A 110,262-nucleotide genomic window follows, 5' to 3' on the forward strand; every position below is an offset into this window, starting at 1 on the left:
CTCGAAACCGCCTCTCTGACGCACGTCAGAGCCCAGCGTCCTTGACGAGTTGGCAGTATCAACAAACATTTGAGCTCGATGTCGTTAAAATAAAAAAGGTCACTGGATACCGGCGTTTGCCGGCAGGGCGTTGGGAGGGATGGTTGTCTGCTGCAAGCTTTGAACTATTCTATGAGCCTACCCTTATCGCCCAACCCCGAAACTGCTTCTCTGAACCTGCCGTTATCGATCAACCTCGATACCGCCTCTCTGACGCACGTCAGAGTCCAGTGCCCTTGTGCACTAGCAAATATCAGAACCGATGTTGTTGAAGTCGAAAAGGCCATTGGATACCGGCGTCCACCGGCAGAGCGTTGGGCGGGGATGGTTGTCTGCTGAAAGCTCTGAACTATTTTATGAGCGTGCCCTTATCGCCCAAGCCCGAAACTGCTTCTATGAACCTGCTGTTATCACCTAACCTCGAAACCGCTTCTCTGACGAACGTCAGAGTCCAGCGTCCCTGACGAGTTAGCTGCACTGACAAATATCCAAACACGATGTTATTGGACCAGAAAGTGTCTGGTTATCGTCCTGCGCCAGCAAAGCGTCATGAAGGTTTGCGATTAGCGGTCTTCGGAATGGCCCATCTGGCTCATTACGTATTCCAAAGCGCGTTTGCGGCTGATCTTTAGTTCATTTTCTATTGTTTCAGACCATGAAAAGTAGTGCCTAGGTCGTTTGAAACGAGCAATTCGTTGGCAGATAAAGTCGGTCAGCTCATCTTGGTCAAAATCATTAGTGACGGTCTTAATGATGGCTACGGGTAGCTTAGAAAATTTCGGATCATCGATAGCTATGACGACGGCATCGGAAACATTTGCGTGCTGTTTTAACGCCGCTTCTATCTCTTCTGGCTGAACGTTCTCACCACCGCTGATGAACATGTTGTCGCTTCGTCCTGAGACCTTCAGTTGTCCGTTAACCCACTGGCCTATATCTTTCGTGTTAAACCAGCCGTCTTGATCGAAAGGCTGATTAATTGTGCCTTGTTGATAGTAACCTAAGAAGCATGTTGCACCGCGCACCTCAATGATGCCTTCGTTTATGCGCAGTTCTCTGTTTGCCAGTAGATGCCCACAAACGCCTTGGGTGTTGACTCGGCCAGTGGTTACTTGAGAAGCCATTTCGGTCAGGCCGTAGCTGCAAAATGCCGGTACGTTAAGTTGATTTAATTGCGATTGAAGCGACTCAGTAATGGCGCCGCCACCTAACAATAGACAATGTAATCTCGCGACGTAACGACATCCTTGAGGCTCCTGAAGTAACTGCTGCAACTGAGCATTCACGAGCGAAAGGTGGGTAATCGGGTGTGAGGCCAGATTGTCGATTAATGACTTATGGCTGGGCAGCACCACGGTCGCACCTGCAAGCAAGCAGCGGATCACAATGGCGATGCCACCAATGTGGAAAAACGGCAGAGAAGCTAGCCACGCATCACCGGGTTTGAGAGGGATTTGATCCGCAGACCCTTGTGCTGAGGCGATGTGGTTTCCTAGTGAGTGCACCGCGGCTTTAGGGAAGCCTGAAGAGCCAGAAGTGAGTATAAGAGTACTGGGTTGTCCTGATTCCAGAGGCTTTGGTTGAAATTCCTCGGTTTCTTTAGACCAACGTTGAATAGAGGGAACATCAAATCGGCCTGGTTTCGATTCGTATAGAGCAACGATATCCAGCTGATCCAATAACTCACTAATCTGCGTTTGCGGAAAACGAGTGGATAGTGGGCAAAACAGGGCGCCGATGCGGATGCAGGCAAACAGTAGGGTGATTGCTTCAAGGCTATTAGTACCGAGGTAGCCTATATGCTCTGTTTGCTTGATTCCCTGTCTTAACAGTGAAGCCGCACAACGATCTACCGATTGGTTTAGCGCTTGGTAGCTGATGAGCTCAGCGCCATTGACCACGGCAATGGCATCTGGGTTAGTGACGGCACTGATCTGCAGAGGGTCTTTCATTTGGGCCATACACAATCCAACTGGTTGAGCATTAAGGCTTCGGTTTCGCCATCTTGGCTGCTTAAAAGGTGCTGACTAAAGGCAGAAAGTGTATCGATGCCCGGGGCTTCCTCTGGAGTAACAATCTCAGCAAGCTCGCTGATGGCCTGCAAGCCGATATTGGTTTCAAAGGCTGACGACAGCACCACTTTGATGCCATCGGCCTGAGCTTGATCAACGAGATTCTGAATGGTCAGCGGTGAACCAATGAGGCTGGGTTTAATCACTAAGGTATGGACGCCTTCAATAGGCTGATACCGGTAGTTAGGTTGTTGCAGGGTTTCGTCCAGTGCCAGTGGATAGTGAAACTGCGTCACCAACTTTAGATTTGCCTCGAGGTCAGGGGTTGGCTCTTCAATGTAATCGATGTTTGCTAAAGGCAGTGCCGCTAAAATCGTCGCTGCTTGCTCTTGGCTCCACTTGCGATTGGCATCGAGGCGAAAGCGTAGCTTGGGGTTAATGGCCAGCAGTTCGAAGATGAGCTTAAGATCTTGCTCTATTTCTTGGCGGCCTACTTTTAACTTCAGAGTGTGGTGGCCGTTTGGAAAGTCGGCCTGTACACGAGATTTAATTTGTTTCGAATCCCCAGCGAGCAAAGGGTGCCCTTTGAGGCGAACCCGAGGAGCGCATTGGCGCGTTAACTGCCATTGGGCGCAGCCAACTCCAAAGTCGACTGACGGAATACCGGTACTGATTTCTGCTAACGGGTTGTTTGCCAGCGTCGGCATCACCGCTTCGATTGCTGCCAAAGCCTGCTGCAGAGTTTCTTGGGAGAAGCCAGGTAGCGGTGCTATTTCACCATAGGCGGTGGTTTGTTGGTGCTGCAGTGCGAGTAACAGCCCTTTGCGGGTGGTGATCACCTCACCATTGAAATCGATTGGACTGCTAAATGGAATGGCGTAGCGATAAAGGTGAGCGACCAAGGTGCGACATCCTATTAAGGGTTGCTGGCAATGCTCTTGATTGTATCAATAAATGGCTGAAATTGGGCTTTGTGGATGTTGTGGCCACAATCAAAGTTGTGATGGCTATTCGCGATGCGCTTGTTGCTGAGTTCTACGCCAATATCGAAAAACTTCACGTCTTGCTGGCCACTGAAGAAGTGCACCGGCATTTCAAGTTTTGCTAGGGCAGGTCGCAGATCTTGCTGAAGACCTAAACCGGTGTTTTGATAGATTTTCGCTACGTTTATTGCTCGGTTTTTAGCACGTTCAGCGATCATCTTATTTCGAGCGTCCTCGCTTAAATTGGCGAATACCGGTTGTTGATACCACAGGTTTAAAAAGGCCACCATTGATTGAGTGGTCAGAATTTTCAGCCACTTTTGATCGTTGGCAATGCGTTGTGCTCGCTGTGATAGCGGCAGGCCAGGGTTTGCTGACTCAAGGTAGAGACGGGTGATAGAGCTTGAGTCATTCAGAGCCATATGCATGGCGATACGGCCACCCAGAGAGTACCCAAGAATTTGATATTGTTGAATATTGAGTTGAGACAGTGATTTTTTGATGAGTCGGCAGCAGCACTCAAACCCGTCTTCGCTTGGTCGGGGATTTACTTCAATGTGAGCGCTTTGACCATGACCGGGGAGGTCGATGGCCACGCAGCGATAGTCATCAGCCAATGAGTTCATCAAAGGCTGCCACTCTTCAGTGCTACCTAGAAACCCATGCAGTAGCACCAGCACGGGTTTGTTTTGGTTGAGCGTATCACCAAATCCTAGCGACAGCTTATAGGCTAAGGTCGTCACGGCAGTATTGCGCCAATTCCAATAATAATTCGGCCGATTCTTGTGGGGGTACCGTCAGCTCGATCACCGTGGGCCCAAGAGTTTGCCAAGCTTGGGTCAGCTGCTGCTTAAGCTCATCAAGGGTTTTGGGATTGAGGTAGGTAAGTTCGAATTGCTCCGCCGCCCCCTTGAAGCTCAGCCCGTGTCCCAGTCGATAATAATCGGTTCTAAGTTGTTCGTTGGGCACTGGCAGTAGGTTGAAAATGTTGCCGCCATCGTTGTTGATGGCAACGATAACCAGCGGGTGTTCGCTGTCTCTTACCAGTGCTAGAGAATTGAGGTCGTGCAGAAGCGACAGATCGCCAATCACGAGAGTCGTTGGTTGTTGATTGCCTCGGGCGATGCCCACCGCCGTGGCGACGAGACCATCGATGCCAGATGCGCCGCGATTGGTGTAGATCATCGGCGCGTCATGTCGAGGGGTGCCGATGCTGTCAAACAGTCGTATCGGCAGGCTGTTACCGATAAACAGGTTGCTTTGTTTGGGGGCCAATTGGCTGATAATGCGGATGGCAGATAGTTCAGTCTGCTTGCTTCCATCGAACCGTTGTCTGAGCTGAGTTTCCAGTTTGGTGTTGGCGGCTGACAGTGATTGATGCCAAGGGCGACCTTGGGGCCACTCTAGGGCTAACCAGGGGGTGACGCTTCCGTACCACAACTGTTTGCTGTTATGGCCTGGGTCTAAGTTCTGTTGGAAGGGCAGCAGTTGCCAGAATTGAGCCCAACAGTGGTTGTCGATGAAATTCATCAACCGTTTGGAGAGCAGACGAGCGCCCACCATCAAGATGCGATCCGCCTCAGCCAGCTGTTGTTGCCATTTTGGGTTATGCAGCAGTTGATCACTGTGGTTTAGTACCTGAGGGTGTTGTCGCAGCTGCGACTGACAATCGGCGATAACTGGCCAGCCCAGTTTATCGGCCAGTGTCAGCAGTTGCTCTGATTGATGCTCTGGTGCCAGAGTACCTGCAACAATGACGCCTTTGCCATTGGCAAAGTCTTCGATTTGTTCGGTATTGGGAACAAGGGATTGGCATTGAGTCTGGATGCGGTTCCAAGGATGCTTATGGCTAAGCCAAGAAGCCAGCGGCTTCAGATAGGTGCCAAAGTTGGTTCGCTCAGGTTGCGGGTAAAGCGGCTCGCGGAACATGCAGTTGATGTGCAGAGGTTGCTCTAGCCCTGCAAGTTGATGGTCAAGTTGGCTCAATAGCGCCGTTGGCGGAATTTCCAAACTGGGTGTCGGCAAATTGAATGCCTTAGCATAACTACCAAAAATATTTGGCTGATTGATGGCTTGGTTGGCACCACAATCGATCAGCTCTGGTGGTCTGTCGCCAGTCAGCAAGATCAACGGTACTTTGGTCAGGTAGGCTTCCACTATCGCAGGATAGAGGTTTGCCAGCGCCGTTCCAGAGGTTGTGACCAGTGCTACCGGTGATTGAGACGATTTGGCTAATCCCATTGCGAGGAAAGCCAAGCCTCGCTCATCGAAGTGAGTGTGGCGGGTTAACTCACCGTGCTCGGCGGCAGCCAGAGTGAGGGGAGTGGAGCGGGAGCCTGGCGCCAAACAGATGTGTTTCACTCCAAGGCGGTGTAACTCCTCCAGAATCAGTTTTGACCACAATAGATTGAGGTCGGCAATGGAATGTTGATTCATAGACTGTTGAGAATTCCCATAATGGTCGCCAACTTGTTTTCCAGCTCCTGCCATTCGGACTCAGGGTCGGAATCGCCCACAATGCCAGCTCCGGCAAACAGAGCCACGTTGTCGTCGTTAATTAGAGCGCTGCGAATGGCCACAGAGAACTCACTGCGTTTGCCATTAAAGTAACCACAGGCTCCGGCATACCAACCGCGAACATAGCCTTCGTGCTCACCGATGAACTCCATGGCATTCGCTCTAGGGAGACCACCTACCGCTGGGGTCGGGTGCAGTGTTTTGAGAAGCTGAAGATCATCTACGTCGGCTTTGATCTCTGCTCGTATTGTACGGTGTAGGTGCTGAATGTGGTTAAGTTTTAGTATCGACGGCGCTTCGTCGGTGCCTACGTAGTCACAGTATGGCTGCAATTGCCGCTCGATTAGGATACGGACTAACTGGTTTTCATATTGGTTTTTGGGGTCGTCCAGCAGCTCTTGTGCCAGTTGCTGATCTTGCTCCGGAGTTAAGCCGCGGATGGTGGTTCCTGCCAGTGCTTCTGTGGTCAGTTCGCCGTGTTCGCGAATAAACAATTTCTCTGGAGAGCAGCTAATGAAACTGCGCTGTTCGTTTACTCGAAAACCATACTGGTAACTGTTGGGATTAAGCAGTTGCCATGCGTGCAGCACCGTCCACGGGTGGGGGGTGTTGTTGAGCTTAAGTTCGGTTTGTCGAGACAGCACCACTTTAGGGGTGATGGCGTTGAATTTAGGCTCGGTAACCTGTTCTACCAGATCGATCCATTTGGGATGATTTGGAGTGTCGGTGCGGCTCAGTATATGCCCGGGAGTCAGCCTTGGTAACGGTTTGAGGGGATTTAGTTGCTGTAAACATCGTTGTGCTTGTTCAATCTCATATTGCCAATCTTCGGCCTGAGTATTGAGGTGCACGATCAATTTGGCCTCGTCATCTTGCTGACGAATTTCCAGTCTTGGCAACATAAAGTGCGCAGCACCAAAGTCTCGCCACTGAGGCTGAGAGGCATCAAAGGCCACACCGCCATACCAACGAAGATCACTGGTTTTATCGCAACAGTGTTGACGATAAAACGATTGCAGTTGCTGCTGAGCGCCTTGCTCGATGTGGATCTTATGGCAGCATCCAAGGGCGGCGACCTCCTCTCCCTGATTCCGAGAGCGCCAATACAGTTGCGGCCATTGTTGTTGCGCAGAAAGCCATGGAAACAACAAGGTTGATTCCATCGATTGCACAAGCTGCAGAAATGGTGAGTTGGCATCTGGATGCGCCAACTGGGCCAGCTGAGTCTGCAGGCGACCGACTGCGGTCGTTAGGGAAAGCTTTTCCATTGCATGGCTCCGCCGGAAACAGGGTGTGATAAACCCGAAGAAATTAAAATTCGAAGCCGTTTGCTGTCAAGTTTAGCAAGAAAATGCGTGATCTAACTGACGGCTATTTCACCAGCTTCGACTGATTTATCGGGAATTATGCTTATTCTACTGATTTAGCTCGGCCCAGTAACGTGCTGCTTTGAGAGCTTTTTCCCAGCCACTTTGCAATTGTTGCCGCTGTTCCTCACCCATATTGGGATTGAATATAGTGGCATCTTGTACCTGCTGTTTAAGGGCGTCAATGTCAGGCCAGTAGCCGATATGAAGTCCCGCTAAGTAGGCTGCTCCGGCGGCGGTGGTTTCCACATTGGCGGGCCGCTCTACCTCGCAGTTGAGAATGTCGGCTTGAAACTGCATTAGGAAATTATTGGCGGTGGCACCACCATCAACCTTCAGGTGAGAGAGGCGGTGGCCTGCATCTTGTTCCATTGCTTGTAATAGATCCATGGATTGGTAGGCGATGGATTCCAAGGTGGCGCGGACGATGTGGTTGGCTCCGGTACCTCGAGTCATGCCGACTAGGGTGCCTCGAGCAAAGGGATCCCAGTAAGGGGCACCAAGGCCTGTGAACGCCGGTACCAGATAGGTGCCTTGGGTATCTGCAACCTCTTGAGCCATGGATTCGCTGTCTTTGGCGTGGCGTATCAAGCCAAACTCATCTCGCAGCCACTGTACACTGGCTCCTCCCATAAACACGGCCCCCTCTAGGGCATATTGCACCTTGTCAGGGAAACTGCAGGCGATGGTGGTGAGCAGGCCATGATCGGACTCTACCGGTTTCTCACCTGTGTTCATAAGCAGAAAACAGCCGGTGCCATAGGTGTTCTTTGCCATACCTGGTTGTAGACATAGTTGCCCAAACAGCGATGATTGCTGATCACCTGCAACACCGCCGATAGGCACTTGGTTGGCTCCCAGTTGCGCCAGACCAAAATCATCACTACTGGATTTCACCTGAGGTAGCATCGATTTAGGGATGTTAAATAGCGTTAGTAATTCCTCATCCCACTGAAGGCTGTGGATGTTAAACAACATGGTGCGGCTGGCATTGGTGACATCTGTGGCGTGTACTTGGCCATCGGTGAGGTTCCAGATAAGCCAGGTATCTATGGTGCCGAAGGCCAGCTCTCCTCGTTCAGCTTTTTCCCTGGCTCCTTCAACGTTATCCAGAATCCAAGCCACTTTCGTCGCAGAAAAATAGGGGTCGAGAACCAGTCCGGTTTTGTGGCGAATTGTTTGCTGCCATTGTGGCCTCAGCGCTTTGCACTGCTCTGAGGTGCGCCGGCATTGCCAGACAATGGCGTTGTAGATAGGTTGGCCTGTTGCCTTATCCCACACCACGGTAGTTTCTCGCTGATTGGTGATGCCGATGGCGGCAACTTGTTGGTGGCTAATGCGAGTTTTGGCCAGCAATTCGGTCAAGGTCGCCCGTTGGCTAGCCCAGATCTCAATGGCGTCGTGTTCTACCCAGCCTGGTTTTGGGTAGTGCTGAGTGAACTCTCTTTGAGCGCTGCCAACAATCTCTCCTTGCTGGTTCAAAAGGAGGGAACGGCTGGAGGTGGTGCCTTGATCCAAGGCGACGATGTATTGATTATTCTTCATAATTCAGTGTTTTGGGCACAGTTTTATCCATACTAGTCGCTGTTGAAGCGTTTCGCTAGTGATGGATTTTTAGCGACTTTATCGGCGAAATTTTTCAAAAGTGGTGATTTTATTTTAACCAGATTTTTTCTGATCTAAATCAACAACCTCCCACAATCAGGGGAGCAGAATGGATATTAACAATTGAGTTAAGCCGTTGTCTCACCGAGCCAAATGGCCAATGAAATTGCTATCTACCTTTCAATGGAGGAATGCGTGATGATAGTTCAAGACCACAGCCTGGTTAATGATTTTCCCGCCTACGTTAACCGGATCCAAGAGCTAAACCTTTCAGACGACACTTTCCATAAGATGTACAACGAATACCACGAGCTAGACCGAGAAGTTCGCCGTATCGAAGAGGGTATTGAAAACACCACTGATGAATACATTGAGGCGCTTAAGTTAAAGCGCCTCAATTTAAAGGACGAACTGTTTAACCGCATTAAGCAGGCTTAGAGGTTTCGTTTGGGGCGCGATACACCGGCAGTTATCGCGCCGCCTACTCTTCCAAAGTAAATCCAATCTTTAGGGTGACCTGCCAATGGGCCACCTCACCATTTTCGATATGACCACGCACCTCTTGGACCTCAAACCAGCGCATGTTGGCGATGGAGTCGTGGGCCCGCTTTAAGGCGTTATTGATGGCCTCTTCCATGCCAATGGTGGAGGAACCGACTAGCTCAATCTTCTTGTAAGTGTGATGGGACATACTCAAATCTCCTCTGGGTGAAATTTGAGTATAGAAGCTGTGAGTCGTTGGGTTAGTTGTTGATTTTCAAATATTGGAGTGCGACCAAAGTCACATTCTCAGACATTGTTGGGCAATTGTTGCCTTTATGCGAAATGGATCAATAAGAATTGTTCCCATTTTCATTATTCTCCTCGCAATTATTTTTCTCCCCCCCCGTCAAAAGACTGAAGGATCTTTGTCGTGAAAAAGACATACATTGCCAGCCTAATCATCTCGATGATGGCACCCAATTTCGCGTTCGCCGGTGACGAGCACCAACATGAAGCCGCCGAAAACGTTGAGCGCATTACCGTGACCGGTGTACGTCAGCGTCTTGAGCAGGCCGGTACTCTGGCCAACACCATCATGAAGACCGAAGTGATCGGTTCTGACCTGATTGAAAGCAAAAATGCGGTAAACCTCACTGAAGCTATCGACAACTCGCCAGGCGTAAAAGTGTCTGCTGAGTGCTCCATGTGCGGTGTTAAGCGCATCATGATGAACGGCATGAAAGGTGAGCACACCACCATTTTGGTGGATGGTTTGCCAGTACATACCATGATCTCTGGCTACTACGCGGTGGACGCCATCCCAACCACGGGTATCTCTCGAATTGAAGTTGCTCGTGGTGCTGGTGCGTCTCTGATTGCACCGGAAGCCATTGGCGGTACCATCAACGTTATCACCGAAGAGCCGATTGAAAACGGCGCTGAAGTGGATATGTCTGTTGGCCAAGAGGGATATCGCAAGATGAGCCTGCTGGGCAAGGGCGTAAGTGAAGATGGCATGACTCGCCTGACTCTGATCGGCCAGTACGATGAGCGCGACCAGGTGGATAACGACGACAACAAAGTCAACGAAAACCCATCTCAAGAGAACCGCAGCTTTACTGCTCGCTTATCTCACGATGTGAATGACACCAACAACGTTGTTCTGCGCGTGTCCAATATCTATTCCGAAGTGTTTGGCGGCCCAATGCTGGGAGAAACCTTCGCGGATGGCAAAATGGGTAGCAAAAGTCAAATCATTGGCAGCTACGACGGCGTGGATTCTGCCCAGCTGTTTGAAGGCGGCGACGTTCGTAACGACTATGTAGGTAAAGCTTGGGAAACCACCGAGTGGATCGAAACCGTTCGTAATGAAGTGTCATTGAGCTGGCTGCATGACTTCAGTGATGACCTGAACGTGACCCTGTCTGCCAGCTACGCCGACCACGAGCAAGACTCCTTCTATGAAGGCTTCGACTACTACGCCGAAGACACCATGAACTTCTATGATGCCCGCTTCAACTACGTGGCTCATGATGATCACCTGCTGACTTTTGGTGCCGATTACCGCACCGAAGAGATGCGCTCTCAATCGCTGCAAGGCAGCTCTAACGCCGATTACACCTCAGACTCCTTCGATTACGACGTTTTGGGTGTGTACTTGCAGGATACTTGGCAAGCCACTGATGAGCTGGAAGTGAACCTAGCGCTGCGTTATGACCAGGTTAAAGCCGATTTCATTGACCCTGCGAAGCAAGGTACTGAAATTGACGAGTCTATCCTGTCTCCTCGTATGGATATGCGTTATCGTCACACCGATGAGTTGACCTCTCGTTTCTCTGCCGGCCGCGGTTACCGTGCGCCACTGTCGTTCTTCGAAACTGACCACGGCATCCTAGATGGCACCAAAGGTTTCGTGATTGACGTTGACGACCTTGAGCGTTCCACCTCTGCTAACTACTCTCTGAGCTTCGAAGGTGAGCACTTCACTGCGACTGGTTCTGTTGCGTGGACCGAGGTAGAAAACCTAGCGGCCCTGACTGAAACCGACGATGGTGTGCCTAAGCTAACTCAGCTAGAAGAGGACGCCAGCGTGATGACTTACGACATCGCTTTGGGCTATCAGGTGACTCACGACTTGACTCTGAACCTGACTGGCGAGTACTTCGATTACGACAGCGCCTTTAAGTCTTCTTACGCCATCGCGCCTATCGAAGAGCGTGTAACCTTCAGTGTTGATTATGACGTTGCCGGTTGGGAACTGTACGCTAGCGTTGTTTGGATCGGCAGCCGCGACCTGAGCGATTACGGCTACGAAGGCTACAACCAAGTTGATAGCAACGGTAACGTGATTCTGTCTTCTAAGAAGACCACTGACGCACCGTCTTACTTCACCATGGATCTGCGTGCGGCTTACGAGCTGAACGAGACCTTCTCTGTGTACGCCGGTGTGGCCAACCTGTTTGATTACACTCAAGCTGGCGACGAAGACACTCCGCTGTTCTACGATGCCGATGGTGGCTACGACGTAGGTTACATCTACGGTCCACTGCGTGGTCGTGAAGCCTACGTTGGTCTGAAGGCAACTTTCTAGTATGAAAGCGTGGCGATATCTGCTTGCTGCTGGCTTACTTTGGCTGCCCGTTTTAGGGGCAGCTGAAGAGGCTGAGGCTCCGCAACTGCTGGGCTATGAGCATAAAAACCTTCGCAGTGGTGAGGTGACTGATCTCACTGCACTGAAGGGCAAACCGGTGGCGATGATGTTTTTTGAGCCGGATTGCAGTTGGTGTATCAAGCAAGCCCGCTTGTTTGCGGGGCTTCAAGAACAGTGTCAACAACAGTTTTCTACGGTGTTGTTGGGCGTTCACGGCAAGCAGATCGCCTTAAAGCGCACCCTGTTTGATCTTGGGGTTAAGCTACCCGCTTACCAAGCATCGAAGGCTCTGCTGCATGACATGGGGGGCATTCCTGCCACGCCCATCATGCTGATCACCGATGAACAGGGACGTTATCGCCGCTATTTCAGAGGCATGACCGAACAGGAGCAGTTGACGCCACTATTGTGCGGCTAAAATGAACTTCTGCTTGAAAAATAATGTCGTCTTAGGGCGACATTTTTTTGCCTGCAATTTGCGGTATAACGGCAACGACTTTGGGAGGCAATATGATCAAATGGATAGTGGGAGTCGCATTGGCCGGGGCGCTGATGAACTACGCGTATTATCAGCTTGGGGCGGGCGCTCGAGTTGCCACTGAGCTCAATGCCAAGCACAACAGTGATGTGGTGCTCTACAGCGCCGCGTGGTGCACCGCCTGTGCGGCGACGCGACGCTTCTTAAATGCGAACCAGATTGAGTTTGTGGAGCTGGACATGGAACAAGACCCTCAAGGCTCAGCCGAGTTTGCTCAGTTTGGTGGTCACGGCATTCCACTGGTGATTGCCAAAGGCACTGTGATTCGAGGCCACCGTCCACAGGCATTGATGCAGGCGCTTCAATAACAGCGACAGACACAACAACGCCGCTCGATTGAGCGGCTTTGTTTTATGCTGATTTGGTCGATTTTCGGCGATTGAGGCGGCGTATTAATGCTTGTTGGGCCTGTTGACCTAATCGGTAGTTTTTTATTAGAGCCAATGTGGGTAGCAGTAACAGGATTGGCCAACCCAAAAAGCCAAGTTGCAGCCCGAACATGCCATCAGCCGCGGCGACCTCTTTACCGTTGAAGCCATACAGAACAGCAAGCCCAAGTGCTGCAGCGCCCCCCACTCCTTGGTTTAGCTTAAATACCAGTGCTTGAATGGCAAACAGGGTTGCTCCACGTTCTCGACGATTGCGCCAACGATCATAATCGAGAAGGTCAGCGAGCATGGAAGGCAATACTAATGACGATAACCCAACAGCACAGCCAATGGCCGCCATACCATATTGCATCTGTCTCAGTGCGTGTTCTCCCGGCTCAATGGTGCTAATAAACAGCAAACTGATGATTAGAAAAAGTGCGGAGATCCCCAAACCGTGGTGCTTTTCAATACGCTTGAGCACCTGCGTCCAGATGGGCAATGACAGTACCGTCATGATCGGCATTGGCATGCCTATCATGGCGATATCCTCGCCAAGATTGAGGTAGTGGTTGGCATAAATGACGAACATTCCAGAAATTCCACCAGTGGCAAGGCCAAACAACACCTGCGTTACCATGAAATGGCGCAAAATGGGAAGTTGATGCCATAGGTGCCACAAGTCCATTAAGTGTGGCCGTTGATGGTTGCAATGAGTTTCGGGAGTGATTCGCCAAAGGAGCAACAACGTGGTGGGTAGGCCAATAATGATCACCCACGCAATGGCCCGAAAAATGTCGGGAGAGAACTTATGAACACCCACCAGTAACATCGGCATCGTCATAAATAAAATGCCGCCGATAAAGCCCATCATTTGTCTCCAGACCACGACCCGGTTGCGTTCGTGATAATCGTCTGAGAGCGCGGCAGTCAGCGTACTGTGGGGGATTTCGATTAAAGTCCAGCCTAAGCTGCTGGTGAGATACCACAGCAGCAGATACAGAAAGCCAACATCACTCGGGGGTTGAAACAGCGGGTAGACGGAGGCAAGCAACATTAGAACCCCGACCGCCATTAGGGGTTTGCGTTTGCCCAAGCGGTCGCTGATGAGGCCGATAAGCGGATCGGTTACCGCATCAAACAGTCGCATCAACAGCATTACCGTTGCCAAAGCACTGGCACTGATCGCCGTGTACTCAAGGTAGTAGTTTGGCAGTATCGCGGCTGTTGGTGACATCAGCATCGACAGTGGCAGGTTGATGAGACTGAATAAGATCAGTTTTGATGTGGGGTAACGCTTCATGGTGTTGATGGTGATTCCAATACAGACAGGTCGTGGTTGTGAGTCTTGAACACCTAAAAGGGTAGCCACAGGTCTTATAAATGGCGCATAGGGTAACAAAAGCAGGAACTTTGAATCGTGAGCAAATGCGAAATACGATGAAATTTAGACTGGCGCAAGTATGACAAAGCCGCTCAATCGAGCGGCTTTGTTTATTGTGGCTTGATGCGTTTGTTGGTGCTTAGCGCATGGTAACAAACTCTTCCGCGCTGGTTGGGTGCAGAGCCACCGTCGCATCGAAATCGGCTTTGGTGGCGCCCATCTTAATGGCGACGGCGAAGCCTTGCAGGATCTCATCCATGCCCAAGCCGATACCGTGCAAGCCCACGATTTTCTCGTCTGGGCCGGCGGTAACCAGCTTCATCTGGGTCTGCTGGCGGTGAGCGGTAACGGCGGTGTACATGGCCGCAAAGCCTGAGGTGTATACCTTAACGTTGTCTTCACCGTACTGCTCGATCGCTTGAGGCTCGGTTAGACCTATGGTGCCAATAGTTGGGTGGCTAAATACCACGGTGGGCACCAGTGAGTAATCCATCTTGGCATTCGGTTGGCCACCAAACAGGCGTTCAGACAGTTGGCGCCCGGCTTTGACTGCAACGGGAGTCAGTTCGATGCCACCGGCCATGATGTCACCCACGGTGTAGATTCCCTCGACATTGGTGTTCTGGTACTCATCTACTGGGATGAAGCCCCATTGGTCTCGTTCAACGCCCGCTGCCTCGATGTTGATTACGTCGGTAGCTGGTTCACGACCAATGGCCCAGATCAGCGTATCTACGTTGATGCTGTTGCCATTTTCCAGCTTCAAGGTCAGGCTGCCATCCGTTTCTTTCACCACTTCTGATGGAATCGAGTGGGTGTGAAGGGTTGGGCCTTCCTGGGCCATTAGCTCTACTAGGGTTTCCACGACCATAGGATCAAAGCTGCGCAGCGGTGCGTGTTTGCGAACCAGTAGGTGGGTTTCACTGCCCAGAGCATGCAGTACGCCAGCCAACTCGACAGCAATGTAGCCCGCACCAATGACGGCGACGCGTTTGGGCTGCTCTGTCAACTCGAAGAAGCCGTTGGAGTCGATGCCGTGTTCGGCACCTGGAATGTTTGGAATGGTTGGGCGACCGCCGGTGGCAATCAGGATGTGCGGCGCAGTGTAGTGCTCGCCATTTACCTCAATGGTGCGTGAGTCGACAAACTTACCAAAGCCATTGACCAAGGTAACGCCATTGGCGTCTAGGCCGCGATTGTAACCGCCATGGATACGCTCGATGTAGGCTTCGCGACTTTCCACCAATTTACTCCAGCTAAAGCTATTGAGTGTGGTATCAAAGCCATAATCAGGACCATACAGCTTAATGGCTTCAGCGATTTGGGCACCAAACCACATCACCTTTTTTGGCACACAACCGACATTTACGCAGGTTCCACCTAGGTGCTGAGCTTCAATAAGCAGCACCTTTGCGCCACGCATGGCGGCACGGTTAGCCGAAGCGATGCCGCCAGAACCGGCGCCGAGAACGATATAGTCAAATTGCTGTGCCATTAGGGGAGTCCTTTTAAACAGTTATCCCCCAATTCTTACCTTAACTGGCATTCACGGCAAGTGAGTTTGCTCGATTGCAGTTATCGTTCCCTTAGAAGTTGGTAATCAGATGCACGCCCATCCAGTAGTGACTGTCGTCGTCGCCTACATCCAGATGCACGTCTTTGTGACCTTGTTGATGTTCTGCAATGAGGTTCAATGCCCATTGAGGGCTGAGTTGGTATTCGGCACAGGCACCAAAGGTGGTGTGATTACTGCCGTCGTGGGCTGGACTGGCATAGCCGTAATCAAACGCGGCCATGAAGTATGGGGTGATGTCCAGCTTTGAGGTGACAGAGAAGCGTCGCTGAATCCCCAGCTCCACAAAGCTGCCGTTGGCTTGGGTGCTGTATACGTAGGTCGTGAATGGTTCAAACCAATCTAGGCCACCATAAGCGATTCCCGCAGAGAGTTCGTTGTCTGAGAGACTGTCTCGAATAAATTCCAGTCGGTTGTAGCCAACGTAAGTCGATAACTCGCCGAATTCCACCGCGTATTCGATCCCAAGATCCAATTCGTCGTAGTCATCTTGGCTTTCCGCCGCGACGCCGTAGGTGGCACTGAGGGTCAGCGCGTCGGTTAGCGTGCTGGCAGCTCCTAGCCAAAAGATGCCGCCGTCGATGTTCTGTCGACCTTCGGAGATGTACTTGCTGTCATACCCTAGGTTTAACTCGGCGGCCTGTGTTGTAACACAAACCAGAAGCGTCATCGCTGCGGTGATGGACCAGTTCATAGTAGCGTCTCTGTAGTGGAGAAGGGCGCGATAGTAAATTCATCGGCGGCCTGACTCAGTGATCCTTGTCTAAATTTGCTGTTGGTTTCTTGGAATTTTTAACCATTTTGGGATTTTTCCTATGGGGTTGTGTTCTCCATCATTCGCCCCCATCCTATTTTTAATTAAGTTTTGCTTTGCTATTGGCCATTTAAAGGAGCCGTCATGCCGAACCCGTTGCAACAGACTGAGCAGCTGCCTCGTTTCTCTGAAATTAAACCAGAGCACATTCAACCTGCGGTAGAAGAGGCTTTGACAGCCTGCCGTCAAAAGGTTGAACAGGTAGTGGCCCAAACTGGTGGCTATACCTGGGAAAACCTAGTGGAGCCATTGGACGAGGTGGACGATCACCTAGGTAAGCTCTGGTCTCCGGTGAGCCACATGAACTCAGTAGTTAGCAACGAAGAGCTACGAGCGGCTCACGATGCTTGCCTACCGGCACTGTCTGAGTATGGCACCTGGGTGGGGCAAAATAAGGGTTTGTATCAAGCCTATGTTTCTTTGAAACAGTCTGATGAGTTTGAAAAACTCACCACTGAGCAGCAAAAGGTTATCGACAACGCCCTGCGAGACTTCGAGTTGTCAGGCATCGGCTTGGACGACGATAAGCAGACGCGTTATGGCGAAATTAAGATGCGTTTGTCTGAGTTATCCAGCCAGTATTCCAACCAGGTTCTGGATGCCACTAACGCTTGGACCAAGTTGGTTGACGATGTGAGTGCGTTGTCTGGCTTACCGGAGAGCGCCATCGCTGCGGCCCGTCAAACCGCAGAGCAGCGCGGTCAGGAAGGGTATCTGATCACCTTGGAGTTCCCATCTTACCTCGCGGTCATGACCTATGCCGACGATGCCGAGCTTCGCCGAGAGGTGTATACCGCGTTCAGCACTCGAGCTTCCGATGTTGGCCCCAATGCCGGTGAGTTCGATAACGGCCCTCTGATGGCCGAAATGCTGTCGCTAAAACATGAATTGGCGCAGCTGCTTGGCTTTGAAAACTACGCGGAAACCAGTTTGGCCACCAAAATGGCCCAAAGCCCACAGCAGGTGGTGGAGTTTTTGAATGAGCTGGCACTGCGCTCTCGCCCTCAGGCGAAGCAAGAGTTGGCCAACCTGACCAAATACGCCAAAGAGCACCATGGTGCGGAATCCCTGAACGCCTGGGACATCGGCTATTTTGCTGAGAAACAGAAACATCACCTGTATGACATCTCCGATGAAATGCTCCGCCCCTATTTCCCTGAGCAGCAGGCGTTATCTGGTTTGTTCACCACGGTCGAGAAGCTGTTTAAGGTGAAGGTGTCGGAAGTGTCCGGTGTAGATACTTGGCATAAAGATGTGCGCTTCTTCGACATTCACGATGCCGAAGGCGAACTTCGAGGCAGCTTCTATCTGGATCTTTATGCTCGTCAAAACAAACGAGGCGGCGCTTGGATGGACGATTGTCGCGGCCGCCGTACCTTGGGTAGTGGTGAGCTTCAAACCCCAGTGGCTTACTTGACCTGTAACTTCAATGGCCCGGTAGGCGATCAGCCAGCACTGTTTACCCACGATGAGGTGGTAACCCTGTTCCATGAGTTTGGTCACGGGATTCATCACATGCTGACTAAGGTCAATGCCAGCAGTGTTGCCGGCATTAACGGTGTGCCTTGGGATGCGGTGGAGCTGCCGAGTCAGTTCCTAGAGAACTGGTGCTGGCAGGAGGAGGCATTAGCCTTCATCTCCGGCCACTTTGAAACCGGTGAGCCACTGCCAAAGGCGATGCTGGACAAGATGCTGGCGGCGAAAAACTACCAGAGTGCCATGATGATGGTACGCCAGCTGGAATTCTCTCTGTTCGATTTCCGTCTGCATTTAGAATACGCCTCAGACAAGGGCGATCGCATTCAGCAAACCTTGGATGAAGTGCGAAATCAGGTATCGGTGATCAAAGCGCCGGAATTTAATCGTTTCCAACATGGCTTTAGTCATATATTCGCAGGTGGTTATGCTGCCGGTTATTACAGTTACAAGTGGGCGGAAGTGTTATCTGCGGATGCGTTCAGTCGATTCGAAGAGGAGGGGGTTTTTAATACCTCAACTGGCGCCGATTTCTTAAATTGCATCTTGGAGCGTGGTGGCAGTGAAGAGCCGATGGCGCTGTTTACCCGATTCCGAGGGCGAGAGCCGCAAATTGATGCCCTATTGAGGCACAGTGGCATTGCCGCGTAGCACTAAAATTTATGACAAAAGGGCCGATATTTATCGGCCCTTTTTACTTTCGGAGCAATATTGTTGTTACCTAAATCGTAATGATATTGAACCCCAGTCATTGGCTTGAGTGAATTTCAGTTAAATGAAATTTGAATTCCCTAGAACGAAATTCACTTGCGATTATTGATTTAGGTCATGATTCGTTCGAGTTTATTTTGCAACTTGTTGTTATATATAAAATAGTACAATTGTATATGTGATCTATGTTTCAGAAGCAGCGATTGAATTTTGATTAGATAGCCTGAGTGCCCATAGCGCGTCGTAGAAAGCACAACAGGAGTTTTTAAGGAAATGAGTAAGTCGGATTTATACAAGGTAAGGGAAACCAGAATTCTGTTAGCTGCCCTCAATACCGCCAGCAACAAAGGTGCACTGGATTTCCGCATGGCAGACGTAGCCCGAGCGGCAGAGTGCTCAGTCGGTACTCTGTACGGCCACTTCATCAGCAAAGAAGATATGATGGCGGCTTTGGTTCAGGTTGGTCTGACTCGTCGAGATGATTTCGTTGCCAAGGTTGCTGAGATGGAGCTATCTGGTTACGAGCGTTTCGTGTCTCTGCTTATGCTGGAGCAACAGCGTCTGGCTCATGATGAAATTCTGGCTCAACTGGAGCTATTGGTATGCTACAGCGACCTGTGGCGCCGTGCTGCGGATAAGCGCATTGCAGCACTGCGTGATGCCTCGCTTGCTTTTGATAAGCAGCTGGAAGCGGCGTTGTTACAAGCTCACGAAGAGGGCTTTACCAGCACCGAGACTGAGCGTGCTCGCTTGATCGCCCGTGGTCGTGCGTCTGCTCTGGGTCGTCAATTACAGACGTCCCGTCAGACCCTAATGCCGTGTGCCATCATGACTGAGCAGGATGAGTTCTATAGCGTTTTGGCGGACATCGTTCGTTGCGCGGGTGGTCCTGAGATGAAAGGTGGCGAGTGGTTAAACCGTTGTCAACCGGCCATCGAAGTAGGACAAGGCCTGATTGAGCAACCGGTGTTTGAGTTCGACGCAGCGTAACTGAAATCTGGATCCCTAAAAACCGCCTTAATTGGCGGTTTTTTTATGCCGGTGTAACTCGTGTACCCCATCTGAGAATGCTTGGTATAATTGCGGTCATTATTCCTTGCTGTGATAGCCCATGTTTTCCATTTTTCTCGCCGATGATCCCGCCGCACCCAGCTCCATTTCTGACATTGCCGAGCGTTGGCAGCTGCAACACGACTCCAACTCGCCGTTTTGGTTAGGATTTGAGGGCGACCAACTCTGTTTGCGTCTGCGGGAGCAGCCGAAGATGGGGGCCATTTCGGTGGACTTTGTCAGTGGTGCCAGTGCTCATCGGCGCAAATTCGGTGGCGGTCGTGGCCAAGCGATTGCCAAGGCCGTGGGCTTGAAAAGTGGAGCTAACCCTGTGGTGGTGGATGGCACCGCAGGCCTAGGACGAGACAGCTTCGTATTGGCGAGTTTAGGGTGCAAGGTGATGATGGTTGAGCGCCACCCTGTGGTGGCAGCACTGTTGGAAGATGGCTTGCGGCGAGCCCATGCAGATAGCGAGATTGGCCCTTGGGCGCAGCAGCGGATGCAGTTGGCGCCGGGGAACAGCATCGAAGCACTGGCGGCCATCTCTGAAGAGGTTGAGGTGGTGTACCTAGACCCCATGTATCCCCACCGAGCCAAATCGGCCCTGGTGAAAAAGGAGATGCGGGTATTCCAGCAGTTGGTGGGCAGCGATGATGACGCCGATGCCTTGTTGGCACCCGCGTTGGCCTTGGCTGGAAAGCGGGTGGTGGTGAAGCGGCCAGACTACGCCGATTACTTAGATAATCAGAAGCCTACCATGGCGATAGAGACCAAAAAGAACCGCTTCGACGTCTATGTAAAAGCGGCGCTTTAATGCTTATCTTGGGCGCGTTGGCAGCTTGTCGTAGCTGCGTCTGCCCAACTGTCGACGTTCCTGTTCGCCCTCTCTGGCTTCGGAGCGTCGGTCGGCTTGTTGGCGTCGGTCTTGTTGACGCCGTTCAACAATGGCCATGGCGTACCTCTTTCAAGCAGAGCCTTGTACCAATTTGGACAAGTCAGTGTTCCGTCTAGTGCGATGAGTAAATTCGTTCAATTAAAGCGTGAGACACAATTGCACGTGGTTCTCACAATCTGTCTCGCAAGAAAATTGAATTGATTCCAACCCCATAAAATTTCGCGAGCAATAGTGACCAGATATTTATTCAGGTTGGTATCAGTATAGGAGTTTCCGAGGGTGTCCGAGCCTAGCATTTACATCGAATCCGTTGAGGTGGTTGCTTATCCGCTTATTGACCGTTTCTACAAGGCTCAAGGGCAAGGTGACCGCTGCAAGCGCCATGATAAAGTTTGGGCGGTGAGAGACCAAGGCACCCTGATTGCCACCGCAAGGCTGTCCCCCATGGAGGGGCAGTGGATTTTGCGCGGCGTGTGGGTTGCCCCAAGTTATCGTCATCAGCGGATCGCATCTGAGCTAATTACGCAGATGATTGCCGATCACCCCGGAGAGATTCACTGTTTTACACTGCCACACTTGGCAACGTTTTATGGCCGATTAGGCTGGCAGTTATGCCAGCCTAAATCGGTTTTGCAAGGAGTTTTCGCCGCGTATCGGCGCTCACAACCACAGCTGCTCAGCTTTAGACGTTTGCCTGGGTCAGAATCTGCGTGATGTTATCTGCCTGACGTTTTACCTCAGTGGCGATGCGCTGGTTCTGCTGCTGAGATTCCTGCCCACAGCTATTGAGGGAGGCCATCTGTTGGTCAAACTCATGCAACTGCTCCGCTTGAAGCTGAGCACTCACCGATGACTGCCTTGAGGCCACTGCCGCTTGCTCTGCTAACGCGCGTGCGGTTTCCAGTGCGGCCTTAAGCTTGCTTGATTCACAGACCTGTTGTGACGCGGTGGTTTGGATGCGTTCCATGTGCCCTTGAAGATCGGTTTTAGACGCATTGAGCTGATTCAAAATGGTCAAAATCTCATTAAGGGATTGCTGGGTGCGGGTGGAGAGGTTTCGCACTTCGTCTGCAACCACCGCAAAACCTCGCCCCTGTTCGCCAGCTCGGGCGGCTTCAATGGCAGCGTTCAGCGCCAATAGGTTGGTTTGCTCCGCAATGGCGCTGATGGAATCGATGATGTTGGTGACATTGGTTACCGAGCCACTCAGTCGCTCTAGGGCCTGAAGGCTTACCTCAACTTCATCCTCTGTCTGGTTGGAGAGGGCGGCGAGGTTGGTGATCTGGCTTAACCCCTGAGTCATGGCCTTGTTGGTTTCTTTGGCCCCTTCGACCACTGAGCTGGAGGCATCGACCACCTCGGTGGCCAAACGATCCAGTTCACTGCTGGCTCCTCGAGCGTGAGCCACTTGATGTTGCTGGGTGTCTGCCAAGTTTGCCAGTTCGCTCATCTCGGCAACCAGATGACTGAGGCGCTCGGATACGTCTGCCATCTGTTGCTGGTTGTCGGTTTCCCGCTGCGCCATTTGTTCGAGTAACCGATTAAATTGAATGGCAATTTGGTTGGTTTCACTGTTGCTTTGGCTGGTGGCTAAGGGTTGACGGCGGCCGCTTTGTACCAGTCGCTGAAATGCCTTTTGAAGTTCGGTTAGTGGCTTTACGGCGATGCGATATTGTACCCAGACGCTGATCAGCGCGAATACCACCAGCGCGGCAATGATGGTACTCATCAGCGATTGCAGCTGCAGGTTGAGGGTGTCGGAGCGCTGTTGCCGCTGCTGTTCGAGTGCGGCAAGGCCGTGTTCAAGTTGCGCAACCTCCTGTTCCAGATCGTGGCGCATGGTGCGAATGCGGATCAGGTTGTCTTTGGTCGAACGCAGCTCCTGGCGGTAACGTTTTCCGAGGCTAACCAGCTCGTCTTGGAACTCCGCTCCCACATCGCTTAGGTCATCGTCATCGAAACTAAGCAGGTCGTCCTCTTCGGCGCTGTCTTGAATGCCCAGTAGCGGTAGGGATGCCAAGGCTGCCGACCAAGACTCCAATTGTTGCAGCTGCTGGGTCAAGGCGGTGCTGTTTTGAGCTTGGGTCAGCTGGGATAAGCCGGTGAGTTGTCGCAACTGATACACCAGCTCAGGCAATTGGTGGCTGGCGGTGAGCAGATCCTTTGCGGCATGAGGATTGGCTTGATAATGGCTGACAGCGTACTGGCTCAGATAGCGGCCATAGGCCAATAGATTTCGTTCCGAGTTTGATAGCAGTCCTCGAGGATCTCCGGCGAGTTTCCCGGCACTGAGATAGTCACCACTGAGCTTTCGCTTGAAAGCGGTTAGTTGAGTCAGCGTGGTTTCCGTGAGTTCTGAGGGCAGGGGAGCCAGCAGTTCCATCAGCAGTTGTACCCCTTGATTGGCCTCGGTAAGACGCTGGGCATCTCCTTGAATCAAGTAGAGGTTTACCGGTTGCTGGAGCTGGGATTTGAACCCAGTCTGGATATTTTGGCTGAGTTGCAGGTCTTGAGTAACCTGATGTTGTTGTTGTCGGTTTAGGTACTGCGCGGCCACCAAAGCAAAGGCGATCAAGAGCAGTATCACTGAGCTCGCTACAGCGTGAGTCTTGGTTTTCATTGTTTTTAGTTTTGATTAGAGGCGGCGACAGTCTATCGGGGGATTGTGACGCTTTTGTTACCAACACAAATTCCAAACCGTTCCTATACTTAGAGGCATTGACCCAGGAAGGTGAGCCGATAATCAGGAAGGATCATGCTGAACTCTCGTCTGATGTTAATTGTTCCCGTGGTGGCGATGGCGTTATTGATGTCTGTCGCGTTGATCACCGTGACCATGCAGTTTGAGGCCCGAATTAAGGCCAATGCCCACGCCAGAATGCACCATTTGGCTCAGTTGGGGGTGAACCTAATTGAGCAGCAAAGTGACCTTAAAATGGCGGGTGAGGATGCCGCGGCAGAAGGTGAACAAGCACCTATTGATGCCCAAGAAATCAATGAAGTACTGGCGGCCATTGCTCAAGATAGCAGTGCCAGAATTCTGGTATTTAATGAACTGGGCTGGGCCGTTGCTGATTCTCGTGGTGAGGCTGAGCGGGTCAATGCTCACGTTAATCATCTGCAGCGGCCGGAGTTGGAGCTGGCACAGCAGCAGGGCATGGGGTTTGAGCGTCGCTTTGACCCGGATTGGCAAACTCAAGCAAATTACATGGCCGTCAGTTTTATTCTTGGCTCTGGCGAAGGGGCGACGCGAATTCTTCAAGTCTCTGAACCTAGTACAGAACTTGATAAGCAGCTGCTTATCACCCGCATCTGGTCTGGATTGGCCGGCCTCATTGGGGTTTGCTTTATCTACTTCGTAAGTTGGTCGTTTCAGCGTTTACTGCAGAGACAAACCTCGGCAGAGCGTGAGTCGCTGGAGGTCAAGGTGATCGCTCGCACTCGAGAGCTTTCCATGTTGCAGCGGTTGGGAAGCTTGATGGCGGCCTGCACCTCGGTAGACAGTGCCTGCAGCGTTTTGGAACCCATCGTTACCCAGTTGCTGCCCGGCAGTCAGGGGGCCATCTCATTGATCAAGTCGCCCAAAGGAAAATTGGAAGTGGTGATGAATTGGGGCGGAGAGTGGACGGGTCAGTCCCTGTTTGGTCATGACGAATGTTGGGCACTGCTGAAAGGACACACCCATTTAAGCCAAGAGGAGGGGCTGGAGATCCCCTGTGATCACAGTGACCCTGACGTTGGCTCTCAGCTTTGCATTCCGTTGTTGGCTCAGGGCGAAGCCCTTGGGGTGCTGCACCTGGCGTTCTTGGATGAGGGGCTGATGATAGAGAGCCAACCGATGGCGGAATCTCTGGCAGAGCAAGTTGGTTTGGCGCTGGCGAACATTCGCCTGCGAGATAATCTGCGTCAGCAGGCGATACGCGACCCCATGACGGGGCTGTTCAACCGCCGCCATATGATGGAGTTCTTGGAGAATCAATTGGCGCTGTGTAAGCGACAGAAAACGTCGATGTCGATGCTGATGATGGACATCGACCACTTTAAGAAGTTTAACGACACCTTTGGCCACGATGCCGGTGATTACGTGATCAAAAAGGTGGCGGAAGTTTTGCTGAACCAGGTACGCAAGTGTGACGTAGTGTGTCGGTATGGTGGAGAGGAACTCGCCGTGCTGTGCCCAGATACTGACGCCAACGGCGCCTTGGACTTGGCCAACAAGATTGTGCAGGCCGTTGCCGGTCAAAAACACTCTCACAATGGCCAATCTTTGGGCAAGGTAACGATCTCCTCCGGTGTGAGTTCCACCCAAACTGGCATCAGCACCATCGAGGTGTTGATGAAAGAAGCAGACGATGCCCTGTATCAAGCCAAGAAGGCGGGCCGTAACCGAGCCGAGCTAGCCAACTCCCTCAAAGAGGAGGTTTCGCCAAAGGTTAAGATGCTTCCTAAGGCTGAGGCTACTGAATCCAGTTGATATTTCCGCCTGAAGATTGAAAAATGGAGGCCGACTAATTATGACTTTGGAGCCCTCGCATGTTGTCTAGTGCCATGATCGATAAATTGAACGAGCAGATTAATCTGGAGTTCTTCTCTTCAAACCTCTACTTGCAGATGAGTGCATGGTGCGAAGACAAAGGCTTCGAAGGCGCCGCAGAGTTCTTGCGTGACCACGCCGATGAAGAGATGCAGCACATGCGTCGTCTGTTCACTTACGTAAGCGAAGCTGGCGGTCTGCCACTGATTGGCCAGATTGAAGCCCCGGCTCATGAATTTGCCTCTTTGAGCGACGTGTTCGCCGCGACCTATGAGCATGAGCAGCTAGTCACTCGTAAGATCAACGAGTTGGCGCACACCGCATTCTCAAATCAAGACTACTCCACCTTCAACTTCCTGCAGTGGTATGTGGCTGAGCAGCATGAAGAGGAGAAGCTGTTCAAGTCGGTTCTGGATAAGCTGGAACTGGTGGGCGACAGTGGTCAGGGCCTGTACATGATCGACAAAGAGCTGGCGAATCTGGCTCAGACCGAGGGCAGCAGCGTAATGAGTGCCGATCAAACCGCATAAGGTTTATTGGGGTCGCGTTCCGCGGCCCTTTTTGTTTTCCTGTCTATCGCTATTTCCCGCACCCTCATAAGGAGAGCCGCTACAGTGGCCATTGATGACATCGAATTGGTTCGCCGTTTGGACACGGAGTTGGTTGACGACTATCAATTGGCTCGAAACTACTGTCTGGATGTTCCCACTTTTGCTCTGGTTCACCTTCGCAGCGTTGCCCACAAACTGGTGGATCGACTTGCAGAAGCCGTTGAGATTACGTTCAAAAGCAAAAATCTCTATGACCGAATTGAGGTGCTGAATCGGGCTAAGGTGATCGATGTTCGGTTGGCGAGGCAGATCCACAAATTGCGCTCCGAAGGCAATAAGGGGGCGCATCCGGAAAAGTACCGATTGTCTCAGCAGCAGCTGGTGGAGTTGGCTCGAAAAGCGGTAGAGATTGCAGCAAAAATGGTGGCCGAGAGTTACCCCGTCATCACTCAGCAGGGGGCACCCCAGTGGCAGTTTGAACCGGTGGATCAGATTGCCGGTCGCGAGCTGTGCTATCGCGCCGTGATGGAAAACGATCATCAGGCTCAGTATCTGGTGGGGACGTCACTCAAGGCCAAAGGCTTGATGCAGCGGGAGCGAGAGCTGTCGTTTGCCATGGCGAATGACAATCGCGATTTCAATTTGGATGCTTCCGGTGAGCTACTAAAGCAGGCCAGTTACTGGTTTGAGCGTGCCTATGAGCATCACGATGAAGCCAAGTTTGAGCATGGCGTGGCGTTGATTCATGGCTATGGCGATACCATTGATCAGGCCCGTGGGGAAGCGTTCGTTCAGCAGGCGGCCGAAGCTGGCGTGGCGGGGGCGCAGGCGCTTTTGGGGTATTTCTATCTCTCCGGTGGCCACAGCATCGAGCAAAACCTCGCTTTGGCTGAGCACTATCTGTTGCTGGCAGCGGAGCAAGATCAAGCGGAGGCGATGGCCAATTTAGGGGTGCTCTATCACCAAGGGCAAAACGGTGACGTCGACGAACAGAAAGCGCGACACTTTACCGAACAGGCAGCCAATACCGGCTATCCGGTAGCTCAGTATCATTTGGCGTTGATGTTGATGCAGCAGGGGCAGCTGTCTCAGGCGGTTCAATGGCTGGAGCAGGCAGCTAAGCAGCGCTACCCCGATGCCATGGCGACGTTGGCGCGCATGCTGATTGATGGTGATGGAGTTGAAAAGCAGCCGCAGCGGGCGGCAGATTATTACCGGGAAGCGATCCGGTTAGGCGGTCAAGCGCAAACCATGTTTGAGTTAGCGCTGGCGATCTTTAATGAAGAGGTGCCACAGCCGGATCTGGTTGAGGGGGCGACCTTGCTGCAGGCGGCCTACCACTATGCTGGCGATGGCTCCGATCTTCACAGCGCCATCGAGCAGCTGTCTCCCCAGGTGGTGAATGCCATTGAAGGGCGGTGCCAACAACAACCTCAGGAGCTGCCGTTGTTGCAGCTGGTGTTGGCCAAATTTGATTCCCAAAAACTGCCGAAGCCGTTTCGCAGCGCCTTAGAGTAAAGGCTTTGTTACAAAGCCTTTACCTCAATGCTTGCCAGCGCTGACTAAGCTTGGCAAAGTGGCTGAGTTTAAACTCTTTAAATTCAGTCACAAGGAGCGGTTCGTGAAACGATTTGTCGCGCCAATCATCGCGCTGACCATGGCTTTTTCTGCCAATGCTCAGGCAGCAGAGCCATCGGAAGTTCAGAGCTTCACGTTGGAAAATGGCATGAAGATCTTAGTGTTGGAAGATCATGCCATCCCCAATGCCAATATGTATCTTTTCTGGAAAGTGGGCTCTCGTAATGAGGTGCCGGGCATCACCGGTTTGTCTCACTTCTTTGAACACATGATGTTCAATGGCTCCAAGAACTACGGTCCGAAGATGTTTGACCGCACCATGGAAGCCGCCGGTGGCGCTAACAACGCCTACACCACCGAAAACCTCACTGTGTACACCGATTGGTTCCCTGCGGAAGCCATCGAAACAATCTTTAAGCTGGAAGCGGACCGCATCGCTCATCTGAACATCGACCCGAAAGTGGTGGAGAGTGAGCGCAATGTGGTGGCTTCTGAGCGCACCACTGGCTTGGAAAACTCCAACTGGCGTGCCCTGCAAGGGCCACTGAAATCCGTGGCGTTTGAAGCGCACCCCTATAACTGGCCGGTGATCGGCTATGAGTCCGACATCTACGCTTGGACCTTGGAAGATCTGAAGCAGTACCACAAAACCTACTACGCGCCGAACAACGCCGTGGTGGTGATTGCCGGTGCCGTCGACTTTGAACAGGTGAAAGCGATGTCGGAGCACTACTTCGGTAGCATTCCTGCCCAAGAGCCACCGGCGGAAGTGCGCACCAAAGAGCCAGAGCAGACCGGTGAGCGCCGCGTTTACGTTCGCAAAGAGTCGGTAACCAGCCCGAACTTGCTGTTGGCTTATCACGTTCCTCAGACCAACCACGAGGACAGCTACGCACTTGACGTGCTGATGTCGCTGTTGATTGATGGTAACAGCTCTCGCCTGAATCAAGCGCTGGTGGATGAGCAGCAGATCGCTTTGGCCGTGGATGGCTACGTGCCTCAGAGCTTTGATCCCAACCTGTTCTACATCTACGCGGTAGCCAAACCTGGCGTGGCTGCAGACAAGCTGGAAACGGCTCTGATTGCCGAGATCAACAAGGTCGCCAAAGAGGGCGTTAGTGCCAAAGAGCTGGAGAAAGTGAAAAACAGCAAGCTGATGGGCTTCTATGACACCATGGAAACCATCAATGGCCGTGCCAACACCTTGGGTAGCTACGAAGTGTTCTATGGCGACTACCGCGAGATGTACAGCGCGCCGGAAGCTTACGCTAAGGTGACTCCAGAAGACGTGCAGCGGGTCGCTAAAACCTACTTGAAGAAATCCAATCGCACCGTGGGCGTGCTGGCTGCTGAAGAGGATAAAGATTAATGAAAGCCTTAATGATCCCAGTGGCCTCCGCCCTGCTAGCGGCATGCAGCCAAACCACCACCTCCGTTGAAGCGCCAGCGGCAGCGCCTAAGGTGAATGCGCCGACCTTTGCTAAGGTCAGCTCCTCCCCATTCCAGCTGCCCGAGTATGAGACGGTTAGGTTAAGCAACGGCTTGACCCTGATGTTGATGGAGAAGCGCAATGTGCCGATCATCACCGCCGACGTCACCATTCGAGCTGGTGCCGTGAATGACAGCACCCCAGGTTTGTCAGCCATGACTGCTGAAGGCTTGTTGCTGGGTACCAAGTACCGCACTAAGCAGCAACTGGAGCAGCTGGTGGATGGTCTAGGCGCCAGCTTGAACTCAGGGGCAGGTAAAGAGGGCAGCGAACTGAGCATGCGCTTTATGAGCAAAGACGCCGATGTAATGTTACCGCTGCTGTCAGAGCTGCTGCGCTACCCAAGCTTCCCTGAAAACGAGGTGAGTAAGGCCAAGTCCAAGTATGCGGCGCAACTGGCTCAGCAAAAAGAGAGCCCTAAGCAGGTGATCAGCTACTACTTTGATAGCCTGTTCTATGGTGAGCATCCCTATGCGAATCCAACCGTGGGCGACGTGTCGTCAGTGGAAGGCATGGATCTGTATGACCTGAAGATTTTCCACGGCAGCTGGTATCAACCGCAAAATATGGCCATCTCCATAGTTGGCGATTTTAATGCCACCGAGATGAAGCAGCGCCTCACTGGACTGTTCGAAGAGTGGAAGGGCGCCAACACGCCGATGGCGGCCAAATTGGACCAAGCCATTGCGAAACCAAATGGCCCTCAGGTGTTGTTGGTGGATAAGCCTGATGCCATTGAAACCACCTTTATCATTGGTGGCCCAGGCATCTCTCGGGACGACCCCGATTACGTTTCTCTTCAGGTAATCAACACCATCCTTGGTGGCCGTTTTACCTCATGGCTGAATGATGAGCTGCGAGTGAATGCCGGTCTGACTTACGGCGCGCGCTCGGCCTTCCGTGCTTACTCCAATGCGGGCAGCTTCCAGATCAGCACCTTTACGGCGACAGAAAACACCAAAGCGGCCGTGGATCTGGCACTGCAAACCTACAGCCGTTTGTGGGAGCAGGGGCTGGATCAAGCCACGCTGGATTCCGCCAAAGCCTATGTGAAAGGTCAGTACCCGCCGAAGTTTGAAACTTCCGATCAACTGGCGAACCTGTTGGGTCAGATGTACCTGTACGGATTTGGTCCTGAGTTCATCAACACCTTCCAGACTCAGGTAGACGAGCTGACGCTGGAGAAGGCACAGGCGCTGATCGCCAAGGCATTTCCACAGCAAAATCTGCAGTTTGTGATGATTGGCAAGGCCGATGAGATCAAACCGTTGGCGGAGCAGTATGGCAGCGTGACTCAGGTTGCCATTACAGGAGAAGGGTTTAAGTTTTAACTCTCGACTCTGATGAAAAAAGGCGCCAATAGGCGCCTTTTTTTATTGCTTGGGGTAACGGATTTAATCCGTCAGATCACTTGCGGCGGGCAAGCCTCCGGCTGCTTGGGCGTGCTGTACGGCGCGGTAGATCGCCTGCTCTACCACTTCGGCGGCAATGACTCCGACGGAGTTGATGTTGCTCACTTCAATCTCTCCGGTACCAGCGGCAAACAGCGTGTCACCGTCGTACATGGAGTGGACTGGACGGATGGCGCGCGCGTAGCCATCGTGCCCCATCTGTGCCAGCTTTAACGCTTGAGACTTGGTGAGTTTGGCGTTGGTGACGATGGCGCCAATGGTGGTGTTGCGGCCCGCGAAACCTTCGGCGTTGGCTCCGGCCATGATCAGATCGGTGCCAGAGATAAAGGTTTTGCCATCTTCACTGCGAGTGCCAGCGATGGTTTGTTTGCCATCCACCACGTCGCCCCAGGCATTTACTGCCACCACGGCTCCGACGACGAGGCCATTATCTAGGGTAACGCTGTAGCGGCCGATGCCGCTTTTGGTGGCTCGAGACATGCCGGCAATTTTACCGACACTGGCGCCGGTGCCAGCACCGACGTTGCCCTCTTGCATCGCATCACGATTGGCTCCTTTGGCGGCGGCGTAGCCCATGGCCAGATCGGGGCGGGCCTTGGCATCCCCAAGACCCAGATCGAACAGCACCGCACCGGTGACGATAGGCACGTAGGCCACACCGGTATCAAAGCCAATTTTCTGCTCTTCTAGGTACTTAACCACGCCGCTCATGCTGTCGAGGCCGAAGGCGCTGCCGCCGGACAGCACGATGGCGTGCACTTTATCCACTAGGTTTTCCGGTTTAAGCAGGTCGGTTTCCCGAGTACCTGGAGCGGCTCCACGCACGTCAACGCCGGCGGTGGCTCCTTTATCGAAGCGCAAAACGGTGACACCAGTTAAGCCGTTAACATCGGAAGCTTGGCCGATGGCGAGGCCTTGAATATCGAACAGGGAAGAGGCGTTGGTAGAAGTCGCAACGGCAAGAGTGAGCAGAGCGCTGGCCCAAAGTTTCATAGGGGTGGTTCCGATAGTGAATTTGATATCAGCTAGTATATCAAGGCGATCAGTGAGTTGGTCTATTTACCCTGTTTGGAGGTTCTGATTCTGGTGAGGATCACGATGTGAAGATAGGGCTTTCGATACAATTGGCGTTTGGCTTGATTGACTAAACCGGATGGGAGACTTAGGTGCAGGCGTACATTGGAATCAAGTTTCATGAAGACAACCGCAATCAAGGTGAGATTGAGCAGTTGTCCAAGATTTTGGCGTCACAGGGGCTGAGCAGCTACGTGGTTGCCCGAGATCTCGAACAGTGGGGCCAGTGTCATTTCTCCCCCGAAGAGATGATGCAGCTTACCTTTGAAGCCATCGACGCCAGTGCCCTCGTGGTGCTGGAGATGACCGAGAAGGGGGTAGGGTTGGGCATCGAAGCGGGTTATGCGGTGGCCAAACAGATTCCACTTCTGGTGGTGTGCAGGCAGCCAGAGTTGCTGTCGACCACCATGAAAGGGGTTGCGAATCAGGTTGTTGATTGGCCGCAACTGGAGGGGCTGGATATTAAGGCCTTCGTTGCAGCTCACCAGAAGTAATCATCGATGAGTTAAAGGGCGCCAAATTGGCGCCCTGATTGTTTTTGCTAGTGCGTTAGCTCCTGTTGCACATTGGGCGGTGCCACTTCATAACGGTTGAAGGTCATGGAGTAGTGACCTTCGCCGCCAGTCATCGCCTTCAAACGGGTTGCGTAGTCATCGAGCGCGGCCAATGGGGCTTCTACGTTGATGTCCACGTGACTGTTGTCCAGCGCATCGGTTCCACACACCATGGCGCGATGAGCACTGAGATCCCCAGTGATGTCACCCATTTTGTCCTGAGGCACGATGACGTGCATGTCCACCAATGGCTCCAGGATAACCGGAGACGCTTGGCTAACCGCTTCAAGGAAGGCTTTTTTACCTGCTGCCACAAAGGCGATCTCTTTGGAGTCCACCGCATGGTGTTTGCCATCGAGTACGATCACCTTGATGTCTTGCAGTGGGAATCCCGCAAGGAAGCCTTGGCTCATCGCCTCTTTTACACCTTTTTCAATCGCAGGGATAAACTGGCTTGGAATGGCGCCGCCAACCACCTGACTTTCAAACTGGAAACCCTCACCACGACCTAATGGCTCAATCCGCAGTTGGACTTCACCAAATTGGCCGGCACCACCGGTCTGCTTCTTATGACGGTGATGACCTTCCGCTGACGCGGTAATGGTTTCCCGATAAGCCACGGTGGGTTTGGCAGTATCCATGTCGACGTTAAACACCTGATTGGCTTTCTCCAGTGCGATCTGCACGTGAAGGTCACCCAACCCTTGGAGTACGGTCTCGTTTTGGGTCTCCTGATGTTCAATGTGCAGGCTTGGATCTTCGGCTACCAACTTGTGCAGCACTTCGGCGATCTTCTGCTCATCGCCACGCTTCTTGGCTTTCACTGCCAAGCCAAAGATGGGCTGTGGCATCTCCAGTCGTGGCATGTGGTAGAGGTCTTCATCGTGGCTATCGTGCAAGATGGCATCGACGTCGAGGCCGTCGACCTTAGCCAGACCCAGAATGTCACCGGGGACGGCGCGGTCTAACTCCAGCTGCTCTTTGCCCTGCAGTTTAAACAGGTGGTTGACCTTAACTGGCTTACGACCATCGCCAATCAGCAGACGCATGCCCGCTTCCATGGTGCCTTGGTGTAGGCGAACCACGCCCATCTTGCCCACAAAGGGATCGATGCCGACCCGGAATACATGGGCGAGAACATGATCTTCATGTTTTTGGCTGATGGTGACAGGCTGTTCTTCGTCGCCAAATCCTTTGAGGAACTGGGGCGGTGTGCCCTCGAGAGGGCTCGGTAGCACGTCGGTAATCACCCGCAGTAGGTTGACCAAGCCGGTTTCTGTTTCGGCACTGGCAAAGCAGATGGGCACCAGATGCCCTTGGCGAAGTGCAGACTCCAACGGCGCGTGCAGTTGTTCCGGAGACAGGGATTCACCTTGCTCGAGATAGAGCTCCATCAAGGCTTCGTCTTCCTCAAGAACCGTATCCACCAGCTCATCATGGATGCTGGTGACGTCGCTGAAGAGCGTGGTTTGATCGGTTTCGGGCTCGAAGTAGCAATCCACCACGACTTGGCCGTCTGGGGTGGGTAAATTTAAGGGTAAGCAGGCGTTGCCGAAGCGCGTTTGGATCTCATCCACTAGGGCTTCGAGCTTATCGAGATGGCCGTCAATGTGGTTGATGACGATGATCACCGCCTTGCCTTGGTGTCTCGCCTGCTCAAACGCACGCTGGGTAACCGCTTCGATGCCACGATCCCCATGAACCACCAACAGCACTGATTCGACCGCAGGCAGTGGCAGCATGGCGCGACCAAAGAAATCGGAGAGTCCGGGAGTGTCGATGAGGTTGATGTGGTGATTGTTGTGATCGAAGGAGAGAAACGAGGGTTCAAGACTGTGGTGGTGGGCACGCTCTTGTGCGGTGAAGTCCGCGTGGTTGGTGCCCTTTTCGACCCTGCCTTTGTCACCGATGGCATGAGCTCGATAGAGGAGGGCCTCAATCAAGGTGGATTTTCCGCTTCCTGTATGGCCCATGAGGGCCATGTTCCTTATCTGCTCGGTGTGGTATCTAGGCATGCTAGCCTCCTTAAATTCTTAAGAAACGATCCGGCAGTCCTTTTCGAGTATAGGGAGCAAGTTACGAACAATTATTGACCAAGGTCATACTTTTTGTGGATGAAAAAGGATCGGAATAACCCCCTTGTTGTGCCCCCTAGTTTGGGAAAAACCACTTTATTGGCACGATTGAAAAGGATTATCGCGCCCATGGTGGCGTTTCGCCAAATTGTTGCTGGAGAAACTGGATAAAGGCGCGGGTTTTGGCGGGCTGGCCGTTGCGATGTGGGGTCAGTGCGTACACCTTGTGTTTGGGCAGCGGGTAGTCCGTTAGCAGTGGCACCAACTGCCCCTGTTTTAGGGACTCAGCGACGATAAAGGTGGGCATTTGAGCGATGCCGCAATCAGCCAGCAGAGCATCTAACAACGCATCGGAGCAGTTCACTCGATAACGGCCCTGAGGCTTCACTCGGTGGTCTCCCAATTGCCAATGGGAGCCACCACGAAAATAGCTGTACTCTAAGCAGTTGTGATCTGAGAGCTGTTCTGGGCGAGTCGGCGTTCCCGCGTGCTTGAGATAGTTAGGACTGGCACAGAGCACCGATTCGCAGGGCGCTAGCGGGGTGGCGACTTGAGGCGAATCTGGCAGGTGGCCGATGCGAATGGCCAGATCGACCCCCTCTTGCACCAGATCCACCATACGGTCATCTAAACCAAGGTCGATGGTGACCTTGGGATAGCGTTTTAAAAATTCAGGAATCAGTGGGCTGATGTGGCGACGTCCGAATACTGCCGGCACGCTAAGCGTCAATCGGCCTTGTGGGTGCGTTAGCCCTTGCTGCAGTTTGGCTTGGCTCTGCTGCATCAACGTCCAGGCTTGCTGCGCGTCGTGATAATAGTCCTGTCCAGCTTGAGTCAGGCTGAGGCTGCGAGTGGTTCGTTGCAGCAGTTGGGTACCGAGCGCATGCTCCAGTGCGGCGATGCGTTTGCTGACTGCCGATGGCGTCATCTCCAGATGCGAGGCGGCACTGGAGAAGCTGCCTTGCTCAATCACAGCAATGAAAATCGGTAAATGGGCGAAGGGATCTGAGCGCATTATCTGTTCCATTTCGGATAAGGTGTTATTCCTGTTTGTGGATTATAACGTCAATGGTGTTTGTGTAGAGTGGCGACAAAATAAATAAGAGGTATGCCTGTGCAATACGATTGGATAGTTTTTGATGCCGATGACACCCTGTTTCATTTTGATGACCTGGCTGGCTTGCAACGGGTCTTTTCCCAATGTGGCCAATCATTCAGTGAGCAAGACTACCGCCGTTATAAGGAGGTCAACCAACCCTTGTGGGTGGCTTACCAAAACGGCGAGCTCAGTGCCGACGCGCTTAAGCGGATTCGATTCGAGCCGTGGGAGGCAAGCCTAGGGCTGTCGGCGGCAGAGATAAACTCGGCGTTCTTGCAGGCGATGGTAACGGTATGTCAGCCGTTGACTGGGGCTCGAGAGCTCTTGTCTGCGCTGCAGGGGCGCGCTCAATTGGGCATCATTACCAATGGCTTCTCTGATCTTCAGCAGGCCAGGTTGCAACACAATGGCTTTGATTCGCTGTTTTCGATGTTGGTGATCTCAGAGTTGGTCGGGGTGGCTAAGCCCGACCCGAAGATCTTCGATCATGCCAAAGCGTTGATGGCGCATCCAGATGACAAGCGAGTGCTGATGGTCGGCGATAATCCCCACACCGACATTCTCGGCGGTCAGCGAGCGGGTTTTGATACCTGCTGGCTTAATCATCATGGCCAATCTTGCCCACAAGGGGTTGCGCCCAGCTTAATGGTCAGCAACTTGGCTGAGCTGCAAGGTGTGTTATTGGTTTAGCTGGCTCCGCCAAAATCTTGCTGACGCCAGGCTTCGTAGCTGACGATGGCCACGGTATTGGACAGGTTTAGGCTGCGGCTGTTGCCTTGCATTGGCACGCGGATGCGCTGGGATTCCGGAATGGCGTTGCGCACCGCCTCAGGTAAACCTCGGGTTTCTGGGCCAAATAGCAAAACATCGCCCGGTTGGTACTCTGGCTCTACGTGAGGGCGGCTGCCTTTGGTGGTCAGGGCAAAGATGCGACGGTCCGCCATAGCCTCAAGAAACGCGTCGTAGTTGGGGTAACGAGTTACCCGCGCCAGATCGCCGTAATCTAAGCCAGCACGGCGTAGCTTTTTCTCTTCCAGATCGAAACCTAAAGGCTCAATTAGATGCAGTCGGCAGCCATTATTGGCGCACAGGCGGATGATGTTACCGGTGTTGGGGGCGATTTCCGGTTCGTACAGGGCGATCTCAAACATGGGGCATCTCAACTAACAAAGTGCGCAGAGTGTGGCACAACCTTAATGCCTTGCTCAAGAGGCCCTCGAGTGAGGGCCCGACACGGTTAGGAGAGCGGGAGAGTTAGGGTGACATTGAGGCCACCTAATTGGCTGCGGCTGGCTTCGACGTGACCTCGATGAGCGCTGGCTGCAGCTTGCACGATGGCAAGGCCTAGCCCCCACCCTCCAGACTGACGATCCCGAGCTTCGGAGATGCGCTTGAAGGGTTTGAAGATCTGCTGCAGCTCGCTTTCGGGCACCCCTTCGCCGTCGTCGTCGACCTGAATCAACAACTGCTGTTGATGGCGATATACCTTGAGCTGAATCCGTTGATCACTGTAACGGATGGCATTTCGCAGCAGGTTTTCCACCGCACGACTCAGCAGGGTTGCGTTGCCCACCAGCTTTAATTGCGGCTGGATGTCACTGAACAGCTGTTTCTGCTGCTGCTCCGCTTCAAATTGAGCCCCTTCAATCACCGTTTGCAGGCATTCATCCAGCTGCATGGGTTGCTGCTGCTCTTGGGCTTGAGTGCTAAGACGCGAAAGCTGCAACAGTTCGTGGATCATCTTCTCCATCTGATCCGCTTGCTGCTCGAGTCGATCCAGTTCTTGGCTCTGCTGGCCTTTGCGGCGAGCCAAGGCCAAAGACAGCTGGATACGCGTCAGCGGCGTGCGCAGTTCATGGGAGATGTCCGACAGCAGTCGCTGCTGATCTTTAATCAGGTGGCTAACCGAATCGGCCATGGTGTCGAAGGTCTTTGCTAATTGTCCCACTTCGTCGGTGCGCTTGGTGACTTTGGGATCAACGCGAGCGTCCAGGTTGCCTTGAGCCAGCTCATCGGCGGTCTGCCTAAGTTGATTCAGTGGGCGACCAAAATGCCAAGCCACGAAGCCAAAGATGCAACCTGAAACCAGAGCGGTTAGGCCGAGAAACCATAGGGGGTTTTCGACCAAAAAGGCGATCCAGCCACGTCGATGGGGTTGGCGCACTTCCATCAGCAGCAGGTAAGGTTTGCCTGCCAGTGTGAGTGGTTCGGGCCCAAAGATACTGCCTTCGCGGGTGCGTACTGACATCGGTTTGCTGAAATCATCAACTTTAAACAGGAATTTACGCACAGAGTGGGGCTGGCGGTCATGACGTTTACCCATCAGTTGACCATCGGGCGTGAGCAAATAGAGACGGAATCGGTCATCAAAATCCCGTGGCAATGGCACCTGCTCTCTGTCACGTGGATCTCGTTGATGCTCGTGCTTTCTCAGTTCTTTGCGCAGGCGATTGGCAAAGCGATTGACGTCCACCACCGGCAGTTGTTCCAGCCGCATTGCCGTGCGGCTTAGCATCTGCAGTTGCGGTTTGTTGATGCGCTCTACGTCGTCCATCTGCTGTAATTTCGGCAGCAGAATTAAGCCACCGGCGATCACCGAGGAGGTGATCCAGAATGCCAGCAGCAGCTTGATAAACAGTCGGTTAGGCAGGGCTTGCGTCAATCGAGCCATATGTAGCCTTTGCCACGCACGGTTTTCACTCGCGGACGACCATCTTCCCGTTCTGGCAGCTTTTTACGCAGGTTGGACAGGTGCATGTCGAGGCTGCGATCAAAGGGCATCAGCTTTTTGCCCAATACGGTTTCGCTGAGAAGCTCTTTCGAGATGATCTGCCCTTGCTGTTGCAGCAGTGCGTGCAGCAGAGCGAATTCGGTGGAGGTCAGCTCGATGTTGTTTTCTTGATACCACAGCTCCTGTCGGCCGGGAATTAACGTCAGATCGCCAGCGGTTAGCCCCTCTGAGGATGGGACGGTTTTATCGCCGGTGCGTCGCAAAATCGCTTTGATGCGAGCGACTAATTCTCGGTCGTTAAACGGCTTTGGCAGGTAGTCATCGGCTCCAATTTCCAGGCCAACCACACGGTCGATGTCGTCACCACGGGCGGTGAGCATCAGCACCGGCATCTCGCTGTGCTGGCGTAGAGATTTCAAAATATCGAAGCCGTTCATGCTGGGCAGCATGACGTCTAATAGGACGATGTCGAAGTCATTCTTCAGTGCGGTATCCAGACCCTGCTTACCGTCTTGGCAATAATGCAGGTCAAACCCTTCGAGCTGAAGTAGCTCTTGCAGTAATTCACAAAGATCTTGGTCATCTTCGATCAGCAAAATTTTGGACATGCCTCTCTCCTCGATAATTCGGCCTTTAGAATACCCCCTATCTTTGGGAGCGGCGGGTCTACTTTACACAGTTTTACGTGGTGCTGCGGTTGCCTAACATTGACGGCGCTACACTGGGCTCAACTTAGTAAGGCACTCACTTAACCAAGGAGCCGAATATGAAATTCACTAAAACTCTTGCTGCAGGCGTTACCGTTGTTGCGTTATCTCTGACCGCTGTGGGTGTCGCCAATGCCCAAAAAGATCGCAATGGATATCATGACTTTGAGCGCGGTTGTGACTCAATGATGATGCACCATAAAGGTGGCAAGAGCCATAAAGGTTTACGCCATATGTTCAGAGGTTTGGATTTGACCGATGAGCAGAAGCAGCAGATGAAAACCATCATTTCTGAAGCGCGAAACGATCGTCCTGAGCCGAATCTAGAACTGGCTCAAGATCAGATGATGAAGCGTCAGCAGTTGATGCAATCTGACACCTTTAATGAGGCCAGCGCCAAAGCGATCATCGAAGCTCGCCAACAGAAACAGGCTGAGCGCATGCTGAAGCAGATGAAAGTTCAGCACCAGCTGTATCAGATTCTTACTCCAGAGCAGCAAGCGGAGCTGGAGCAGCGTCAAGCGGAGAAGCTTGAGCGCATGATGAGCCGCTTCTAAACCCTGATTGCATCTGTTTTTCCCAACCTTTGCTTTCTCCACTAAGCGCTTCTCAAGAAGCGCTTTTTGTTTTGATGCGGGTTCGGCAGTGAGGTTAACTAGCTGATATAATTCCAGCTATATCTTTGTTTTGGAACTTGGCTATGACTGCCACAGACACTTCCCAGTATCATTTTTGGATACGTTGGGCCACTCGAGCTTCGGTGGCGACGGCGGTAATTCTGATCATCGCTAAGTTGATCGCTTGGTTCTATTCCGGTTCAGCCAGCATGTTGGCGTCGGTGACCGACTCTTTAATGGATGCGGCGGCATCGGTGATCACCCTGTTGGCGATGCGTTTTGCGATTCAACCGGCAGATGAAAATCATCCCTATGGCCATGGTAAAGCGGAGCCGTTGGCGACCTTGGCTCAAGCAGCATTTATCTTGGGTTCCAGTTTCTTGCTGATTTTCCATGGTGTCGATCGCATCTTAAAGCCGGCGGCCTTGAGCCACAGTGGTTTGGGCATTGGCGTATCGATCTTTGCCATCGTGCTGACCTTGGCGTTATTGATGATTCAACGCAAGGCGGTTCAGGTAACGGGGTCGACCGCCATTGCCGCAGACTCTCTACACTATCGTTCCGATCTGATGCTCAACTTCGCGGTGTTGTTGGCGTTGGGGTTAGCCGATAACGGCGCTTGGTGGGCCGACGGCGTATTCTCGGTGTTGATAGCCCTGTACATCGGCTATGGTGCCATCGGCTTGGGCTATGAAGCGGTGCAGATGCTGCTGGACCGCGAGGCGGAACCGGAAGTACGGAAGCAGGTGCTGGCACTGCTGAATCAGGATGAGCGCATTTTAGATTGTCATGATCTTCGCACTCGCCGCTCTGGCCAAAACCTGTTTGTGCAGGTGCACATCGAGCTGGAGTCCGATATCTCTTTGCGTCTGGCCCATGACATTGCGGACGCCGCCGAGAAACGCATTTTGGATGCCTTTTCTCAATGCGACGTCATCATTCACCAAGACCCGCAAGAGGTGGTTACAGGCTCAGCTCCTTAAGTTTGCGCGTCAGCGTATTTCGACCCCATCCTAATAGCTTGGCGGCCTCCTGTTTGTGGCCGCCACTGTGTTTTAAAGCCACCTCTAGCAATACCCGTTCAAATTCTGGCTGGGCTTCTGATAACAGCTCCGACTGCCCTTGAGACAGCGCACTGTCGGCCCAACTGGCCAACTGCTGTTGCCAACTTTGTGCTCCGGCACTGGGGCTAGTTTGGGTATCGGTTTCGGTAAATTCTTGGGGCAGATCTTCCGGCAATACCTCTTGCCCAGACGCCATCACGGTTAACCAGCGGCAGCAGTTTTCCAGCTGGCGAACGTTACCGGGCCAAGGTAGAGCCGTCATCTTGGCCAGTGCATCTGGGTGCAGCCGTTTGGTTTCCACCCCCAACTCTTTGGCGGCCATCGACAGGAAATGACGACTCAAGGCAGGAATATCATCACTGCGATCTTTAAGGGCGGGCAGGTGAATGCGGATGACGTTGAGTCGATGGAACAGATCTTCCCGGAACTCCCCAGCCTTGACGCGACCCTCTAGGTTTTGGTGTGTGGCGGCGATGATGCGTACGTCCACCTTGATCGGTTGATGCCCGCCCACGCGATAAAACTGGCCATCGGCCAGTACGCGCAGCAGCCGAGTCTGCACATCCAATGGCATGTCGCCGATCTCATCCAAAAACAGGGTGCCGCCGTCGGCCTGTTCGAAGCGGCCTTGTCGTATGCCCCCGGCGCCGGTAAAGGCGCCTTTTTCGTGGCCGAACAGCTCCGATTCGATGAGGTCCTTTGGTATCGCCGCCATGTTGAGGGCGATGAAGGTGTTCTTCGCTCGAGGGCTGTGTTTGTGCAGGGCGCCGGCCACCAATTCCTTACCGGTTCCCGATTCGCCATTAATGAGCACGCTGATGGTGGAGCGAGACAAACGACCGATGGCGCGAAATACCTCCTGCATCGCCGGCGCTTCGCCGATGATCTCTGGAACTGGCACCGGCTTTTCGGTGGTTTTCTTCGTTTGAGTGGCAGATTGCTCTAGGGCGCGGCGCACCAAGGTGATGGCTTCATCGATGTCGAACGGCTTGGGCAGATACTCAAAAGCGCCCGCCTGATAAGCACCAACGGCACTGTCCAGATCCGAATGGGCGGTCATGATGATCACCGGCAGCTGCGGGTAATGCTGATTGATCCGCTCTAGCAGGGTTAGGCCATCGGTACCCGGCATACGGATGTCACTGATGATCGCCTGAGGCTGGTACTCTTCCAATGCTTGCCATAGGGATTCGGCGCTGGCGAAACTGGCGCAGCTGATCTGCTCTCGCTGCAGTGCCCGTTCCAGTACCCAGCGGATGGAGCTGTCGTCGTCGAGTATCCATACACGTTCGTTCATTGTTGCTCCTTAGACAGTGGCAGAGTCAGAGTGAAGGCGGTTTGGCCTGGCCAACTATCCACGCTGATTTTGCCTTGATGTTGCGACACGGCGTTTTGGGCGATGGAGAGTCCAAGGCCGCTGCCGCTGTCTTTGCCCGTTACCATGGGGTAGAACAGGGTGTCTTTGAGTGTGTCGTCAATGCCTGGGCCATCGTCGATGATGCTGACCTCAATGGCCATGCGATGGCGCTGTCCGGCGATGGTGACCTGACTTCGAGTGCGGGTCTTAAGCGTAATGTGGCCGCAGCCATTTAGAGCCTGAGCGGCGTTGCGAACAATGTTGAGGACCGCCTGTTGCAGTAGGTCTCTGTCCATCTCGAAATCAGGAATGGAAGGGTCGTAATCGCGGACAAACTTCAGATCGCTACTGAACTCCAGCACCGCCAATTGACTGACTTGCTCCAACACCTTGTGAATATTGCCAAGTGCCCGCTCCCCCGGTTTTTGCGGCCCCAACAGTTTGTCGACCAGACTTCGCAAGCGATCCGCCTGCTCAATGATGATGCCGGTAAATTCTTTGAGTTCAGGGTCTGGCAGTTCTCGCTCCAGCAACTGGGCGGCGCCCCGTAATCCCCCTAATGGATTTTTGATCTCATGGGCCAAGCCTCGAACCAGTAACTGTGACGCGTGGTGTTGGGCGTACTGATGCAGTTCTTGAGAGATACGTTGCTGTTGGTCGATAACCCGAATCTCCAGTACGCCTTCTCCGGGACCGAGGGGCGTTAGAAACAGGTCCACCGTATGGTGATTGCCATCTAGGGTAACCAGATTTAGGGCATAGAAAGCGCAGCCTTGGTGTTGACTGAGGCTGTGTTGCAGCTGAGTCAACTCGACGCCGATCTCCACAAAGCAGTCGTTGAGGCTGATCTCTTTTAAGCGACGATTACTGAGGCCAAACAGCGGTTCGCAGGACTGGTTAGCGTATTTCACCATCAGACGCTCATCCACCACGATGACGGCGGCGTTGAGGTGATTGAGCAATAAACTGGGATCCAGAGGGGGCATCGGTGGCATTTCTCCCAAAACTTTTCCCTACTTTAGCACTGCACCATTATGGTGCAAATAGCGGTTTTCACTTTGCACCAAAAAGAGGAAACTCAGCCAGCAGCCCTGAAAAAAGCCGCTATTTTCCGTATGGCTTGAGTCCATGCTGGATGTTGCAATTTGCTTGCCAGTTTCTGATAGGGCGCTTATCTGGTTTTGGGAAATTGGCTGGAGGGGCGGTGAAGATAAAGGGTTTGCTCTTGGGAGAGAGACAGAGGTCGCTGTTGTTGGTCGATAACTCGGAGTTGCAGTTGGTGAGCACCGCGATCGACGTTATCTAGGGTGAGGCCGGTACCGCTAATATCCTGTGGTTGGCCATCGAACAGCAGTTGCAGCGTATGGCCCTTTTTGAGCTTAGGCGTCACCGAGGTTTGAATTCGCACTCGGCCTTGGGCATTGCGTATGGTGGCCTCAGATTCGGGGGCGAGGATCTGCAATTGATAGCTGCTAATCGGGGCTTGAGCTTGGTTTGGCGCGGGCGATGATTTTGGAAATTGCAGCTGATTGGCGTCGGCCAAAGTCAGTGTCTGGCTGAGAGGCTGGGGCTGATCGCTAAAGTGGCGCACTCCCTGTTCATCGAGCCAAGTATGAACCTGAGGCGCATTCGCGAGGGTGAGGAACATCAGCAGCCACATAAAGCCTATCCGTTTGCCAGAATACCCAAAGTGTAGTTGCAAAAAAGCCCGTCAAAGACGGGCTCAAATGGCTGTGTTGTTATTATTGGTCCGGTTTTAGGTTTTTATAGGTACCGGTTTTTTTTAGCAGCTGTAATACATGTCGAACTCAACTGGGTGAGTGGTCATGTTCAGACGCTCAACTTCTGCACGCTTCAGTTCGATGTAGGAGTTGATGTAGTCGTCAGAGAACACACCGCCCGCAGTCAGGAACTCACGGTCTGCATCCAGACAATCCAGAGCTTGCTCGAAAGAGGAAGCTACGGTTGGGATCTCAGCCGCTTCTTCTGCTGGCAGGTCGTACAAGTCTTTATCCATGGCTTCGCCTGGGTGGATCTTGTTCTTAATGCCGTCCAGACCCGCCATCAGCATGGAAGCGAAGGCCAGATATGGGTTAGCGGTTGGATCAGGGAAGCGAACTTCAATGCGGCGTGCTTTCGGGCTTGGAACCACTGGGATACGAATAGACGCAGAGCGGTTACGAGCAGAGTAAGCCAACATGACCGGCGCTTCGAAGCCAGGTACCAGACGCTTGTAGGAGTTGGTGGAAGCGTTAGCAAAAGCGTTGATGGCACGAGCGTGCTTGATGATACCGCCGATGTAGTACAGGGCAGTTTCAGACAGACCGCCATACTTGTCGCCAGCAAACAGGTTAACGCCATCTTTGCTCAGTGACTGGTGGCAGTGCATACCGGAACCGTTATCCCCAACCACTGGCTTAGGCATGAAGGTTGCAGTCTTGCCGTAGGCGTGAGCCACGTTGTGAACTACGTATTTGTAGATCTGAATTTCGTCCGCTTTTTCAACGATGCTGTTGAACAGTGTTGCGATCTCGTTCTGACCCGCGGTAGCCACTTCGTGGTGGTGTGCTTCAACGGTCAGACCCATCTCTTCCATCACCAGACACATAGCGCTACGCAGATCCTGAGAGCTGTCCACTGGCGCTACTGGGAAGTAACCGCCTTTCACACCTGGACGGTGGCCCATGTTGCCGCCTTCGAAGTGCTTGTCTGAGTTCCAGCTCGCCTCTTCGGCGTCGATCTGGTACATGGAGCCGCTCATGTCGGTCTTAAACTTCACGTCGTCAAACAGGAAGAACTCTGGCTCAGGACCGAAGAACACTTCGTCAGCAAAGCCGGCGCTGCGCATGTAGGCTTCGGCGCGCTTAGCGATAGAGCGAGGGTCACGGTCGTAGCCCTGCATGGTGGTTGGCTCGATGATGTCGCAACGTACATTCAGGGTGGACTCTTCGGTGAATGGGTCCAGAACTGCGGTTGAAGGATCCGGCATCAATACCATGTCGGATTCGTTAATGCCCTTCCAGCCAGCGATGGAGGAGCCATCGAACATCTTGCCTTCTTCGAAGAAGTCACCGTTGATTTGGTGGCTTGGTAGGGAGACGTGTTGCTCCTTACCTTTAGTATCGGTGAAGCGCAGGTCGACAAACTTCACTTCGTTTTCTTTAATTAGTTCCAATACGTGTTCGACAGACATCCTATGTACCTCCAAATGGCAAGAGCGCCCTAAATTTGATGCCACGACTAATGCCAAAGTTGTGCCAAAAATTTAAAGCATTGATTTCAATGGTTTTTGGTTGAAATTTGAGGGGCGGCGTCGAGCCAATTGCACCATATTGGTGCGAAGAGTGTGCAATTTTGGTGCAATGCACCGTGGCGGAGACAACAACTTCCATGGCTTCTGCTCGCTGGTGAAAAAAAGCACTGTCCTGATGCTTGCTGACAGAGTAGAATAGCCGCCCTTTTGATGCAACTATGGAGCCAGGCAGAACCGTGCTGGACAAACTAAGAAATATTGCGATTATTGCGCACGTTGACCACGGCAAGACCACCCTTGTGGACAAGCTGCTGCAGCAGTCCGGAACTTTAGAGACCCGTACTGATTTCGACGAACGCGTAATGGACTCCAACGATCTGGAGAAAGAGCGCGGTATTACCATTCTGGCTAAGAACACTGCCATCAAATGGAATGACTACCGCATTAACATCGTAGACACCCCTGGACACGCCGACTTCGGTGGTGAGGTTGAGCGTGTGATGTCTATGGTAGACAGCGTATTGCTGCTGGTTGACGCCCAAGAAGGCCCGATGCCACAGACTCGCTTCGTAACCCAGAAAGCCTTTGCTCAGGGTCTGAAGCCGATCGTTGTGATCAACAAAATCGACAAGCCAGGTGCTCGCCCTGACTGGGTAATGGACCAGGTGTTTGACCTGTTCGACAACCTGGGTGCGACCGACGAACAGCTGGACTTCCAAGTGGTTTACGCTTCCGCCCTGAACGGTTGGGCGTCTCACGATGCTGAAACCGAAGGCGAAGACATGACCGCCATCTTCGAAACCATCGTTGATGCCGTGTCTCCACCAGCCGGCGACCCTGATGGCGCGTTCCAGATGCAGGTTTCTCAGCTGGACTACAACTCTTACGTTGGTGTTATCGGTGTTGGCCGTGTAACTCGCGGTAAAGTGAAGGTTGGCCAGCAGGTTACCATCAACTGCGCTAACGGCAACGTACGTAACGGTAAAGTGGGCCAGGTGCTGGGTTACCTAGGTCTGGATCGTCACGAAGTTCAGGAAGCTCAGGCGGGCGACATCATCGCCATCTCTGGTCTTGGCGAACTGAAGATCTCTGACACCATCTGCTGCCCAACTGAAGTGGAGGCCCTGCCTGCACTGACCGTTGACGAGCCAACCGTAACCATGACCTTCCAGGTGAACACCTCGCCATTCTCTGGCCAAGAAGGTAAGTACGTTACTTCACGTAACATCCTTGAGCGTCTGGAGCAGGAACTGGTTCACAACGTGGCACTGCGTGTTGAGCAGACCGACGATCCAGATAAGTTCCGTGTTTCTGGCCGTGGTGAACTGCACCTGGGCGTTCTTATCGAGAACATGCGTCGTGAAGGTTACGAGATGGCCGTATCTCGTCCAGAAGTTATTCTGCGTACCGTAGATGGCGTACTGGAAGAACCGTACGAAACCGTAACCGTTGACGTTGAAGAAGAGCACCAAGGCGGTGTAATGGAGAAGCTGGGTCTGCGTAAGGCTGAGCTGACCGACATGGCACCTGATGGTAAAGGCCGTATCCGTATGGACTTCATCATGCCATCTCGTGGCCTGATCGGTTTCCAGACTGAGTTCATGACTCTGACCTCCGGTACTGGTCTTATCTACCACACCTTCTTCAAGTACGGTCCTCACAAAGGTGGCGAGATCGGCCAGCGTATCAACGGCGTATTGATCGCCAACGCGACCGGTAAAGCCCTGACCAACGCCCTGTTTAACCTGCAGGAGCGTGGCCGCCTGATGATCGGTCACGGTGTTGAGGTATACGAAGGCATGATCATCGGTATTCACAGCCGTGATAACGACCTGACCGTTAACGCCCTGAAAGGTAAGCAGCTGACCAACGTACGTGCCTCTGGTACTGACGATGCGCAGGTACTGACTCCGCCAATCAAGATGACTTTGGAGCAAGCTCTGGAATTCATCGATAACGATGAGCTGGTTGAAGTAACCCCGCAAAGCATCCGTATCCGTAAGAAGCTGCTGACTGAATCTGATCGTAAGCGCGCTTCTCGCGAATCGAAGAAGTAAGACATTGTCTTAATTCGTAAGCCGCATTTACGCGAATGAATGAGCCGCCCCGAGAGATTGGGGCGGCTTTTTTAATGCCTGAATTACCCGATTCCATCACCTAAAACGGACGTCTGTTGCGGCTCTGAGTCATCCATCGTCGCAGCAGTGAAAACCTCCACATTCCCTTACCCATAAAGAGTTCATTTCCCGTCACTTGCCGCTGCTGACGTCAGCTTACACCCGCTTACAAGTGTCGCTCGTTGCCGTTGTTACAGTGCTCGAACTTCAATCAGTTCAACACAGGTCATCAGCGTGAAATCCAATCAAACCGGCTTTGTCAGACTCATTTACGCCACTCGGTACTCCTGGTTAGGCCTACGGGCAGCCTGGAAAAGTGAAGCGGCTTTTCGACAGGAGTTGGTGGGCTTCTTGGTATTGGCGCCGGTTGCACTGTGGTTACCGGTAACTGGGCTGGACAAGTTGCTGCTGATTGGCGCTCTGGTGGCTGTGATTGTGGTGGAGCTACTCAACTCCGCCATCGAAGCGGTAGTCGATCGCATCGGTGATGAGTTTCATCCACTTTCAGGCCAAGCCAAAGACATGGGTTCGGCGGCGGTGTTATTGACCTTGTTGATGGCGATCGCCACCTGGCTTTTGGTGCTGATACCGCTCCTTTCTTTATAAAACCACTACTCGATGGAAGACACTATGTTTGAGACTCTGCGTCGGCGGATGGGGCTGTTGTATCCCATCGTTTGTGCTTTTGGGGTGGCGTTGTTGGTGATGACGCTGTCTCGAGCCGGATTGGCTCTGTGGCAGGCGGAGCGGGTAACCGCCGCCGATGGCTGGATGAACCTGCTGCTGAGTGGGTTGCGGGTGGATCTGTCTGCCTTGTGCTATCTGTTTATCTTGCCAGCTCTGTTGACGGTATTGCTGGCGGGGCACGGCCGCGTGGGCCGTGGCTATCTTACCGGGTTGAGAGTGTTCTTGGTGGTGGCCATCTGGTTTGTGGTGTTCATGGAGCTGGCGACACCCAGTTTTATTGTTGAGTATGACGTTCGGCCAAATCGGCTTTTTTATGAGTACCTTAAGTATCCACAAGAGGTGTTTGGCATGCTCTGGAGCGGCTACAAGTTGGAGCTGTTTATCGGGGTGATAGCCAGCAACCTAACGCTGTGGCTAGCGTGGCGCTGGAGCGGTCGCTGGACTCGAAATCTTACCTTGCCTCGCTGGTATTGGCGCCCGCTGTTGGCCCTGTTGGTGGTGGTGCTTGGTGTGGCGGGTGCGCGGTCATCTCTTGGGCATCGTCCTTTGAATCCGGCTTTGGTGGCCTACTCAACCGATCCGTTGATGAACGATCTGGTGCTGAACTCGGCCTATTCCATGATTTTTGCCATGAAGCAGGCTGAGTCAGAAGACAGCGCTTTTGATTACTACCCTGACATGAGCCATTCAGAGATTGTTTCTCGAGTGCGACAGGCTACCAACGTGTCAGAGTCGGATTTCATCTCCGATGCCTTTCCAACCTTGGCGAGCCATCAAGCCAGCTACACAGGTAAACCTAAGAACCTGGTGATTTTGCTGCAAGAGAGTTTGGGGGCTCGTTATGTGGGTGGCCTCGGTGGGCTGCCGTTGACGCCCAACTTGGATCAGTTGATGGCCGAGGGCTGGAACTTCAATCGCATGTATGCCACTGGAACCCGCTCAGTGAGGGGCATCGAAGCGGTGACTACCGGCTTTTCTCCCACCCCGGCTCGTGCCGTCGTGAAACTGAACGACAGCCAGCGAGACTTTTTCTCAATCGCCGATCTGTTGAAAAACCAGGGTTACCATACCCAGTTTATCTACGGTGGCGAGAGCCATTTCGACAACATGAAGAGCTTTTTCCTAGGGAACGGTTTTGTCGATATGCAGGATTTCCCGACCTTCGATACCTTGAATTTCGAAGGGGCTTGGGGTGCCTCTGATGAAGATCTATACATCAAGGCTCACCAACAGTTTACTCAACTGCATCAGCAAGGTAAGCCGTTCTTTAGCTTAGTATTTACCTCGTCAAATCACAGCCCTTTTGATTACCCAGAGGGCCGCATTGAACCCTACAACCAACCGGCACAAACTCGAGAAAACGCCGCCAAATATTCGGATTGGGCACTGGGTCAGTTCATGGCTAAGGCCAAAGCGTCCGAGTATTGGAAAGACACCCTGTTTGTGGTGGTCGCTGATCACGACTCTCGAACCTATGGCGATAAGCTGGTCCCCATTAACCACTTCCGGATTCCGGCGGTCATCGTTGGTGATGGGGTGGAAGCCAAACAGGACCACCGCCTCACCAGTCAGGTGGATCTGGCACCAACGCTGCTGTCGATGATGGGCATCAGTGGCGATCACCCCATGATTGGCCATGATCTCACCCAAGATGTGCCCAAACATAAGCTGCGGGCGATGATGCAGTTTTATAAAAACTTTGCTTGGATGAATGACGACAACGAGGTGGTTATCTACACCCCAGAGCACGCCGCTCGTGGCTATCGCTACGATGCCGAATCGGCACAGCTAACGCCGGTGGCGTTGCCTCAGCCGATGCTGCGCACGGCGCTGGCCAATGCGCTTTGGGGATCCTTGGCTTACTACCAAGGCCTCTATCCCGGAGTCGACAAACAGTCTCGAGTTGCTCAACGGGCAGAGCAGGGTGGTGCTGGAAAAGGACGCAGTGCACCTTAGAGCTAGGCGGGGAGTCAATTGTGGATCAGCTGGCTAGGCAGAAACCCGGTCCAGCGTTTGAAGGAGCGGCGGAAGTTACCGACGTCAGCAAACTGCAGCTTGTGGGCGATGTCGCGATTACAGGCACCCTCTTTAGTGAGCAGATACAGCGCCTGATTCAATCGAGCCTGATCTTGCAGCTTTTGGTAGCTGGTGTGATGTTGACTGAGGCGACGTTTGAGGGTGGCGGGGCTGGTTTGCAGATGTAGTGCCATCTCAGGCAAGGTTAATCCTGGCTGCTGATAGAGGCGGTGGCGGATGGTGGCGGGCAGTCCATGGCGCAATGGTTGTTGGGTTAGGGCGCGCCGCGTCTGTTGCCAAGCCAGTTGGTAGGCGGTGGCATCAGCCATGGGCAAGGGCCGTGATAACGCCTGGCGACTGAGACTGAGCTTAAAGGCGGGGAACTCGAACTGCAGCTGCCCTCCTAAATACTTGTCATATTGGTGCCAGTGGTTGGGGCGTCGATGGGGAAAACCAAATTGCCAGTCTACACTGGCTAGCCCTAGGCGCTTAAGGGTTGCGGTTAAGCTGGCGCAGCACAGCTCCATCAGCAGTGGCGCGATCGGCTCCAACCCAAGGTCGATGTTGATCAGCCAGTGCTCGGTGTCATCACAGCGCCAGTGACGCAGGTTGAGCCAAGGTTGAGTCAACCAGTGATAGCGATGCCATAACGCCAGTGCGTGGCCCAGAGTGGGCGCGCACACTAGGCCATTGGTCAGCGGTCCACTTTGGCTCCCTAACCAGTGCTGAGCCAGTGCAAAGGCCAGATCCGGCCCAGGCCACATCTGCTGGGCTCGTAACAGCAGTTTGAGCAGTTGCTCGCTGCTGATGGCGGCGCCAGCTTCAATGTCGGTGGCGAACAGCTTGGTACCGCGAAGCAACTGTTCTTGATCCAACCCCCGTTGTTGGAATAGCTGCAACAGGGTTGCGGGCAGCAGCTGGCTGTCGATGCATTTGCTTTGAAAGCCAGCAATGCGGCGCAGAGAGGTCATCAGGCGGCTTGCTCAGACAGCTTTTGTTGCTGCAGTTGCTGGTTGAGCTGTTGCAGCAGTATTTGAGGAGAGTGCCGCCTGCCTTGGTGATTGAGTTGCTCGAACCGAGTTGCCACTCCCAGTTGGGCTAACTGTTGCTGCAGATGTTCACCCCAGCTGGTGGCCAGTTTAGGCTGGCAATAGGGCATTAGCACCACGAATTGGTCGCCGGCGTAGCGGCATACCATGTCGCAACTGCGTACCTGTTCGGCCAGCAGTTGCGCCACCAAGGTTAGACGACGATCCCCTTCGGACCAGCCTTGGTTATCATTCAAATGTTGTAGGTCGATGAGATCGAACATCAGCAAGCTGAACTGAGAGCCCATGCGCTCGGCTAGCTGCCGCTCTAACGCACGGGCGTCATTGAGTGCGGTGGTCATGTCGATCAGTTGATGGTCCCGCAAAAACTGCTCTCGGGTTTGCAGTTGGTGATTCACCATCTGCTGCTCTTTGCGCCAGATTGCTAATCCCCAGGTCAGGCTCATCAAACCCAGAGGCGTGGCCCCTTTCTCTACTAAGGCGTACCACAGCCCAACGGGTTCAGTGATAAACAGCTCATCCAATACGTCCAGCAAACAGCCGCAACTGAATGCCAACAGGCCGGTGAGCAGCAGCTGGGTGGCTTTGCCTTTAGGCCGAGCCAGAGTGACGATCAGATACCAGCCAGCAGATAACAGCAGCAGTGACAATTCACTGCCGAAATCAAACCAGTCGACCGCATCGGCGGTTTTCCACTGGGCTTGAGCCGCGGTCAGAATGATCAAGATGACGATGGCAAATCCATATAGGCTCATCGCGGAATATCGTTGTTTAAGTTGCATTTTCATCCCTCTTCTGGGGCCAAAAATTACGCGGTGCTCATGACACTTCTGTGACAAATCCAGAGGTGGATGGGGTTGGTGGGGGGCAAATTGGCTCACCGCGTTAGTGGCAAGTTTCCAAAAAGCGCCATGTGGTGAGTAACCCCCCGTAATACCGTACTGTTTGGAGGGGCAATTAAGCTCAGTTGGAGAGTAAAACCATTGATATTGGGTTGTTTTCGCTTAGTGGCTGGCGCGGTCGTCATCGAACTGTCACGGAGGCTACCTAGTTTGCCCAGCAAACGCTAACTCATATCAAAGGAACGATCATGTTTAGATTCAGGGCTGGGCTTTCCCCACTTCTCTTGGCGATGGCGGCCACCGGCTTTGCCTCCCCATCTTGGTCCGCCGGTCGTATCGACGGCATCATTAAAGACGCCGACAGTCAGTTGCCACTTCAGGGGGCCATTGTTCGCATTGAGGAGTTGCAGCTGGAGCAGTCTGCCGCCCGAGATGGTCGCTTTAACTTCCCTCAGGTTGAGGCGGGAGATTACACCCTGACCGTCAGTTATCTGGGGGCCAAGCCGCAGCAACTTAAGGTGACGGTTCTGGATGACAAAGTGGCTTCCGCTCAAATTGATCTCACCGGTTTGACTGAGCGCATCGAAGTGCTTGGTCAACGGGGCAGTCTAAGCCGCTCTTTGAACCAACAGCGCGCTGCCGACAACTTGGTGAGTGTGGTCAGCGCCGATGCCATTGGTCAGTTCCCGGATACCAACGTCAGTGAAGCGCTGCAGCGAGTACCTGGGGTGTCCATTGAGCGAGATCAGGGCGAAGGTCGCTTCGTACGAGTTCGCGGCATGGCTCCGGATTACAACGCCGTCTCCATGAACGGTGCGCGCTTGCCTGCGCCGGAAGACGATCGCCGGGCGGTAGCGCTGGACGTGATTCCATCGGATCTGCTGGAAACCTTGGAGGTCACTAAAACATTGACCCCAGATATGGACGCCGACTCTCTAGGCGGCGCCATCGAGGTGAAGAGTCTGTCTGCATTTGACCGTGATGACACCTACGTCAACATGAGCGCCGAAGGCAGCTACGACAGCCTCACCGAAAATACCAACCCAAAACTGGCGGCCAGCTACAGTGATCGTTTCAATGACGACACCTTAGGGGTGGCGTTGGCGGCCAGTTGGTACGACCGCGATTTTGGCTCGGATAACGTTGAGACTGGCGGCAAGTGGGATTTTGATGAGTCGCCAGCGCTGCTGGAAGAAGCGGAGCAGCGGGACTATCAGATCAGCCGAGAGCGCATTGGTTTGGGGGCTAACTTCGATTATCGCCCAAGTGACGACGTGGATTTTTTCCTGCGTACGCTCTACAGCGATTACAACGATGACGAAGTGCGTAATGCCAATGTGATTGAGTGGGCTGACCCCATCGCCAGTGGCGACAGTACGGATGCTGAAGTGGCTCGGGAGCTAAAACAGCGTACCGAGGAGCAGTCTATCTATTCTGCCGTGCTCGGCGGCCAGTGGCGCCCAGAACTGTGGACGCTGGATTATCAGGCCAGTTGGAGCCAAGCCAAGGCGGATAAACCTCGTTACATCGATGGTGCCAAGTTTGAAGGTGAGTTTGAAAATATTGGCTTTACTGACACCGAAACCCCCCACATCAGCGCACCGGATGCTTTTTTTGATGCCAGCGAGTATGAGCTAGACAAAGTTGAGCTAGGGGAGAATCACACCGAAGACACGGTGATCAGTGCCAAGGTGGACTTTACCCGTGATCTGTCTTTGCGAGATAACCCTGCCGAAATCAAGTTTGGTGGCAAGTACTCCACCCGAGAGAAGACCGCCGATGAGACCGTCTGGGTCTATGAAGATTTTGAAGATCAGGGCATTAGTGGTGACGATCTCAACATGAGCCATTTCGCTGGCGGCGAAGTGGATTACAACCTAGGCCGTTTTGGTCCCAGCATCCAAGCCGCCGGTATCTGGAACCTGGTCAATGGCCTGAGCAGCGACGATGCGCTGGATGAGGTGGAGTCCACCATCAACGACTATCGGATCGATGAAGACCTGATGGCCGCTTATCTCATGGGCACCATGGACATTGGCGAGCTTCGAGTTCTTGGTGGCGTGCGCTACGAGCGATTGGAGCGTGACACCAAAGGTTATGGTTACAACGACATTGAAGAGCGTTTTGATCCCATCAGCACCAGCAGCGATAACGATCACTGGCTGCCAAGCTTGCACTTCAAGTACAGCCTGTCTGACAAAACTCAGCTACGTGCTTCTTGGAGCAACACCCTAGTTCGCCCAACCTTCGGCCAGTTGGCCCCGGGATTCTTCATTGAAGAGGACGATGGCGACATGGAGGCCAGCTTCGGTAACCCCAACCTTGAGCCGTTGGAGTCGATGAACTGGGACATCGGCATCGAGCACTACCTTGGTGGCGTGGGCGTACTGTCGGCCAACCTCTACTACAAAGACATTAAAAACTTCATCTACGAAGCAGATTTAGGCGGCTATGGTGCCTACACCGACTTTAACAAGGCGCAAACCTTCATTAACGGTGATGACGCCTACATCTACGGCGCTGAACTGGCTTACGTGCAGGAGTTCACCTTCCTACCGGATCCATTCAAAGGCCTGCTGTTTAGCACTAACTTCACCTTGAGCGATTCCGAAGCCACCATCGATTGGTTCGATGATGATCAGTTGATGAGCCGCGACATCCCGCTGCCGAGTCAGTCTGAGCTGACCGCCAACGCCTCTCTGGGTTATGAAAACAGCTACGTCAGTCTGCGCCTGTCGGCGGCTTATAAGTCGGAATACCTCGTGGAGGTGGACTCCCTCGACGACGCCAACCATGACATCTACGAAGATGAGCACCTGCAGTGGGACTTTGTCGCCAAAGGCTTTATCACCAGTGACGTTATCGTTTACTTCAAGGCCATCAACCTGACGGACGAGCCGTTCTATACCTACACCGGCAATCGTAGCTACAACGCTCAATATGAAGAGTACGGTCGCACCTTCCAGCTTGGCATTCAGTACAACAATTTCTAGGAGAAAAAATGAAAACAATAATAACCATGCTAGCGGTCAGCGGCCTATTCTCAGCCTCCGTTGTGGCCGAATCCTTGGCCACAGAACTTGCCCCTGATGCCAGTGGCAGCCAAGCCGCGCCTTGGGGCGTTGATGCCGCTCAGGGGTGGCTGATGGCCAGCGCTTCCAACGGCTTACTTTGGCAACAGGATAAGCAGCTGCGCACTCTGGTCGAGGGGCATTTTGAGCAACTGGCGGTACATGGCGATCTGGCGCTGACCATCGATGTCATTAGTGATCAGGTGCAGCCGGTGGCGCTGTCGAAAGGCAAGGCCACTAAGTTGTCGCCTCTGCCGCTGCGGGATTTTCAGGTGCAGTGGCTGTGTTTGCAGCCCCGTGCTGCGGATAATGGCCTTTATGCCTGGTTAGGGAGCGAAGATGGCCGAGCAGAGCAGTGGCTGCTGCAGATGGATGGTCAGTGGCAGCCACAGATGGTGCGCACCTTGTCACTGCCGCCGGAAGCCGCTGGCTGTGCCGTGGATGCGGTTGCCGAAACCCTGTATGTGGCGGATCCAAGTCTGGGCGTTTGGGCCTACCCAGCATCCCCATTTGCCCCTTTTGAGCGTGAATTGGCGCTGGCATCGGAAGATGGCATCACCGGCGTGGCAGTCTCTCCACAGGGACAGCTGCTGGCATTGACCGAGTCTGGACGGGTGCTGTCCAAAGCCGGGGACATAGGTGCAGGTTTTAGTGGTGGTGAAATGGAGGCGTTGGCGGTGTCTACATCGACCATGGTGGCCTATGACGACGAGCATGATCGCTATCGCCTGAGCCCATTTTCCCCTCTTAAACTAGACGCTAAACAAGGGGATGTTATCCCTGAAGTGCCCGCTTGGGTAGAGAGCGACATCGCCGATCGCCCAGGGGATACCATGGACGATCCTGCTATTTGGGTGCACCCAACTCAGCCTGAACTGAGCCGAGTGATCGGCACCAACAAGCGTTGGGGGCTGCTCAGCTTCGACATGCAGGGCAATCAGCTGCAGGGCTTGGCCGTGGGGAAGGTCAATAACGTGGATCTGCGCCAAGGGGTGATGCTGGGCGGAAAGCTGCGTGATATCGGTGTGGCTAGCAACCGTGATGTGGATGGGTTAACCCTGTTTGAGGTAAGTGCGGAAGGCGAAATGACGCTGCTGCCTCCTCAGCCGACGACGCTCAAGGAGATCTACGGTTTGTGCTTGGCACAGCCCGGGAAAGACCGACTGCAGGTGTTTGCCAATGATAAGAGCGGCCGCGTCGAGCAGTTGGACTTAGTGTGGGATGGTACTGGCCTGAAAGCGGAACCCTTAGGGGAGTTTAGCGTGCCAAGCCAGCCAGAAGGCTGTGTGGTGGATGACAAAGCGCAGCGCCTGTTCCTCGGTGAAGAGGACCAAGGCATCTGGGTGTTCGACCTAAGCTCTGGGGTGGCTAAAGATGGCAAGCTCATCGCAAACATCGGTGGTACGAATGGCGAGTTTCTCCACGACGACGTGGAAGGACTGGCTCTGTATCACGGCGATGAGCCTTACTTGGTGGTGTCCAGTCAGGGTAATGACAGCTACCTGTTGTATCAGGCCGAGCCTCCTTACGCTTACCAAGGGCGTTTTCGCATCGGCATCAATGCCAAGTTAGGGATTGATGGCAGCGCGGAAACCGATGGGCTTGCGGTGACCAGCAAAGCCGTAGGCTCAGGCCCTTGGGCTAAGGGAATGGTGGTCGTGCAAGATGGCCGCAACCGTCTTCCAGACGCCTACCACAACTTCAAATGGGTGCCGTGGCAGGCGGTGCTGCAAACCCTTAAGGATTAATCCCAAGTCGGCAGCAGTGGAATGCTGTCGAGCAGTGGAATCATGGCTTGGCGCAGCGCCTCTGGTGTTGCGCTTTGCCAGTATCCGGTTAGGTAAGACAGCAGGGGCACTGAGGTAACGAAGAACAGCAAGGTCAGCAGTAGGACTTTAGCACTGACCGGATACCGATGCTGCGGCAAAGACAGTGTTAGGGCCCCCGCTTTTGGGCAGGCCTGAGCGCAGCGGTGGCAGGCGTGGCAGTCCGGTGCTCGAACGGTTTCAATCTCCTGAACGGGGATGTTGTTCGGGCAAGCTTGCTGGCATTTGCGGCAATCTTTGTCATCGGTGCTGCGTAGACATAAGGCCTTGTTACGACGAATCTTAAATGGGCTGGCCAACGAGACGATGCCCATCAGTGCGCCGTAGGGGCAGACATAGTGGCAAAAAGCGTAACGCTTGATGGTACTCAATACCACCATTGCTGCGATGAACAGCGCGCCAATGACGCCAGGCTGAGTCATGTGATGCCACATGGCTAAGTCCGCCATGATGTGCTTTTCACTTTCCAGATATGGAACCAGCTTATCGCCGGGAATGGAGAAGATCAGGTGACCCAGCCACAGCAGGAACAGGTACTTAAACCCACGCAGAACCTGGTCGGCTTTAGCGGGGATGGTTTTGCCTTTCCAGCGGTGTTTGAAGCGACGATACAGGGTTTCAGACAGGAAACCGATGCCACACACCCAACTGCAAAATGCTCGCTTGGTGAGCAGAGCAGAGACCACCAGTGTCAGAAACATCACCACCGCAGAGGGGTGAGCCATGTCCACTAGGCCTTGTTCAATCCAAGCGCGTATCGCCACCCCCGCCGAGATAGGAATGTAGATATCCACGATGCTTGGCCGGGTGATCCACAGACTACTGTCTTGGATCTGCTGATTGTACAAGGCGTATTGAATGGCGATGATGATCAGGGCAATGGCAAAACCGTTCTGGCTTAATTCCCGAAGATGATCAAAGCGGTGATAGCTGAAATTGGGTTGGCGGCGGTTGGGAATGATCCAACGGCCGGCACAGAGTACGGCGATGAAACTGATGGCAGCAATCACCAACAGCGGATCGTGGGCTAGCACTAAACCGATGACGGCCGAGACAAAGGCCGCGAAGGCGCCTAATGCTCGGCTAAGAGAAAACAGGATACTGAGTGCTGCGGCTACCCCGGTTAGCAACACCAGAGATTCGAAGATCGACATCGGCCTACCATGGAATTAAACGAGGTGGCAATTATCTCAGCCTTGCTAAGGGCTGACAGTCGAACATGTTCGGAATTTAGACCGAGTTAACACTTTGGTCCGGCGAGAAATAGTTTTCTTACCAAAGGTCACACTATGGAATCGCAGCCGGATTCAACCCTTCTGAAGCAGGCTTCAGAAGGGAGAAAAATCAAATTCAGTTACCTAATGCTTGGATAAATTGATCCGATTCGGCAATGGCCGAATTCATCTCTTTGATTAAGGTTTGCACTTCCCGTTTTAGGCCATCAAATTCGTTGCCGATGGCCATGACGGCTTTGGCATTGAGGTTGTGTTTTAGGTACAGCTCATTGTCTTTGAGCTTGGCCAAGATGGGATCCATTTTATCCGCTGCTCGGTTCATGCTTTGCAGCATGGAGCGGTATTGACGTTGGGTAGCACTCAATTGCTTTTGGCTGTCGCGGCGCAGATTCGCAGATTGATACTGCTCTAGCTCATCTTGCCATTCGACAAACAGCGCCTGCGCAACATCATCAATGGCGTCGATGCGGCTGCGAACCTCATTGGCCGCCTCTTCGGAGGCTAAGTATTCACTGCGAACGTCATCGTAGACCGCTTCTAGATCGCCACCATCAAAGCTCACCAAGGTTTGTAGTTGCTCGAGCGCAGAGCTGAACTGCTCTTGGGCATCCTCTTGGCTCTCCTGAGCGTCTTCCACCCTGTCGGTAAGAATCTCTCGCTTGTGATAGCCAACTTGTTCCATTGCTGAGTAGTAGGCGGACTGACATCCTCCTAAAACTAAGGTAAACGCTAACAGGAGATACTTCATGGTGATCCTCTCTATTTATATTTAGCGGCGTCGATGATGCACCATACGTGCACAGGCACCACGATCAGATAGGGAATAAATAGCAACCACGGGCCGATGGCATAGCCCACGCCAATGAAAACGAAAAATAGCAGTGCAGCCAGAATTCGTCCTTGAACCAGTTGTCCTAGCCCTGGGATGAAAAAACTGCAGATGGCGGCGATGACGTTACCCGCTGACCCTTGTCCAGACATGGTGGCTTTCTCCAAAAATCTCGGTTAATAATTGCTTAAGCTAACCCGAAGAAGCCAACTATCTCAATACTCTAGTTGCTCATGGTATCATTTGCTTAACATTTTCTTGGTTGGTGCATTATGAGTCGACTTCAACAGGCTCAGCTGCGGCTGAAACAGTTTCCTTGGCATAACATTCCTGCGTTTTTGCGTTTTTTGGTAAAGCGTAGCGGCGAAAACCGTTTGCAGGTGACGTCTGGCTATCTGGCCTACATGAGCTTGCTGTCGCTGGTGCCGCTGCTGGCGGTGGTGTTATCGATCTTTTCCGCTTTTCCGGGCTTTACTGGATTAAAGTCGCAGATTGAGCAGTTCGTTTACACCAACTTTGTGCCCACGGCTGGCGATGTGGTGCAGCAGTATCTAGGGGAGTTTGTCGACAATGCCTCCAAGATGACCGCTTTTGGAGTGGTGTTTCTGGCGGTAGTGGCATTGGCGCTGATCTCCGCCATCGATAAGGCGCTCAATCAGATTTGGCGCATTAAGCAGCGCCGCCGTTTGGTGTACTCCTTTTCCATGTATTGGATGATCCTGACTCTGGGGCCAATTCTCATTGGTGCCAGCATCGCCACCACCTCATATCTGGTGTCGATGGAGCTCATTAGCCAAGTCGGCTTAGACACTGTGGTGCCGATGTTTGTGGCCAAATTGCCGTTTTTCTTAAGTGTGCTGGCGTTTGTGATGATCTACGCCTTGGTGCCGAATACGCAGGTTAGGCTGCACCATGCTTTGGCTGGTGCGGTGGTGGCGGCATTGCTGTTTGAAGCCGGTAAGAAAGGCTTCGCTTGGTACATTACGACTTTCCCCTCCTATGAGGCAATCTACGGCGCTCTCGCGGTGATTCCTATCCTGTTTGTGTGGGTCTATCTGTCGTGGATGATTCTGCTACTTGGCGCCGAGGTGACGGCGTCGTTACCGGAGTTTTTCTCCCGCTCAGCAGGGGAAAACAGCGGCTTGCGCTCCTTAGAGGATGACGGCACACTGGGCGGTCAATCTAAGGGGGAGTAATGATAGCGTTAATTCAACGGGTGTCCGCAGCCAAAGTTGAGGTGGACAATCAGGTAATAGGCCAGATCGACGCAGGCCTATTGGTGTTACTGGGCGTTGAGCAGAAAGACGATTCCGAATCGCTGCGAAAGCTGGCCGATAAAGTAATGAAATACCGCATTTTTAGCGATGAAGAGGGCAAGATGAACCTCAACGTTCGCGATGCAGGCGGTAAGTTGCTGGTGGTGAGTCAGTTTACGCTGGCTGCCGATACCGGCCGAGGATTACGCCCAAGCTTCTCCGGCGCCGGTAAGCCGGATCAGGCCAAGGCACTCTACCTGGAGTTTGTGGAGTATTGTCGCAGCACCGGTATGGAAGTAGAGACCGGCGAGTTTGCGGCAGACATGCAGGTGTCACTGACCAACGATGGCCCCGTGACCTTCCATCTGCAGGTTTAGAGATTAAAAACAACGCCGCCCAGCGATGGCTGGGCGGCGTTTTTGATTCTGGCTTATACCGTCTATGGCATTACTTCGGCTTGCGCTTCAGGGTTAGCGTGTTGCCACTGACCGGTTTGGGTTTAGGCTCAGCCTTAGGTTTGTTGGGGTTGTCCACGAACACCTTTTTCTTCTTTGGTGCTTCGCTTTCTGGTTTGCGTCTCAAGCGTGGGCTATCGCTGCGTTCAGAGCGATCATAACGACCGTGATTGTCCTCTCTTGGCTTGCGCTTAGGTTCACCGCGTTCGTTGGGGCGCTCTAGGGCACCTCGACCTTCCCCTTGGCCACTCGGTCGGCGCGGATTGCCGGAACGGGGTTTGATCGGTCGCGCCAGTTTGAAGGTGCCGTTTTGTTTTGGTTGAGCCGTGTCGGTGGCGGTTTTGCTGGAGCCGGCGACGGCGGCATTGATCTCAGCCATCTCTTGCTCGGTCAGATTACGCCACTGTCCGGACTTGAGACCGGTGAGATCCACATTCATGATGCGGATGCGCTTTAGGGCTTTGACGTCATAACCTAGATATTCGCACATGCGGCGAATTTGGCGGTTCAGGCCCTGAGTCAGGATAATGCGGAACTGATATTTACTCACAAGGCTAACGCGACACGGCTGGGTCACTGTGCCGAGAATGGGTACCCCTGATGCCATTTTGGACAGGAAACGTTCGCTGACTGGCTGATCGACGGTGACTTCATACTCTTTGTCGTGGGCATTTTCAGCCCGCAGAATCTTGTTGACGATGTCACCATCACTGGTGAGAAAGATCAGTCCTTCTGAGGGCTTATCCAGTCGACCGATAGGGAAGATTCGGCGCTTGTGGCCGATGGCATCGATGATGTTGCCTTTGACGTCACGCTCAGTGGTACAGGTGATGCCAATGGGCTTGTTGTACGCGATGTAGATGCGATCGGATTTATTGGCGGCACTGGCTTTGATGGGCTTACCATCCACCTCAACACAATCACCGGGCTGAACTTTGGTGCCTAACTCCGGCAGTTGACCATTGATGGTCACGCGCTGTTGCTCGATGAGTTTGTCGGCTTCTCTGCGAGAGCAGAACCCGGATTCACTAATAAATTTGTTGAGGCGTTTTTCGCTGGTCACACTGATTACCCAATTGCCAAAATAAGAACACCCCAGAGACGCAGGCCAATGGGGTGTGTCTGAGTATACCAGTTCTGCCTTCAGGGCTTAACTTTTGTAAGCCTAGATCAACCGACCTTAATAGTTGGCACCACGGGCGATGGCGGCCAGCAGGGCTTCAGGGTCAAATTTACACAGACCCTCGTTGGCGCCACTGGTTTGGGTGTAGCGTCGGCATACGTCGCTGTTTAGGGAGGTATGCAGAATGATGTAGGTTTCTTTTAGGCAGGCTTCGCCACGGACCGTGGTGGCCAACTGGTAGCCATCGAGTTCCGGCATCTCGATGTCAGACACCAGAATTTGGATCGGTTCACCGATGTTGGCTTGTTCCTGCAATTTCTCCAGTGCTGCCTTACCGTGGGGAGCACTGTGATAATCGATGCCGTGCTCTTCCAGCACGCTGGCAAGCTGCCGGCGGGCAAATCGAGAGTCATCACAGATGAGAATGCGTTGACTGCGGATCTGCTCTAGGGTGTCGGGATTAAGAATAAACTCATCGCTCTGACGAGTTGGCAGGTTAACGGTTTCTGCCAAAATACGCTCTAAATCGAGCACCTGTACTAGATCTTTCTCGCGGCGAATCACGCCGGCGCTGTAGCTCGATGTGCCAAGGGCTCTAGGCATGGCTGCTACGTCGCTACTGTTGCAGTAGTGGATGGTATCGATACCGGTTACCAGCAAGCCGTAGAGGCTGCCTTGAAGTTCACACACCACAATCTGCTTGCACTCTTCATTTGGCATGCCGATGGCGGCAGCTAGATCGACGACGGAGAGTGTGGTGCCGCGCAGGGGCATGGTGCCGACGATGCAGGGGTGACTGCCGGGAATCTGGTTGAGGCTCTTTAGGGTTACGATTTCACGCACTTTCAGTGTAGTGATGGCAAAGGCGCGCTTTGGACCAAGGGTGAATACTAGAAACTCTTGGCGATTATCATTTTGTGACATTGGGTAACCCTAAATTTTCACGATCATTTTGTTATATCGTCCACGGTAGGCAAACACTTAAGCGAAAGTTAACCCGCATTGTGCCAGCCACTTGCATCAGTCTACCTGTGATAGGCTATAAAAATCTTTGCTTTATGTCAGATGTGGGTAGAAAAATGCGCTGTATTATGCCAAATGACCATGAGTATCGAAAAGGACTCCACCTGAGGTACCAAATTCTGCGTCAGCCTTGGGGCCAACCTGTTGGCAGCGAGTTGGATGAGATAGAGAGCGAGTCTTGGCATAAGGTGATAATTACTGAACAGGGTGAGGTGGTTGGCAGTGGTCGTTTGCATCGAGTAGACACTTACACAGGTCAGATTCGTTACATGGCCATTGCGGAAAGTTGTCAGGGGCAGGGCTTAGGTCGAGTGCTGTTAGCAGGTTTAGAGCAGCAAGCGGTTGAACTTGGGATGAATGAGGTGATGTTGCAATCCCGTGAGAACCAGACTGGTTTTTACGTCAAGTTAGGCTACCAAGATGTGGGCGCCGGGCATACGCTATTTGGATCGATAGCCCACCGAAAAATGGTCAAAGTATTGGGTTAAAAAAACGCCTCGCGATGGCGAGGCGTTTTTGCATTTGAAGCCGTGATATTGACTCAGTCGTTCATTGCGGCACGGAAGCGGCGTAGAGTGGACTTCAGCTTGCGGGCGTTATCTGGGCCCATGCGCAGCATCATCTTTTCTACGTCGGTCAGTGATTGCAGGTCCTCATCACGATACTCGTAGTTCACCGAGTAGCTCTCTAAAGCCAATGCCGTATCCAGTTCTGGTGCCGACAAAATCAGATCGATGGCGTCATCCAGACGGTTACGGAAGCTGTCTTCATAACCCAGCTCTGAGTAGGCTTCTTCAAACAGTGGTTCCAGCAACAGGAAGGTGTCACGTAGCGCACGTTCATCTAAGCGATACAGGAAGCTGGTGTAAGCGTCGTATCGGTGATGACCATCAGGGTCTAGATACAGCTGTCCGCTGACCTCAACGGCCTTGAACGGCTCTGACAGAGGCTTGAATGGGCCCTGCTTACGCAGTACTTCACCTTGAGCTAAGTTATCCACCAAGCTAACAAAGCGGCGAACTAGGCTGTCTGGGATCAGGAACTGCCCCAGCTGCATGCCATCAGCCAACGAGTTAAGTTGTGCTTTAGCAAAGTCGTCAGACTCAGACAGTCGAGGCAACTCAACGGCGGGTTCAACGGGTTCAGGGGTTGGCTCCGGTTCTACGGTTACCTCAGGCTCTGGCTCAGGTGGAAGCAATGGCTCTGGTTCCGGTTCAACCACGGGCTCGGTAGGAAGTGGCTCGGAAGGCACCTCAACTATGGGTTCAATGACGGGTTCGATCGGCGCAATGTTGGCCTGGGGTTTTTCCGGCTCATTGGCAAGATAGAACCAAGCGCCAATGCTCACCAATATTACGACGGCAACACCTGCCATCAGTACGGTATTGGGGCGGGAACTGTCGCTTTGGTTTTGATTCATCTTGGTCTATTAACTCCTGTGACGACCTGAATCTCCATTGTGCAAAATTCGGTCGCTCTGTCTAGGCTTGGCTGTAAATCTCTCGACCTTTCAGCCATCTGTCGATTAAAGGTTGTACATATTGTGGATGGTGCAGCATCAAATGCTGCGCTAAATTCTTAACTTGAGGTATTAATCCGCCATCACGAACCAGATCGGCAATCTTCAGATCCGCCAACCCTGTCTGTTTGGTTCCCAGTACCTCTCCTGGACCTCGAATCTCGAGATCTCGCTGGGCAATCACAAAACCGTCGTTACTCTCCCTGAGCACGCCGATACGCGCTTGAGCGGTTTTTGACAGCGGCGCGTGGTAAAGCAATACGCAGTGACTGGCGGTACTGCCTCGGCCTACGCGGCCACGCAACTGGTGCAGTTGTGCGAGGCCTAAGCGTTCCGGGTTTTCGATCACCATTAAGCTGGCATTGGGGACGTCCACCCCAACCTCGATGACCGTGGTGGCCACCAAAAGATCCAGCTCTCCAGCTTTAAACTGTTGCATAACCTGCTGTTTGTCAGCGGGTTTCATGCGTCCATGTACTAATCCGACCTTAAGATCGGGAAGTTGTTCCGTCAATTCTACCGCCGTGTCTTCAGCGGCTTGGCATTGCAATACTTCCGACTCATCAATCAGGGTACACACCCAGTAGGCTTGGCGTTTGTCTTCTAGGCAAGCCTGACGAACTCGCTCAATAACTTGAGCGCGACGGTTATCACCAATGGCGACAGTGGTTACGGGTGTTCTTCCTGGTGGCAGCTCGTCGATGATGGAGGTGTCCAGATCCGCATAAGCGGTCATCGCAAGCGTACGCGGAATCGGCGTTGCCGTCATGATCAGCTGATGTGGGTAGTTGCCGTCTTTAAAGCCTTTTTCTCGCAGCTCTAGCCGTTGATGCACCCCGAATCGGTGCTGTTCATCGATGATGATCAGGGCAAGGTGGTCGAAGCTGACCTGCTCCTGGAAAATCGCGTGGGTTCCGACGATCATCTTAGCGCTACCATCGGCCACTTTGGCAAGGGTTTGCTCTCGAGCTTTCCCCTTGAGTTTGCCTGCGAGCCAAGCTACCGGAAAGCCGAGTGGCTCAAGCCAGTTGGCAAAGGCGATGGCGTGCTGCTCGGCCAGCAGCTCAGTTGGTGCCATTAAGGCAACCTGCCGACCTTCGCTGAGGCCGGTGAGTGCCGCCAGTGCCGCAACCAGGGTTTTTCCTGAGCCTACGTCCCCTTGAACCAGTCGCATCATCGGCTGATGGTTAGCCAGATCGGTGCGAATCTCCTGCACTACGCGCTGCTGTGCGCCCGTTGGTGAAAACGGCAATGAGCTGAGAAATTGGGTTTCCAGTTCGGGATTTATCCGTTGGGGCAGAGCCTGGTGTTTGTCGGCGGTTTGCCTCAATTGCAGCATGGAGAGGTTTTGAGCCACCAACTCTTCCATGGCTAAGCGTTGTTGCGCTGGGTGTTGGCCCTGGGCAAGCAGTTCGGTGTCGGCATCAGCTGGCGGTTGATGCACGGTCAGCAGGGCTTGCTCCATGGTGAGCTGGTGGTCGTACAGTCCAGGAGGCAACAATTCCGGCACCCGAGCGCTTTTCAGTCGTTCAATGGCTTGTTCGCACAGTTTTCTTAGACTGAGCTGTTTCAACCCTTCGGTCGTTGGGTAAACCGGGGTCAGTCGCTCTTCCAGTGCAACTGGTTGGTCTTCCAAGAGCAGGTTGTACTCGGGATGGATAATCTCGAGGCCATGAAGTCCACGGCGAATTTCGCCAAAGGCTCGAATCCGCTTTCCTGCCTGCAGAGCGTTTTTCTGCGCGGCTGCGAAGTTAAAGAACCTCAACGTGAGGCCTCCAGTGGCGTCCATCACCTTTACGGTGAGCATTCTCTTGCGACCATAGCTGACATTGGAAGACAGGATTTCGGCATCAATGGTGCCGTGAATGCCGGGGAGCAGTTGAGCAATTGGCCATACCTTGGTGCGGTCTTCGTAGCGCAGGGGCAGATGGAACAGCAGATCCTGTACCGATTCAACGCCAATTTTGGCGAGCTTTTCTGCGACTTTACTACCCACTCCTTTGAGGGAGGTGACGGGTAGAGCGGAGAGATCCGTCAAGGCATTATCCAAAAGTACTGTAAATATGATCAGATAATAGCAGTGATTTAGAAAGGAATCAGCCCCTTAACGGGGCTGATACGTGAGGGATTTTAGCTGGCGGCTTGTTAATTTAGTTGCTGCTCCCAAACAACCTGATCGCCACGCATGCCACCGATCTTTTCGCTGTACTTGGCTTCGAGCACATGGCGTTTGATCTTCAGGGTTGGCGTAAGCACGTCGTTATCCACGGTCCATGGCTCATCGGTGATTAAGACACCGCCAAGGGTTGCGTGGCTCTCCATGGAGGCGCTGACCTCGGCGCAGGTCTTTGCCAGAGACGCTTCCACTTCGGCTTTGGGCAGGCCATGGGCACCCTCGGCAAGTTGAACCAGCGCCACGGGATAGGGTTGCCCGGAGCCAATAACGCACACCAGTTCAATGTTGTTGTTCTGCGCCAATCGACGCTCAATGGGCACTGGGGCAACGAACTTGCCCTTGGCGGTCTTGAAGTTGTCTTTGACGCGGCCAGTAATGCATAGGTAGCCATCGTCGTCGATGGCACCTTGGTCACCGGTGCGGAAAAAGCCATCTTCGGTAAGAGCTTCGGCGGTGGCCTCTGGGCGTTTGTAGTACTCTTTGAACAGTCCTGGGCTTCTAAATAGAAGCTCATTATTTTCGCCAATCTTTAGCTCAACGTCGGTGCCTGGCGCGCCGACGGTGCCGATCTTGTCTTGTCTGAATGGGAAGTTCAGGGTGGCGTAAGCCGCGTTTTCTGTCATTCCCCAGGCTTCGGTGATTTTCATGCCGATGCGGCCATACCAGTGCAGCAATGCGGGCGACACCGGTGCGGAGCCACAGCCGAGGATTCGAGCGCTGTTGAGGCCGAGTTGCTTGCGGATTTTGCGTGCCACCAAGCTGCCGACTACGGGAACGCTCAGCAGTAGATTAAGTTTGCTTTCACCCACTTTGGCGATGATGTTTTTCTGGAACAGGGTCCACAATCTAGGGACCGACAGGAAGAAGTTGGGGTTGGCCACTTGGACGTCTTCAACGAAGGTGTCTAGGCTCTCCACAAAATACACGGTGCCGCCGCCAACAATGGAGCTGCCAAAGATGTAGGCACGCTCAGTAATGTGGGCCAGTGGCAGATAGGAGATGACACGATCTTGAGGGGTACCGCCGAGATGCTGGGCGATGCGATGGGCTGCCCAACTAAATGCGCCGTAGGTCATGACCGCGCCTTTGGGATTACCGGTTGAGCCCGAAGTGTAGATGATGGTCATGATGTCATCATCGGCTGGATACTGGGACTCAAAGGGTTCTGCCAGCTCCAGCAGTTGTTGCCAGTGATACTGGCATGGCATGTGGTCGTGGCCCATGCTGAGGCGGCTGACTTCGCCACCAATGCCGGATTCTTGGCTGGCGGGGTCGTCCAACTTACCAATGAAAATTGCTTTAGCTTCTGAGTGCTGCAGTACGTATTTGATGGTGTCGGCGTTGGCGGTAGGGTAGATGGGCACGCTGATAAAGCCACCAACCATCAGGGCAAAGTCCACCATGAACCATTCGGCACAGTTCTTAGAGAGGATGGCAATTTTATCGCCTTTCTCAAAACCTAACTTGTAGAGTGCGCCTGCCAGACGGTGCGCCATTTGGTGCACTTGAGTCCAGCTGTAGTCGTTCAGTTGGCGATCGATTGGTTGACGCAGGTAGGTTTTCTCTCCTTGAACCCGTGCCCAGTCATCCAGCAGCTCTACTGGACTTTTGAATACCTCAGTCATCGTCTTCTCCCACGTGATTGTCGTTGTCACGACCTGTTCTTGTTTTTTGTTTGATTATGATTGCCCCCGGATGGCGAGGACATAAAAAACGGGTCTAACCACTTGAAAATAGCAGGAAATGGAGCGAAATGTAGATTAATTGCGGTTAATTTAGCCCTTTTAGCTAGGTGAATAAGTGATAGAGAATGCTACAAAAAACAGCGTAAATCGTGTGAACTGTGGTCGATGGCAAAAACATGAAGGTTTTTGCCAATTTAAACAAAAAACGGAGCTGTTTAAGCTCCGCTTTGTGACTTGAATTAGTCGTCCAAGTGTTCCCAGGAATCTTTATTCATCTGAATTTTTTGCCACCAGTCGTCGGAAGCGTCGATTTGACCCTCTTCGTCAACGCGAGGGTAAGGCAAGCCTTTCTGGCGACAGATCTTAGCAAAGATTGGGTGGCCACCTTCAAACAGCAGGCGCTGACATTCGGCATCGTCCAAGGTGCGAGTGTCGTACATGCCCGCTTCTTGGCGTTGGCGCTGGGCTTCATACAGCATCAGGGCGGTAGCAACCGAAACGTTCAGTGACTGCACCATGCCCACCATCGGGATGATCACGTCTTGATCAGCCAGTTCCAGTGCTTCTTTGGTGATGCCAAATTTTTCCTGGCCCATCAGGATGGCCGTCGGCTTGGTGTAGTCAATCTCGCGGAAATCCACGGCGGTGTCGGACAGGTTGGTGGCGATGATCTGCATCCCCTGTTCACGCAGCGCTTTGACTGCATCGACGATGTTAGCGTGAGATTTCAGATCCACCCAGTTTTGGCTGCCGGTGGCGGTGCCGCCGGACAGTTTGGTTTTCTGATCTGGCCAGATGGCATGAACGCGGTGAACCCCAACGGCATCGGCGGTACGTACCATTGCTGCCAAGTTGTGTGGCTTGTGCACCTCTTCCATGCAGATGGTCAGATCAGGCTGGCGCTTATCCAGCATGGCGTTAATTCGTGCTAAGCGTTCGGGGCTCATGCAGATTTACCTCTAAAACAAACTAAGGGGCGCATTGAGCGCCCCAAAAAGTATAGTGTGGTTGTCAGAATGGGCGTTACAGCACCATGACTGCGTCCATTTCAACCAAGGAGCCTTTTGGCAACTCTTTTACGCCAATGGCGGCGCGAGCAGGGTAAGGCTGTTGGATGTATTCACCCATCACTTCATTCACCTTGGCAAAGTTGCTCAGGTCGGTCATGAAGATGTTGAGCTTAACGATGTGTTGCAGGCTACCGCCGGCAGCTTCACAAACCGCTTTCAGGTTGTCGAATACCTGAACGACTTGGCTATCGAAATCGTCACCTACCATCTCCATGGTTTCTGGGTTCAGTGGAATCTGGCCAGAAACGTACACGGTATCACCGGCTTTGATGGCTTGAGAGTAGGTACCGATAGCGGCTGGAGCGTTGTCGGTGGCGATTACAATTTTATCAGTCATGTTAGTTCCCAAAATCTGTTTAACTGCGGTTGCGCGCTACTTTCAGGACTTCTGGCTGAACTCGTAGCTTGCGCATGACATTCGCTAGGTGAACCCGATTCTTAACGGTCAGGGTCAGCTCGATGGAGTACACCCGACCGTCCTTCTCTTCGGTGTTCAGATTATGAATATTGGCATCAGCAGCGGCAATAATCGAGGTCAGTTTTGCCAAAATGCCCTGATGATTCACAATTTCCATCCGCAAGCCTGTGACAAATTCTTCGCGACTGTCTTGATCCCACTCAACATTCAGGAATTTTTCTGATTCCAGCTCTCTTGCACGACGAATATTGCGACAGTTATCAATGTGCACCACCAAGCCTTTACCTGGACTTACGTGGGCAACGATGTCATCCCCAGGGATTGGGCGACAACATTTAGCGAAGGACAGAAGAACCCCTTCGGCACCGCGAATCGGCAGTTTGTCGTTGTCTTTGTCGGCTTCGATTTCGCCACGCAGTTTCTGAGCGACGACTAGGCTCATGGCATTGCCAAGGCCAATGTCGGCCAGCAGTTCGTCGAATTCTTGATGACGATATTCGGCGACCACGTGTTGAATGCGCTCGCTGGGAATGTCTTCCAGCTGCATGTCGCCTAACGCGTGGTTGAGCAGACGTTTGCCGAGGGCGGTGGCATCTCGATCCTGCAGGTTTTTCAGTACCTGACGAATCTTGGCTCGGGCCTTGGCTGTCACCACGAAGTTAAGCCAGGCGGCGTTTGGACGGGCTCCAGGGGCGGTGATGATCTCCACCGTTTGTCCCGATTTCAGCGGCTGGCTTAATGGGTAAGCATGACGGTTGACCTTGGCTCCCACGCAGCCGTTACCCACATCGGTATGCACCATGTAGGCAAAGTCGACGGCAGTCGCCCCCAGTGGCAGCTCCATGATCTTTCCGGTTGGGGTAAAGACATAGATCTCGTCTGGGAACAGGTCGGTCTTAACGTTTTCGATAAATTCGAAGGAGTTACCAGCGCTTTGCTGCAACTCCAGCAGGCTCTGCATCCACTTGCGAGCGCGAACCTGAGCCGTGGTGGCTTTGGCTTCGCCGTCGTCTTTGTAGATCCAGTGCGCCGCCACCCCTTTGTCGGCCATCTGGTCCATGTCTTCGGTGCGCACCTGAACCTCTACTGGAACCCCATGGGGACCGTAAAGTGAGGTGTGCAGACTTTGGTAGCCATTGGCTTTGGGGATGGCGATGTAATCTTTAAAGCGGTCCAAGCGAGGCTTGTACAGCGTGTGCATGGCACCCAGCACCCGATAGCAGGTATCGATGTTTTTCACCGTTACTCGGAAGGCGTAGATGTCCATCACCTCTTGGAACTGCAGTTCCTTGTTCACCATCTTGTTGTAGATGGAGTAGAGGTTCTTTTCTCGGCCCTGAACAACCCCTTGAATTTCCACCTCTTCCAAGCGACCAACAATGGCCTCTTTGATGGAGTTCATGATCGCTTTACGATTGCCGCTGGCGGCTTGCAAGGTGTCACGCAACACGCGATGACGCATGGGATACAGGGCGGAGAAGCCGAGATCTTCCAGTTCATTCTTGATGTTGTGGATACCGAGACGGTTGGCGATGGGAGCGTAAATCTCCAGAGTTTCTCTGGCGATACGACGACGCTTATCAGGACGCAGCGACCCTAGGGTACGCATGTTGTGGGTGCGGTCGGCCAGTTTAATCAGGATCACCCGAATGTCCTGTACCATGGCCAGCACCATCTTGCGGAAGTTCTCCGCCTGGGCTTCTTTCTTGTCGCGGAACTTGAGCTTATCGAGTTTCGACACCCCTTCGACCAGTTCGGCCACAGATTCACCGAATTGCTCGGCGAGATCCTCTTTGGTGGTCTCGGTATCCTCGATGACGTCATGCATTAGGGCAGCCATCAGCGTCTCATGATCGAGACGCATCTCTGCCAGAATGCGCGTTACCGCAATCGGGTGAGTAATATAGGGCTCGCCGCTGGATCGAGTCTGCCCATCATGGGCATCTCTGGCGGTGATGTAGGCTCGAGTGAGATCTTCTACCTGAGCTGGCTCCAGATAACCAGCGGCCAGGTCTCTCAGGCTTTCAAACAGATACAACGACGACCCCCATTTTGGACGTTATAAAGTACGTCCTTCGGCGATGGCAGCAACCGCAGCCAGTTCAGCCGCTTCTTGTTCGCGCTGAGCTTGCAGCTCTTGCTCGTCTAGGGTCTTGGCATCGATCAAACCTTGCTCGATCTCGCGCAGGGCGATAACGGTAGGTTTGTCGTTCTGCTCCTCGACCAAAGGTTCCTTGCCGTTTACAGACAGCTGACGTGCGCGACGAGAGGCCACCAAGATCAGGTCGAAACGGTTGCCAATCTTATCTACGGCGTCTTCAACAGTTACCCGTGCCATGAAAAGGAACTCCTGTGTTTGAGCTTAAAAAAATGACGCAAAATCATACATGATGTTGGCTAGTCTGCCAACAGATCTTCTAGCATACCACTGTGAAGCTTTTTTTGCCCAGCCAGATGTAGCCGGTTTGCAAACACAATGGCAGATAAATCATTGAGTGCGGTATCGAAATCTTCGTTAACGATCAGATAGTCATACTCATCATAGTGGCTCATCTCGGCAACTGCATCAGCCATGCGGCTGGCGATCACCTCGGCACTGTCTTGACCGCGGCTGTTTAGGCGACGCTCTAATTCAGTGCGAGAAGGTGGCAGGATGAACACACCAATGGCCTCAGGCATCGCCTCTTTTACCTGACGGGCGCCTTGCCAGTCGATGTCGAGAAACACATCGATGCCCTTGTCTAGGGTTTGTTCGATGGTCACTCGGGAGGTGCCGTAGTAGTTACCAAACACTTCCGCCCATTCGAAAAAGGCGTTGTCGGCGATCAGCTGCTTAAACTCAGCCTTGTCGACGAAGTGGTAGTGCACGCCGTTGGTTTCGCCAGGGCGAGCATCTCGGGTGGTGTGAGACACGGACACCTGCATGTCTGCTGGCTTGTCTTTCAGCAACGCTGCAATCAGTGACGACTTACCGGCACCACTTGGGGCCGATACAATGAATAAGTTTCCGCGACGAGTCATCCGCTCACCCTGTTTTCGATAGCGTTTTGAGTGCCAACTTCGATGGAGAAGCGACACAAAATGATTAAAGAAAGCGTAGTGGATTTGGGATGCAGTTCCCGGCCACCGATTAGAGGCGCCGTAAATTACCACGACTGAGGTAAGAAAGCATCATTGGCGGCAGTAAATCGATTAACAAAACATCGATTTTTGAGTCACACCGTGGTCAGTTGCGAGATATTGTTCGGTTTCCGTTGCAGTTCCCCATCACGGCGGCAATCATGGACAGGTTTTCAAATCGAGATTGAGGGTTTTCAGTGAGCGTCAGGGCAGAGCTAGAGCGGCAGATTGCGCAAAAGTTGATGATAGACATTCGCTATTTTGATGCCAACTTGGGTCAAGAAGAGGCTGGAGAGCCGAAGCGGCGGCCAGTGACAGAGCTGCCCATCGAACTCGCCCAGCTGATTCAGAAGACTGAACTTGGGGGCGTCATTCTATTCACTGAGAACTGCCAACACCCTCAGCAGGTGCGCAATTTAACCCAAGATCTGCAGCGCGCGGCCGCATCGGCGCCATTGTTTATCTCCATCGATCAAGAGGGCGGGCGGGTGCTGCGCACCCCTCGCCATTTGACCACCGGCTTTAGCGGTAGTTTGGCCATTGGTGCCACCTATGCTGAGCATGGGACTCGGTTTGCGGCGCAGTGTGGAAAGGTGTTGGCGACTGAGCTTAACGCCATGGGCATTAACATCAATCACGGCACCGTGTTGGATGTGAATGCTAATCCCAATAACCCGGTGATCAACGTACGCGCCTTTGGTGATGACCCACTGCGCATTGGCGAACTGGGCCTTGCCCACGCCCGCGCCATGGAGCAACAGGGCATCGGCGCGACGGTGAAGCACTTTCCCGGTCACGGTGATACCGATGTCGACAGCCACACCGGCTTGCCACGGGTGGAGCACTGTGTGGAGACGGTGTGGCAGCAGGAGCTGGCGCCCTATCAGAAGGTGTTTTCCGAGCTGATGCCAGCCATGGTGATGACCGCCCACATTCAGTATCCCGCTCTGGATAGTTCAGAGCTCACCACCGCCAGTGGCCACCGCTTGATGGCGCCAGCGACCATGTCTAGTGCCATCATCAGCGAACTGCTTCGGGATCAACTGGGGTATGACGGTGTCGTGATTACCGATGCCTTAGATATGGCAGGTATTGCGGCCTTCATGAGCCCAGTGGAAGCGGTGGTTAACTGCTTTAACGCGGGCGTCGATATTGCCCTGATGCCGATAAAGATTCGCAGTCGCCGGGATCTTAAGCTTCTGCCTGAGCTGATTGCCAAAGTGGCGGATGCGGTTGAGGCCGGTGAACTTTGTGCCAAGCAGCTACGCCAATCCCATGCACGCATTAATAAACTCAAACAACAATTTGAGCACCGACAGGGTGATCCGCAGAGCTTGCCTCTGTCGGTTGTGGGCTGCCACGAACACCAGCTGGCTCAGGAGCAACTGGCTCAAGCGGCCATCACCTTAGTAAAGGGCACATTGCCCCTAATACCTGAGTTAGTGCCAGAGTCGGCACCAAAGAAAGAACCAGAACAAACTGCGCCAGAAATAGCAAAGCCGATGCTGATATTGATGCCCCATCAACGTCAAGCGGAGGCGCTGGCCAATGCGCTCATGCAGATTGATGACCAGCTTCATCTGCAGCCGATGGGGCTGGTCGATGGAGAGGTTCAGCAACAGAAAGAATCCAATCAGCAATCGGTCGCGGCGGCGCTTGCCGATTGTGAGCAGCTGATCTGTGGTTTTGTGTCGCCACGGCCCAGTGCCGCCGAGTTTGGTGGCATCGAAGATCTGAGTCAGCTGGATGAACAGGCACTGATAAACGCCTATTCCCATGAACCCCTTCTGGCGTGGGTGAAACAGGCCAAAACGGCCAACAAACCGGTGACCTTTATCAGCTTGAGAGCGCCCTATGATCTGCCGATTTTCGCCCCTTGGTGTGAGCGGCAACTGGCCAGCTACGCCTACATGCTTGACTGCGACAAGCAGGCGCCCGCCGATGGCGTAATCTATCGAGCGCTGGCTAAAGCGCTGTTGGGGCAGCAGCAAGCGTCGGGAAGCTTGCCGCTATCTTTAGATCACGCTTAACTCTAAACTTCAGTTAACTCTCATATTTTAAAGGTCGAACTGATGGCAACACGGTATTGGGTATCTCAGCTTTTTGATGGTCATCAGTGGCATGGGGATCTGATTTTGGTGGTCGACGAGGGGCAGGTTTGCGCCATTGAACCGGCTAGTGACGATTACGATCACGCCCTAGAAGGGGCGTTGGTGCCCGGCTTTATCGACCTGCAGGTTAACGGTGGCGGCGGTGCTCTGTTTAACAGCGAGCCTAGCCTTGAAGGCATTGCCACCATGCTGCGAGCTCATGCCCAATATGGCAGCAGTGCCATATTGCCCACCGTCATTACCGACAGCCTCGAGGTGATGGCCGCAGCCGCCGATGCGGTGGCTCAAGCTCGTCAGGTGAATGGCGATGCCATCTTGGGGATCCATTTCGAAGGTCCTCATATAGCCCCGGCTAAAAAAGGTGCGCACAATCAGCAGCATATTCGCCCCATCAGCGAGGCGGAGTGGCAGTTGTATGAGCGCCCGGACTTGGGGCAGAAGCTAGTTACCTTGGCGCCCGAGGCGGTCACACCCGCAGACATTCGCCGCCTCACAGCCGCTGGCGTAAAGGTGTTTTTGGGGCATTCCAATGCCGGTATCGAACGGGCGCAGCAGGCGCTGGCCGCCGGTGCGGTTGGTTTTACCCACCTGTTTAATGCCATGTCGGCGCTGGAGTCTCGAGCGCCGGGCATGGTGGGCGCTGCGCTACTGGACCCGCACAGTTTTTGCGGCCTGATTGTCGACGGCCATCATGTGGATTTTCAATCTTGTAAGTTGGCGGTTCAGACTCGAGGCATTCATCGAGTGGCTTTGGTTACCGATGCCATGCCGCCGGTAGGCAGCGACCAAAGCGAATTTGAGTTGGTTGGCCAAACCGTGACTCGTCAGCAGGACCGCTTATTGGGCGAAAAAGGCGAGTTGGCTGGTTCGGTATTGGACATGGCCGCCGCAGTGCGTAATGCGGTCGGTAATCTGGACGTGACCTTAGAGCAAGCGCTGACCATGGCCAGTGCCACGCCGGCTCGAGCTTTGGGGTTACAGAACGCCTATGGTCATCTGCGCCCCGGCGCACGAGCCAATATGGTGTTGATGAGTCCTGACCTTCAGGTGTTGGCCTGCTGGGCCGGAGGAGAGTTGTTGGCGGATTGCCGTTGATGCCAAAATCACAGATAGGAAAATCGATGACAGCGAATTCTTCGACAACTCAGTCTATGACAACCAAAGACAACCTCGCAGCTAAAGGTTTATCCCAGCTCTATATCGGCATCATGTCTGGCACCAGTGTTGATGGCATTGATGTGGCGCTGGTCGAGATCATCGATGGCTGCACCCGCTTGTTGCATGCCATCGAAGTGGCGTTTGCGCCGAAGGTGCGTCAGCAGATTTTGGCATTGTGTGCCGACCAGCACACCAGTTTATCGGCCTTGGGCCAGCTTGGCGTAACCCTAGGTCGAGCCTATGGCAGTGCGGTAAACCAGTTAATGGCTGAGCGCAGTCTTAAACCGGAACAGATCCGTGCCATTGGCTGTCACGGGCAAACCCTGTTTCATGCCCCAACGGGCAGCGCCCCTTTCTCCATGCAGCTAGTAAATCCCCATGAACTTGCTGCCACTACGGGCATTACCACCATTACCGATTTCCGTGGCATGGATATCGCCCTCGGTGGTCAGGGTGCGCCTTTGGTGCCACTGTTTCACCGCAGCTTGATGGCGGAGAGCCATGATGATGAGACGTTGGTGTTTGCCAACATTGGCGGCATGGCTAACTTGTCAGTATTGGCACCGGAGTTTCTTGGCTTTGATTCCGGCCCTGGCAACGTGCTGCTGGACGCTTGGTCGATGCACTGTTTAGGCCAAAGCTTTGATAAGGATGGCCGATTGGCCCAGCAAGGTCAGGTGAACTCTCAGCTGTTGTCACGGCTGTTGGCGGAACCCTATTTTGCCCAACCAGCACCGAAAAGCACCGGTCGGGAGTTGTTTAGTCTTAGTTGGCTGCAGCAGAAGCTTGATGAGTATCGAACTGATCATGACGATGAACTTAGTGACGCCGATGTGATGGCTACCTTAGTGGCGCTCACCGCATCAACCTTGACCGAGCCACTGCAAGGTTACCCGGCAGGACGGCTGCTACTCTGCGGTGGCGGCACCCGCAATCCGGCATTGATGGCGGCGCTAAAACAGGCTTTACCTCATTGGCAGCTGCAGACTACCACCGAAGCGGGCATCGACAGCGACGCCATGGAGGCGATGGCCTTCGCTTGGTTGGCCCATCGTTGCCTTAACCGCCTGCCCGCCACTGAGCCGAGTTTAACCGGTGCTCGCCATAGCGAGGTTGCTGGCTGCATCACTCAAGTTGGTAGCCACCCTCTTGAACTTGGCGGTTAGCCTTCTGCCAGCCATCTTGTGATTTGAATCGGTCAGCTTAGCAGGGCGGCAATCAACGCCAGCAACAGCAGAGCACTGATGCTTTGCCAGAAGCGAACCGGGTGTCGTTTGGCGAGTGGTAGGGTGCGCCAGCTTGGCGTGTCTACCTGCGGGTGGTGCAATCGCTGACGGAACTCCGACAGGGAGTTCATGCGAGTTGCCGGATCTGGCTTGGTGGCGGCTTCCAGTAAGGCGTCTAACCACAGCGGCGCCTTGGGCTGCCACTGCCTTAAGTGTTGATAACGCCAATCGCCAAATTGCTGCCGCTGCCCTGGGCGCTTGCTGGCAAAGGGTAACTTGCCGCACAGGGCTTCATAGAGCATCACCGCCACTGAAAATAGGTCGCTGCGCACATCGGCAGGGCCGTTGAGTTGGCATTCTGGTGCGCTGTAATCTGTGGTTCCAACCGCTTGATTTTGTTGATGCCAATCCGGCTGCTCGCTTAAAGCGCCGGCGCTGATGCTGCCAAAATCCACCAGTTTCACTCGGCCTTGATGGTCAATCATCACGTTGTCGGGTTTCAGATCTCGGTGTACCAACTGCTGGCGCTGCATGGCTCGCAAACCACCAAGAATGCCATCAATAATTGGCCGCAGCTGGCTTAGACTGGGGTTGGGGTGGTCTATAAGCCATTGGCTCAGTGTCTGCCCTTCAATGTATTCACCAATCACATACAAAAAGGCACTTTGAGCTGGCGGCGCTTGGGTTTCCATGATGTTGGGGTGGCGCAAACATTGGCCGACCCAGGCCTCTCGAACCATGGCGGCCAGCTGCTGTGGGTGTGCTTCTAGGTTGGGAGAGGGCGCTTTGAGCACCTTGGTACTGCCGGTTTGTTTATCGGTAACCAGATACAGATGAGAGCGTGGGCTGGCATGCAGGCAGCGTTCAATCTTGTAGTGATCCAGGCTCTGGCCTTTGATCAAAATTGGTGGAATCCGCCGGTGTTGCCACTGTTGTTGCAGCTGCTGCGGGTTGTGTTTGGGGCAATGACGGATGGTGATGATCAGGCAACTGAGGTTGTCATCGCTGCCTTGAGATAACGCCAGATTTACCAGAGCTTTCGCGGCCGCTTCGGGCTCTGTGCTCTGCTTAATGACATCGATGACCTGTTGGTGCTGAACGAAGTTATGCAGGCCGTCACTGCTGAGGATAAAGGTATCTCCAGTTTGCAGATCCACGCTTTGAGTATCGACCCTAAGGTGAGACTCGGCGCCGAGGGCTCGGACTAAGGCACTACCTTGCTGGTGAGCCTGAGTGAGCTGCTGATATTGTCCGTCGCGGATTCGGGCGATCTGGCTGTCGCCCACATGATAGAGGTGGCCTTGACTGCCTTTGATGACTAGCGCTGAGAAGGTGGTAAGCCACTGCTGCTCTTGCCCGCCGCAATGGCACAACCAATCATTGAGGGCGGCCAATACCTTGGCGGCTCGGTGGTTACTGCTCCAACTGGCTGGGGTGGAGTAAAGGTCTGACACAAAGTTGGCTACGCTAACGGCAGCGGCGTGACCGCCATGGCTGGCACTGGAGAGACCATCTGCCAAGGCGGCCACCCGGCCAACGTTGGCCAATTCCGTGGCACTGGGTTTGGCCACGGCAAAGGCATCTTGGTTGCAGGCTTTGATACCCGCACTGCTATGGCCACCCCAACGGATTGTGGGCTGGCCATGGCTTTGAGGTCGATTAACCGACACGAATCAACTCCACGGTGCCGTCCTCACGAACTTCGGTGATCTCGCCTTTTGGCTCTTCCATCAATAACAGTGCCACTAATCCCAGTACCGCAGTGGCGGCAATAACGAGGAAGAAGGTGGAGTAGCTCACCATCGATAGCACGGTAAGGTAGACCACCGCACCGACGTTGCCGTAGGCCCCGGTCATGCCAGCAATTTGCCCCGTCAGGCGGCGCTTAATCAGCGGCACCGCAGCAAATACCGCGCCTTCGCCAGCTTGTACGAAGAAGGAGCACGCCATGGCGGCTACGACGGCCAGAGCCAGCGGCCAACTGCTGTCGATCTGGGCCATGAGTCCGTAACCGGCTGCGAGGCCTGCGGTTAGAATCATCAAGGTGCGTTTGCGACCAAATTTATCGCTGAGCCAGCCACCGCCAGGGCGGGAAGCGAGATTCATAAAGGCGTAAGCCGAAGCCAACATGCCCGCATACACCATGTCCAACTCGAACACATCGGCGAAAAACAGCGGCAGCATGGAAACCACCGCCAGTTCGCTGCCAAAGGTGGCAAAGTACAGCACGTTCAGTACTGCAACTTGCTTAAACTTATATTGGTGCTCCGGTGCCACTGGGGTGGTGAAGATGCTGCGATTGACCTTAAAAGCTTGGTAGGCTTCCAGCAGATACAGTGCCCCCAACCCCAGATAGATGGCGTAGGCGGTTTCTGCGCCGAGCATGGATACGCCATTGGGCGACAGCTTCCAGGTCAGCAGGGCTAGAGCACCGTACATTGGCAGTTTCATGATCAGCAGTAGGGCAAAATCCCCTTTGCTGGTGACCTCCATCGCGCCGGTCTGTTTTGGCTTGAAATAGGTGGAGCCCTTCGGGGTGTCGCTAACGTTTTTGTACCAAATAACGCTGAATATCAGGCTCATTACCCCAGTGGTGGCTACGGCGTAGCGCCAGCCATCCTCTCCTCCAAACCACAGTGCCAACATCGGCAGGCTCATGGCCCCAGCTGCGGAACCAAAGTTACCCCAACCGCCGTAGATCCCTTCGGCGGTGCCCAGTTCGTTGGCGGGAAACCATTCACTGACCATGCGGATGCCGATAACAAAGCCGGCACCGATGAAGCCCAGTAAAAATCGAGACAGCGCTGCGGTATTGAAGTCGGTCGCAAAGGCGAACATAAAGCAGGGCAGGCTGCAGATGGCCAATAACGCCGCGTAGGTATTTCGGGGGCCAAAGCGGTCGGTAAGCATGCCGATGATTACCCGAGCGGGGATGGTTAGCGCTACGTTTAGGATCAGCAGCGTTTTTACTTCGGCACCGGTTAGGCCAAGGCTGTCGCCGATCACCGCCAACAGCGGCGCATGGTTGAACCACACGAAGAAGGTGATGAAGAACGCCATCCAACTGAGGTGGAGTATCTTCATTTTGCCGCTGAAGGACAGCAGCTTGATTCCGGGTTGGTCTTGCATGGTTCTCTCCTTGAATTTGGCAAGTGTAGTTAACTTGAATGAAATTTCTGCGTCCTCTTAGTGCTGCAACTGCACTCGGCCATCGACGGCTCTGACTGGATACGTAGGCACGCAGATCGAGTCATCTTGCAGGCATTGGCCGCTATCGAGCCGATAATGGTGGCGATAAAGTGGAGAACTCACGGTAGCGATGCCGTTTATGTCGGCGATTAAGCCTCGAGACATCACATTGGCTTTGCCGAGGGGGTCGTGGTTGCTGATGGCATACAGATCCCCATTGGACAGGTAGAAGATGGCCACCTGCTTGTTGTCGAGCAGAGCACAAACGCCACAGTCTGGGCTGAGATCATTGAGGGCGCAGATGTCCTGCCATTCGGGTGCGTATCGGCTCATGCTAACTCCTTGATGTCGATGCGTGCGGGGCGGATCTGGCCGCGTTCTTGAACAAAGGCCACGCCGTCGTCGGCGCGTTTGCTATTGATAAAGTGCTGGAACTGTTTCAGGCGCTTGGGATCGTCGAGGGTGGTTTTCCACTCACATTGGTAACTGTCGACCAGAGCCTGCATCTGCTGCTCTAGTTCGTTGCACACCCCTAGCTTGTCGTCGATCACCACCTGTTTGAGGTAATCCAATCCGCCTTCTAATGACTCCAGCCATACGGAAGTGCGTTGCAGTCGTTCGGCGGTACGAACGTAAAACATCATGATGCGGTCGATGTAAGCCACCAGCGTTTGGTCGTCCAGATCGGTGGCGAACAGATCGGCATGGCGAGGGCGCATGCCGCCATTGCCGCCAACGTAGAGGTTCCAGCCTTGATCGGTAGCGATAACCCCAAAGTCTTTGCTTTGGGCTTCGGCGCACTCACGGGCGCAGCCGGAAACCGCCAATTTGATCTTGTGAGGAGAGCGGATGCCCCGATAGCGATGCTCAATGGCAATGGCCATTGAGGTGGAATCTTGCACCCCGTAACGACACCAGGTGCTGCCAACGCAGGATTTCACCGTACGCATCGCCTTGCCGTAGGCGTGGCCAGTTTCAAACCCTGCATCGACTAATTGACGCCAAATGTCGGGAAGTTGCTCCATTCGTGCGCCGAACAGGTCGATTCGTTGGCCACCGGTGATCTTGGTATAGAGTCCATATTCTTTGGCGACCTGCCCGAGAGTTATTAGTTTCTCAGGGGTGATTTCGCCACCGGGCACTCGAGGGACTACCGAATAGGTGCCATCTTTCTGCATGTTGGCGAGGAAGCGATCGTTGGTGTCTTGTAGGCCGATGTGTTTATCGTCGAGGATGTAGTCGTTCCATAGGGATGCCAGCATCGAGCCCACGGCAGGGCGACAGACTTCGCAGCCGCCGCCTTGGCCACAGTGGTCGAGCAGTGCGTCAAAGGATTTGATCTGTTTAATGCGGATGATGTCGAACAGTTCGGTGCGGGAGTAACCGAAGTGGTCACAGAGATCGGTGTTGACCTCTATGCCTTTGGCTTCCAGTTGCTGGTCGAGCAGCTGCCCAACCAGTTGGCCACAGCCACCGCAACCGGTGGCGGCTTTGGTGCAGCCTTTTAGGCTGGCCAGATCGCAAGCACCTTGATCAACGGCGGCGATGATGTCGCCCTTGGTAACGTCATGACAGGAGCAGATCTGGGCGCTGTCAGGTAGGGCTGCAACACCGCCAATGGCGCCGCCGCCATCGCCCTCTGCTGGTGGAAGCAGTAAGGTTTCCGGCGGCTGAGGTAATGCCATCTCATTGAGGCATAACTGCAGCCAAGTGCCGTAATCGCTGTTGTCACCAACCAGTACGGCGCCCAGCAGTTTGCTGCCTTCTGCGTCCACCACAATCTTTTTGTAGATGCCGTTGGCGTGGTCGTGGAAACAGTAGCTCAAGCTGCCTTCGTTACTGCCGTGAGCATCGCCAATGCTGGCCACATCAACGCCGAGCAGCTTCAACTTGGTGCTCATGTCGGCACCACGAAACTCGCTCTCCACCCCTTTAAACTGATTGGCGGCGACTTTGGCCATCTGGTAGCCCGGTGCGACAAGGCCAAAGATACGCCCTTGCCATAGGGCACATTCCCCAATGGCGTAAATGTTGGGATCTGAGGTTTGACACAGGTTATCAATGACAATGCCGCCACGTTCGCCGATGTTTAATTCACAATCTCGACCTAATGAGTCTTGAGGACGAATGCCAGCCGAGAACACCAGCATGTCGGTATCCAGGTGGCTGCCATCGGCAAATTGCAGTCGATAACGGCAGCCTTCATCCAGTGCGTCGATGCTTTGAGTCGCCTTTTCTGTGTGAACCTGTACTCCCAGTGCTTCGATTTTGCTGCGTAGCAGCGCACCGCCGTCGTCATCCAGTTGTACTGCCATCAACCTAGGGGCAAATTCCACCACGTGGGTTTCTAAGCCTAGGGTTTTAAGGGCGTTGGCGGCCTCAAGCCCCAGCAAGCCACCACCAATGACCACTCCGACTCGGCTTTGAGAGGCAGAGTGCTGAATTCCCTGTAGATCTTCGATGGTTCGATAGGGGTGAATGTGGGGTTGCTCTCGGCCGGGAATCGGCGGAATAAAGGGGTATGAGCCGGTAGCCAATACCAGTTTGTGGTAGTGGTGGCTGCGGCCGTCGGCGTCGATAATCTGCTTGTTGCCACGGTCGATCTCAATAATGCGGGTGCTGAGGTGGCTGATAACACCCTGCTGTTGGTATTGGGACTCATGGCCGAGCATCAGCGAATCGGCGCCTTGCTCGAAGAATTTGGTCAGTTGAACACGGTCGTATGCCAACTGTGGCTCTTCACTAAATACCAGCAGTTGGTAGTCCTGACTGTCAGCCATCTCTTCAATAAACTTGTGGCTAACCATACCGTTACCAACAACGGCGATAATGGGCTTGTTCATGCGCTTTCCTTTGCGATAACGGGGTGAGATGAGTGCTGGGAACACAGCTGTTGATGCAACGATGCCACCTCGCCCACATAGGTAAGGGTTGGGCTTGTTAGGCGATGTTTTAGGGCATCGCTGGCCATTGCAGCCAGAGTGGAGATGACCACTCTCTGGTTAGGGCGGCTGCCGTTTTCAATCAGCGCCACCGGCGTTGATTCCCGCTTACCATGCTTGATGAGGTGGTGGCGAATCTCGGCCAATTGGCTTAGGCCCATGTAGAACACCAAGGTTTGTTGTCCTCGGGCTAGGCTTGACCAATCGAGGTTGAGATCGTTGGCACCATGGCCGGTTACCAAGGTGCAGCTTTGGGTTAAGCCTCGGTGTGTTAATGGTATTCCAGCGGCACTGCCACAGCCGCTGGCGGCGGTAATGCCGGGAATCACTTCCGCATCGATTCCAGCTTCAATCAGTGCGAGCAGTTCTTCACTGCCTCGGCCAAATACAAAGGGATCGCCCCCTTTGAGACGAACCACCTGCTTTCCCTCATGGGCCAGCTTGACGATGAACTGATTGAGTTCTGACTGCGGCAAGCTGTGTTGGTGGCGTTTTTTGCCAACGTAGATGGCCTCGGCATCTTTTGGAAACAGTGCCCGAATGGGGTCACTGACTAAGTTGTCATAGAGGATGACGTCGGCGTCTTGAATGCGGCGAAATGCCTTCATTGTCAGCAGCTCAGGATCTCCTGGGCCGGCGCCGACGATGGCCACTTGGTAGGCATTGGACATGGCATCTCCCTAAACATGAGGTTGGTAATGTGTTGATACCAACTAAGGGCAAGAGGGGTGCCAAGGGTCGATAATCTTTGTTTATAGTTCTTGTTATTCATTTAAAAACAGGTGTTTAACTAGGTTATTCTCCAAGGTTGATGCCTTAGGCCATAACTTGGGGTGAAGCAATGACCATCGGTTTTGCACCTAAATAAGGCAGTTATGCACCAAGTTTGGGAATTTATGCGTTATTGTTGGTTTTTTATGCTTGCCTAGGAGAGAGTACTTTTCAGTAAGTTGATGTTTTACATCGTTATTGATTGCTAATGCTTTCGTTGGCCTTACAGTTGCTTAGTGATTGCCTAACGGATTGAAAAGTGGCGGTAACAAGGAATTTGGATGGCAACGAGCATAAACACGACCTGCCCCTATTGCGGCGTTGGCTGTGGTGTAACGGCCCAAATCGATGAGGGTAATGTCAGTGTTGCGGGAGACAGGTTACACCCGGTTAATCGAGGCAAGCTGTGCTCTAAAGGGCTGAGGCTGGCGGATACCTTGTCTGCTACGGGGCGATTGCTTTACCCCTCAATTGGCGGCCAACGGCAAAGCTGGTCGAAAACCACCGCTTACATCGCCCACCAGCTAAACACTATCAAACAGAAGCATGGTGCTGACGCCATCGGTTTTTATCTTTCTGGCCAGTTGCTTACCGAAGATTATTATGTCGCTAACAAGCTGATGAAGGGGTTCATCGGTAGCGCCAATGTGGACACCAACTCTCGACTTTGCATGGCCTCGGCGGTGGCCGCCCACAAGCGGGCGTTTGGTGAAGATCTGGTTCCCGGCTGTTTTGATGACTTGGAGCAGGCCCAGCTTGTGGTGCTTGCTGGCTCTAATATGGCTTGGTGCCATCCGATCTTGTTTCAGCGGTTGTTGGCGGCTCGAGAAAAAGATCCCAATAAACGCCTAGTTGTGATCGATCCTCGAGCTACGGTAACGGCTCAAGAGGCGGATCTGCATCTGCCCATAAAACCAGGAACCGATCTGGCGCTGTTTCATGGATTAAGTCGTTACCTTATCCAGCGGGGAGCGGTAAATCCTGTTCGGGTTAGTTCCCAATTTGCCAAAGAAATTGAGCGCTACTCCATTGAATATGTCGCTAACGTGACAGAAGTTTCCATTTCCAGCTTAACGCGTTTTTACCAATGGTTTGCCCAAACTGAAAACGTGGTATCTGGGTTTTCCATGGGCATCAATCAATCGTTAAATGGCACCGATCAGGCCAACGCCATCATCAATTGCCATTGGCTAACGGAGCGCTTGGGCAAGCCGGGCATGGGACCGTTATCGTTAACCGGTCAGCCAAACGCCATGGGCGGCCGAGAGGTGGGCGGATTAGCCAATACTCTCGCTGGGCACTTGGAGTTTGGCTGTCCGTCGTCCCATCAAGCTTTGCAGGAGTTTTGGCAGGCACCAAATATGGCTGTGACGCCGGGTTTAAAAGCGGTTGAGATGTTTGAAGCCATGGCCAATGGTGACATCAAAGCGGTGTGGATCATGGGCACCAACCCCATGGTGAGTTTGCCAGAGTCCGATTTGGTGAAGCGGGCGCTGCAAACCTGCCCACTGGTGATTGTGAGCGATTGCATGGCCGGTACAGACACTCAGGCTTTTGCGGATGTGTTGCTGCCTGCGCTGCCTTGGGGGGAGAAGTCAGGAACCGTGACTAACTCGGAGCGGCGCTTGTCGCGGCAAAGGCCATTGCAGCCAGGTAAGGGCGAAGCCAAAGCCGATTGGTGGGCACTGTGTCAGGTGGCTAAAGCCATGGGGTTTGCAACAGGGTTTGATTACCTGAATGAGGTAGAGATCTTCCGCGAACATGCGGCGTTATCTGGAATAAATGCAGCAAATGGCGGGCAATTTGATATTTCTGGGCTGCAGCAGATAACCGACGCCCAGTATCAAAAGTTACCCGCAATACAGTGGCCACAGCGGGGGCAAAATCTGGTAGTTAACCCCCAGCGTATCGAACTATCGCAGCTGCAGCGAGGAGCTGGGCTAGTGATGAGTCACGGTATTGCCACGCTTTCTCAGGCGACTGAAACCAATAACACACGCTGGCTGATCAATTCCGGTCGCAGCCGCGACCAGTGGCACACCATGACTCGAACGGGTTTGTCTTCGCGGCTATGGCGCCATCAGCCTGTGCCTCAAGTTTGTGTGCATCCCCAAGATTTGCGTCGCCTGAATGCTCGTGACGATGACCTGCTCTTCATCGGCGACCATAAGGTATTGGCGGTGGCAAAATCCGATGACAGCCTGCGCATAGGAGAGCTGTTTATGCCGATGCATTGGAGCGAACAGTTTGCTCAATCCTCAAGGGTGAATGGCGTGACTGAGGCTCGAGTGGATTCGGTATCCGGTCAGCCAGGCTTTAAGCAGGCAATTGCTACAGTGAGCCGAGTTGAGGTGCGTTATTGGTGCCAGATACTGCTTCCGCCTCAGCAAATGCCGGAACTCAGTTGGCCGCTGTGGCAGGTTTATACGCCTTCTAGCCAAGGGTTAATGGTGTGGCTGGCGACGGATCTTAAGCTCAATGAGTTGGAGCTGAGATTGCAAAAGCTAATGGGAGAATTTAACTTGGGCGCACCGTCGGTGAGTCAGCGACTTCCTGTGGGGATACGCCAAGCCCATTTTGAACAGCAACAGTTGAAGGCAGCGGCTTTTGTGGCTGCTGAGCGCTATCAACTTCCCGGCGATTATTTGATGCAGGCAGCTGAAAGTACCTGTGATACTTCGTTGTTTAGGCAGTTATTTATGACTCAATCTCAATCGGCTCAGCTTTTGTGTAGCTGTTTACAGATCAGTGAGCAGCAGGTGGATCTTGCTATTGAAGCCGGCGCACAGACGCCGGATCAGGTGGCCGATGCCTGTGGGGCGGGTACTGGTTGTGGCTCTTGTCGGTTTGAAATCAGTCAACGTTGCCAACGTCATTCGGATCAGGTTCAACAGCATTCCCTTGCGAAATCGAATATGTAGATTACTACGACCTATTTTGTTCGCTTTTTCTTTTTCTTACCTTCGATTAATCTAACCTCAATCCATCGCAAACAGCGATTACAAAGTTGAAGGTTAAGGTTATGACAACGAATTTTATCGGATTGCCAAAAGAAGGCGCAGCGCAGCTGGCTAACGAATTGAATGACTTGTTAGCCAACTATCAGATTCTTTACATGAACGTACGTGGTTTCCACTGGAACGTGACCGGCAGTGATTTCTTTGAACTGCACGCTAAGTTTGAAGAGGTTTACGACCAGCTGCTTATCAAGGTTGATGAGATTGCTGAGCGTGTACTTACTCTGGGTCACCAACCGCTGCACAGCTTCAGCGAATACCTGATGCACAGCACCATTGAAGAAGCCGTAGACGTACGTGATGGCGGCCAAGGAGTGGACCATCTGCTAGCTGGCTATCAGGTTCTGTTGACCAAGCAACGACGCATTCTAAGTGATGCTGCCAATTTCGGTGACGAAGGTACCGCAGCATTGATGAGTGACTACGTATCTCAGCAAGAGAAAGAGAGCTGGATGCTGGCGGCTTACCGAAGCCGCAGTCACAACTAAAACCAATTTCTCATTTTCATCATCATCTCCAAGAGTTAAAGAGGGCCCTTCAGCAGGCCCTCTTTTTTTGCTTTTTATTCAAGATACAAACGGATACAAACTTTCTAGCCCTCATTTGGTTAACTCTGTGCAACAAAAATCACACAGAGACTCAACCATGAAAATCAAATTCTTAGCCCTGTTGGCGGTCGCTACAATGCTGCAAGCTTGCTCGGGGAGCGGTGGCAGCAACAACAGCGTTAGCGAACCTAAAGAAGTGCACGGCATTCAGCCGGATAAGGTTGCCGAGTATGTTGAGCGGTTTAAGACGTTGAATGCCCAAATTAAGCTGATCCTAGACGGCAAAGAGTCTGCTGTTGAGTTTCTCGACATGGATGACGAAGACAAGCAGGTGTACGTCAAATTTAACCAAGGGGTACTGATCTTTGGCTTTGACATGGATAAGGAGCAACCGATCGCTTCTGACTTTACCATTTTCAAAGGTGACACGTCTGATATCGAAGCCCTGCTTAAAAAGCCGTCTCAGGTATTACTGCATAAAGAGATGACGTTGACCCGCAGCGGTGACAACTTCGAGTTTGACGGCATGTTGGAGGACAAAGACACCACCGGTTTGTTCCCAGTGAAATTTGTTCTCAATGAATCCCTTTTTGGGGCCGGTAATGCCAGCTTTGAATTGTCGAAAAACAAACAGAGTGTCTTGGTCAGTGGGGCGCTGGGTACCTCTAGCTACGTAAAACTGAAACAGCTTTTGGATAATAACCCAAGCCTAAAAACCTTAGTGTTGGTTAATGTGGAAGGCTCGGTGAATGACGACATCAATATGCATACTGGCCGCTTAGTACGTAACGCCCAGATGACCACTGAGATTCGAGATGGTGGCGAAGCCTACTCCGGTGGTGTTGACCTATTTGCCGCGGGATACCGCCGTGTCTATCACGATGGTGCCAAGTTGGGGGTTCACTCTTGGTGCTGTAAAGATGGCAAAGACGCTGGTCAGCTCAGCAAGACTGATCCTGCACACGGTGCCCAGCTTACCTTTTTCCGCGAGATGCTAGGCAAAACCCTTGGGCCAGATTTTTACTTCTACACCATTCAAGCGGCTCCCGCTGCGGGCATCCATGTGATGACTAAGTCTGAGGTGGATAAGTACCTGTTGGTCGGCCAGTAATTGCGTTTCCCAACCAGAGAGCCGAGCTGGGCAGTTCCAGCTCGGTTTGTTTGCATTATTCCGCCATTACCTTATCAAGTTGCTGATACAGCTCAACTTTACGCGCATTGCTGGTGAAGGTGGCGTCGATGGCGTTGGCAGTCAATTGCCACCACTGCTCCTTGGTGAGATCCAGAGCATTTTGTACGTTGAGGTAGTTCTCAAGCATGTAACCGCCAAAATAGGCGGGATCATCGGAATTCAGCGTGACTTTTAGGCCTCGTTCTAGCAAGGCTTTCAGGTTGTGCTGCTCCATCTTTTCAAACACCTTTAGGCGCACGTTGGAGTTAGGGCACACGGTTAACGGGATCTTGGTTTCCACCAGATGAGCCATCAGCTCCGGATCTTGAGTGCAATTAACTCCATGATCGATGCGTTCCACATTAAGCAGATTGAGTGCGTCCCAGATGTACTGAGCCGGCCCCTCTTCGCCAGCATGAGCCACTAGGCGATAGCCCTGTGCTTTGGCGGCGGCGAAAGCATTTTTGAATTTCTCTGGAGGGTGGCCTACTTCTGAGGAATCCAAGCCGATACCGGTGATCCGATCTTTGAATGGCTTCGCTTGCTCTAGGGTAGTGAGCGCCGCGTCTTCACTTAAATGGCGCAAGAAGCACAGGATCAGTTCATAGCTGATGCCAAACTCATGCTTGCCTTGCTCAAAAGCATTGTGAAGGCCGTTAAACATCACTTCGAAAGGGATGCCGCGATCAGTATGGGTTTGAGGATCGAAGAAGATCTCAACGTGCTGAACATGTTGCTGCTGGCACTTTTTCAGATAGGCCATGGCCAAATCGAAAAAGTCTTGTTCGGTTTGAAGGACGTTAGCGCCCTGATAGTACAGATCGAGAAACGACTGCAGGTTGCTGAAGTTGTAGGCCTGCTTTAACGCATCGACGGAGTCGTAGGGCAGGGTGATGTTGTTCCGCTGTGCAAGAGCAAACATCAACTCAGGCTCTAGGGACCCCTCAATGTGCATGTGCAGCTCGACTTTGGGGAGCTGTTTTAGAAAGGATGTAGTGACGGTCATGGCATAGTCTCGCGGTTTTATTATTGGTGAATCATGCCTAGGGTCTGTTTGTTTTTGGTTGTTATCTGAATTATACAAACGATTAAATTCAGACCCAGAACAATCAATGCGTAGCGAAAAATGAGCAAAAAAGGTCAGCAGACCCAACTAAATTGTAGCCGAAGTTGATGATAACTTACTGGATTAAAATGTAATCCTTCCTAACTGGTAATCACCCCAATTGCTCTCTGTTACTAAGGTGAATTTGCGTGAGATTGGGCATCGCCTTCGTGAGTTTACGCTTGTCAGGTTTCCTTCCTACGTGAGCTTGCGTGAACAAAGATAACCTTGTGTGAGCGTGAATCGCACCAATTCTAAGCGCCTCTATTATCAAGTCATCGGTACTTTCCAAGGATGGCTATGAGCACTCTTTTTCGACAGCAAGCAGTGGAAGCTCAGAAGCAGCGATTGTTTGGCAGCATCTCATTGGCTCAGCCTCTCTCTTTGCATCTGTGCGTAGCGGTGATTTTGACCCTAGTGGCACTGGTGGTGCTGTTTCTGTTTATCTCTGAATATACCCGTAAAGAGACAGTTCGAGGCTTTCTGGTACCTGAGCAAGGATTGTTAAAAACCTACGCGCCTCGTTCTGGGGTGATCGAGGTGCTGCATGTTAGAGAGGGGGAGTTGGTCAGCAAGGGCCAACCTTTGGTTACTCTGGTGCTTCGGCAAGGAACCAGCAGCGGTTCTGAATTGGGGGAGGTGTTGGTTGCTCAATACCGGCTGCAGCTTCAGGCACTGGAAGATGAGCGTCGAACCAATCGTTTGATGAAGCAGCAGGAGCTGAAGCGGCTCAAGCAAGCCATCGTTGATATTGACGCCCAGATTGCTAACTACCTGGAGGTCACGGATACCGTTTCCGACAAGCTTGAACTTCAGCAACATCACTTATCCCAGCAACAACAATTGCACCGCGATGGTTATCTCTCCCGTGGAGAGCTTCAAGATCAGCAGCAGCGGTTGTTGTCGGTAAAGCAGGAGCAGCAAGGTGCCCTAGCGCAGTTGTTGTCACTTAAAGCGGAACGCAATCGGTTGTTGGCTGAGCAGGCATTGCTACCCAGTCAATTTGCACTTAAACGAAATGAAAATGCGAGGGTGGCCGCGGAGCTTTCCCGATTGATTCAGGAGACTGAGACAAACTATCGCTATGTTATTGAAGCGCAAAGCGATGGCGTTGTATCTGCGATTCCTGTGGTGGAAGGGGAGTTTATCGCCAACCATCGACCATTGCTTACCTTGCTGCCTAGAGATGCGGTGATGGTGGCAGAACTGTTGTTGCCCACTCGCACCTCAGGGTTTGTGAAGCTGGGTGACGAGGCTAGGCTGCGATTCGATGCGTTTCCTCATCAACGTTTTGGGGCGCTTCGAAGTGAGATCATTCGTGTTGATAAATCTCTGATTGAAGATGGCGAGGCAGATTTACCGTTTCCGCTAGAAGAGCCTGTTTATCGGGTGCGTACTCGGCTCGACGCCCAAGTGGTGCACGCCTATGGCGAAGCCTTTCCTCTGCGTAGCGGCATGTTGTTTGAAGCCGATATTATTCTTGACCGCCGCTCTCTTATCGATTGGCTACTCGACCCTATCTACAGCTTAAAAGGGAGGGTTGGCTAATGGCGTCTCATAAACCTCAACCGATTACTTCGTTATTGGAATATTCAGGTAGCACTCGAGTGCCGTTGGTGATGCAGGCAGAGATGGCTGAATGTGGACTGGCCTGTATCGCCATGATCTCCAGTTACCATGGCCTAAAGCTCGACATGGCCTCCATGCGTAAGCGCTATCGCGCGGCCATGAAGGGGATGAATCTCCAGCAGATGATTGAGCTCGCCGATGGTTTGAATCTGGCGACACGAGCGCTTAAATGCCCACTTGAGGAGGTGGGCAAGTTACAGCTTCCTTGTGTACTGCATTGGGACATGAACCACTTCGTGGTGCTAACCGGTGTGACGAAGCATCGCATTAGCGTTAACGACCCTGGTATGGGTAAGCGCCAATTAACTTTGAAAGAGTTTGCCGAACACTTTACCGGAATTGCTCTTGAGCTAACGCCAGCAAAAGGGTTTCAGCGCCGAGACCAACGCAGCCAGATGAAGCTGTCACAACTGTGGAGTTCGATGACTGGATTTGGCCGTGCTTTGGTGTCGTTAACCGTGCTGTCTGTATTGCTACAACTGTTTGCACTTGCAACCCCATATTACATGCAGTGGGTGGTGGATGAGGTGCTGATAAGCCAAGACCAACCCCTGCTCACGGTATTGGCCATTGGGTTTGGCTTGTTAGTGCTTATTAACGTTATTACCAGCTGCTCCCGCAGTTGGTTGGTGCTGAGAGTGTCCAGTTCACTAAACCTGCAGATGGGTGCCAATCTGCTGAGGCACCTACTGCGCTTACCGATGAGCTTCTTCGAAAAGCGCCATGTGGGTGACATTGTGTCGCGGTTTGGTTCCTTGTCGGAGGTCAGAGAGCGGCTGACCACTGGCGTTGTGGAAACTTTTGTTGATGGAGTGATGGCGCTGGCGGTGCTTGCCATGATGTTACTCTACAGCATCAAGCTTACCGTAGTGGTATTGGTTGCTGTTGGGCTCTACACCGTGCTGCGATTAGCGCTTTATCGGCCGCTGCAAAGAGCGACAGAGGAGTCGATTCAGGCATCGGCAAAAGAGCAGACCAACTTCCTCGAGAACATTCGAGGCATTCAGACCATCAAGCTGTTTACCCGAGAGTCACAGCGACAGGGGATCTGGCAAAACCGATTCGCCGACGTCATCAACGCCGATATACGTTTGGGTAAGCTCAACATCAGCTTTGAAGCGATGAACAAACTGCTGTTCGGTATAGAGAATGTGCTGGTTGTTTTCTTTGCCGCGGCCTTGGTGATGGCTGGCGATCTGAGCGTGGGTATGATGCTTGCCTTTATGGCTTACAAGAACATGCTTACCGAGCGGCTTGCCAATTTGGTTGAACAGCTCATCTTGTTCCGCATGTTGCGCTTACACCTAGACCGCATCTCAGACATCGCCCTACATGAGCAGGAAGGGCATCGCGACGGTGGGCACCTTTTGCCTCAGATTCACGGTCATTTGAAACTGGAAAGAGTTTGCTTTCGTTACAGTGATGATGACCCTCTGGTGATCGATAACCTATCTCTTGAGGTTCATCCGGGGGAATCCATTGCCATCACTGGTCCCTCGGGTTGTGGCAAATCGACTCTGATGAAGTTGATGCTTGGGCTGCTGACTCCAACCTCAGGAAGGGTCTTGCTTGATGGCGTAGACATTACCCATATCGGCTTGATCCAATACCGCAAACAGATTGCTGCAGTGATGCAGGATGACACGCTGTTGTCAGGATCCGTGGCTGACAACATCACCTTTTTTGATCCCGAACCCAATTATCCTCGAATGCAGCAATGTGCCCAATTGGCTGCCATTGAGCAGGGTATCGCGAGATTGTCGATGCATTACAATGCTTTGGTTGGCGATATGGGCAATCAGTTTTCAGGCGGCCAGATTCAGCGATTGCTGCTAGCTCGAGCCCTATATCAGCAACCATCGATACTATTTTTGGATGAAGCCACCAGTCATCTTGATATCGATAAAGAGCGGCTTATCTCTAACAGTGTCGCGGCACTTTCGATGACCCGAATTATTATTGCTCATCGACGAGAAACCATTGCCAGTTGCGATAGAGAATACTCATTACTCACACCAAATCGAGAAGTTGACCAGCAAGGAGGTGAAATACTTAAGGAAGAGTATGCAATTAATTAAGGTTATCTATTTTCATATCATCAGTAAATGGGGTTTTTGATATGCGTGAACTAAGTTTGAATGAAGTGAAAAGTGTGAATGGTGGCATTGTTTCATTATTCTGGATAGGTTACGGGGCATATAGAGCTTATAAAGCCTATAAATTAGTAAGGACCGTTACTCAATACGCCGCTGCTGGAGCTGCATTAGGCGCTCTTAAAGAGCATGAGAATGGGAGCTGATATGAAAGAGTTAAGTTATGAAGATTTGCGTGAAGTTCAAGGTGGATTTGTTCAAATTTTAGCTGGCGTTATTGCCGTGTATTATGGAGAGAAAGCTGGTAGTTGGTTGTATAAGAAGATTTTTGGGTAGTATAAATAATGTGTCAGCAATTGCTGACACATTTTTATTTGGAGGTGTATATGGAATTGAGGAATAAATGTCCAAATTGTAATATGAAGCTTGGGCTTGAAATAACATCAAAATTAATATTTAATGATGTTATTGAATGTCCGCGTTGCAGATATATGATGCAGCCTAGCGTCAAGTCCGGACTATTGTTTCCTTTGCTTTTAACCCCAATAGTATATTTCTTTTTCTATAAGTCATTTAATAATTATTTCGGAGAGTTTAGCGCTTCGGCCTTAGTTATTATGCTTACCATATTTTTATGCCGGTTTCTTAATCCATGGGCAAGCCTCGTTGCGCACGACAAAGATGAGCTTATTTAGCTTAGTAATTAAAAGATCCTTGAAACAACCAAGTAGGCTGCTCAATGAAACCGACGCATCGTTTTAGTGTCTGAAGCCCAGTAAAGGCCTACAATAGCTAGGCTAACGTACTATTGGACAACGTAAATGAACGACGAACTCGACAATCAACCCTCCTCTAAGATAACCATCACCCAACTCGTCTTCCTGCTGATCTGCATGCTGGCGTTTGGCGCGATGTATTGGTCGTGGCAATACTCAGATAGCCACCCAAGCACCGAAGATGCGTATGTTCGGGCTAAAATTCTCTCCGTTGCGCCTCAGGTTCAAGGCCAGATCGTCTCTGTTGAAGTTAAGGACTTCCAAAAAATCAACAAAGGGGATTTGTTGCTGAAGATTGACCAGCGCCCTTATCTGTTAGCTGTTAAACAAGCGGAAGCAGCCTATCAGTTGGCGGTGCAGCAACACGATGTGGCTGACAAGCAGGTAACGGAAGCCGTTGCTGGTCTGGACGCTGCCCGTTCAAATTTGACGGAAGCCCAAGCGGAATTTAAGCGAACCGATGCCCTAGTGAAGCAAAAGCTGGCCTCTGCACAGGACTTGGATCAGGTTAAGAACAAACTCGCCAACGCTCAAGCTAGCTTAGAGCAGGCGCGGGCCTCAGTAGAGAAAGCCATCGCCAATCGAGGCCAAGAGGGCGCAGAGGCAGCCGTCGTTCAGCAAGCGGCCGCTCAGTTGGCGCAGGCTGAGCTTAACCTCAGCTACACCGAAATCACCTCGCCAGTGGATGGCTTAGCCGGTGAAATTGGGGCTCATAAAGGCTCGATCGTGTCTATCGGCCAGACCCTGTTTCCGGTGATCATCAAAGACAGTTACTGGGTGCGAGCTAACTTTAAAGAGACGGATCTTACCTACATTAAACCTGGTCAGATTGCCGAAGTGCGAATCGACATGTATCCGGATATCACGTGGCAGGCAACGGTTGAGCAGTTGTCGCCAGCCAGTGGCACCGCGTTCTCCTTAATGCCACCGGAAAATGCCACCGGTAACTGGGTGAAAATCAAACAGCGCTTCCCAGTGCGCTTAAGTTTGGTGGTGCCGGATGATGCCCCTCAGCTGCGTGTCGGTGCCAGTGTTGAGGTGACTGTAGATTTAAAAAGTAACTACCGATGAACACTGCCATTCCTGCCGATAAGCGGGGAGTTGCCACCGTCGCCATCATGCTGTCAGCCATCATGGTGCTGATTGATATGACGGTGGCCAACGTGTCGCTGTCGCACATGATGGGGGCGCTCGGGGCTACGGCGGATCAGGTCACCTGGGTGCTGACCGGCTACAGCATGGCGGAAGCGATCTTTATCCCGATGACCAGTTTCTGGGTGTCGAGATTTGGCGAACGCAGGGTGATGCTGGTTGCGGTGATCGGCTTTGTGTTTGCCAGTGCCCTGTGTGGACAGGCGCAATCTTTAGAAGAGATGGTGCTGTTTCGAATTGTCCAAGGCGCCTTTGGCGCTTCGGTGATTCCATTGGCGCAGTCGATGTTGGTGCAGATCTACCCGTCGGAGCAGAAAGGCAAAGCGATGGCGATTTTCTCCATCGGCATTCTGCTGGGGCCAATCCTTGGCCCTGTGGTGGGCGGCGTGATCACCGATAACATCAACTGGCGCTGGATCTTCTACGTCAATCTGCCATTCGGCCTAGTGTGTACAGCGCTTATCTATCGCTACATTCACATCTGTAACAAGACCAAGCCTAATTTTGACTGGTGGATCATTGGTTACATGGCGTTGGGTGTCGGGGCCCTTCAGTTTGTGTTGGATAAGGGCAATGACGAGGATTGGATTAATTCTCGGGTGATCCAAACGGCGATTTTGCTGGCCATCATGGGTCTGATTATGTGGTTCTACCGCAGTTGGCGCACCAAAAGCCCAATTGCACCGTTATGGCTGCTAAAAGATCGTAATTTGATGGTATCGTCGCTGATGATCGCCGTTGTATCGATGGCGATGTTTGGCCTGACCACTCAGCAGCCGATGTTGCTCGAAAGTCTGCTGAATTACCCAGTGTCGACTACGGGAATGTTAATGGCGCCCCGAGGCTTAGCGTCGGCGGCCATGCTGATTTTGGTAATTAAGCTCAATCCGCAGTTTGACCCTAGATTGAAGATTGTCTTTGGCTTGTCTTGCATTGGTTTGGGCAGCTATTTGATGACCCGCTACTCGCTGGAGATTGATGTCTTTTGGATTGTGATGCCAAGTATGATCCAAGGTGTTGGCTTGGGGTTAACCTTCTCCACGTTATCAACCTTAGCCTATCTGACTTTGCCGCAAGACCACTCCGTCGCCGGAGCCAGTATCTTCAACCTGTTCCGTACCATAGGCAGTGCATTTGGCATATCCATTGCCACAACCTATCAATATCGAGACGGCCAACAGCAGTGGCATGCGCTGAGCGAAGGCATTAACCCATACAGCCAAAACCTTAGGGATTGGGCTCACTCTCAGGGGCTATCCATCACCGATCCATTAGCATTGGAACAGTACCAGTCTATGCTGCATCAGCAGTCACAGATGGTGGCCTTCGTGCACACCTTCCAGCTAATTGGAGTGATGTTTGTTGTGATGATGCCGATGCTGCTGTTCATTCGCTCTAGGCAGTAATCACGTACCGAGAAAAACTAAAAAGCCGCTATTACAGCGGCTTTTGTCGTTATGCCTTACAAATGGGCATTACTCGATGTTCTGGATCTTAATATTGATTATACTGCTGCCGTCCTATTTAAGAGGCACCTAAGGCTGTTTGCGTAGATCGCTTGTCTAAATTACTACCCACTTTGCTACCCAATTAGGTAAGCCTGGACGGCCTTTGAATATGCCGGCCGCCCAGACGTCCATTGTTGTCAGGCTTGAAACTCATATTTGTCAGCTAGACCTTCAGCCGTCATCGATACTGTGATTGCATCGTGTGGAATCAATGCATAGCGCCACTGCTTGCCGCCAGACTCTTTAGCGTGTGCATTTGCATAAGAGCACCAGCGAGCCGCTGCACGAGCTTTCGCTACAACATCTGGAGATTCCACTTCAGAGGCTTTTTTAGGCTCTAGCAGAAGGAACTCCTTTTTAGTTTCAACGACAAAGTCAGGTTCGTAGTTTTGGCCATTCTGGTATTCGATTCGGAATTGACCGGTACTAGGCTTCATCCACTTTAGGACTTCAGTATCATGCTCGAGAGCTTGTGCTAACCGCAACTCACCGTCTACCGAGTCAAACTTTTGGAATGGGTAGCAACAGCGTTTGAAACCTGTGAAAACCATCTGTCTTACTTTGCTTTTCTCACCAGGAGCGAGCGCAGAATCAAAGTGTCTTGGTTGTTCGCTGCTGGCAAATGTGAAGGTTGCTGGGCGCAGGATATCAAAGCCTTTGGTTAGCTTTCCGTAGTAACCTGTAGGCGTGGTTCGCATATGCTGCCTCATCTGCGACCAGATAAAGTCAGACATTGTCTTACCAGCTGTTTTTAGTAAGCCTTCGATGTCTTGTTCGTTAAGATAGCTCTGCAGGTGCTCAACCATTTGGCCTGACAGTTTGTAGAGCAGTCCGGCATGTTCATCGTAGTCAATCTCGTCGTGGTCCATTAAGTTGCGCACAAGATAGTTTTCCAGACGCTCTTCTGATGCGCTACCGGTCTCCCATGAGATCGTATCGGACTCATCGTTTTCTAGGTTTCTAAGCAATAGAGCCTTGCTGCCAGGCTTGAGCGCAATGCGGTCCAACCCAGTTAGATCAAAGTTTTCGAAGCCGTAGTTAACATCTCGCTCGGGCAAGATCACGATTTGTGGAATATCAATAGTTAGCTCAGATAACGTGTCAGCGATGTCACCAACAATTTGCTCAATCTCATTGTCTTTTAATAACGACGGCTGAATCTTTGCTGTGACTACACCATCTGGTGTATCTGTATCTTCGGTAGTGCTGCTAGTCGCAATGTATAACTCTTTGCTGGCGTCTTGAACTTTTTTCTGGATTGTTGCTTTTACGCTCGGGTCTTTTAACTGTTGGCTGCTGTTTAAGCGTTTGGCTTCCTCGCTGACAATAGCAAGCGTCAAATCCGCAACTTTTTTCTTAGTTGCACTAACCTCTGCGCTCTCGGACTCTGCTGGGGTTTTAGTGTTGGGGGATGGGTTCCATGCTCCGGGTGCCTCTTTAACCTCATTGCCGTGCGTGAGTGTAGGTCTATTGCCTAGAGCAATGTCGGCTACTGAAGGACTGTAGATCTGCTGAGGAGCCTTCTCTGGAATTCCGTTCTCGTCATCGTCAGAACCAATATAAAGAGTCTTTTTGATGATCGATTCTTGATTGTTGGCCTGGTCAATAATCTCCTGGAATCTATCGTGAGCGATAATGGTCAAACGATCTACTGCTTCGACACCTGTTCGCTTGCCGTAAGGTAGACGCAATCCACGGCCGATGGTTTGTTCGGTTAAGATCTCAGAAGCAGAAGCTCGCAGCGGGACAATTGTATAGAGATTTGTAACATCCCAACCCTCTTTAAGCTTGTTAACGTGGATTACGATTTCAGTATGTTTGTCGTGCTCCACTTCCAAGAGGCGCTGTGTTGTTTCCTCAGACTCTTCGCCAGTTTGGTTCGAGTGAACGGTGATCACTTTGCCCTTGTAGCTTCCCTCAAAGAAGGCATCATCTTCTATCTGCTTCTTTAGCTGTTCGGCATGCACGGTATCTTGAGCGACCACCAGCATAAACGGTTTTACAGACTTAGAGCCGGTATTATTAGCAAAGCTTGCGAGCTCAGTTTTGACGTACTCATGGTGGTGGATGCCGTCTTCCAATTTGATTTGCTCAAGTCGGTCTGGAGTGTACTCACTTGCAACAAAGTCCTTGCGTGTTGCGACTGCTGGCATCTTCACATATCCGTCGTTAAGCGCTTTGGCTAACGGGTAGTGATAGATGATGTTGTTGAACTCTCGAGGACGAGCACCGACAGTCTTAGGCGTAGCTGTCAGCTCGATTCCTAAGACTGGGTTTAGATCATTCAATGCCTTTGCGCCCGCACTGGCATAGTAGCGATGCGCTTCATCCATGATCACGACCAGATCTGGCAGCTCTGCCAAGTAGTTGAAGTAAGAATCGCCGATATACTCCTGTAGCCTGCGCATTTTGGGGTCTTTGGACTTCTTAGCTCCTTTTTTGTTTTCTTTAGCGTTGATCTTGGAGATATTGAAAATATTGATGTGCGCAGCTTCTTCACCGCCAAACAGATCACCGGTCATCGTTTCAGCAACGGCATAATCGAGGCGAACGCCTCGACCATCTTCGTAGTCATCACCAGTGATGATGACTGGCGGGGTCTGTACTAGCTCTGGAATTCCTTGAAAGACATACTTTGGGCTGCCCATCAGGAAGTCACTTTTCAGCTTCTCATAGATCGTTAGGTTTGGTGCCAGAATAAAAAAGTGGCGGCTACGACCAGTTAGGTATAGCCAAGCAACCATCGCCCCCATCAAACGTGTTTTACCTACGCCAGTAGCTAGGGCAAAGCACAGCGATGGGAAATCGCGTTCAAACTTTTTCACCGTTGGGTAGCTAGAACGGATAATGTTTAACCAACTTTTGAGGTCAGGATCTTTTGTCAGCTCCAACTGCTCTAAGATATCGCACAGAATCTGCAGAGAGTCTTTCTGAGGAGTGCGTAGAGATAGCCGCGCTTTTACCTGATTGGCTATTTTTTGATGTTCTGATGCCATGTTTTTTACCTATTGGGTGCGCCTGATGACTGCGGTGAACTTGTTTCCGGCCCTATCGTCGATGAATTCGATATCTGGCCAAGCTACCAGTGCGCGACGAATGCCACTGCCAATTCCTCTAAACGACATTGCGAAGGGAGCAAACGAGGCAATGATTGGGTTCCTGTGGTTTGAATTCCCATTCACAATGTTTTCAACGGTCAGGTTATTAGGCAGGTGCCCAGGGCTAATGATCTCGATGCGATCTCTGAAGACGAACAGTCGAATGGGCGCCGAGATGAAATAGTCTCTGTGAATCAGAGCATTAGCAATTAGCTCTTCAAACACGATGGCTGGGATTTCAGGCTCACCGACAGAATTTACGCTTTGTTCATCTTGGCGGTGATGGATGTTATTGAGTACAAAACTCTTACCATTGGTCAATAGATCTGCGAGTTTTCCGCTTAGGTCTCTGCTATCGATATATTCTTGCTCAGTAATCTCTGTACCAGGAAAACAAACCGCTTTGACGATGAAAGCAGGCTTTTTCACTTGCGGGTTTCTAGCGAACATCAAAGTGCCAGAGAGGTTGAGCTTGTCATCCTTGAGCAAGTTCATTGACTCTAATACGCCGCTTAGGTCTTCTGCTGGATCCAACTCTTCTTGCAGTCGCCGTTGATAGAAATCTGCAAAGAAACCGGTATCGATGTCATTTACCGATGTATTCTCGACTGAGACCTCATCAGCATGTACCAAAGCAGCAGCTTGAAACATGCGCTGCATCTCTTCGATGGCAGTCACCGCGCGTTTGTCAGAGCCATTTTTCACCCAGATCCGCCCATCATTATCGGCACAGGGCCGAAGACCTTTTTCGACTCTGACGACGATAACCATCCCATCGGGATGTTCGACATTCTCGGAGATGATGTTGATGGGGGGGCGAACATTGTTGGTGGCTGCATCAGCGATCAACCGGTTCGCTTGCTCGAGTTCGTCGGGAGAAAGGCCTTTAACTTCATAGTCGTCAGATACGCCGACAAGCAGATAGCCGCCCTCTGTGTTATTAAAGGCAATGAGGTCTTTGGCGATTTCTTTGGCTTTGTTCAAGCGTTCCTTGAACTGGTGGTGACTGTCTTCACCACGACCAATAATTTCAATTAACCCTAATGTTTCCATGCTTCATACACCTGCTTGCGTTTTTCAAACGCCTCTTTACCACCTTCCATAATGGTGACAATGTGCTCTTGCATCGCTTTGTTGTCGATACTGCCAGATTCAGTCTGAATAATGCCGTTTGAGCCATTTTTGCCAATGTAGGCACAAGTGATGACTTGTTCGGAATCTCCCAAAACCGGAATGTTTGCATTGTGGGTTGCAAAGATGAACTGAGTTTGTGGCTTGAGCCTACGTACCAAAGTGATCACTTCGTGATAGATGGTCTGATTATCAAGGTCATCTTCAGGTTGATCGATAATTACCACATCATTGTCTTGCTGTCCCAAGATGAACAACATCAAAGCTGAAGCGCGTTGTCCCAAAGAGTGATGTTGCAAAGGCTGATTGTGGTACTCAATGAGGTACTTGTTAGGAACCTGATAGGTCAAAAGTGCTTCCAGGTTGTCTTCGAAGAACTTTGTAAACGTCTCAGCGCTATTGAGCGATTTGGTTAGTTCTTGCCAATTGTTACGCATCTCTGCAAAGTCAGCATATTGCTCTACTAATCCTTGAAGCGTGCTTCCTTGCAATCTGCTGCCTCGAAACTGCTCCTGCATGTGAGCCAGCATTGCTGTTTTGTCGATTTTGTAAGTCGCTTTGATTTGCAGCGCGTCACTCTCCTTATTGACATCGGCCAAGCGCTCTTCAATAAGTTCAAACTCAGAACGGTACAGCACTTCTAGTTGCTCAAGAGCGTCAGTGAGTGTTTGCCTCAGTTCGGCATGGCGGTCATCGCTTTTCTCTAGGAACTGGATCGCTTTGTCTGCCTGGGCTACTTGGGTCTTTAGACGTTTAAATTCATCGGTGCGAATGGAGTAGTTGCCACCCTGTTGCAATTGCTGAGCTAACTCACGCTCGATAGCTGCAAACTCTTCTTTTAGCTGACGTTTGGCGTACTGGAATTGTTCGAACTTTTGCTGAATGGCTTCAATCGCAGGGATAGTTGCCTGTTCAGCTGAGCTTAGATTATTTAGCTGAGTAACTACCTGAGCATATAGACCGGAAAACTCGGCAAAGAAGTCAGCATTTTCTTTAGATACATAAGCTTGAAGCGCGGTTAGATCCTGTTGGTGATCGGTGATTAACTCGCCTAGTGCGGTGGAAAAACCCTTTGCGCTATCAATCGCATCTCGCAGCTTGCGCTCATCCTGGTCAAAATTGAGCTGTTTTTGTAGCTTTTCTTCAACACCGTGCTCCTGGTAGAACTTGAGCTGATGTTCAGCATTCTGTTTTTTTTGTTTCCAAGCGTGCAATTGGGTGCGGTCTTGCTTCAGAGCTTTGATTTGTCGGATTGCCTCAAGCACTGCTTGGCGCTGAATTTTAACTTTTTCCTGCACAGGGGTAATTGCGTCCCCCATCAGTTTATCGATCAGGTCTTTCTCAAAGCCTTCACCTGTGCTGGACAGATCTTTCTGGCCGAAGTAGATCGGATTGCGAAGAACAGTCTCCTGAATAGCTACGCCTTGCTGTATTTGGTCGTTCATCAGTACGTCAGGTGCTTGTCCTAAGATCCGACTGACTTGGTAGGTCTGACCACGAGTACTTACAGCATCAACGATGATTTTTCCACCACTGCCGAGCTGGTGCTGCACAAGGTTCTCTTTGTACTCTTTGTCAGTCGCCTTTTTACCAAACTGTATGTTTAGCGCATAGCGTATAGCCTCTAATAGCGAGGACTTACCGCTACCTCGAATTCCGATCAACGTATTCAGCTCTGGCGAAAACTGAATGCTTGAACCACCCAGTGCGCCAGCGCCCTCAAAGCTGATTTTCCTGATATATGAATGTTTGTAAGGCTGTGGGTCTTTAGAGACACGAGCTTGGTGATCAGCAAGAGCGAATTTGATGGCGTCGAAGCTGAATTCCCCGATTTTGAGGTATGACTTTTTACCTTTACCGATCTCGCTAATCTGTTTCGGATCGCTACCCTCAACCTCTGCTGGGTACCAGTCATCAAGGTGCTGCTTTACTTTTGCGGCGCAGGGGACACCGGTTTGATTCAGTTTGTTGCGGGTGCGTACTTGTTGAAAACCTAGAGTGCGCCGCTTGAACCAAGGGTCATTGCCAAGTTCCATTAAACGGCCACCGCCAAGCTCATTCCATAGCCCACTCTTGTTTTCAACATGAGCGAAGACTAAAAAGTAGTCTTTGTGCGATTCTTCCAGCCGTCTAATCGTTTGGTTCAGAGATTCAGCGCTACGGCCATCTTCATGTTCATATTGCTCTGGAGTTTTGCCTTGAAAGGTACCAGTCAAAAAGGCGTTGATGTGATCACCACCTTCGAGCCATTCATCACTGAAGAGGACCAAAGTGTGGATACCGTTGTTACCATCACCGACAGAGAGCTCTACGCCGGGTAGTAAATGGACTTGCTGCTTTCTAGCCCGCTTGCGCAGCGCTTTGAACTCGGCGAGATCAAATTTATTGTGGTTGGTAATGGCACCCACACGGATCTCAGCTGCTGTTAGGCCATCAACATAGTCAGCAATAAAACGGTCGTCTTCACCCTGATACTTAAACTGCTTATCCTTGCGAGTGTGCAGATGGAAATCTGCACGCACCCACTCACTTCCGTGTTGGAACAAAGTGTCAGTCATCCATTTCTTCCTCTTGCTCATCTTCTTCAGGATCTGGCAATACATTCAGGGTGAAGCTGTAGTCATCGTTGTCCCATTCGCACTTGCTAAGAATTGCTTGTGGGATCTTCTTGATGGTTAGGTTTGGGAAGTCTGCCCCTTCACTCATAAAGGCTTTGCAGCAGATTAGCAGAGTACGTTCGGTACCGACTTCTTCGCTAATGCGCTTGAGTTGGTCATACGCCAGAGAGCCAGTGGTGATGTAGATAAAGTCGGTTTCAGTGCTGAAGCCGTGGTTCCAGAACTGCTGGTCGCTTGGTGCGTAGGTAAACCCCATATGTTTACACATCGCTGCCGCCAGCATATCGGCGTTATACTCTTTGTTGATGATCCAGTTGCCCCATTCATCTTTTTTGAGAAGTGAAGGTGCTAGACGAAGGTAGCGGAAGCCACCGCCACCTTGCCAGCTGACAGACTTAGAAATGCCACCTTGGTCTTCACCGGAAGCAACTTTCTTCATACGAGGCGCAACATGAGTTTCGCAATGCTCACCGAGTTCGACCATAATCCATCGACGTCCCATTTTTTGGGCGACCGCTCCAGTGGTCCCTGTGCCAGCGAACGAATCCAAAACAATATCATCTGGATTTGTTGCAATTGTTATCACACGCTGCAAGAGTTTTTCAGGTTTTGGGGTGATGAAAACTCCCCCTTCATCAGCAAAAAGCGCTTTGATTTCATTTTTCGCTTCAGCATTCTGACCAGATTCCTCATATCCCCAGATTGTTCCAGGCACAACACCTTGTTTCACCTCAGTCAAAAAAGTCTTTTTCCTTGGGGCATTGCTTCCGTCCTTACCCCACCAGACTCGATTATCTAGATCCAAGGCGTTGAAATTTTCCTTTGATACTGACCAGTATCTACCGGGAGGTGGTGTAAAGGATTTACCGGAGGGACTTTGCACTTCATAAGAGCCTTTACTGTAAAAGTTTCTGGCATGCATTGCACTGTCAATCCAGGGACCTCTACTGTCATTGTCTGGATTTTTAAAGTTTTTGTTTTGCTTCTCTGTCCTTGGAAGCTGGTTCATCTCAAACTTCTCGATGTTTTTGGCGTAAACCAATACAAAGTCATGCATAGCTGAGAAGTACTTAGCTGAATTTTTCAGCGTGTAAATCTTTTCCCAGCAAATAGTTGTTACGAAATTATTCCGCCCGAACACCTCATCCATAAGGATTTTCAAGTAGGCCATCTCATTATCGTCAATAGATATCCAGATGGAGCCTCTATCATCGAGTAGCTTATGCAATAGCTCAAGTCTGTCTCTCATTAAGGACAGCCATAATGAATGTTCTACGCCGTCATCATAGTGACCAAAAGCACTGCCAGTGTTATAGGGAGGGTCTATAAAAACGCATTTCACTTTCCCAGCATAGTCTTGCTCAAGTGCTTTAAGCGCTAGTAAGTTATCACCATGAATCAGAAGATTGTCGTGATAAACGTGAGCTCCACTTGAGCCTGCTTCGCGGTCTTCGCTCAATGCCGGTTCTGCCTTACTTGCGTGATAAGACAGGGATTCATCTTCCAGAAAAATCCGAGGTTCAAGACGAGGGCGCTTTTCTTTACCAATCCAGTTCAGTTCTAATTTCTGCTTCTTACTGCTCATTACTGTCTCTCTAATTCTGTTACTTGTGCGCTTAGTGCTCTGAAAAAACTGACCTAAGCAGTAAATTCCGGTTTGAGTACTGTCCAGCGGGCTTCGAAAATGGTCTCTAGCTGAGTATCCATCGCCAAGCGGGCTTCGATTTGCTCGAGCAAACGATCTTCCTCTTGCTCAATTTTCTTCTTTTCTTCGTGATAGTTGAGCATGACCGTGTCCCGCTCTCGTTCGAGTCGCTTAAGCTCTCTTTTTGCTGCCATTTTCTCTTGTAGCGTAGCCAACTGCCGTGATGCTTTTCTAGCTTGCTTGATCTCTTGGTCTAGTTGTTTGACTCGGATATCAAGCGCGATACGCTTGTCCTCTGCCCAGCGCTCTAACTTCTCAACCTCTTCGCCGTAATAGAGCTCGTTGTCCCGTTCAACGATGTCCATAAAGGCTTGTAGTTGATTGGCTTCATCAGACTCAAAAACGTCAGGGTTTACCACTGCTGGTGGCATGTCATTGGTGACGATAGGCATCTGTAATAGCCGTTCAACCGTTTCTGGATGAATACTATCGCCGCTGTCTGTGATTGCGGTGAGAAGAAGCTTCTCTCTCAGCTCCTCACTCGAACCAACGCTTACTTTCACAACTCTGAGGCTTCCTGTTTGACCTATCAGGTTCTTAACATCAACCCATTGGCCTTGCTGAGGTGAGTATACGAACGACAGATGCACTGTCGGCAAAGTAGCAATTTTGAGTTCGGTGACTAGGTGGGCTCCCAACCCATCACTAAGCCGGAAAAATTGCTGATCTTGGCTTTCGGCTTCTTGCCAGTTCAGGTTGTACTTTTGACCTTGCCAGCTGAAGCCACTTTCGTGTTCAAAGTAATCTTGGCCGTTATCTGCAAAAGCCATGCGCGCGAGTTGTAGTAGCTGTTGCTGAAAGTGCGATAACTGGCTGACCACTTTACCACGGCGTGTATTGAGTCGGCTAACGACGTCAGCATCGAAGTGTTCAAGCAAAGACTTGCGTGTGTCGTTCACCTTCACTTCAAGCTGGTCTTTAAGCTGTTCCTGCAGCTGGTTAAATTCGGCTTCAATTTGCTCATCGCTTCGACAGTGCTGGTAGATGTCATGGATACGGCGTTCAATATCTACACCTGACTCAATAGAGCCAAGAACTTCATCAGATGCACCAAATACGCCTTCGAATAGCTGGAATTTTTGACTAAGAAGTTCAAAGACTCGTTCGTCAGCACGGTTGCCTTTGTTGATGAAGTTGACAACGACGACATCATGTTTCTGACCGTAGCGGTGCACACGGCCAATGCGCTGCTCTACTCGCTGTGGGTTCCATGGGAGGTCGTAGTTGACCAACAATGAGCAGAATTGCAGGTTAATGCCTTCTGCACCTGCTTCGGTGCAGATCATTAATGTTGCGTCATTTCTGAACTTGTCGACCAGCGCAGCTTTCATATCAGCTGTCTTAGAGCCAGAGATTCGACTTGAGCCTTCGTGCTCAGTTAACCAGTCTTTGTAAATAGTTTTAGAAGTCGCATCATTGTTACTGCCGTTAAGCATAACAATTTCGTTGGCATAACCATTCGCCGCAAGCAGTTCGGCTAACCACGTTTGAGTTCTGACGGACTCGGTAAAGATAACAGCCTTTCTTGCGCCACCCAATTCTTGAGTTTTACTAAATGCGCGTTGTAACACCCGTATCAAAGCTTCAGCTTTAGCATTTCCCGTGATGCTGCCTGCAAGCTTCTTGAAGTCCTTTAGAAGATCAATTTCAGCTTGGAGTGCTTCGGGATCGATCAGGTCGTCATCTTCAATCGACTCTTCATCCTGATAATCCTCGAGATTGTCATAGTCCTGCAGTGCTTCCACCAAAGGTTGTTTGCGCTCTAAGCGCTCAATCATTGTTTCCAGTGTGCCTTGCACAGCATGAGTCGAAGAGGCCAGAATTTTACGTATTACTAGGGTAACAAGATGGCGTGCACCTGACTTGATAGAGAGTAAATCATCTCTTTGTAGATACTCAGATACTTCCTGATATAGCTTCTCCTCGTTCGCTGTAGGGCGGAAGTCTTCGGTCATGGAATAGCGACGGGTAAAGCTGATCCCGCCTTCTTCCTGAACTTGTCTACGCAGCGTACGGTTACACACTTTGCTCAAGCGGTGGCGCAGCAACGCCAGTTCAATTTCTTCGAGGTTTTGCTTTGCGTAGCGTGCTTTGAACGAGCCCAAGTCGCCGAAGTAATGTGGATCGATTACAGACACGAGTCCGTACAGTTCAAGGATGCTGTTTTGCAAAGGAGTTGCTGAGAGCAGGACTTTTTTTCTGCCTGTCAGAGCCGCATCGAGCTTACGAGCAGTTTTGGCACCATCCTTTTTATAGATGTTGCGCAGTTTGTGAGCTTCATCCAATACAACTAGGTCCCAAGGAACTCGAGCAAGCTCAACCTCTTTACGAGCTGCAAACTCGTATGAGCAGATACAGATGGCTGGTCTCCCAGAGCAAACTTCGATATCAAACGGGTTTGCATGGCCTTCCTTTGACGCTTGATTGAAGCTTTTTGCTTCGATGATTACTGAAGGTAATGAAAACTTCTCTTCAAGCTCTTGGCTCCACTGCTTGCGAAGTGTCGCAGGGACGATCAGTAGAAGTTTGCGGCGGCGCTCAGCCCACTTTTGAGCAAGGACTAGGCTTGCCTCGATGGTTTTCCCTAGGCCGACTTCATCCGCCAGAATAACCCCGCTTGACAGAGGTGAAGCGAGTGCGAAAAGTGCAGCTTCAACCTGGTGAGGGTTCATATCTACTTTAGCGCTGGCAATGGTTTTGGTCATTGACTCGTCAGCTTTACCCGCAAGCGTGAGAGAGTGCGCGAGCCAAGCTTTCTGATGTGGAGAAAAGTGCATTAATTCATATCTCCACCATCGCAACCTGGTGTGTTTTTCTTTGTTATTGGTTTGAAATCATGGTTATTAGCTAAAAACTCACCAACGGCCTGTCGGACCATCCAAGAAATGGATAGTCCATTCTCATCAGCCAAACGCTGCAGAGCTTGATGTTGTTCTGATGGCAGCGAAACGGTTGTTCTAACGGATTTCATATAGCGATTTCTCTATTTCATCATTGTGATGCGATCTGCATCAGTTTACATCACTACTGCTAAGCACTCTAGAACGATCGGCATAAATGGGAGGGTACACCCTCCCATTTATGTTCGTTATGCCGCTGCCATATCTCGCTGCTCGATCTTCTCTAAAATCCAGTCTTGGATTTCACTCTCCAGCCATGCCACGTTGCGCTCACCCAGAGAGACTGGCTTCGGGAAGTTTCCCTCGTTCATGTACTTGTAGACGGTGGATCGTGCCAGGCCGGTGGTGTACATGACGTCTTTCAATTTAATCAATCGCATGAGTGTATTCCTTGTGATTCTGCTCATGAGAAGAGGGCTGAGTGAAATTTTTGTCATGCCGTGCCCTAGCTAGGCCGAGCCGCTCGATTCCAGATTTTTTAAGATATATATCATCTACATGCAGATCCCTATCGTGTGTCTGTTGGGCGTTGATTTCCCGTTCCAAACTGCGCCTATCACTCGGAACGATGCAGGAGTGGCTTATGCCTATCCCGTTTATTGCCGGTTTCGTTACCGGCGTGAGCTTGTATTGCTACATCAATCAGGAGGATGACGATGGTTGTGTTCCCGATATCCGCCGCAACTAGTGCATTCGCCGCTGGTGTTGTTGCTGGTTACAACTGGGCGAAAAGCCAAGACTCGTAAATGAGAGACGGATAGAAGGAGGGCTCGTGCCCTCCTTTTTTTCGTTAGTGTGTGATGGATAGTGAAGGAGAGAACCATGCAACAAGGACCCCAACCCGTTAACCAGGTGCTTGAGCAAGCCGCTGACATTCTGATGCGGAAATACAGTCGTGATGGCGTGTTCGAAAATCCCAATGCGGTTAAGGATTACCTGAAGGTGAAGTTCGGCCAGTTTGATCGTGAGGTCTTCGGTGTAATGCTGCTGGATACCCAGAATCGTTTGATGAAACTGGAGCTGCTGTTCTGGGGCACCATCAATGCAGCGAGCGTGTACCCGCGTGAAGTGGTTAAAGCAGTATTGCTGGCTAATGCTGCCGGTGTGGTGCTGTGCCACAACCATCCCTCTGGTGTGGCGGAGCCGTCACAGGCTGATAGGGCGATCACCGGAAAACTGTCTTCAGCCTTGGCGCTGATCGACGTACCGGTGCTCGACCACATTGTGGTTGGTGAGCAGACCGTTTCGTTCGCTGAACGAGGCTGGCTCTAATCGTTTTCTCTAACTTCCCATTTTGGCCTTTTGGGAAGTTACCAAGCCCATGAAACCGGGCTTTTGTAATCTCCAGGCCTTCGAACTTCTCAAAATCCCCATTTCAATCGAAAAAAGGAAGCTGCGTATGGCAGAGGTCCATGCTGTGAAAGATCCCGATACCATTCGTTTGATTAGCCATTTGCTTAGCCGTAATCACAGCCAACAGATGGCGGATGTATGGAACATCGGGTTGAACCTGGCGCTGCGGATCTCTGATCTGCTCGCTATCAAGTTCAGCGATATCCAGGATGGCCGGTTACAACTTAAGGAGCAGAAGACCGGTAAGCTAGCGAGTATTCCCCTAAACCCCAAAGCGCTTCAGATCATCGAGCGCATTCGCAAGGAACATCCTGAACATATCTATTTGTTTCAATCCTATCGTAATCGCCAATCCCACAAGCGTGCACCACATCCATTGTCTCGGCGTGCCGTAGGGCAAGCGTTCGAGTTGGTTAGCGAAGAGGTGAAGCTGCCATTGGGTACTCACTCCATGCGTAAGACCCGTGGCTATCACCTTTACCAATCAACCAAGGACATTGCCCGAGTCATGAAGATGCTCAGGCACAGTTCAGAGGGGGTAACTCTACGCTATATCGGGATCACCCAGGATGAGGTTGACCAAGACTTCAAGGAGCTTGAGCTATGACAACGACAGTCACCCAACCGTTAAGACTATTGAAACTTAAACAAGTGATGGCAATGACTGGTCTAGCCCGTTCGACGGTGTACAAGTATTTTTCATGCCAGCAATTCCCAAAGCCGGTTCAACTTGGGGCACGCAACGTCGCATGGGTAGAGCAAGAGATACAGGACTGGATAGCTCAAAAGATTGCATTACGCGATCAATTGAGCCATCCAGAGTAATGACAGCTATGGGGTTAGCGCCCCATTTTTTTGGTTCATCGCGGATCTCCGGGGAATGCTGATTTTATCTTCAAGAAAAAGTACTCAGTGTCCCGGTAGCCGTAAGCCATGCGCTTAATCAATTTGATTTTGTTGTTCATCCCCTCGAGCCGGCAGGTA

91 protein-coding genes are annotated in these 110,262 nt (G+C 52.2%); 40 read left to right on the forward strand and 51 right to left on the reverse strand.

Annotation, left to right across the window (positions count from 1 at the left end; translation table 11 throughout):
* Positions 1-602: 602 nt before the first annotated feature.
* From menE to glpK, 6 genes are all read right to left on the reverse strand, one after another.
* Complete coding sequence (gene menE / locus FCL42_RS17065; protein ID WP_136864643.1) at positions 603-2,000, reverse strand: o-succinylbenzoate--CoA ligase; 1,398 nt, start codon at positions 1,998-2,000, stop codon at positions 603-605.
* Positions 1,988-2,953: an o-succinylbenzoate synthase gene (gene menC, locus FCL42_RS17070; RefSeq protein WP_169308431.1), complete on the reverse strand. Its 966-nt coding sequence runs from the start codon at positions 2,951-2,953 to the stop codon at positions 1,988-1,990. Before menC ends, menE begins: the two co-directional genes overlap by 13 nt.
* A 14-nt stretch (positions 2,954-2,967) precedes the next feature.
* A complete protein-coding gene (gene menH / locus FCL42_RS17075) occupies positions 2,968-3,777 on the reverse strand; it encodes a 2-succinyl-6-hydroxy-2,4-cyclohexadiene-1-carboxylate synthase (RefSeq protein WP_136864645.1) in 810 nt (269 codons plus the stop codon).
* Positions 3,758-5,470, reverse strand: a complete 1,713-nt coding sequence (gene menD, locus FCL42_RS17080) for a 2-succinyl-5-enolpyruvyl-6-hydroxy-3-cyclohexene-1-carboxylic-acid synthase (protein WP_136864646.1) — start codon at positions 5,468-5,470, stop codon at positions 3,758-3,760. The genes menH and menD overlap by 20 nt, the downstream gene beginning before the upstream one ends.
* Complete coding sequence (locus FCL42_RS17085; RefSeq protein WP_136864647.1) at positions 5,467-6,819, reverse strand: isochorismate synthase; 1,353 nt, start codon at positions 6,817-6,819, stop codon at positions 5,467-5,469. Before FCL42_RS17085 ends, menD begins: the two co-directional genes overlap by 4 nt.
* A gap of 147 nt (positions 6,820-6,966) precedes the next feature.
* On the reverse strand, positions 6,967-8,463 hold the full coding sequence (gene glpK, locus FCL42_RS17090) for a glycerol kinase GlpK (RefSeq protein WP_136864648.1): 1,497 nt from the start codon (positions 8,461-8,463) through the stop codon (positions 6,967-6,969).
* Between the two features lie 258 nt (positions 8,464-8,721).
* Here glpK and FCL42_RS17095 point away from each other — a divergent pair, with 258 nt between their 5' ends.
* Complete coding sequence (locus FCL42_RS17095) at positions 8,722-8,961, forward strand: YdcH family protein (protein ID WP_136864728.1); 240 nt, start codon at positions 8,722-8,724, stop codon at positions 8,959-8,961.
* A 43-nt stretch (positions 8,962-9,004) separates the two neighbouring features.
* Here FCL42_RS17095 and FCL42_RS17100 read toward each other — a convergent pair whose 3' ends face one another.
* Positions 9,005-9,214, reverse strand: coding sequence for a dodecin (locus FCL42_RS17100; RefSeq protein ID WP_136864649.1), 210 nt, complete (start codon positions 9,212-9,214; stop codon positions 9,005-9,007).
* A gap of 222 nt (positions 9,215-9,436) precedes the next feature.
* Between FCL42_RS17100 and FCL42_RS17105 the strand changes: the two genes are divergently transcribed.
* The 3 genes from FCL42_RS17105 (at position 9,437) to FCL42_RS17115 (ending at position 12,502) form a co-directional block, all read left to right on the forward strand.
* The gene (locus tag FCL42_RS17105) at positions 9,437-11,596 is read left to right on the forward strand and encodes a TonB-dependent receptor plug domain-containing protein (protein WP_136864650.1); all 2,160 of its coding nucleotides are present in this window, start codon (positions 9,437-9,439) and stop codon (positions 11,594-11,596) included.
* Position 11,597: 1 nt separating this feature from the next.
* On the forward strand, positions 11,598-12,074 hold the full coding sequence (locus FCL42_RS17110; RefSeq protein WP_136864651.1) for a TlpA family protein disulfide reductase: 477 nt from the start codon (positions 11,598-11,600) through the stop codon (positions 12,072-12,074).
* 92 nt (positions 12,075-12,166) lie between these two features.
* Entirely contained in the window at positions 12,167-12,502 is a 336-nt protein-coding gene (locus FCL42_RS17115) for a glutaredoxin domain-containing protein (protein ID WP_136864652.1), read from the forward strand.
* A gap of 43 nt (positions 12,503-12,545) precedes the next feature.
* Here FCL42_RS17115 and FCL42_RS17120 read toward each other — a convergent pair whose 3' ends face one another.
* The 3 genes from FCL42_RS17120 to FCL42_RS17130 all read right to left on the reverse strand — a co-directional run bounded on the left by FCL42_RS17120 (position 12,546) and on the right by FCL42_RS17130 (position 16,213).
* Entirely contained in the window at positions 12,546-13,865 is a 1,320-nt protein-coding gene (locus FCL42_RS17120) for an MFS transporter (RefSeq protein ID WP_136864653.1), read from the reverse strand.
* A 220-nt stretch (positions 13,866-14,085) separates the two neighbouring features.
* Positions 14,086-15,441: a glutathione-disulfide reductase gene (gene gorA, locus FCL42_RS17125; protein WP_136864654.1), complete on the reverse strand. Its 1,356-nt coding sequence runs from the start codon at positions 15,439-15,441 to the stop codon at positions 14,086-14,088.
* Between the two features lie 91 nt (positions 15,442-15,532).
* A complete protein-coding gene (locus tag FCL42_RS17130; RefSeq protein ID WP_136864655.1) occupies positions 15,533-16,213 on the reverse strand; it encodes a porin in 681 nt (226 codons plus the stop codon).
* 204 nt (positions 16,214-16,417) lie between these two features.
* Here FCL42_RS17130 and prlC point away from each other — a divergent pair, with 204 nt between their 5' ends.
* The 3 genes from prlC (at position 16,418) to FCL42_RS17145 (ending at position 20,384) form a co-directional block, all read left to right on the forward strand.
* Complete coding sequence (gene prlC / locus FCL42_RS17135; RefSeq protein WP_136864656.1) at positions 16,418-18,460, forward strand: oligopeptidase A; 2,043 nt, start codon at positions 16,418-16,420, stop codon at positions 18,458-18,460.
* 333 nt (positions 18,461-18,793) lie between these two features.
* Complete coding sequence (locus FCL42_RS17140; protein WP_136864657.1) at positions 18,794-19,510, forward strand: TetR/AcrR family transcriptional regulator; 717 nt, start codon at positions 18,794-18,796, stop codon at positions 19,508-19,510.
* Positions 19,511-19,631: 121 nt separating this feature from the next.
* Positions 19,632-20,384, forward strand: coding sequence for a class I SAM-dependent methyltransferase (locus FCL42_RS17145; protein ID WP_136864658.1), 753 nt, complete (start codon positions 19,632-19,634; stop codon positions 20,382-20,384).
* Between the two features lie 3 nt (positions 20,385-20,387).
* On the opposite strand, the gene FCL42_RS22010 is transcribed toward FCL42_RS17145, so the two are convergent.
* Entirely contained in the window at positions 20,388-20,522 is a 135-nt protein-coding gene (locus FCL42_RS22010) for a hypothetical protein (protein WP_267873243.1), read from the reverse strand.
* A gap of 222 nt (positions 20,523-20,744) precedes the next feature.
* Between FCL42_RS22010 and FCL42_RS17150 the strand changes: the two genes are divergently transcribed.
* Positions 20,745-21,179, forward strand: coding sequence for a GNAT family N-acetyltransferase (locus FCL42_RS17150; protein WP_136864659.1), 435 nt, complete (start codon positions 20,745-20,747; stop codon positions 21,177-21,179).
* Here FCL42_RS17150 and FCL42_RS17155 read toward each other — a convergent pair.
* On the reverse strand, positions 21,148-23,052 hold the full coding sequence (locus FCL42_RS17155) for a methyl-accepting chemotaxis protein (protein ID WP_169308432.1): 1,905 nt from the start codon (positions 23,050-23,052) through the stop codon (positions 21,148-21,150). The two genes, FCL42_RS17150 and FCL42_RS17155, sit on opposite strands and share 32 nt — an antisense overlap.
* A 168-nt stretch (positions 23,053-23,220) precedes the next feature.
* Between FCL42_RS17155 and FCL42_RS17160 the strand changes: the two genes are divergently transcribed.
* The 5 genes from FCL42_RS17160 to FCL42_RS17180 all read left to right on the forward strand — a co-directional run bounded on the left by FCL42_RS17160 (position 23,221) and on the right by FCL42_RS17180 (position 29,948).
* Entirely contained in the window at positions 23,221-24,939 is a 1,719-nt protein-coding gene (locus tag FCL42_RS17160) for a GGDEF domain-containing protein (RefSeq protein WP_136864661.1), read from the forward strand.
* A 59-nt stretch (positions 24,940-24,998) separates the two neighbouring features.
* A complete protein-coding gene (gene ftnA, locus FCL42_RS17165; RefSeq protein WP_136864662.1) occupies positions 24,999-25,529 on the forward strand; it encodes a non-heme ferritin in 531 nt (176 codons plus the stop codon).
* Positions 25,530-25,613: 84 nt separating this feature from the next.
* Positions 25,614-27,068: a DUF4145 domain-containing protein gene (locus tag FCL42_RS17170; RefSeq protein ID WP_169308433.1), complete on the forward strand. Its 1,455-nt coding sequence runs from the start codon at positions 25,614-25,616 to the stop codon at positions 27,066-27,068.
* 103 nt (positions 27,069-27,171) lie between these two features.
* Positions 27,172-28,497, forward strand: coding sequence for a M16 family metallopeptidase (locus tag FCL42_RS17175; protein ID WP_136864664.1), 1,326 nt, complete (start codon positions 27,172-27,174; stop codon positions 28,495-28,497).
* Entirely contained in the window at positions 28,497-29,948 is a 1,452-nt protein-coding gene (locus tag FCL42_RS17180; protein WP_136864665.1) for a M16 family metallopeptidase, read from the forward strand. Before FCL42_RS17175 ends, FCL42_RS17180 begins: the two co-directional genes overlap by 1 nt.
* Positions 29,949-30,011: 63 nt before the next feature.
* Here FCL42_RS17180 and FCL42_RS17185 read toward each other — a convergent pair whose 3' ends face one another.
* The gene (locus FCL42_RS17185) at positions 30,012-31,022 is read right to left on the reverse strand and encodes a P1 family peptidase (RefSeq protein ID WP_136864666.1); all 1,011 of its coding nucleotides are present in this window, start codon (positions 31,020-31,022) and stop codon (positions 30,012-30,014) included.
* A 173-nt stretch (positions 31,023-31,195) separates the two neighbouring features.
* On the opposite strand from FCL42_RS17185, the gene FCL42_RS21850 reads away from it, so the two are divergent.
* A complete protein-coding gene (locus tag FCL42_RS21850) occupies positions 31,196-31,597 on the forward strand; it encodes a TIR domain-containing protein (protein ID WP_205729295.1) in 402 nt (133 codons plus the stop codon).
* A gap of 47 nt (positions 31,598-31,644) precedes the next feature.
* On the opposite strand, the gene fusA is transcribed toward FCL42_RS21850, so the two are convergent.
* A complete protein-coding gene (fusA, locus tag FCL42_RS17195) occupies positions 31,645-33,672 on the reverse strand; it encodes an elongation factor G (RefSeq protein WP_136864667.1) in 2,028 nt (675 codons plus the stop codon).
* A gap of 178 nt (positions 33,673-33,850) precedes the next feature.
* Positions 33,851-34,747, reverse strand: a complete 897-nt coding sequence (locus FCL42_RS17200; protein WP_136864668.1) for a LysR family transcriptional regulator — start codon at positions 34,745-34,747, stop codon at positions 33,851-33,853.
* A 93-nt stretch (positions 34,748-34,840) separates the two neighbouring features.
* Here FCL42_RS17200 and yjjG point away from each other — a divergent pair, with 93 nt between their 5' ends.
* Entirely contained in the window at positions 34,841-35,521 is a 681-nt protein-coding gene (yjjG, locus tag FCL42_RS17205; protein WP_136864669.1) for a pyrimidine 5'-nucleotidase, read from the forward strand.
* On the opposite strand, the gene FCL42_RS17210 is transcribed toward yjjG, so the two are convergent.
* From FCL42_RS17210 to FCL42_RS17220, 3 genes are all read right to left on the reverse strand, one after another.
* Positions 35,518-35,982 carry a tRNA (cytidine(34)-2'-O)-methyltransferase gene (locus FCL42_RS17210; protein ID WP_136864670.1) on the reverse strand — a complete coding sequence of 155 codons (465 nt, stop codon included), beginning with the start codon at positions 35,980-35,982 and terminating at the stop codon, positions 35,518-35,520. The genes yjjG and FCL42_RS17210 overlap by 4 nt on opposite strands.
* An 86-nt stretch (positions 35,983-36,068) precedes the next feature.
* A complete protein-coding gene (locus tag FCL42_RS17215) occupies positions 36,069-37,502 on the reverse strand; it encodes an ATP-binding protein (RefSeq protein WP_136864671.1) in 1,434 nt (477 codons plus the stop codon).
* On the reverse strand, positions 37,490-38,170 hold the full coding sequence (locus FCL42_RS17220) for a response regulator (RefSeq protein ID WP_136864672.1): 681 nt from the start codon (positions 38,168-38,170) through the stop codon (positions 37,490-37,492). The genes FCL42_RS17215 and FCL42_RS17220 overlap by 13 nt, the downstream gene beginning before the upstream one ends.
* A gap of 158 nt (positions 38,171-38,328) precedes the next feature.
* Here FCL42_RS17220 and FCL42_RS17225 point away from each other — a divergent pair, with 158 nt between their 5' ends.
* Entirely contained in the window at positions 38,329-38,826 is a 498-nt protein-coding gene (locus FCL42_RS17225; RefSeq protein WP_136864673.1) for a Spy/CpxP family protein refolding chaperone, read from the forward strand.
* Positions 38,827-38,969: 143 nt separating this feature from the next.
* Positions 38,970-39,869, forward strand: coding sequence for a cation efflux pump FieF (fieF, locus tag FCL42_RS17230; protein WP_136864674.1), 900 nt, complete (start codon positions 38,970-38,972; stop codon positions 39,867-39,869).
* On the opposite strand, the gene glnG is transcribed toward fieF, so the two are convergent.
* The 4 genes from glnG to glnA all read right to left on the reverse strand — a co-directional run bounded on the left by glnG (position 39,850) and on the right by glnA (position 44,500).
* Complete coding sequence (glnG, locus tag FCL42_RS17235) at positions 39,850-41,247, reverse strand: nitrogen regulation protein NR(I) (protein WP_136864675.1); 1,398 nt, start codon at positions 41,245-41,247, stop codon at positions 39,850-39,852. The genes fieF and glnG overlap by 20 nt on opposite strands.
* Entirely contained in the window at positions 41,244-42,284 is a 1,041-nt protein-coding gene (gene glnL, locus FCL42_RS17240) for a nitrogen regulation protein NR(II) (RefSeq protein WP_205729297.1), read from the reverse strand. The genes glnG and glnL overlap by 4 nt, the downstream gene beginning before the upstream one ends.
* 194 nt (positions 42,285-42,478) lie before the next feature.
* Positions 42,479-42,967 (reverse strand): DUF4124 domain-containing protein, encoded by a 489-nt coding sequence (locus FCL42_RS17245; RefSeq protein ID WP_136864677.1) that lies wholly within the window; start codon positions 42,965-42,967, stop codon positions 42,479-42,481.
* Positions 42,968-43,090: 123 nt separating this feature from the next.
* Entirely contained in the window at positions 43,091-44,500 is a 1,410-nt protein-coding gene (glnA, locus tag FCL42_RS17250) for a glutamate--ammonia ligase (RefSeq protein ID WP_136864678.1), read from the reverse strand.
* Positions 44,501-44,778: 278 nt separating this feature from the next.
* On the opposite strand from glnA, the gene typA reads away from it, so the two are divergent.
* From typA to FCL42_RS17265, 3 genes are all read left to right on the forward strand, one after another.
* Entirely contained in the window at positions 44,779-46,617 is a 1,839-nt protein-coding gene (gene typA, locus FCL42_RS17255) for a translational GTPase TypA (RefSeq protein WP_136864679.1), read from the forward strand.
* Between the two features lie 294 nt (positions 46,618-46,911).
* The gene (locus tag FCL42_RS17260) at positions 46,912-47,283 is read left to right on the forward strand and encodes a diacylglycerol kinase (protein ID WP_136864680.1); all 372 of its coding nucleotides are present in this window, start codon (positions 46,912-46,914) and stop codon (positions 47,281-47,283) included.
* Between the two features lie 24 nt (positions 47,284-47,307).
* Positions 47,308-49,320 carry an LTA synthase family protein gene (locus tag FCL42_RS17265; protein ID WP_136864681.1) on the forward strand — a complete coding sequence of 671 codons (2,013 nt, stop codon included), beginning with the start codon at positions 47,308-47,310 and terminating at the stop codon, positions 49,318-49,320.
* 14 nt (positions 49,321-49,334) lie between these two features.
* On the opposite strand, the gene FCL42_RS17270 is transcribed toward FCL42_RS17265, so the two are convergent.
* Complete coding sequence (locus tag FCL42_RS17270; protein ID WP_136864682.1) at positions 49,335-50,351, reverse strand: AraC family transcriptional regulator; 1,017 nt, start codon at positions 50,349-50,351, stop codon at positions 49,335-49,337.
* The gene (locus FCL42_RS17275) at positions 50,351-51,211 is read right to left on the reverse strand and encodes a GGDEF domain-containing protein (protein WP_169308434.1); all 861 of its coding nucleotides are present in this window, start codon (positions 51,209-51,211) and stop codon (positions 50,351-50,353) included. The genes FCL42_RS17270 and FCL42_RS17275 overlap by 1 nt, the downstream gene beginning before the upstream one ends.
* A 308-nt stretch (positions 51,212-51,519) precedes the next feature.
* Here FCL42_RS17275 and FCL42_RS17280 point away from each other — a divergent pair, with 308 nt between their 5' ends.
* Positions 51,520-54,264, forward strand: a complete 2,745-nt coding sequence (locus tag FCL42_RS17280; RefSeq protein WP_136864684.1) for a TonB-dependent receptor — start codon at positions 51,520-51,522, stop codon at positions 54,262-54,264.
* An 8-nt stretch (positions 54,265-54,272) separates the two neighbouring features.
* Positions 54,273-56,090, forward strand: a complete 1,818-nt coding sequence (locus FCL42_RS17285; RefSeq protein WP_136864685.1) for a phytase — start codon at positions 54,273-54,275, stop codon at positions 56,088-56,090.
* Here the strand turns inward: FCL42_RS17285 and FCL42_RS17290 are convergent.
* From FCL42_RS17290 to FCL42_RS17300, 3 genes are all read right to left on the reverse strand, one after another.
* On the reverse strand, positions 56,087-57,322 hold the full coding sequence (locus tag FCL42_RS17290; protein ID WP_136864686.1) for a 4Fe-4S binding protein: 1,236 nt from the start codon (positions 57,320-57,322) through the stop codon (positions 56,087-56,089). The two genes, FCL42_RS17285 and FCL42_RS17290, sit on opposite strands and share 4 nt — an antisense overlap.
* 196 nt (positions 57,323-57,518) lie before the next feature.
* On the reverse strand, positions 57,519-58,151 hold the full coding sequence (locus tag FCL42_RS17295; RefSeq protein ID WP_136864687.1) for a DUF2959 domain-containing protein: 633 nt from the start codon (positions 58,149-58,151) through the stop codon (positions 57,519-57,521).
* Positions 58,152-58,162: 11 nt separating this feature from the next.
* Entirely contained in the window at positions 58,163-58,384 is a 222-nt protein-coding gene (locus tag FCL42_RS17300) for a hypothetical protein (RefSeq protein WP_136864688.1), read from the reverse strand.
* A 120-nt stretch (positions 58,385-58,504) separates the two neighbouring features.
* Between FCL42_RS17300 and FCL42_RS17305 the strand changes: the two genes are divergently transcribed.
* Together FCL42_RS17305 and dtd are read left to right on the forward strand one after the other, a co-directional pair.
* Positions 58,505-59,428, forward strand: coding sequence for a virulence factor BrkB family protein (locus FCL42_RS17305; RefSeq protein ID WP_136864689.1), 924 nt, complete (start codon positions 58,505-58,507; stop codon positions 59,426-59,428).
* Positions 59,428-59,865 carry a D-aminoacyl-tRNA deacylase gene (dtd, locus tag FCL42_RS17310; RefSeq protein WP_136864690.1) on the forward strand — a complete coding sequence of 146 codons (438 nt, stop codon included), beginning with the start codon at positions 59,428-59,430 and terminating at the stop codon, positions 59,863-59,865. Before FCL42_RS17305 ends, dtd begins: the two co-directional genes overlap by 1 nt.
* A gap of 70 nt (positions 59,866-59,935) precedes the next feature.
* On the opposite strand, the gene rluF is transcribed toward dtd, so the two are convergent.
* Both rluF and FCL42_RS17320 read right to left on the reverse strand, forming a co-directional pair.
* On the reverse strand, positions 59,936-61,006 hold the full coding sequence (rluF, locus tag FCL42_RS17315; protein ID WP_229359897.1) for a 23S rRNA pseudouridine(2604) synthase RluF: 1,071 nt from the start codon (positions 61,004-61,006) through the stop codon (positions 59,936-59,938).
* 117 nt (positions 61,007-61,123) lie between these two features.
* Positions 61,124-61,990 (reverse strand): chemotaxis protein, encoded by an 867-nt coding sequence (locus tag FCL42_RS17320; RefSeq protein ID WP_136864692.1) that lies wholly within the window; start codon positions 61,988-61,990, stop codon positions 61,124-61,126.
* 167 nt (positions 61,991-62,157) lie between these two features.
* On the opposite strand from FCL42_RS17320, the gene FCL42_RS17325 reads away from it, so the two are divergent.
* Positions 62,158-62,577, forward strand: a complete 420-nt coding sequence (locus FCL42_RS17325) for a GNAT family N-acetyltransferase (RefSeq protein ID WP_169308435.1) — start codon at positions 62,158-62,160, stop codon at positions 62,575-62,577.
* 53 nt (positions 62,578-62,630) lie between these two features.
* Here FCL42_RS17325 and FCL42_RS17330 read toward each other — a convergent pair whose 3' ends face one another.
* The 8 genes from FCL42_RS17330 to gmk form a co-directional block, all read right to left on the reverse strand.
* A complete protein-coding gene (locus FCL42_RS17330) occupies positions 62,631-63,509 on the reverse strand; it encodes a DUF3014 domain-containing protein (protein ID WP_136864694.1) in 879 nt (292 codons plus the stop codon).
* A gap of 61 nt (positions 63,510-63,570) precedes the next feature.
* Positions 63,571-65,646, reverse strand: coding sequence for an ATP-dependent DNA helicase RecG (gene recG, locus FCL42_RS17335; protein ID WP_169308436.1), 2,076 nt, complete (start codon positions 65,644-65,646; stop codon positions 63,571-63,573).
* Between the two features lie 107 nt (positions 65,647-65,753).
* Complete coding sequence (locus tag FCL42_RS17340) at positions 65,754-67,409, reverse strand: AMP-binding protein (protein ID WP_136864696.1); 1,656 nt, start codon at positions 67,407-67,409, stop codon at positions 65,754-65,756.
* A gap of 299 nt (positions 67,410-67,708) precedes the next feature.
* A complete protein-coding gene (gene trmH / locus FCL42_RS17345) occupies positions 67,709-68,416 on the reverse strand; it encodes a tRNA (guanosine(18)-2'-O)-methyltransferase TrmH (RefSeq protein ID WP_136864697.1) in 708 nt (235 codons plus the stop codon).
* 76 nt (positions 68,417-68,492) lie between these two features.
* Positions 68,493-68,876, reverse strand: a complete 384-nt coding sequence (locus tag FCL42_RS17350; RefSeq protein WP_136864698.1) for a RidA family protein — start codon at positions 68,874-68,876, stop codon at positions 68,493-68,495.
* Positions 68,877-68,895: 19 nt separating this feature from the next.
* On the reverse strand, positions 68,896-70,995 hold the full coding sequence (gene spoT, locus FCL42_RS17355) for a bifunctional GTP diphosphokinase/guanosine-3',5'-bis pyrophosphate 3'-pyrophosphohydrolase (RefSeq protein WP_136864699.1): 2,100 nt from the start codon (positions 70,993-70,995) through the stop codon (positions 68,896-68,898).
* 21 nt (positions 70,996-71,016) lie between these two features.
* Entirely contained in the window at positions 71,017-71,295 is a 279-nt protein-coding gene (gene rpoZ, locus FCL42_RS17360; protein WP_136864700.1) for a DNA-directed RNA polymerase subunit omega, read from the reverse strand.
* 59 nt (positions 71,296-71,354) lie between these two features.
* On the reverse strand, positions 71,355-71,978 hold the full coding sequence (gene gmk, locus FCL42_RS17365; RefSeq protein ID WP_136864701.1) for a guanylate kinase: 624 nt from the start codon (positions 71,976-71,978) through the stop codon (positions 71,355-71,357).
* Positions 71,979-72,274: 296 nt separating this feature from the next.
* Between gmk and FCL42_RS17370 the strand changes: the two genes are divergently transcribed.
* The 3 genes from FCL42_RS17370 to FCL42_RS17380 are packed head-to-tail and all read left to right on the forward strand — an operon-like array spanning position 72,275 to position 76,512.
* Entirely contained in the window at positions 72,275-74,107 is a 1,833-nt protein-coding gene (locus tag FCL42_RS17370) for a glycoside hydrolase family 3 protein (protein ID WP_136864702.1), read from the forward strand.
* A gap of 42 nt (positions 74,108-74,149) precedes the next feature.
* Entirely contained in the window at positions 74,150-75,283 is a 1,134-nt protein-coding gene (gene nagA, locus FCL42_RS17375) for an N-acetylglucosamine-6-phosphate deacetylase (RefSeq protein ID WP_136864703.1), read from the forward strand.
* A 26-nt stretch (positions 75,284-75,309) separates the two neighbouring features.
* A complete protein-coding gene (locus FCL42_RS17380; protein ID WP_229359898.1) occupies positions 75,310-76,512 on the forward strand; it encodes an anhydro-N-acetylmuramic acid kinase in 1,203 nt (400 codons plus the stop codon).
* Positions 76,513-76,544: 32 nt separating this feature from the next.
* On the opposite strand, the gene FCL42_RS17385 is transcribed toward FCL42_RS17380, so the two are convergent.
* From FCL42_RS17385 to cobA, 5 genes are read right to left on the reverse strand one after another with little or no spacing between them, the layout of a single operon-like run.
* Positions 76,545-78,242 (reverse strand): bifunctional protein-serine/threonine kinase/phosphatase, encoded by a 1,698-nt coding sequence (locus FCL42_RS17385; protein WP_136864704.1) that lies wholly within the window; start codon positions 78,240-78,242, stop codon positions 76,545-76,547.
* The gene (locus FCL42_RS17390) at positions 78,232-79,701 is read right to left on the reverse strand and encodes a NarK family nitrate/nitrite MFS transporter (protein ID WP_136864705.1); all 1,470 of its coding nucleotides are present in this window, start codon (positions 79,699-79,701) and stop codon (positions 78,232-78,234) included. The genes FCL42_RS17385 and FCL42_RS17390 overlap by 11 nt, the downstream gene beginning before the upstream one ends.
* Positions 79,702-79,758: 57 nt before the next feature.
* A complete protein-coding gene (gene nirD / locus FCL42_RS17395) occupies positions 79,759-80,094 on the reverse strand; it encodes a nitrite reductase small subunit NirD (RefSeq protein ID WP_136864706.1) in 336 nt (111 codons plus the stop codon).
* Complete coding sequence (gene nirB / locus FCL42_RS17400) at positions 80,091-82,604, reverse strand: nitrite reductase large subunit NirB (RefSeq protein WP_136864707.1); 2,514 nt, start codon at positions 82,602-82,604, stop codon at positions 80,091-80,093. The genes nirD and nirB overlap by 4 nt, the downstream gene beginning before the upstream one ends.
* Positions 82,601-83,374 (reverse strand): uroporphyrinogen-III C-methyltransferase, encoded by a 774-nt coding sequence (cobA, locus tag FCL42_RS17405; protein WP_136864708.1) that lies wholly within the window; start codon positions 83,372-83,374, stop codon positions 82,601-82,603. The genes nirB and cobA overlap by 4 nt, the downstream gene beginning before the upstream one ends.
* 381 nt (positions 83,375-83,755) lie before the next feature.
* Between cobA and FCL42_RS17410 the strand changes: the two genes are divergently transcribed.
* The 3 genes from FCL42_RS17410 to FCL42_RS17420 all read left to right on the forward strand — a co-directional run bounded on the left by FCL42_RS17410 (position 83,756) and on the right by FCL42_RS17420 (position 88,150).
* Positions 83,756-86,395, forward strand: coding sequence for a nitrate reductase (locus FCL42_RS17410; protein ID WP_136864709.1), 2,640 nt, complete (start codon positions 83,756-83,758; stop codon positions 86,393-86,395).
* A gap of 101 nt (positions 86,396-86,496) precedes the next feature.
* Complete coding sequence (locus tag FCL42_RS17415) at positions 86,497-86,979, forward strand: Dps family protein (RefSeq protein ID WP_136864710.1); 483 nt, start codon at positions 86,497-86,499, stop codon at positions 86,977-86,979.
* A 157-nt stretch (positions 86,980-87,136) separates the two neighbouring features.
* Entirely contained in the window at positions 87,137-88,150 is a 1,014-nt protein-coding gene (locus FCL42_RS17420; protein WP_136864711.1) for a hypothetical protein, read from the forward strand.
* A gap of 55 nt (positions 88,151-88,205) precedes the next feature.
* Here FCL42_RS17420 and FCL42_RS17425 read toward each other — a convergent pair whose 3' ends face one another.
* On the reverse strand, positions 88,206-89,216 hold the full coding sequence (locus FCL42_RS17425; RefSeq protein WP_136864712.1) for an adenosine deaminase: 1,011 nt from the start codon (positions 89,214-89,216) through the stop codon (positions 88,206-88,208).
* A gap of 399 nt (positions 89,217-89,615) precedes the next feature.
* On the opposite strand from FCL42_RS17425, the gene FCL42_RS17430 reads away from it, so the two are divergent.
* The 6 genes from FCL42_RS17430 to FCL42_RS17450 all read left to right on the forward strand — a co-directional run bounded on the left by FCL42_RS17430 (position 89,616) and on the right by FCL42_RS17450 (position 96,371).
* Positions 89,616-90,863 carry an HlyD family efflux transporter periplasmic adaptor subunit gene (locus tag FCL42_RS17430; RefSeq protein ID WP_136864713.1) on the forward strand — a complete coding sequence of 416 codons (1,248 nt, stop codon included), beginning with the start codon at positions 89,616-89,618 and terminating at the stop codon, positions 90,861-90,863.
* Complete coding sequence (locus FCL42_RS17435) at positions 90,863-93,022, forward strand: peptidase domain-containing ABC transporter (protein WP_136864714.1); 2,160 nt, start codon at positions 90,863-90,865, stop codon at positions 93,020-93,022. Before FCL42_RS17430 ends, FCL42_RS17435 begins: the two co-directional genes overlap by 1 nt.
* Positions 93,023-93,063: 41 nt before the next feature.
* Positions 93,064-93,243: a hypothetical protein gene (locus tag FCL42_RS17440; RefSeq protein WP_136864715.1), complete on the forward strand. Its 180-nt coding sequence runs from the start codon at positions 93,064-93,066 to the stop codon at positions 93,241-93,243.
* A 1-nt stretch (position 93,244) separates the two neighbouring features.
* Positions 93,245-93,373 (forward strand): hypothetical protein, encoded by a 129-nt coding sequence (locus tag FCL42_RS22015; RefSeq protein WP_267873244.1) that lies wholly within the window; start codon positions 93,245-93,247, stop codon positions 93,371-93,373.
* Between the two features lie 485 nt (positions 93,374-93,858).
* Positions 93,859-94,884, forward strand: a complete 1,026-nt coding sequence (locus tag FCL42_RS17445; protein WP_136864716.1) for an HlyD family secretion protein — start codon at positions 93,859-93,861, stop codon at positions 94,882-94,884.
* Positions 94,881-96,371: an MDR family MFS transporter gene (locus tag FCL42_RS17450; protein WP_136864717.1), complete on the forward strand. Its 1,491-nt coding sequence runs from the start codon at positions 94,881-94,883 to the stop codon at positions 96,369-96,371. Before FCL42_RS17445 ends, FCL42_RS17450 begins: the two co-directional genes overlap by 4 nt.
* A gap of 239 nt (positions 96,372-96,610) precedes the next feature.
* Here FCL42_RS17450 and FCL42_RS17455 read toward each other — a convergent pair whose 3' ends face one another.
* From FCL42_RS17455 to FCL42_RS17485, 7 genes are all read right to left on the reverse strand, one after another.
* On the reverse strand, positions 96,611-99,469 hold the full coding sequence (locus FCL42_RS17455) for a DEAD/DEAH box helicase (protein ID WP_136864718.1): 2,859 nt from the start codon (positions 99,467-99,469) through the stop codon (positions 96,611-96,613).
* Positions 99,470-99,478: 9 nt separating this feature from the next.
* On the reverse strand, positions 99,479-100,624 hold the full coding sequence (locus tag FCL42_RS17460) for an RNA-binding domain-containing protein (RefSeq protein ID WP_136864719.1): 1,146 nt from the start codon (positions 100,622-100,624) through the stop codon (positions 99,479-99,481).
* On the reverse strand, positions 100,612-103,260 hold the full coding sequence (locus FCL42_RS17465) for a TrlF family AAA-like ATPase (protein WP_136864720.1): 2,649 nt from the start codon (positions 103,258-103,260) through the stop codon (positions 100,612-100,614). The genes FCL42_RS17460 and FCL42_RS17465 overlap by 13 nt, the downstream gene beginning before the upstream one ends.
* Positions 103,253-104,905, reverse strand: coding sequence for a site-specific DNA-methyltransferase (locus FCL42_RS17470; protein WP_136864721.1), 1,653 nt, complete (start codon positions 104,903-104,905; stop codon positions 103,253-103,255). Before FCL42_RS17470 ends, FCL42_RS17465 begins: the two co-directional genes overlap by 8 nt.
* A 53-nt stretch (positions 104,906-104,958) precedes the next feature.
* Positions 104,959-107,730 (reverse strand): SNF2-related protein, encoded by a 2,772-nt coding sequence (locus FCL42_RS17475; protein WP_229359899.1) that lies wholly within the window; start codon positions 107,728-107,730, stop codon positions 104,959-104,961.
* A 71-nt stretch (positions 107,731-107,801) separates the two neighbouring features.
* On the reverse strand, positions 107,802-107,996 hold the full coding sequence (locus FCL42_RS17480) for a ribbon-helix-helix domain-containing protein (RefSeq protein ID WP_136864723.1): 195 nt from the start codon (positions 107,994-107,996) through the stop codon (positions 107,802-107,804).
* Positions 107,997-108,113: 117 nt separating this feature from the next.
* Entirely contained in the window at positions 108,114-108,305 is a 192-nt protein-coding gene (locus tag FCL42_RS17485) for an AlpA family transcriptional regulator (RefSeq protein ID WP_136864724.1), read from the reverse strand.
* A gap of 442 nt (positions 108,306-108,747) precedes the next feature.
* Between FCL42_RS17485 and FCL42_RS17490 the strand changes: the two genes are divergently transcribed.
* From FCL42_RS17490 to FCL42_RS17500, 3 genes are all read left to right on the forward strand, one after another.
* Entirely contained in the window at positions 108,748-109,197 is a 450-nt protein-coding gene (locus FCL42_RS17490) for a JAB domain-containing protein (protein WP_136864725.1), read from the forward strand.
* A gap of 127 nt (positions 109,198-109,324) precedes the next feature.
* The gene (locus FCL42_RS17495; protein ID WP_136864726.1) at positions 109,325-109,885 is read left to right on the forward strand and encodes a tyrosine-type recombinase/integrase; all 561 of its coding nucleotides are present in this window, start codon (positions 109,325-109,327) and stop codon (positions 109,883-109,885) included.
* Positions 109,882-110,103: a helix-turn-helix transcriptional regulator gene (locus FCL42_RS17500; protein WP_136864727.1), complete on the forward strand. Its 222-nt coding sequence runs from the start codon at positions 109,882-109,884 to the stop codon at positions 110,101-110,103. The genes FCL42_RS17495 and FCL42_RS17500 overlap by 4 nt, the downstream gene beginning before the upstream one ends.
* Positions 110,104-110,138: 35 nt before the next feature.
* Here FCL42_RS17500 and FCL42_RS17505 read toward each other — a convergent pair.
* A partial coding sequence (locus FCL42_RS17505) for a transposase (protein ID WP_136862280.1) occupies positions 110,139-110,262 on the reverse strand: 124 nt, incomplete at its 5' end.

Source organism: Ferrimonas aestuarii, assembly GCF_005116665.1.
GTDB classification, from domain to species: Bacteria; Pseudomonadota; Gammaproteobacteria; order Enterobacterales; family Shewanellaceae; genus Ferrimonas; species Ferrimonas aestuarii.

Excerpts from the sequence above, each read along its gene's own strand:
- menE (WP_136864643.1), bottom strand. The coding sequence starts at position 2,000 with ATGGCCCAAATGAAAGACCCTCTGCAGATCAGTGCCGTCACTAACCCA.
- menD (WP_136864646.1), bottom strand. The coding sequence starts at position 5,470 with ATGAATCAACATTCCATTGCCGACCTCAATCTATTGTGGTCAAAACTG.
- FCL42_RS17085 (WP_136864647.1), bottom strand. The coding sequence starts at position 6,819 with ATGGAAAAGCTTTCCCTAACGACCGCAGTCGGTCGCCTGCAGACTCAG.
- glpK (WP_136864648.1), bottom strand. The coding sequence starts at position 8,463 with ATGAAGAATAATCAATACATCGTCGCCTTGGATCAAGGCACCACCTCC.
- FCL42_RS17095 (WP_136864728.1), top strand. The coding sequence starts at position 8,722 with ATGATAGTTCAAGACCACAGCCTGGTTAATGATTTTCCCGCCTACGTT.
- FCL42_RS17100 (WP_136864649.1), bottom strand. The coding sequence starts at position 9,214 with ATGTCCCATCACACTTACAAGAAGATTGAGCTAGTCGGTTCCTCCACC.
- FCL42_RS17110 (WP_136864651.1), top strand. The coding sequence starts at position 11,598 with ATGAAAGCGTGGCGATATCTGCTTGCTGCTGGCTTACTTTGGCTGCCC.
- FCL42_RS17115 (WP_136864652.1), top strand. The coding sequence starts at position 12,167 with ATGATCAAATGGATAGTGGGAGTCGCATTGGCCGGGGCGCTGATGAAC.
- FCL42_RS17120 (WP_136864653.1), bottom strand. The coding sequence starts at position 13,865 with ATGAAGCGTTACCCCACATCAAAACTGATCTTATTCAGTCTCATCAAC.
- gorA (WP_136864654.1), bottom strand. The coding sequence starts at position 15,441 with ATGGCACAGCAATTTGACTATATCGTTCTCGGCGCCGGTTCTGGCGGC.
- FCL42_RS17130 (WP_136864655.1), bottom strand. The coding sequence starts at position 16,213 with ATGAACTGGTCCATCACCGCAGCGATGACGCTTCTGGTTTGTGTTACA.
- prlC (WP_136864656.1), top strand. The coding sequence starts at position 16,418 with ATGCCGAACCCGTTGCAACAGACTGAGCAGCTGCCTCGTTTCTCTGAA.
- FCL42_RS17140 (WP_136864657.1), top strand. The coding sequence starts at position 18,794 with ATGAGTAAGTCGGATTTATACAAGGTAAGGGAAACCAGAATTCTGTTA.
- FCL42_RS17145 (WP_136864658.1), top strand. The coding sequence starts at position 19,632 with ATGTTTTCCATTTTTCTCGCCGATGATCCCGCCGCACCCAGCTCCATT.
- FCL42_RS22010 (WP_267873243.1), bottom strand. The coding sequence starts at position 20,522 with ATGGCCATTGTTGAACGGCGTCAACAAGACCGACGCCAACAAGCCGAC.
- FCL42_RS17160 (WP_136864661.1), top strand. The coding sequence starts at position 23,221 with ATGCTGAACTCTCGTCTGATGTTAATTGTTCCCGTGGTGGCGATGGCG.
- ftnA (WP_136864662.1), top strand. The coding sequence starts at position 24,999 with ATGTTGTCTAGTGCCATGATCGATAAATTGAACGAGCAGATTAATCTG.
- FCL42_RS17180 (WP_136864665.1), top strand. The coding sequence starts at position 28,497 with ATGAAAGCCTTAATGATCCCAGTGGCCTCCGCCCTGCTAGCGGCATGC.
- FCL42_RS17185 (WP_136864666.1), bottom strand. The coding sequence starts at position 31,022 with ATGAAACTTTGGGCCAGCGCTCTGCTCACTCTTGCCGTTGCGACTTCT.
- fusA (WP_136864667.1), bottom strand. The coding sequence starts at position 33,672 with ATGCCTAGATACCACACCGAGCAGATAAGGAACATGGCCCTCATGGGC.
- FCL42_RS17200 (WP_136864668.1), bottom strand. The coding sequence starts at position 34,747 with ATGCGCTCAGATCCCTTCGCCCATTTACCGATTTTCATTGCTGTGATT.
- yjjG (WP_136864669.1), top strand. The coding sequence starts at position 34,841 with ATGCCTGTGCAATACGATTGGATAGTTTTTGATGCCGATGACACCCTG.
- FCL42_RS17210 (WP_136864670.1), bottom strand. The coding sequence starts at position 35,982 with ATGTTTGAGATCGCCCTGTACGAACCGGAAATCGCCCCCAACACCGGT.
- FCL42_RS17215 (WP_136864671.1), bottom strand. The coding sequence starts at position 37,502 with ATGGCTCGATTGACGCAAGCCCTGCCTAACCGACTGTTTATCAAGCTG.
- FCL42_RS17220 (WP_136864672.1), bottom strand. The coding sequence starts at position 38,170 with ATGTCCAAAATTTTGCTGATCGAAGATGACCAAGATCTTTGTGAATTA.
- FCL42_RS17225 (WP_136864673.1), top strand. The coding sequence starts at position 38,329 with ATGAAATTCACTAAAACTCTTGCTGCAGGCGTTACCGTTGTTGCGTTA.
- fieF (WP_136864674.1), top strand. The coding sequence starts at position 38,970 with ATGACTGCCACAGACACTTCCCAGTATCATTTTTGGATACGTTGGGCC.
- glnG (WP_136864675.1), bottom strand. The coding sequence starts at position 41,247 with ATGAACGAACGTGTATGGATACTCGACGACGACAGCTCCATCCGCTGG.
- FCL42_RS17245 (WP_136864677.1), bottom strand. The coding sequence starts at position 42,967 with ATGTGGCTGCTGATGTTCCTCACCCTCGCGAATGCGCCTCAGGTTCAT.
- glnA (WP_136864678.1), bottom strand. The coding sequence starts at position 44,500 with ATGTCTGTCGAACACGTATTGGAACTAATTAAAGAAAACGAAGTGAAG.
- typA (WP_136864679.1), top strand. The coding sequence starts at position 44,779 with ATGGAGCCAGGCAGAACCGTGCTGGACAAACTAAGAAATATTGCGATT.
- FCL42_RS17265 (WP_136864681.1), top strand. The coding sequence starts at position 47,308 with ATGTTTGAGACTCTGCGTCGGCGGATGGGGCTGTTGTATCCCATCGTT.
- FCL42_RS17270 (WP_136864682.1), bottom strand. The coding sequence starts at position 50,351 with ATGACCTCTCTGCGCCGCATTGCTGGCTTTCAAAGCAAATGCATCGAC.
- FCL42_RS17275 (WP_169308434.1), bottom strand. The coding sequence starts at position 51,211 with ATGCAACTTAAACAACGATATTCCGCGATGAGCCTATATGGATTTGCC.
- FCL42_RS17280 (WP_136864684.1), top strand. The coding sequence starts at position 51,520 with ATGTTTAGATTCAGGGCTGGGCTTTCCCCACTTCTCTTGGCGATGGCG.
- FCL42_RS17285 (WP_136864685.1), top strand. The coding sequence starts at position 54,273 with ATGAAAACAATAATAACCATGCTAGCGGTCAGCGGCCTATTCTCAGCC.
- FCL42_RS17290 (WP_136864686.1), bottom strand. The coding sequence starts at position 57,322 with ATGTCGATCTTCGAATCTCTGGTGTTGCTAACCGGGGTAGCCGCAGCA.
- FCL42_RS17295 (WP_136864687.1), bottom strand. The coding sequence starts at position 58,151 with ATGAAGTATCTCCTGTTAGCGTTTACCTTAGTTTTAGGAGGATGTCAG.
- FCL42_RS17300 (WP_136864688.1), bottom strand. The coding sequence starts at position 58,384 with ATGTCTGGACAAGGGTCAGCGGGTAACGTCATCGCCGCCATCTGCAGT.
- FCL42_RS17305 (WP_136864689.1), top strand. The coding sequence starts at position 58,505 with ATGAGTCGACTTCAACAGGCTCAGCTGCGGCTGAAACAGTTTCCTTGG.
- dtd (WP_136864690.1), top strand. The coding sequence starts at position 59,428 with ATGATAGCGTTAATTCAACGGGTGTCCGCAGCCAAAGTTGAGGTGGAC.
- FCL42_RS17320 (WP_136864692.1), bottom strand. The coding sequence starts at position 61,990 with ATGTCACAAAATGATAATCGCCAAGAGTTTCTAGTATTCACCCTTGGT.
- FCL42_RS17325 (WP_169308435.1), top strand. The coding sequence starts at position 62,158 with ATGCCAAATGACCATGAGTATCGAAAAGGACTCCACCTGAGGTACCAA.
- FCL42_RS17330 (WP_136864694.1), bottom strand. The coding sequence starts at position 63,509 with ATGAATCAAAACCAAAGCGACAGTTCCCGCCCCAATACCGTACTGATG.
- FCL42_RS17340 (WP_136864696.1), bottom strand. The coding sequence starts at position 67,409 with ATGACTGAGGTATTCAAAAGTCCAGTAGAGCTGCTGGATGACTGGGCA.
- trmH (WP_136864697.1), bottom strand. The coding sequence starts at position 68,416 with ATGAGCCCCGAACGCTTAGCACGAATTAACGCCATGCTGGATAAGCGC.
- FCL42_RS17350 (WP_136864698.1), bottom strand. The coding sequence starts at position 68,876 with ATGACTGATAAAATTGTAATCGCCACCGACAACGCTCCAGCCGCTATC.
- rpoZ (WP_136864700.1), bottom strand. The coding sequence starts at position 71,295 with ATGGCACGGGTAACTGTTGAAGACGCCGTAGATAAGATTGGCAACCGT.
- gmk (WP_136864701.1), bottom strand. The coding sequence starts at position 71,978 with ATGACTCGTCGCGGAAACTTATTCATTGTATCGGCCCCAAGTGGTGCC.
- nagA (WP_136864703.1), top strand. The coding sequence starts at position 74,150 with ATGGCAACACGGTATTGGGTATCTCAGCTTTTTGATGGTCATCAGTGG.
- FCL42_RS17380 (WP_229359898.1), top strand. The coding sequence starts at position 75,310 with ATGACAGCGAATTCTTCGACAACTCAGTCTATGACAACCAAAGACAAC.
- FCL42_RS17390 (WP_136864705.1), bottom strand. The coding sequence starts at position 79,701 with ATGCAAGACCAACCCGGAATCAAGCTGCTGTCCTTCAGCGGCAAAATG.
- nirD (WP_136864706.1), bottom strand. The coding sequence starts at position 80,094 with ATGAGCCGATACGCACCCGAATGGCAGGACATCTGCGCCCTCAATGAT.
- nirB (WP_136864707.1), bottom strand. The coding sequence starts at position 82,604 with ATGAACAAGCCCATTATCGCCGTTGTTGGTAACGGTATGGTTAGCCAC.
- cobA (WP_136864708.1), bottom strand. The coding sequence starts at position 83,374 with ATGTCCAATGCCTACCAAGTGGCCATCGTCGGCGCCGGCCCAGGAGAT.
- FCL42_RS17410 (WP_136864709.1), top strand. The coding sequence starts at position 83,756 with ATGGCAACGAGCATAAACACGACCTGCCCCTATTGCGGCGTTGGCTGT.
- FCL42_RS17415 (WP_136864710.1), top strand. The coding sequence starts at position 86,497 with ATGACAACGAATTTTATCGGATTGCCAAAAGAAGGCGCAGCGCAGCTG.
- FCL42_RS17420 (WP_136864711.1), top strand. The coding sequence starts at position 87,137 with ATGAAAATCAAATTCTTAGCCCTGTTGGCGGTCGCTACAATGCTGCAA.
- FCL42_RS17425 (WP_136864712.1), bottom strand. The coding sequence starts at position 89,216 with ATGACCGTCACTACATCCTTTCTAAAACAGCTCCCCAAAGTCGAGCTG.
- FCL42_RS17430 (WP_136864713.1), top strand. The coding sequence starts at position 89,616 with ATGAGCACTCTTTTTCGACAGCAAGCAGTGGAAGCTCAGAAGCAGCGA.
- FCL42_RS17435 (WP_136864714.1), top strand. The coding sequence starts at position 90,863 with ATGGCGTCTCATAAACCTCAACCGATTACTTCGTTATTGGAATATTCA.
- FCL42_RS17440 (WP_136864715.1), top strand. The coding sequence starts at position 93,064 with ATGCGTGAACTAAGTTTGAATGAAGTGAAAAGTGTGAATGGTGGCATT.
- FCL42_RS22015 (WP_267873244.1), top strand. The coding sequence starts at position 93,245 with ATGAAAGAGTTAAGTTATGAAGATTTGCGTGAAGTTCAAGGTGGATTT.
- FCL42_RS17445 (WP_136864716.1), top strand. The coding sequence starts at position 93,859 with ATGAACGACGAACTCGACAATCAACCCTCCTCTAAGATAACCATCACC.
- FCL42_RS17450 (WP_136864717.1), top strand. The coding sequence starts at position 94,881 with ATGAACACTGCCATTCCTGCCGATAAGCGGGGAGTTGCCACCGTCGCC.
- FCL42_RS17455 (WP_136864718.1), bottom strand. The coding sequence starts at position 99,469 with ATGGCATCAGAACATCAAAAAATAGCCAATCAGGTAAAAGCGCGGCTA.
- FCL42_RS17460 (WP_136864719.1), bottom strand. The coding sequence starts at position 100,624 with ATGGAAACATTAGGGTTAATTGAAATTATTGGTCGTGGTGAAGACAGT.
- FCL42_RS17465 (WP_136864720.1), bottom strand. The coding sequence starts at position 103,260 with ATGACTGACACTTTGTTCCAACACGGAAGTGAGTGGGTGCGTGCAGAT.
- FCL42_RS17470 (WP_136864721.1), bottom strand. The coding sequence starts at position 104,905 with ATGAGCAGTAAGAAGCAGAAATTAGAACTGAACTGGATTGGTAAAGAA.
- FCL42_RS17475 (WP_229359899.1), bottom strand. The coding sequence starts at position 107,730 with ATGACCAAAACCATTGCCAGCGCTAAAGTAGATATGAACCCTCACCAG.
- FCL42_RS17480 (WP_136864723.1), bottom strand. The coding sequence starts at position 107,996 with ATGAAATCCGTTAGAACAACCGTTTCGCTGCCATCAGAACAACATCAA.
- FCL42_RS17485 (WP_136864724.1), bottom strand. The coding sequence starts at position 108,305 with ATGCGATTGATTAAATTGAAAGACGTCATGTACACCACCGGCCTGGCA.
- FCL42_RS17490 (WP_136864725.1), top strand. The coding sequence starts at position 108,748 with ATGCAACAAGGACCCCAACCCGTTAACCAGGTGCTTGAGCAAGCCGCT.
- FCL42_RS17495 (WP_136864726.1), top strand. The coding sequence starts at position 109,325 with ATGGCAGAGGTCCATGCTGTGAAAGATCCCGATACCATTCGTTTGATT.
- FCL42_RS17500 (WP_136864727.1), top strand. The coding sequence starts at position 109,882 with ATGACAACGACAGTCACCCAACCGTTAAGACTATTGAAACTTAAACAA.